This window comes from Streptomyces sp. NPDC002520 (assembly GCF_053595235.1).
In genome coordinates this window covers 1-108,357 of sequence record NZ_JBSFXG010000029.1, presented here as the reverse complement: position 1 = coordinate 108,357, position 108,357 = coordinate 1, and the positions used below count along the sequence as shown (strand labels likewise).

Here is a 108,357-nt window from a genome sequence, read left to right as displayed (position 1 = left end):
ATCCCCCCCGCCCCGCGCGGCCCCCCCCCCGCCCCCCCGACGCGACGCCTGCGGAGGAGCGCGGCCCGCTGCACGGGCTCCCGATCGGGGTCAAGGACCTCATCGCGACCGCCGGCCTCCCGACGCGCGCGGGCTCGCACAGCTGGGCGCGGTCGTACCCGATCGACGACGCGGCCGTCGTACGCCGGCTCCGCGCGGCGGGCGGCATCGTCGTCGGCAAGCAGCACACGCACGAGTTCGGCTACGGGCTCGACGAGCCGCCGACGCGGCACCCGCTCGATCCCACCAAGTACGCCGGGGGGTCCACGATCGGCGGTGCGGTCTCGGTGGCCGTCGGGTCGAGCCTGGCCGCGATCGGCACCGACGGCGGCGGCTCGATCCGCAAGCCGGCCGCGCTGCACGGCCTGGTCGGGCTCAAGCCGACACACGGCCTTGTCGACACCGCCGGGGTTGTGCCCGCAACGACGTCGAACGACCACGTCGGCTGGATCACCACGACCGTCGCGGACTCCGCGCTCCTCCTCGCCGCGCTCACCGATCTCGGCCCGGTGCGGACGGACGAGGGCGTCACCGGGCTGCGGGTCGGCTGCGCCGGCTACTTCTTCCGCGACCTCGAGCCGGCGGTCGACGCCGCGGTGCGCCGCAGTCTCGACCTGCTCGCGGCCGACGGCGCCGAGGTCGTGTGGCTGGAGATCCCCGAGCTGGAGCAGGCGGCCGAGGCTCACGGCACCATCGGTGCGTCGGGGGCCGCCGCGCACCACCGCGACGTGCCCGCCGATGTCCGCGCGGGCTACTCCCCGGGCGTGCAGGGGTTCCTCGCGCAGGCCGAGCGAATCACCGAGGCCGAGGTCGCCCGCGCCCACCGCGTGCGCGACGACGTACTACGTGCCGTCGACGCCGCGCTGGAGACGGAGCGGCTCGACGTGCTGGTCTCGCCGACGCTGGCGCTCGGTGCGGTGCCGCTGGCGACGATGCGGCCGGAGGCCGACCTGCCGCGCTACTGCCGGCTGACGATGCCCTTCAACCTGACCGGCCATCCTGCGGTCAGCGTGCCGTGCGAGCTGGGCGACGAGCCCGTGGGGCTGCAGATCGCCGCCCGGCACGGGGCGGATGCGACGACCCTCCGCGTGGCGGCCGCGGTGGAGGCGCACACTGTGGCGCGGGCGGCCGCCGTGGCCCGAGTTGAGAGGACGGGACGATGAACCAGACCGACCGCGTGACGGGCAGTGAGTCCACGCTGCGCGACCAGGTCCGCGACGAGATCCGGAGCCGGATCTCCGACGGCCGCTACCCGGCTGGCGCGCGGCTCGTGGAGCAGCGGCTCGCCGACGAGTACGGCACCTCGCGGATCCCCGTGCGCGAGGCGCTCCGCATGCTGGAGTCGGAGGGGCTCGTGGTCACCGTTCCGCGCCGGGGCGTCGTCGTCGCCAGCCTCAGCCGTACCGACCTGGAGCACCTGTACAACCTGCGGGAGTCGCTGGAGGCGATGGCCTTCCGGCTCGCCGCGGCACGGGCGACCCCCGGAGAGGTGCGCTCCCTCCACCGCCTGCTCGAGCGGATGCGAGCCGCGGTGGAGGGCGGCGACCATCGCGAGATCGTCGCGGTGAACACGCAGTTCCACAGCCAGGTCGTCGAGATGGCGGGCAACCCCTATCTCGGGACCGCGCTGCAGCCCGTCGACGGCCGGCTCCGGGTCATGATCGGCATCAACCACGACTACGGTCGCCAGCTCGCCGAGCACGAGGCGCTCATCGAGGCGATCTCGGACGGCGACGCCGACCGGGCGGCCGCCCTGGCCGCCGCCCACGTCGACGCGAGCCGGCACAGCACCCTCGACCAGTACGAGGAACACGGGCCCGCGCCCGCCCCCGGCCCGGTCAGGACGCCGGCCGACGCCGACCTGCGACTGCTGGTCGTCAACCCCAACATCAGCACGTCGGTGTCCGACCTGATCGCGGCCGAGGCCAGGCGCGCGGCGAGCCCCGGCACCGAGATCGTGATGCGGACCGCCGAGAGCGGCGTCGCCTACATCGAGACCCGGCTCGAATCGCTGCTCGCCGGGCCCGCCGTGGCCGAGCTGATCGCCCAGGCCGACACCACTGCCGACGCCGTCGTCGTGGCGGCCTTCGGGGACCCGGGCCTGCCCGCCCTCAAGGAACTGGTCGACGTACCTGTCGTCGGGATCACCGAGGCCGCGCTCGCCACCGCGTCCCTGCTCGGCGCGCGGATGTCCATCGTCGCGATCTCCGAGCGGATCACCCCGTGGTACCGCGACTGCGTGGAGCGCAACGGCCTGCTCGGGCGGCTCGCGTCGATCCGCTCGCTGCGGGACCCGCTCCGCGGCATCGGCACCGTCCAGGACGACTTCGGGCCCGAGCTGGTGCGCCTGGCCAACCAGGTCGTGACCGAGGACGGCGCCGACGTCGTCATCCTCGCCGGCGCGCCGCTGGCCGGCCTCGCCCGGGAAGTCGCCGATCAGATCCCGGTGCCGGTCGTCGACGGCGTCGCCGCCGGTATCGCCCAGGCCGAGGCGCTGGTGCGGCTCGCGCCGGGCCCCGCCCGAGCAGGCTCGTACGCCGGCCCGCCGGCCAAGGCCCACCGTGGGCTGTCGCCGGCGCTCGCCGCGGCGCTCGAGGCCGCCCAGAAGCGCGACTGAGCACCCGCCCCCCGACCTCACCCCGATCCTGGAGAACCGCATGGCCCTGGACCTGCTCATCACGAACGCGACGATCGTCAACGCCGACGGCCGCGTGCACGGCCACATCGGGGTCTGTGACGGCCGGATCACGACCCTGCTCGCGCAGGACGTGGCACAGCTCCCCGCGGCGACGCGGACGTTCGACGCGAGCGGGCGGCTGGTGATCCCGGGCGGCGTGGACGCGCACTGCCACGTCGAGCAGGTCACCGGTGAGTACAAGTCGCTGGACTCATTCCGGACCGCCACCACCGCCGCCCTGCACGGCGGGACGACGACGATCATCGACTTCGGCATCCCCGCCGACCGGGGGGAGAGCCCGATCGCGGCGCTGCGCAACAAGCTCGGCCTGATCGATGGCGCCCGCTGCGACGTCGCGCTGCACGGCTCGGTGCTGGCGTGGGACGACACGGTCCCGGCCCAGCTCGACGAGATGGCCGAGCTCGGGGTGCGGTCGGTGAAGCTCTACACCACCAACCGCGGCACGACGATGGCCGACGAGGACACCATCCTGCGGGTGATGAAGGAGATGGTGCGCCTGGACGGGCTCACCTACCTCCACTGCGAGCACGACGCGATCGTCGTGGACCAGACCGAGACCTGCGCGAGCGAGGGCCACCTCGCAATCGGTCACCTGCCCCGGTCCCGGCCGGCGCTCTCCGAGGACGCGTCGGTGCGGGAGATGATCGCCGTCGCGGAGCACACCGGTGCGCCGGTGTACCTCGTGCACCAGACCACGGCGGCCGCCGTACGGGCCGCCGCGGAGGCCCGCGCCCGCGGCGTGCAGGTCTTCTCGGAGACCTGCCCCCACTACCTGCTGCTGGACGATTCCGTGTACGCCTCCTCCGAGCCGGAACGGTTCGCGTGCTGCCCGCCCATGCGGCCGGCGGAGACGGTACGCCGGCTCAGCGACGAGCTCGCGCTCGGCAACGTCCACACCCTCGCCTCCGACCACTCCTGCTACGACCTCGCCCAGAAGCGCGAGTACAGCCACGACGTGCGCCGCATGCCGCACGGTCTCCCCGGCGTGGAGACCCGGATGCCGGCCGCGTTCACGGCGGTCGTCACCCGCGGCGGGCTGAGCGTGAATCGCTTCGTCGAGCTCTTCTCCACCGCACCGGCACGGATCAACGGCCTGCGGAGCAAGGGCGTGATCGCCGTCGGGTACGACGCCGACCTCGTCCTCTTCGACCCGACCGAGACCCGCCGCGTGGACGGCGCCGCGCTGCACCAGGGCTCGGACTTCTCCCCCTTCGACGGCCTGGAGCTCGCCGGCTGGCCCAGCACCGTGGTCAGCGGCGGCCGGATCGTGGTGGACGAGGGCCGCTTCGTCGACCCCGGTCCGGTCGGGCGGTTCCGGGCGCGGGCGGGCTTCAGCGAGAGCTGAACCCATAGCCGGCCGGCCACCGGTCGGCGATGTCCAACCGGCGGGCCCACCAGGTCCCCTCCCTCGCGGTGGCCTCGCGGAGGAACTCCCGGAGCGGGTGCGCGCTGCCGCCTCCGAAGCCGACGGCAGCACTCATCCTGCGTCCATGATCACGATCGATCCGCCGCACAGGACGAGCCAGACGGCATAAGGGCAACGTCTCCGCCGGGTGCCCCGACTCCCACGGGGCACCCGGCGGTTCTGTGCAACACGGGCCCTCAGGATCGCGGCGCAGCTTCGTCGTGATCGATGACCCTGCCGGAGACCACGCGCCCCGAGCCCGCTGCCGCCTCCGATGAGTCCTGCTCCTTGAGGGCCTTGGCCTCGCTCTTGAAGATCCGGGCCGCTTTGCCCGCGGACCGCGTCAGCTCGGGCAGCTTCTTGATCCCGAGGACCACGATGACGACCACGAGGATCACGGCCAGCTCGCTCAAGCCGAACATCAGGTCTGCCCTCCGCATGAGAATCTACAGTGCTGTAGAAGTGTCTCCTGAAGGTGATCACCCAACAAGCCCGCCTTCCAACCGGGTTAGCCGGGGGCCACGTCGTGCGACAAGGAGTCAGGGCAGCGAAATGCCGGAGCAGCAAGGCCAGATGAGTATTGCCGTGGGGCCCCGACAGGTCCGTGCGGAAGTGGCGCGCCGTTGCCGCGACCTCACGGAGACCCGCTGGTTCGCCCTGACGGTTTTCGTCGTCATCCTCCTCAACGCGGCGTTGCTGGGCCTGGAGACCTACTCCGGGCTGGTCGAGGAATGGCACCGCTGGTTGCGACTGGCGGAGCACGGCTGCCTGGCCGTGTTCACCGTGGAGATCGTCGTACGCCTGGCCGCGCACGCCGACCGGCCACGGGACTTCTTCAAGGACCCCTGGAACCTCTTCGATCTCGCTGTGGTCCTGTGCGCGTTCCTGCCCTTCGTGCGGGAGAACACCACGGTGCTGCGGCTGTTGCGGCTGGCAAGGGTGCTGCGCACGGCCCGTTTCCTCCCTCAGTTGCGGATCGTGCTGGTCGCGGTGGGCCGCAGCCTGCCCGGCACGCTGAGCTTCCTGCTCGTCGGCGCGCTGCTGCTGTACGTCTACGCGATGGTCGGCTGGGTCTTCTTCGGCCACCACGATCCCGAGCACTACGGCTCCATCGGTCGTGCCGTGCTGACCCTCTTCCTCTTGATGACCCTCGACGGCATCGGAGACGCGGTCCACGCCGGCCTGGAACTGTCCCGCTGGAGCCTGGTCTACTACGCCTCCTACGTTCTGCTCGCCTCCTTCGTCCTCGTCAACGTCCTCATCGGCGTGGTCATCACATCCCTCGACGAGGCCCGGGAGATGGAGAAGCAGGAAGAGTCGACGCAGGGGCCGCACCTGGTGCCGGTGCAGGAGGAGCAGAGCCTGCTCCTGGCCGAGCGCATCGCGGCGGCCCGCCAGGCCCTGGACGCGCTCGAACGCGACCTCGCCCGGGCCGCGGAGCCGCCTGCCAGGGAGGCAGCCGGGCAGGCCGCGTCTGCCGGTGGGCGCCCGTAACCCGGCCTGAGGGTCACCCCGCATTCACCGCTCGGCAGGCTGACGGTCCGGCCCTTTCACGAGCGCTGCCACCGGACCCGATCGCGGCCGGACCACCACGCGGCCACGGTAACCATGCGGCCATACGGACGGTGGCGAAGGGGGATCTCACAGTGCGGGCGCGGCTGCCGAAGACGGCGCTGGAGTTGTTCGCCGAGCGGGGTTTTGAGGCGACATGGCCCGGAGGCCGGGCAACGGCGATGGCGCGTGCCGGCAGCGCCCGGAAGAACGGAACGGTGGCGCCCGCGAGCCGTTCACGGGCTCGTGGGCGCCACCTCTGGAAGGACCTGTGCCTGCGTGCGTCAGGTGCGCAGAAGCCGCAGGTCGATCGCGTCGGCCATGGCCTTCATGCCCGCGTCGTTGGGGTGGATGTGGTCGCCCGAGTCGTAGGCCGGGTTGAGGGCGGCCGGGTTCGCGGGGTCACGCATGGTCCGGTCGAAGTCGATGACGCCGTCGAAGGCGCCGCTGGTGCGGATCCACTGGTTGACGCTCTGCCGGATCGCCTCGGCGGCGGGCGTGTAGTAGCCGTTGCCCTCGTCGGGCATCAGAGTCGCGCCGATGATGTCGACGTGGGCGGCGTGTGCCTCGTCGATCAGGGTGCGGTAGCCGTCGATGAGGTCCTGGGCCGTCAGCGGCCGGCCGTCGGGGCCGGCGTTGTTTCCGATGTCGTTGATGCCTTGGAGGAGGATCACGTCCTTGACGCCTGGCTGGCCGAGGGCGTCGTGCTTGAAGCGCTTGAGGGCGCTGACCCCCTGCCACAGGTTCGGGACGTCGGTCAGGACCCGGTTGCCGCCGATGCCGGCGTCGACGACACTCAGCTTCTGCGGGCCCGGCCCGGCGCCCAGCCGGCGTCCGAGGAAGTCGGGCCACCGGGTGTAGGTGCCGGTCGAGGAGTGGTAGCCGTCCGTGATGGAGTCACCGAAGGCGACGACGGTGCCCCTGGCGCTCGACGACAAGACGTCCAGCCCGGCCAGGTAGTACCACGAGGTCGTGGTGGTGCCGAACGCGGCGGCGCTGTCGTCACCGGTGTGGTTGCCGAAGGCTGTGTAGGTGGTGTCGAAGGCGTCGGAGTGCCAGGTCGACATGCCCGTCGTGCCGGGGACGTAGAGGCTGACGAGCAGGTTCTGCCCGGCGCTGACCGAGATCGGTATGACGTCGCTGACGGCCTCTTCGCCGGCGGGGATCGTGAGGCGGCGGGAGGCGCCGAACGTGACGTTCCGCGTGGTGCCACGCGTCGCCTCGCCACCGTTCGCCTGGACCGCCACGTCCACTTCGGCGACGTCGAGCGGGGTGCCGCTGTACCGGTTGGACAGGGTGATGCGTGCGCCCGAGCCCGCGACGCTGCTGTGGACCACCATCCGTATGGTCTGGTTGCTGAAGGACGGGCCGCCGGTCGTCATGCTGGGCGACCAGGCGCTGACCCGGGTGGCCTGGCCCTGCGACGAGGACGTCGTGGCGCTCGCCGTGCTCGCCGTGCTCAACGGAACGACCGTCAGGGCCATGCCGGTCAGCGCGCCGACCAGGGTCAGCAAGGTTCTGCGACGCGGTCGGCGACACGCCGCCGCGTTTGCCTTGTTGGGGGACATCGTCGATCTCCACTCTGCTCGTCGTCCGCGGCGGGTCCGGCTCACCGGCTCTGGCCGGGGGCTCCGGGGTGCACCGGGCGGCATCGTCCCCAAGTGCACCCGCGAAGACGTGCCGCACGCCGCGGACACCGTGAACTGCTTCTTGTGGGAACCGGTCTCAGCCGAGGTTGCCCAGCGTGACGGACTCACCGGGCTCGAGGCTGATCTTCCGCGAGGCGCCGCCCGCGAGGACGGTCGTGTCACGGCCGCCGACACTCTTCAGCGTCACCTGCGTGACCTTGCCGTTCTTCCACTTGAGGTCGGCGACGAAGCCGCCGCGGACACCGACGCCGGACACCGAGCCGGATGCCGCCCACGCCGCGGGCAGGGCGGGCAGCAACTCGACGTGGCCCGGCCGCGAGTAGACCAGCATCTCGATGATCGCGGAGGGGGTGCCGAAGTTCGCGTCGATCTGGAAGATGCCGCGGCCTCCCCCCATGTCCATGATGTCGAAGAGGTTCGGCGCCGAGCCGTTGCTGCCGTTCGCCGACGGCTTCAGGTTGTTGACGACGAGTCGGTAGGCCTTCTCCGCGTTCTTCAGCCGTGCCCAGCACAGGCTGCGCCATGCGTTGGACCAGCCGTAACTGTCCATGCCGCGGGCCGTCAGGAGGGCCGTCGCGCCGGCGAGGATGTCCTTCGGCGTGGAGTCGTCCGGGCGGATCCGGTCGCCGGGGAAGAGACCGATGAGCGGGGAGAGGTGCCGGTGGGTGGTCTCGCCGAGGTTGTCGGGCGACATCCACTCCTCCAGCCAGCCCGTTTTGGGGCTGACCACGGGCAGGTAGAGGCGCTGACGCAGACCGTCGACGGTCGCGCCGTAGGAGGCGTCCTTGCCGAGTACCTGGGTCGCGGTGCGGTAGTTGCCGAAGAGGTTCCACACCAGTTCCTGGGCGTAGGTGATGCCCTTGGCGTCCTGCGGACCCTGCTCGGGTGACCAGTCGCCGTCGTCGATGAGGACCTCGCGCGAGGCTCCGGAGGCGTCGGTGACGGTCGTGGTGATGAGGCGGGCCTCCCAGAACTGAACGGCGCCCTTGATGAGGGGATAGATCCTCTCGAGGTAGGCGCGGTCCTGGGTGAACTCGTAGTGCTCGAACAGGCTCTGGCAGATCCAGGCGTTGGCGCCCGGGTGCCACCACCAACCGCTGCCGCCGTAAGGGTTGGTGGAGAAAGCAACGGCCCAACCGGCGACCTGCCCACTGGAGTTGCGGTATCTGTTGGTCTCGGTGTTGAACAGCCGCTGGGTGACGTCGGTCCAGTCGGGCAGCTGCGCGAGGCAGTAGTCCGCGAACGTGTCGAAGCAGTCGGACAGGCCCGCCCTGTCGGCCATCCAGTAGTTCATCTGGATGTTGACGTCGGTGTGGTAGTCGCCCATCCAGTCCGGGTCGTTGCCGTCCAGCCACGGACCCTGCAGGCCCATCGGCAGCGTGCCCCGGGATCCGGAGATCATCAGGTAGCGGCCGAACTGCAGGTAGGCGGACTCCAGTTCCGGGTCCGGCACGTTGTCCCGGTAGCGGGCCTGCACCCGTTGCCAGGTGTCCAGCTTGCGCTGCGCGGTGGACGACGTGCCGAGATCGACGTCCAGTTGCTCGAACACCGGGCGGAAGTCGGCGACATGGGTGTTCAGCAGTGTGGTGGCGGAGTGGCCGGCCGCGTTCAGGACCTTGGTCCGCGCCAGCTGCTCGGGGTCCAGGGCCGGGTCGCGGAAGCCGGCAGCAGAGTCGGGCGCGTAGTTCGTGCCGCCGCTGACCACGACGGTGAGATCCTTGCAGCCGCTGAAGGAGATCGCCGTACCCGTGACGGCGACCTTGCCGGTGCCGCTGTACGCGGTAACGGCGGCGCCGTACTTCAGGCCGTTGGCGAACGAGGCGCCGAACGAGGCGCAGCGGCCCGTGCCGCCCGCGGTGGTGGACTCGCCGTGCGTGCCGGCGAGGGAGACGGTACCGGTGTAGGTGCCGCCGCCCTGCTGGGAGAAGTACAGGACGATGACGTCGTCGGGGCGGCTGGCGAAGATCTGCCGACGGTAGGTGACGCCGGACAGGTCGTACGACGCGCTGACGAGGCCCTGGGCCAGATCCAGGGTGCGACGGTAGTTGGCGACGGAGCCCAGGTCGTGCGCCGGGATGTCGACGGTGAGCTTGGCCAGCAGGGTCAGGGAGCCGAAGTCGTCCCGGCCGTAGGGGAACTGGCCGTCGCTCTGCAGGGTGTCGTTGCGACCGCCGGTCCACAGGGTGGCGTCGGTGATGGTCAGCAACTCGCTGGAGGGGTCGTTGCCCGCGAGCGCCCCGAGGCGCCCGTTCCCGACCGGCAGACCCTGCTGGATCATCGAGTTGGAGTCACCCGGAGCCTGCCACCACAGTTGGTTCTTCGCGGCGGCGGCCGCGGACAGCAGGGGCGAGGAGGTGGGGCGGAGCGGGGCCGCCGAGGCGGTGAAGGCGGGCAGACCGCCGAGGGCGGCGGCCGAGCCGGCCGCGGTGGCAAGGGCGAGGAATCCCCTGCGGGTCGGGTGGTTGTCGCGCGATTCGGTGTGCTTGGTGTCCACGTTGTGCACTCCATGTCCGGGGAACGGCGCATGCGGGAACGACGGACCGGGGCCGTCGGAAGCTACGTGACGTGAGCGCGCCGGGCGCGGGCACGTCCGGGCGCTGCGGGAGGTGAGCAGGGCGGGCGCGTTGCCACGCCGGGTCCTGCGGGACCGCGTGGGGGCCGGGACGGCCCCCGGGCGCGGGTCCCGGGTCGTGTCGGACCCGGGACCCCGCGACGGGTCAGGCGGAATTGGGTACGTCGATCCTGTCGATGTCAGGTGAGTAGTCCCAGCCGCTGTCGAACGTGATGGAGTTGGAGCCCGCCTTCAGGGCCAGTTGGACGCTGACCGTTTCGACCGTGCCCCAGTCGCCCGTGGAGGGGAACCTCAGGCTGGTGCCGTTGCCGCTGTTGGAGTAGACGGTCACCGAGCGGGGGTCGCCGCTGACGTAGGCGACCTTGATGGTGTAGATGCCGTCCTTCTTCACCGTGACGTCGTTGAACTGCAGCTTGCTGTCGAGGTAGAGGTTGCCGATCTTCTTGCCGCCGGAACAGGCGCCGCATGTGGCGACGGAGGAGTTCCCGGTCAGGGTGTTGTTCGCGGACTCGGCCTCGTAACCGGTGGTCGTGAGCGAAGCGCCGCCGGGCCTGACGTTGAACAGCCGGGAGCCGTGTGCGGGCAGCGTCGCGGTGATCCGGTTCTTGTACGTGCCGAGGTTCTGGTGGTTCCACAGGTCGCGTACGGAGGCGGTGGCGGTGAAGCCGAAGGATGCCCAGTTGGCGGTGACGGAGGCCGGTGAGTTGCCGAGGTTGAACAGGGCGACGGTGTAGCTGCCGTCGGGGTTCCGGGTCCCCCAGACCTGCTGGTCGCCCATCGGGGTGACGGGACGTGCGACGGGCGAGTCGTTCTGGTCGACGCCGACGACTTCCTGGTTGGTCAGCAGGGAGAGGCCGTAGCTGTCCAGCCGGGTGAGGTCGTCACCGGTGAACAGCGGCGACTTGTTGATGGCCCACAGGGTCATGTAGCTCTGCCGCTCGGCGTTGGTGAGGCCGTCCATCGCCCCGTTGCCGACGTCGATCGCGTCGAGGTCGTTCCAGCCGCCGGGGCCTGCCTTGCGGCTCCACGCCGGAGCGTCGTTCCACCGGTCGTTGACCGAGTTCTCCCAGGTGACCAGGGTGTTGCAGTAGCACTCGACGTCGGTGTCGATGCGCCAGCCGTTGGAGTACTTCTTCCAGTCGGCGGCGTGATTGATGTCGAGCGACCAGGAGAGCTCCAGGTGGATGGGGCGGCCGGTGTCGGCGATGGCCTTGTGCCAGGCGGCGACGTCCGCCACGTTGTTGTAGTTGTCACCGGACTTGAACGAGCCGGGTCCCACCCCGTCCACCTTGAGGAAGTCGTACCCCCAGTCCGCGAGCATCTGAGCCTGGGAGTCGATGTACTTCTGCGCACAGGCATTGTCGAAGTTCAGCTTGTAGGCGCTGTCCCAGCCGTTGGTGGTGCGCAGGTCCGGGTAGACGATGTCCGCGGTGGTGCAGCCGGGGGCGTTCCATATCGGCACCTTGCCGTCGCCGTACGCACCCTTCTCCAGGCCGACGGGGAGGTAGATGCCGGCCTTGAGGCCCTTGGAGTGGATGTGGTCGGCGACCGACTTCATGCCGTGGGGGAATCGGACCGGGTCGGGCGTCTGCCGGCCGTACTGGTCGAACTCGGTCGTCCAGTTGCGGTCCATCCACCAGCCGGCGTCGATGTTGACGTGGTCGTAGCCGTACGGCTTCAGCGTGGTGGCGAGGGCGTCGGCCTGCTTCAGGACGTTCGCCTCGGTGAGGTAGCTGTAGTTGCCGTCCGGGTTCAGGCCCGGGTACTGGGAGGACTGCATGCTCCAGCTGGACCAGCCCATGTACGGCTTGGCCGCCGGGCCGGAGGCGGTGTCCGCCGCAGTGGCCGAGGTGAGGGGCGCGGTCGTGGACTCGCCGGCGGCCGCCGTGGCCCCGGTGGCGGCGGCCGGGGCCGCGGTGGCGAGTCCGGCCGTGACGGCCAGGACCAGCGTGGCTCTGACGGTACGGCGCGGGAAGCCGGGGAGAGCTCCGCGCAGGGCTCTGTAGGGGGATGACCACATGGGTCGCCTCCTGGTGGCGGGGTCGGAGGAACGGTGCGGTGCTACCCGGTGGGGGACGGGCGTCGGTGAGCCCGCTGATGAACTGTCGCCGCTGCGTGAAGTGCACCAGGAGCGTGGGAATCGCGTTGCCGGGCAGGCGGGTGGACATGCGCTGGTGGATGGTGTCGTGATGTACGGCGTTCGTCCGGGCCGTGAGGCCGCCGTCCTTCTGGAGCGGCCCCCGCGAAGTGGGCGGCGAGAGCCGGCACGGCCGGGGTGGCGGCCGGCACCGAACAGCCCGCGGAGCGGTGTTCGGCGGCCGGCTCGTGCGGCGGTCTACGGGCTGCGGCTCCGCAGCGTCATCGCTACTCCTCGTACGTGTCCGACGCCATGAAGGACTGGATCGCGGTGGCCGCGGCGCCGCGCGCCCACTCCTCGAAGGGCAGGGGACGTGTGATCACGTCGCACTGCGAAGCGGTACCGAAGGCGGAGGCGGCGAACGCGTCCCGGATGCCGTCGGCGAAGAGGTCGTAGGCGGCCAGGCCCTCACCGGAGATGATCACCCGCTCGGGTCCGAAGATGTTCACCAGGGAGCCGATGGCCTTGCCGATGGCTTCGCCTGCCCGTGCGTAGACGGCGCGGACACCGGGGTCTCCGCCGTGCGCCAGGTCCAGCGCCTCGGCGGCGTCGGTCACCGGCCTGCCCGTCGCCGCGCGGACCGCGCGGAGTATCGCGGGGTCCGCCGCGATCGCCTCCACGCACCCCCGGTTGCCGCAGTGGCAGAGCGGGCCGAGCGGGTCGAGGGACAGGTGCCCGATCTCGCCGGCCACACCGTGCGCGCCCGACACCACGCGCTCGTGCACGACCAGGCCGCAGCCGATGCCGGCGCCCACGGTCACCAGGGCGAAATCCGAGAGTCCGACACCGGCCCCGAACCAGTGCTCGGCGACCGTGAGCGCCCGTACGTCGTTGTCGACCGTGACCGGCAGCCCGGTCGTGGTCCCGGCGAGCTCGGCGAGCGGTACGTCCCGCCACTCCAGGAAGGGCGAGTAGCGGACCACGCCGTCGACGCGGTCCACGTCGCCCGAGATCGCGATGCCCAGTCCCCGTACCCGGACACCGAATCCGTCGGCCTCGGTGAGCAACTCCTGTACCAGCGCGGTGATGGCGGGGAGCACCACCTCCGGCTCACGGCCCGTGAGGGGTACGTGCCGGGAGATCCGGATACGGCAACACAGGTCGGCCAGTACGGCGATGATCTCGTCGCCCGTCACCTTGATCCCGATGAACAGCGCCCTTCCCCCGTCCACCCACACCAGGTTGGCCGGACGTCCCACCGTCGGCCGCGCCTCTTCGTCCACACCCTCGACCAGGTAGCCGAGCTCCATCAGCGGACGGACCGCCTTGGTGACGGCCGCCGGCGAGAGCCTGGTCCGCCGCCCGACCTCGGCCCGGGTGAGCGGTCCGTGGGAGAGCAGGGTGGTGAAGACGAGGGACGCGGCCGGCGTCATTGCCGGGGCCGCCTCGCGGGAGGGGGGCGAGCGCATGGCCGGAAACTTAGGGAGGTTATTTTTTGCTGTCAATGAAGAAAGCAACATCCATTTCAAGGGTATGAGTTGACCAGGAAGAACCTGTAAATCAGAGATCCAGGGCAGGCGTTGACACGGGATCGAAGGAAGGGTTGGCTGCGCACTGCTCCTGTGCGGCACGCTGCGAACGTGAGGACCCATGTCTGCCATCTCCTTCGACTCCACCTGCGGCGTCTGGCTGCTCTCCACCGCGCATACGTCGTACGCGATGCGGATCGACGACACGGGAGCGCCCTGCCACCTCGCCTGGGGGCCTCGGCTGCCCCTCGCGGCGGCCGGTCAGCTCGTACCTCTCCCGACCGGAGAGATCAGCAGCTTCGAGGGCCGCTCCCCGGCCGGAGAGGAGTTGCCCGTCGACGGTGGGGCCCGGTACGGAGCGCCGTCCCTGCGGGTACGGTTCGCCGACGGCACCAGGGCCTTCGAGTGGGCGCACCTGGGCCACCGGATCAGCGAGCCGGCGCCCGGAACGACGGAACTCGCCCTGGAGTTCAGTGACCGCCACTACCCGCTGGCGGTCACGCTCCACTACCGCGTCCACGACGACACGGACGTCATCGAACGCTGGGCCGTGCTGCGCAACACCGGACAGCAGCCGATCGCCCTGCTCCGCGCGGACTCGGCCGCCTGGACGCTGCCGCCGCGCGACGACTACCGGATCAGTCATGTCACGGGCCAGTGGTCCGCGGAGAGCCTGCTGCACCGGGAGCCGGTGCCGCACGGCGAGACCGTGCTGACCAGCCGGCGCGGCATCACCAGCCACCACGCGAACCCCTGGCTGATGCTGGACGCCGGCGAGGCCACCGAGGACGGGGGCGAGGTGTGGAGCGCCGCCCTGGCCTGGAGCGGAAGCTGGCGCCTTCTCGTGCAGCGTACGCCGGACGGACGGACGTCCTTCACGGGCGGGGCGGGACACGACGCGGCGGAGCTGTCGCTCGGCCCCGGGGAGGAGTACGCGACCCCGCGCTTCGCGGCCCTGTACACCGACCGCGGTTTCGGCGCGGCGAGCCGCGCCTGGCACGCGTACGTCCTGGCCCATGTGCTCCCGCACCCGGACGAGACGCGCCCCGTGCTGTTCAACTCCTGGGAGGCCACCGGTTTCGATGTCGACGAGGCCGGTCAGAAGGCACTCGCCGCCCGGGCGGCGAAGCTGGGGGTGGAGCTCTACGTCGTCGACGACGGCTGGTACCGGGGCCGCCGCGACGACACCGCGGGACTCGGCGACTGGACACCGGACTCCGCGCGGTTCCCGCGGGGGCTGGGTCCGCTCGCCGAGGAGGTCCACCGGCTCGGCATGCGCTTCGGCCTGTGGGTGGAGCCCGAGATGGTCAACCCGGACAGCGACCTCTACCGCGCGCACCCCGACTGGGTGATGCACTTCCCGCACCGCACCCGGACCGAACTGCGCAACCAACTGGTGCTCAACTTCGCGCGCGACGACGTCGCCGAGTGGGCGTACGGATGGCTGACCCGGCTGGTCGCGGACAACGGGATCGACTTCCTCAAGTGGGACATGAACCGCGCCTTCAGCGAGGCCGGCTGGCCCGCCCGTCCGGACGGCCAGGACCAGCTGTGGACGCGGTACGTGCACCACCTCTACGACGTGATCGACCGGTTGCGCGCGGACCACCCCGGGCTGCGCATCGAGACGTGCAGCGGGGGCGGGGGCCGCGTCGACCTGGGCATCCTCTCCCGTACGGACCAGGCGTGGCCGTCCGACAACACCGACGCGGCGGACCGGGTCTTTGTCCAGCACGGCTTCGGCCAGATCTACCCGGCCCGGGTGATGGCGGCTTGGGTGACGGATGTGCCCAACCAGCTCACCGGCCGCTCGGTGCCCCTGCGCTACCGCTTCCACGTCGCGATGGCGGGGGTCCTGGCGGTGGGCGGTGACCTCGCGCGCTGGACACCGGAGGAACTCGCCCAGGGCGCGGAGCTGGTGGCGGAGTACAAGAAGGTCCGTCACATCGTGCAGCACGGCACCCTGCACCGGCTGCGCGGTCCCGTCGACGACGGACCGACCGCGGTGCAGTACACCACCACGGACCGGCGGGAGGTCTTCGTCCTGGTCTGGCAGCGGGCGCCCCGTCACGGCACACCGCGCCCCGCCCTCAGGCTCGCCGGCCTCGACCCCGCCGCGCGCTACCGGGACGCCGCCACCGGCGCCGTGCATCACGCGGCCGTACTGACCGGATACGGGATCACGCCCGAGCTGCCGGCCGGTGACTGGTCCAGCACGTCCGTGCACCTGATCAGGGTCGAGGACATCGCGGCGGACGACACTGACACCCTCTGACACCCTCTGACACTCTCTGAGACCTCGATTTCCTATACGATTTCTGCCCTGGATCCGAGTGTGCGGCGGTCGGTCGGTGGGTCGACCGGGCCTGTTCCAGTACTCCTCCGTCACGTCCAACTGCCCTTTGTTCGGCGCCTTGAGCTGCTGCACCAAGGAAATCGTCATCGATCGCTCGGTTCAGAGGGTTGACGGGCGGCGGTGGGCGGCTGAACATCGCCGTACCGATTTCCTATTTGATTCGGGAGTGGTGGAGATGCGTCCCCCGACCCGTTCCGTGCTGTCAGGAGTTGCCGCCGTCGCCGTGCTCATGTCGGCCTCGGCGGCCTGCACCATCAAGTCCTCCGACGGGCCTTCGGCCACCCAGGCGCCCACGTCCGGCAAGGCCGGTACGGGAACAGCCGAGTTGGCCGACGGGTCGGGCACCAAGGTGGCCCTCGTGCCCGGCGGCGCCCACCCGTACTTCCAGCCCTGGAAGGCGGCGGGTTCCGCCGCGAAGAAGGAGTACGGCCTCGGGGACGTGACCTTCGACGAGACCTCCGAGTGGGACCAGCAGAAACAGAACAACCTGCTCTCCACGCTCGCGGCCCGCGGCTACAACGCCTTCGGGATCTTCGGGGTCTCGCCCACCGACATCAACACCACCTTCGCGGACCTCAAGTCGCAGGGCTTCGCCGTGGCTTCGCTCGCCTCCTGCCCGGCCGGCGGCACCGACAAGGCCGACTTCTGCCTGTCCACGGACGTGGAGGTCGCCGCCTACAAGGCGGCCAAGGCCGCGATCCGGGCCATGGGCGGCAAGGGCACGCTCGTCCATCTCACCGGCAACAACGTGGACGCCAACACGCAACTGCGCATCAAGGGTGTCGACCAGGCGGTGAAGGAGTCCGGGGGCAAGGTGAAACTGCTGCAGACCATCACCGACGTCGACAAGGACCTGCAGACCGCGCAGAAGGCGGTCTCCGACCTGCTCGCGGCCAAGGGCAACCAGATCCAGGGCATCGTCACCACCGCCTACAACCCCGCCGTCGCCGCCGCCGACGCGGTCAGTAGTTCCGGATCCAGGGCCAAGGTCGTGGCCATCGACGACGACGCCAAGATCCTCAGCGCGATCAAGGACGGCTCGGTCGCCGCCACCGTGGTCCAGAACCCCGTGGGACAGGCCGAGGTCGGAACCTGGGCGCTGGCGCTGCTGCAGACGAAGCAGTGCACCATGCGCCACCCGGGCCAGATCATCGACTCCGGTTCGTTCGTGGTCACCAAGACGAACGTCGCCACCTACGGCGCGGCTCGCGAGGCGAAGACCGAACAGCTCAAGAAGCAGTTCGGGGACACGGTCCTGACCTGCAAGTGACCACCGCCGGCGCTACGGAGAGGGGACCTCGCACGATGACCATCATCACGACCGCCACGGCACTGCTGGCGGACATCGCGGTGGAGAAGGACCGCACGGACGCCGTGCAGTCCTTCGTCAAGCAGGAGACCATCCTCGTCGACGTCACCACCGCGGACGGCCTGCGGGGCACCGGCTACGCCTACACGATCGGCACCGGCGGCTCGTCCGTCCTGGCCCTGCTCCGGGAGCACCTGCTGCCCCTCCTCGTCGGAGCGGATGCCCGCAACGTCGAAGCACTGTGGCAGCGGCTCTTCGCCACGACGCGGGCCACCACCACCGGAGCCATCACCTCACTCGCCCTCGCCGCCGTGGACACCGCCCTGTGGGACCTGCGGTGCAAGCGCGCCGGTGAGCCGCTCTGGCGGCTGGCCGGCGGCCACCGCCAGGAGGTCCCGCTCTACGACACCGAAGGCGGCTGGCTCCACTTGAGCACCGACGACCTGGTCCACTCGGCGCGGGAGGCGCAGGAGGCCGGATGGGCGGGCGTCAAGATCAAGGTGGGGAAGCCGAACGTGGCCGAGGACGCCGAGCGTCTGCGGGCCGTCCGCGAGGCGGTCGGCCCGTCGCTGCACATCATGACGGACGCGAACCAGTCAGGGACCGTCTCCTCGGCACTCCGCCTCGCAGCCGCCCTCGAGCCCTACGGCCCGTACTGGCTCGAGGAGCCCCTTCCGGCCGACGACGTCAGCGGACACGCCCGCCTGGCGGCCGCGACGAGGATTCCCCTCGCCGTGGGCGAGTCGTTGTACTCCGCCATGCAGTTCCGTACGTACCTGGAGTCGGGCGCCGCCTCCGTCGTGCAGGTCGACGCCGCCCGCGTCGGCGGCATCACGCCGTGGCTGAAGGTCGCGCACACCGCGGAGAGCCACAACGCCATGGTCTGCCCGCACTTCTTGATGGAACTGCATGTCAGCCTGGCCGCCGCGGTGCCCAACGGCATGTTCGTCGAGTACATCCCGCAGCTGAGAGCGGTGACCCGCACCGAACTGACGGTCCGTGACGGACTGGCGGTGGCACCGGACGTGCCGGGCATCGGGATCGACTGGGACATGGACGCCGTCGACGACCGGAGGGTGGCATGAGGGCGCCCGTCATGACACCGGAGAACGAGAGCCGGGCCGACGGGGCGGACGCCGCGCGACAGCCCGCGCGGCGGCTGCCGTTCTGGGTGAACCAGCGTCTCGGACTCCTGGTGCTCACCCTTGCCCTCGCGGCGCTGTTCGGCGTCCTGCGGCCGGCGTTCCTCGACCAGCGGCTCGTGCTGTTCCCCCTGCTGCGGGACATCTCGACGCTGACCGTGGTGGCGCTCGCCCAGATGGTGGTCCTCTCCGTGGGGCACATGAACCTCGCCGTCGGCCGGATGGCCGCCTTCGGCGCCCTGTCCGCGGGCTTCGGGTACGACCGGCTTCATCTGCCGCTCCCACTCGGCCTGCTGCTCTGCCTGTTCGCCGGCGCCGTCATCGGCGCACTGACCGGCTGGATCATCGCCCGTACCGGCGTGAGCTCCTTCGTGGTCACCCTGGCCATGGACTTCGCCCTGCTGGGGCTGGTCTCCCTGCTCTACTCGGCGCTGACCGACAACGCGGCCTTCACCACGCAGCCCGGCGGGTTCGGCGACCTGCGCTCCAGCTCGCTCGCCGACATCTGCGTCGGTCCCGTCTGCGGATCCCCGGCCGTCCCGCAGCTGGCGCAGTTCACGGTCCTGGCGCTGGGCGGCCTCGGTCTCCTGTACACCCGCACCCGCGTGGGCCGCGAGCTGCTGCTGACCGGGGCCAACCCGGCGGCGGCGGAGCTGTCGGGCATCCCCACCGGCCGCCGCGTGATGCTCGCGCACAGCCTCTCCGGACTGCTCGCCGCGCTCGCCGGGTTCATGGCCGCCGCCGGCACCGGTACGTTCAGCGCCGCCATCGGCGACGACTTCATGCTGCCCTCGTTCCTCGGCGCGGTTCTCGGCGGCACGCTCCTCACCGGTGGCGTCGTCTCCGTACTCGGCGCACTGCTGGGCACCTCCCTGGTCGGTGTCATCCGCAAGGGCCTGGATCTGCTCGGTGTCGGCCTGGAGAGCCTGAACATCTACCTCGGCTGCGTCCTTCTGCTGGCCCTGTCGGCCGACCGGGTGCGCACCGTCGTGTCCTATCGCAAGGTGGTGCGCTCGACATGATCACGACCGACGGTCGCGGAGCCCGTACCGGCGAGGTCCTGCGCCGCCTGACCCGCTCCACGACCATGACGCTGCTGTGCGTGACGCTGACCGGATATCTCGCCCTGGGAGCGGCCTCGTCGGGGGCGTTCTTCCAGGGGCCGTCCGTACGGACCTTCCTGCAGTACCTGGCGACGCCCATCCTCATCGGGCTCGCCCAGATGGCCGCTCTGTGCGTCGGGCAGCTCAATCTCGCGGTCGGCGCTCTGGGCGGCTGCACGGCCTGTCTGATGGGTGTCCTCATGGCCGACGACGGATTCCCGGCACCGGTCGCCGTCGCGGCCGGCGTCCTCGCGGCGACACTGGTCGGCCTGGTGACCGGCGTGTTCATCGTGGCGACGCGGATCAACGGCTTCATCGTCACGCTCGCGACGATGACCATCCTGCTGGGAGCCCAGTACCGGCTCGTCGGCACCCGCACCGTCGACGGCTACTCACCGGCCCTCAAGGACCTCGGCCGGGCGGCCCCGCTGAACCTTCCGCTGGTGTTCCTCACCGCGCTCGCCGCCGCGGCCCTGCTGGCCGCGTTCATGTACCGCGCGACCGCCGGCCGGCGACTCCTCGCGGCGGGCGGCAACCCGCTGGCGGCGAGACTGTCGGGCATCTCCACCGACCGGCAGATCGTGCTCGCCCACACCCTGTCCGGTCTCCTGGTCGGCATCGCCGCGGTGACCGCGACGGCCTCGCTGCCCGGTGTCAACAGCAGTGTCGGCGGGGACTGGCTGCTGCCGAGCTTCGCCGCTCCGATCATCGGAGGCGTGGCGCTGAACGGCGGCTCCGTCGCGGTGTTCGGCACGGTGCTGGCGGCGTTCGTCATGCGGCTCATCGACGCCGCGCGCGCCCAGTTCTCGCTCGACCCGAGCTGGGTGAACTTCCTGATCGGCCTGGTCGTGCTCGGCACGGTGGTCGGCGGTCACGTCCACCAGACGCGTCTGGCGAAGAAGGGCACGGCACAAGGGCGTACCCCGTCGGCACCAGTCGGCCGGGGACCGACGGCCGACGCCGCCCTGCCGAACGCGGGAGGAGCGCGATGAGCGACGTCCTTCTCGAATGCCGGGAGATCGTCAAGGTCTTCCCCGGGGTACGGGCCCTGGACGGCGTCGGCCTGCGCCTGACGGGCGGATCCGCGCACGCGCTGCTGGGCGAGAACGGTGCGGGGAAGTCCACCCTCATCAAGGTCCTGACCGGCGTCCACACGCCCGACAGCGGCCGCCTCACCTGGCGTGGCGAGGAGGTCCACCTGCGCTCGCCGCTGGAGGCCACCCGGGCCGGCATCGGCGTCGTCCACCAGGAGCGCAACCTCATACCCGGTTTCTCGGTGGCGGAGAACATCACGCTGCAGAGCCCTCCCTCGCGCCGAGGGATCGTCGACCGGGAGGCCATGAACGCGCCCGCCCTGAGCTGCCTCGCGGAGCTCGGTCTGGACCTCGATCCGCGCCAGGAGGTCCGTGAACTGTCCGTGGCGCAGCAGCAGTTGGTGGAGATCGCCAAGGCGCTCCACACCAAGAGCGAGGTGCTGCTTCTCGACGAGCCGACCGCCTCGTTGTCCCCGCAGGAGGCCGAGCGCCTCTTCGACGTCGTCCGGCGGCTGACGGCCCGTGGCCGTTGCGTCGTCTTCGTGAGCCACAAGCTGGAGGAGGTCTTCGCGATCTGCGACACCGTCACCGTGCTGCGGGACGGCAGGTCGGTGCTGGAGTCCGCACCGCTCGCCGGCCACACGCACGACGACGTCGTCAACCTGATGGTGGGCCGTGCGCACACGGCGGCCGAGATGCGGCCGCGCACCCCGGACCGGACGGCCACCCCGGTTCTCGCGCTCGACGGGATCTCCACCGCCGACGGCCACCGGGACATCTCCCTTCAGGTACGGCCCGGTGAGATCGTCGGTCTCTACGGTCTTGTCGGCGCCGGACGCAGCGAGCTGGTCAAGGCCGTTCTGGGCCTCGGCCGGGTCATCGGTGGCGAGATCAGGGTGCACGGCAGGCCGGCCCGGATCGCTTCCCCCCGCCAGGCGCTGCACGAGCTCGGCATCGGCTACCTGCCCGAGAACCGCAAGGAAGAGGGCCTCTTCCTGGAACAGCCCATCCTCAGGAACATCACGGTCACCGTGTGGAAGGAGCTGGCCAATGCCCTCGGGTTCGTCCCCGCCGCCGAAGAGCGGACCGTGGCGCAGGATCTGGTCGACCGCCTCGGCATCCGTGTGTCGGGGCTCGACCAGAACGCCGGTGAACTGTCCGGAGGCAATCAGCAGAAGCTGAGTCTGGCGAAATGGCTCGCGGCGGACACCCGGCTGCTGATCGTCGACGAGCCGACCGTGGGTGTCGATGTGCGCACCAAGCACGGCTTCCACGAACTCCTCTGGGAGCTGGCCCGCGGCGGTCTGCCGATCCTGCTGATCAGCAGCGACCTCACCGAGATGATCACGCTGGCGGACCGCGTCCTCGTCATGGCCGACCACCGGATCCGCGGCGAGGTCGACAACGACCGTGACTACGAGCGGATGAGCGGCCGGATCATCCGCATCATCCACGACCGCGCGCTCTCGGCAGTGACCGGGGAGAAGGACGCGGAATGAAGCGCGTGGCACAGGTGATCAGGGTCCGTCCCGAGCAGCTGGAGAGGTACCGCGAGTTGCACCGTGAGGTTCCCCAGCCGGTGCTGGACACACTGCGGGACTGTCACATCAGGAACTACTCGATCCACCTGCTCGGCGACCTGCTGTTCGGCTACTTCGAGTACCACGGTGACGATCTGGCCGCGGACACGGCCCGCATGGCCGCCGACGAGGCGACGCAGGCCTGGTGGCGGCTCACCGCACCCTGCCAGCAGCCGGTGGAGGAGGCGGCACCGGGAGAGTGGTGGGCCTCGACGGAGCAGGTGTTCCTCATGCCGTGAGACCACAAGGACGCATGGTGAGACCGGAGAAGACCGGAGAAGAAAGGAGTGAACCGCATGAGCGACACGCCGCTCATCGATGCCCACCACCATGTGTGGGACCTGGCCGTGCGGGACCAGGAATGGATCACCGGTCCCGAACTCGCGCCGTTGCGCCGGACCTTCTCGCTGTCGGACCTGCGTCCGCCGGCCGAGCGCGCCGGAGTCGGCGCGACCGTGATGGTGCAGACCGTGACGGTCCCGGAGGAGACCCCCGAGATGCTGGCGCAGGCGGCCGCTGACCCGCTGGTCGCCGGGGTGGTCGGATGGACCGACCTGACAGCTCCCGATGTGGCGGACACGCTGGCCCGGCTGCGCGAACTGCCGGGTGGCGGACGGCTGGTGGGCATCCGGCACCAGGTGCAGTCGGAACCCGACCCGCAGTGGCTGGTGCGGGACGACGTCCTGCGGGGTCTTTCCGCCGTGGCTGACGCCGGCCTGGCCTACGACCTCGTCATCCTCCCGCACCAACTGCCCGCGGCCACCGCCGCGGCCCGTCGTCTGCCGGGCCTCAGGTTTGTCCTGGACCACATCGGCAAACCCGGTATCGCGGCGGGTGCGCTCGAACCATGGGCTTCAGAACTGCGGGACCTGGCGGCCGAACCCAACACCTTCTGCAAGCTGTCCGGCCTCGTCACGGAGGCCGACTGGCAGGGTTGGACAGTCGACGACCTGCGGCCGTTCGCCGAGACGGTGCTCGGTTCCTTCGGACCGGACCGGGTCATGTACGGCTCCGACTGGCCCGTGTGCACACTGGCCGCCGACTACGCGGAGGTGCTCGACGCGGCCCGTGCCCTGACGGCCGGGCTCAGCGTGGCGGAGCGGGGTGGTGTTTTCGGCGGCACGGCCGCGAACGCCTACCGGCTTCGCGTGCCCTGACGCCGCCGGCACCTGCCCCGAGCGCGACCGAGGAGGCGCCGGGCAACGCCCTCACCTCGGTAAACTGCTCTCGCCCCGACAACCCCGCAGCACCAGGAGCAGGAGAACGGATGCCGCCGCATGACAGTTCCTCTGCCAAAGTCCCGGAGTCCGAAGGAAGAAGCCACCCCGCCGGCCCTGGCCGCCAGGTCCTTTCGGACAGTGTCTACGAGCAGATCAAGGCCATGGTCATGGACCATGAGATCGCTCCTGGTGCACGCGTGGGGATCGAGGCACTGTCGCGCGCCCTCGGTGTCTCACCCACGCCGGTCCGTGAGGCGCTCGCGAGGCTCGAGTCGGACGGACTCGTGGTGAAGAGGTCGCTCTCCGGGTACCGGGCGACGGAGTTGCTGACCCGCGAGGGCCTCCAGGAGCTCTTCGAAATGCGGCTCCTCCTGGAGCCGAGAGCGGCGGCGCTCGCCGCCGTCAACGCCACCGACGGACAACTTGACGCCATCGAGCGGCTTGTGGAGGAGATGCAGACCCATCCCGGGCCGACGGGGCGGTACGCGGACTACCGCGACTTCGCCGCTCTCGACCAGCGCTTCCACGACGCGATCGCGGTGGCCTCGCAACGTCCGCTGCTGGCCGACGCGGTGGAGCGGCTCCACTCCCACCTGCATGTCTTTCGCCTCAGAAGTGTCAGGAACGCCGACGATCCGACACTGGCGGAACACGAACGTGTCGTACGCGCGATCCTGCGCCGCAAGCCCGACCGTGCCGCGGAAGCCATGGCGGAGCACCTCACACGCAGCCTTCAGCGCCAGCTCAGCCAGGAGCCGAAACCCTGATCAACGGAGAGCTGGCCGGCCTGCTCACCGGCGCCGCCGGGTCCGAACGGATCCTGCTGGGGCTGGAGGACGCGGGCGCCTTCGTCGTCTCCCTCGACCGCGGCCGCACCTGGTTCCGCCACCACCGCCTGTTCCGCGACCTGCTCCGGCTGGAGTTGCGCCGATCGGCACCCGAGGACGTCCCGGAGCTGCACCGGCTCGCCGCACGCTGGCTGGCCGACCGCGCCCAGACCGCCGACGCCATCCAGCACCTGCAGTCCGCCGGCGACTGGGCCGACGCCGTCGGCCTCCTGTCCGAACACGTCCTCAGCCTCACCCTCGACGGTCAGGCCGGGACCGTGGGCGCGCTGCTGCGCGCCGTCCCCGCCGGGGTCGGCGACCGGGAACTGGCGCCGGTGCACGCGATGGCCCGGGCCGCACCTGAAGGCCGCACCTGAAGGCCGCACCTGAAGGCCGCACCTGAAGGCCGCACCGTCACCGAGGCGGCCGACGGGACGCCGACCGCGCCACGCGCCGTGCGCCGCGGCGCCCGGGAATCAGCTCCCGGACGTGGCGCGGCGCCGCCCGTCGGCCGCCCGCGCACGTCGCTCCAGGGTGCGGAGCGCGAGCTCGCACCACCGGATGTTCTCCCGTTCGAAGGCCATGCCGCGCAGCAGTGTCAGATACGGGCCGATCCGTTCGGCCTCCGCGCAGTACTCGTCCTCCGTGCGCCCCTCCAGAAGGCGCTCCCGGAGCCGCTCGTACCGCGCGAGTTTGGCCGCGGCCCACTGTGAGCGCTCGGTGATCGCCGCTCGTACGGCCGCGATGTCGCCCACGTCCGCGCACTGCACCTTGACCATGAGCTCGTCCCGGATCGCCGTCGGCCGGCCCGGCGGTTCGGCGACGTAGGCACGTACGGCCTCCATCCCGGCTTCGGTGAGGGAGAAGAGCCGCTTGTTCGGCCGGCGCTCCTGCTCGACGACCCGGGCGGCGATGAGTCCTTCGCCCTCCATGCGTTCGAGCTCCCGGTACAGCTGTTGCGGGGTGGCCATCCAGAAGTTCGCGACGGAGGCGTCGAACCCCTTGGCGAGGTCGTAGCCGGAGGCCTCTCCTTCGAGGAGTGCGGCCATCACCGCGTTGCGCAATGCCATGCGGGCAAGTTAGCACGTCGTTGATTAGTCGCGGAGTTGAGTAGTAACCTCAGTCTCCGACGCACCTATTCAAATAATTTACTAGAGGTGATCCCGTGCACCCCTTCCGCAAGGCCGTCGAGACCGGGGACCACGCCGCGCTGGAGGCGCTGCTCGCCGAGGACGTCGTGTTCACCAGCCCGGTCGCCTTCAAGCCGTACCCGGGCAAGGCGATCACCGCCGCGATCCTGCGCGGGGTGTCCCGCGTCTTCGAGGACTTCACGTACGTCCGTGAGATCGCGAACCCGGACGGCCGTGACCACGCCTTCGTCTTCACCGCCACCGTCGACGGCAAGCAGCTCCAGGGCTGCGACTTCCTCCACTTCGACGAGGAGGGGAGGATCGACGACTTCCTGGTCATGGTCCGTCCGCTCTCCGCCGCGACGGCACTCGCCGAGGCCATGGGAGCTCAGTTCGACCGGATCGCCCGCGAGGCGGCCGGGGAGTGACCGACGTCGAACTCGACACCTGAGTACGACCGGGGCGCTGCCCGTACAGGTGGCCGGGCTGTCGTCGGCGCACGCTCGATCTCGGCACGAGCATCGCGGCGGTGACGGCCCTACCCGTCGCCCGCGGGCTTCAGTCGGAGGGCGTTCTCCCAGATCCTGTTCAGCGTCGTCACGAGCCGCTCGAAGGGGATGCGCTGGCCGAGCACGAACACGTTGTAGGCCATGCGGCTCACCATGCCGGACAGGGCGTGGGCCGTCACCAGTGGATCGAGGCCGGGGTCGGCCTCGCCGCCGTCCTGGAGGGCCCTGATCATCTTGGCGTTGCGGCGCGCGAAGGCGTTGCCGCGCTCGATCCGCAACGCGCGGAAGTCGTCGTCGACGTGGGCGACCTGTTCGAACAGGGCCATCAGGCACGCGTTCTTCTTGTACGAGCGCAGATAGTCGCGGTTGGCCGCGTCGATGAGCTGCCGGGTGTCGGTGATGCCGGTGCGCTCGCGCAGATGCGGGTGGAGAATCTCCTGCACGATCTCCACGAGCGCGCGGAAGACGTCCTCCTTGTCGTTGAAGTAGGTGCAGAAGGAGCCGGACGCGACATGGGCGGCCGCGGTGATGTCGGTGATCCGGGCGTCCAGGTAGCCGTCGCGCTCGAAGACCTCGCGCGCGGCGGCGATCAGGGCGTTGCGCGTACGCTCGCCCCGCGGGCTGCGCGGGGCGAGCGGCTGCCGTCCTGCGCTCCCGTGGGTGGCTGACCGACGGCCCGGACCTGGCCTTCACCGAGGCGGGCGAGGAACGCCGAGCGGCCGTCGAACGCGTCACGGACCGCCTCGCCGCGACGCCGTACCTGGCTCTGGGCACCGACGGGTGCGCCGAACTGCGTGAGCTGGTACGCCCATGGAGCAAGGCGCTCGCGGCGGAGCTGATGCCGTGGGCGGTGGGGCGCCTCGTCCGATGACGAGGTCCGCGAACCACCGGCGGATCCACCGTCGAACGACGCGCGGTCGGTGGAGCCCGATGTGCGGCTCGAAGGCGTCCGGACGGCCGCTGTCCCGCGGTGCCGAGCCGCTCGACTCTCCCGCTCATGGCTTACAGGTCGAGGACGACATCGGCGGTCGGCTCGCTGCAGCAGACGAGTACGGCGCCGGGCTCGGGAAGTTCGAGAGGCGCGGTGGTGTAGTCGACGTCGCCCGAGACCAGGTGGGTGACGCAGGTGTGACACACCCCGGTGCGGCAGGACCAGCGGGTGGGGATGTCGCAGGCTTCGGCCAGCTCGAGGAGAGACAGGTGTGTCGGCGACCATCGGGTGGTGATGCCGCTGCGGGCGAAGGTGATGAGGGGGCCGGTGCCCGGTGGGCCGGGTGGCTGGTGCGGCCGGACGGCGGCGGTCGGTGCCACGCCGGGATTGATGGCGGGCAGAGCGCTGAACTGTTCCGTGTGGATCCGCTCGGGGCGCAGCCCCTGGTCGCGCAGGTAACCGCTCAGGTCTTCCATGAAGGCGGGCGGTCCGCAGAGGTAGGCGTCGGCATCGCGGGGAACGCCCAGCGCCGCGAGCGACGAGGCGGTCGGGCGGCCCTGGCTGACGTGGCGCTCGTCGGGGCGTGGGGCGTCGGCCTCGGCGGTGTAGTAGATGTGCTCGTGGGCGTCGGGGAGTCGGGCCAGCAGCGCGTGGGCCTCGCCCGCGAAGGCGTGGTCTGCGCGGTCGTGGGCGACGTGGATCCACCAGACGGGGCGTGGGTCCTGCACGGCGGCCAGTCGGTGGAGCATCGCGAGCACGGGGGTGGCGCCGATCCCCGCGGAGAGGAGGACGACCGGGCGGGTGCCTTCGCCGAGTACGAACGTTCCGCGAGGGCTGGCGATGTCCACGAGGTCGCCGGGGTGGAGCGTGTCGTGGAGGTAGCCGCTGACCTTCCCATGGGCCTCGTGTTTGACGCTGATGCGGTAGGTGTCGGCCGTGGGCACGCGGGAGAGGGAATAGCTGCGCACCGCGGGGCCGGTGTCGTCGACGGTGAGACGGAGGGAGAGGTACTGGCCCGCACGGGCCTCGGGCAGGGGCGTGCCGTCGGTGGTGTCGAGGTAGACCGACGAGACGGTGGCTGTCTCGGGGACGATGCGGGCGACGCGCATGGTCCTGAAGCCCGGCCATCCCGGTGCTTCTCCCGGCTGCCGGGTGCCGGCGAGTTCGTCCGGCCACCCCGGCTCCTGTCCGGGGGTCCGGGCGGCGGCGAGTTTGCGGAAGGACTGCTGCCATCCCGGGCTGAGTGCGGGGATGGCGAGCGCTCTGAGCAGTTGCGCGGGGTCGCGGTCGGGGAGGTAGAGCAACGCGTCGGTGTCGGCGACGCTGAGCTCTTCGGGCCCCTTGCGGATCAGGGTGATCTCGTCGCCGGCCTGGACGCGTCCCTCGGCGAGGACGCGCAGGTAGAAGCCGGGGCGGTGGTGGGCGACCATGAGGGAGGCCATGCTCGGTTCGCCCAGACGCATGCCGACGCGGTAGCAGGTGACGCGCGGCTGGGTGACTTCGAATTCGGCCTCGCCGATGCGGTACCGGTCGCCGATGCACACGTCGTCGTCCGGCAGTCCGTCGACGGTGAGGTTCTCCCCGAAGATCCCGAAGGTCAGATCGTCGCGGCCCAGGTGCTTCTGCCAGTACTGGTAGGACTCCAGTTGGTAGACGAGGACCGCGCGGATGTCGCCGCCGTGCCCGGCCAGGTCTCCTTGCCCGTCGCCGTCGATGTTCAGCCGTCGCACCATCCGGGGGCCGTGCACAGGGGACTTCCAGGCTCCGGTGCGGACGGTCCTGCCCTGCCAGGAGACATCCCTGGGCATCCCCACGTTGACGGACAGCAGCGTCGCCATTGCGGACCTCCTGCGGATGGCCGACCTGGGGCGCTCATGGCGCCGTGCGTGGTGCGCCCCGAAAAAGCCTAGGTCGTGTGCCGGTGTCATGTCGTACGCGTTCACGCCCTGCGCTGCCGCCTGATCGGCTCTCCCACGCGGTGCATGTGCGTCAGTGCCTCGCGGTAGGACTGGATCAGGCCGGTCTCGTGATAAGGCACCCCGATCTCGGCGCAGTACCGCCGCACGATCACCTGGGCCCGACGCAGATGGACCGTTGGCATGCTCGGGAACAGGTGGTGCTCGATCTGGTAGTTGAGCCCGCCCAGCATCACGTCGGTGAACCAGCCGCCGCGCACGTTGCGGGACGTCAGCACCTGGCGTCGCAGGAAGTCGAGCTGCTGATCACCGGTGAGCGTCGGCATGCCCTTGTGGTTGGGAGCGAAGGTGCAGCCCAGGTAGACGCCGAACAGGCACTGGTTCACGGCGAGGAAGGCCACCGCCTTGCCCGGGGAGAGCACCAGGAACAGGGCGCAGAGAAATGCGGCGCTGTGCAGCAGGAGCAGAGCGCCCTCCAGCAGCCGGTTCTTCATGAACGGTGAGCGCAGCGCCCGCACACTCGAGACGTGCAGGTTGAAGCCTTCCAGCGTCAGCAGGGGGAAGAACAGCAGTGCCTGGTGGCCGCCGAGGAGGCGGGCGAGGCCCCGGCTGGCACGGGCTTGTTCGGTGGACCACACCAGGATGTCCGGGGCGACGTCGGGGTCGAGTTCCTCATGGTTGGGGTTGGCGTGGTGGCGGGTGTGCTTGTTCATCCACCAGCCGTAGCTCATGCCGATGGCGAGGTTGCCGAACAGCCGTCCGCCGATCTCGCTGTGCCGGCGCCGCCGGAAGACCTGCCGGTGGGCGAGGTCGTGCGCGACCAGGGCTATCTGCCCGAACACCACCGCCAGAAAGGCGGCGACCACCAGTTGCCACCAGGTGTCGCCGAGAGCGAAGAAGGCCCCCCAGCCGGCGGCGAACAAACCGATCACGAGACCGAGCCGCCCCGTGTAGTAGCCGGGGCGCCGCTTCAGCAGGCCGGCCTCGGTCATGCGCTGGGACAGCCTGGCGAAGTCGCTGCCGGCACCGGGGCGCGACGTGGCCGCATCGACGGCGGAGCGGCGGGGTGCGACGGAGGCGTCGGGAGAGATCGTCATGCCGAGAATTCTGGAGACGGCCGGACGTCCGAAGTAGCCTGCCAGCCACCGTATGCACACGGGGCCTCGCCCCCGTCGACCGCCGGGGGTTTTCCCCCGGGGCACGTCCGTGACCGGGCGACGGGGAACCGGAACGGGCCGACCGGGGAGCCCGGGGGTCCCGGGGGTCCCGGGGGTCCCGGGGACCGGATCGGCTCACCGTCCGAGCCGGGCGGGCGACGAGGGGTCGGCGACGCTTCGTCAGCGGAGCCCGATGTGCGGCTCGAAGGCGTCCAGGAGCAGGTCCCGCATGCGGGCGGTCGACATGTCGCCCGTGCCGGACAGCACCTGGATCGCCAGGCCGTCCACCATGCCGGTGAAGCGGCCGGTCAGCGCCTCGGCGTCGGCGCCCGCGGCCAGCCCCTCCCGCTGGCAGGCACGCACCAGGTCGAGCACGATCTGCCGCCACCGGGCGTAGACGGCGCTCTGACCGGGCCGAAGAGTCGGGTCGAGGATGGCCTCGTTCCACGACTGCACCCACACCGACCACTCCTCGACGTCCTCCGCGTCGGTCGGCAGCTGCACCTCGATCAGCCGGCGCAGCTTCTCGACCGTGCTGCCGGCCGTGCGGAACTCGGCCTCCAGGCGGGTGTGGAAGCGCTCGGCGTAGTACAGCAGCGCGGCGCGCAGCGCGTCGTCCTTCGTCGGGAAGTGGTAGTGCACGGTGCCGGTACTGGTGCCGCACGCGTGGGCGATGTCGGAGACACGCACCTTGTGGAAGCCGCGCCGGGCGATCAGCCGGGCGGTCGCCTCCAGGATCTGCGCGCGGCGGACCTCGGGGTCGAGCATGTCGGCGCGCCGGCGCGGGTGTTCCCCGGTGGCCGTGGTGCGCGGGGCGGGCGGCCGCCCCTCACCTGTCCGCAGGTAGCGCTGCGACACCTTGCCGACCTGCGCGATCGCGGCGACCTCGTGATCCTTCAGCCGTCGGCTGCCACGCAGTGCCTTGGACAGCGCGGTGGGATCCATGCCGATGCGGTCGGCGAACTCGCGCTGGCTGATCGGGGCCGACAGTACGACCAGCCGCGCGCGGTCCGCCAGGGTCGCGGCCTCGGTCCCGGCATCCCCCGCCGGGCCTGGGGTCGAGGTCATGCTGCGTGGTCCGTTCAGTCTTCCGCCTGGAGGGAGCCGATGACGTCGTCGGCGGCGCGGTAGCCCGACGATATCGCGCCGTCGATGTACCCGTTCCACGCCGTGGCCGTCTCCGAGCCGGCCCAGTGCAGGTTCCCGGTGGGTTCCCGCCAGCCGCGCCGGCCGTACCCGGTCCAGCCGCCGGGAGTCACGTACGCCTCGTACCCGCCTCGGGCGAAGTCGTCCCGGGACCAGATCTTCTCGGTGTAGTCGAGGGGGTGGGCCGCCCCGTCTCCCACCACCTGGCCGAAACTCGCCAGGACCGCGTCGCGGCGTTGTCCTGGGGCGAGTTCGGCCCACCGGGTGAGCCGGTCCCCGTACACGAATCCGACGAGGACGCCGGGTGTGCCGCGGCCGGGGGAGTTGTCGAACACGACGCCGACCGGTCCGTCGTCGTAGAGCGTGGCGATGCCGGACAGCCCGGACGCGCGCCAGAAGGGGGCGTCGTAGACGGCGTGGACCTTGGCGACGCGGCCCATCGGGCTGTGCGACAGCCAGCCGTCCCGGCTGTCCGGGAGGCCGGGGGTGAAGCGGACGGCGCGGACGGCGTGCGGCGGCAGGGCCACGATCGCCCTGCGGGCCTCGAACACGGTCGAGGCCGTGTGCACGCGGACGGTGCCGGCGCCGTGCTCGATAGCGGTCACCGGTTCGCCCAGGCGCAGGCGCTCGCCGAGGAGGTCCGCGACGGCCCGGGCGGGACCGCCGGCCCCGCCGGAGAACCGGCTGTCCTGCGCGCAGTCCTTGGTCTCCATCAGCTGTTCGTAGCCCCCGGCGGCGGCGATGTAGAACAGGACGTGGAACAGCGAGATCTCGTACGGCTCCGCGCACCACAGCCCCTGGACGGCGAGCGCGAGCCGGCGCCGTGCGTCGGGGTCGGCGGTCTGTGCCCGGAAGAAGGAGTCCGCCGTCTGGGCGTCGAACTCCGCGAAGCGCGGCGTCCGCCAGGGTTCGGCGGTGTCCACGGACTGGGCGAGGTCGTCCAGGACGCCGGTGACGCGGGTGTACTCGGCGATGCCGGGCCCGTCGTCGGGCGCCGCCCCGAGGTAGGGGACCTTGGTGCCGTCGTGCCACACCTCGACGTGCTTGCCCGTCTCCCACGTGGGAAACGTCGCGCAGCCGAAGCGCTCGGCGAGCGCGAGCAGCCGGGTCTGTGCCGGGCCCACCCACTGCCCGCCGTGATCCAGTGTCAGCCCGCCGGGCCGGGTCTCGGTGAGCACGCGTCCGCCCACCCGGTCGGCGGCCTCGACGACCGCGCAGTCGATGCCGGCGTCGTGGAGTCGCAGCGCCGCGGCGAGTCCCGCGTAGCCGGCTCCCACGACGACGACTTCGGATTCGATCAGGGCCATTCCGCTCTCTTCCCACATGGCGGCAGAGCATGGCGCAAGACTGACGCATTGGTCAATCCTTGCGATTCATATCGTCGGCGGCATTGACACGCCTGAGGTGTTCAGCATGATTGACCCGGGAATCAACGTTGCGATTCCGATGCGCCCCGGCGCGCTCCCGCATGCGGGTCCGCACGCCGATGACCGCCCTTCACGGGCCCCACTGTCGCGAAAGGCACGGCGTCGGCCGGCGGCCTTTCATCGCTTCGAGACCCTTGATAGGGGGTCGATGTTGGCAACCACCGCACCAACCACATCGGACCGGTCGGACACCAAGAGCCTGCGGACCGGCGCACTGGGCATGACCACCAGTCTGATCCTCTCCGTGGCGTCGGCCGCGCCCGCCTACAGCCTCGCCGCGACGCTGGCGTTCATCGTGGCCTATGTCGGCTTCCAGGCACCGGTGATCGTCCTGCTGGCCTTCGTCCCGATCCTCTTCGTCTCCTTCGGCTATGCCGCCCTCAACCGCCGGGAGCCCGACTGCGGAACCATCTTCACCTGGGCCGGCAGCGTCCTCGGACCGCGCGTCGGCTTCATGGGGGGCTGGGCCATCATCGCCTCGTTCGTGCTGGTGATGGCGAGCCTGGCCCAGGTCGCGGGGCAGTACGTGTTCCTCCTCTTCGGCGCGGACGGCATCGGCTCCGACCCCGCCAGCCCCTGGGTCCTGCTCGTGGGACTGGGCTGGATGGCGCTCATGACCGCCGTCTGCTATCGCGGCATCGAGGTGGCCGCGGCCGTCCAACGCGCTCTGCTCTTCCTGGAGTTCGGCATGCTCGCGGTGTTCTCGGTGGTCGCGCTGGTGCGCGTCTACACCGGACACGCCGGCGAGGGCGCGCGGCATCCGAGCCTGTCCTGGATGAACCCGTTCGAGATCTCCTCGCCCGGCGCGTTCGTCAACGGCCTGGTCCTGATGCTGTTCATCTACTGGGGCTGGGAGACGGCCATCACCGTCAACGAGGAGACCGCCGACCGCCACCGGACCCCCGGCCGGGCCGCCGTCGGCTCCACGATCGTGCTCCTGGCGCTCTACCTGGTCGCCACCGTGGCGACCCTGGCCTTCGCCGGCATCGGCACCACCGGCATCGGACTCGGCAACCCCGACAACTCCGGCGACGTCTTCTCCGCGCTCGGCAAGGCCGTCTTCGGCACCAGCGCCCTCGGAACCGGCCTGTGGCATCTGCTCGTGCTCATGGTGCTGTCCTCCGCCGCGGCGTCCACCGAGACCACCGTGCTCACCCTGGGGCGCACCATGCTCGCGATGGGCCGGCAGGGCGCCCTGCCGAAGGTCTTCGCCAGGATCCATCCGCGCTACTCGATCCCTCAGGTCGGGACCATCGCCACCGGGCTCGCCGGAGCGGTCGCCTACGTCGTCATGAACTTCCTCGGGCACGGGCAGATCATCGGCGACGCCGTGTCGTCGTGCGGCTTGATGATCGCCTTCTACTACGGCCTCACCGGCCTCACGTCGGCCTGGGCGTACCGCGGCCAGTGGCGGCGGAGCGCCGGTGACCTGTGGCTGCGCGTCGCGCTGCCCGCCGTGGGAGGCCTGGTGCTGATCGCCGCCGGCCTGTGGAGCCTCGTCAACGACTGGGATCCGGCCAGCAGCACCACCTCCTGGACGCTTCCGTTCGCGCCGCACTGGCACATCGGAGGGGTCTTCCTCATCGGGGCGGGCGCGCTCGGCGTGGGCGTTCTGCTGATGCTGGGCCTCGCGCGCGTGGCTCCGCGGTACTTCCGGGGCGGGCCCGGCCCCGTCGATCCGGGCGCCCGCCGCCCGGTCGGCGACTGATTCACCACAACTGAATCATCATTCAGTACCCACACCCATTGACACGAGCGATCCGGGGTCCAAATACTGACTGACAATTCAGTAGTAGGACGCAGGACGCCCCTTGTCGTATCTGGAGAGCCCATGTCAGAGCTGCCCACCGAGCTGGTCCCGCTGAGCCCGGAACAGCGGGACATCATCGATCTCACCCGTTCCTTCGCTCAGGAGGAGATCCGGCCCCGGGCCCGCGCCGTCGACGAGGCCGACACCGAGACCCCCTGGGACCTGTGGCGCAAGGCCGCCAAGGTCGGCATCACCGGCTTCATGCTGCCTGCCGAGTACGGCGGCGGCGGCTTCACCGACGTCTTCACACAGGTGCTGGTGCAGGAGGAGCTGTGCGTCGGTGACCTCGGCATCGGCAACCTGCTGTGCTCCAACGGCTTCTTCGCCGACCCGCTCATGGAACTCGGCACCGAGGAGCAGAAGCGCACCTGGCTCACCCCGCTCGCCGGCCCCGACACCCCCATGACGTCGCTGGCCACGACCGAGCCCGGCGCCGGTTCCGACGCCGCCTCCATCACCACCACGGCCACCCGCACCGCCGGCGGATACCGCCTCAGCGGCCAGAAGGCCTGGATCTCCAACGCCGGAGAGGCCGAGAGTTACGTCGTCTTCGCGAAGACCGATCCCACCGAGCGCTCCCGCGGCGTCACGGCCTTCCTGCTGCGCAAGGGCACGGAAGGGATGGAATTCGGCGCGCCCATGCGGAAGATGGGCCAGCGCGCCATCGTCTGCCGCGAGATCTTCCTCAACGACGTCTTCGTCCCCGAGGAGGACCGGCTGGGGGACGAGGGCCGCGGATTCCACGGCCTGATGCGCACCTTCGACATCTCCCGCGCGGTCCTGGGAGCGGCCGCCACGGGCGTCGCCCGCGCCGCGTACGAGTACGCCCGCGACTACGCCAAGAACCGTGTGCAGTTCGGCAAGCCGGTGATCGAGCACCAGGCCGTCGCCTTCCGGCTCGCGGACATGCGCACCCGCATCGAGCAGGCACGCCTGATGACCTGGCGCGCGGCCAAGCGACTCGACGCGGGCCTGGACGCCACCACCGAGGCGGCGATGGCCAAGCTCACCGCGTCGGAGACCGCCGCCTACTGCACCTGGGCGGCCGTCCAGACGCTCGGCGGCTGGGGCTACTCGCGCGAGTACCCCGTCGAACAGTGGATGCGCGACGCCAAGTTGGAGGAGATCGAGGAAGGCACCTCCGACATCATGCGCCTGGTCATCTCCCGGAGCATGTGATGACGTCCGCCATCTCGGTACCGCAGACCGGACCCACGGTGTCCGACAGTCCCCTTCCCACCGGCGGCGAGGCCCTGGTGCGCGCCCTCGCCGCGCACGGGGTGACCCGGGTGTTCGGCATTCCCGGCACCCACAACCTCGAGATCTACCGGCACCTGGGCGCCTACGGCATCGACCACCTCAACCCCCGCCACGAACAGGGCGCGGGCTACGCCGCCGACGCCTACGCCCGGGTCAGCGGGAACCCGGGGGTGGCGATCACCACCACCGGGCCGGCCCTGCTGAACATCGCGGCCGCCGTCGGCCAGGCGTACTCCGACAGCGTCCCCCTGCTCGTCGTCTCCCCGGGCATGCCACTGCGCCACCCCCGGCAGTCGACCGGCCTGCTGCACGAGATGCGCAGCCAGACCGAGGCGCTGCGCGGCGTCGCGGCCTTCAGCCACCGGGTCTCCTCCATCGAGGAGATCGGCGTCGCGGTCGCCCGCGCCTTCACCCTCTTTTGCACGGGGCGGCCCCGGCCGGTGCACATCGAGGTGCCGCTGGACCTGCTCACCGACTCAGGGCCGGCCGGAGCGGTCCGGACCGCACCGGCGGCCGGGCCCGCGCCGGCCGACGCGGGCGCCCTCGCGGCGGCCGCCGAGGCGCTGCGCTCGGCGACCCGCCCGGCGATCGTCCTCGGCGGCGGCGCACGCGGCGCCGCCGAGGAATGCCTGCGGCTGGCCGAGGAGTTGGGCGCCCCCGTGGTGACCACGGCCAACGGCAAGGGGATCGTCGCGGAGACGCACCCGCTCTCGCTCGGGGTCTCCCTCCACACCCAGGTCGTGCGGCGCTGGCTGGGGGAGCGGGACGCGGTGCTCGCGGTCGGTACGGAGCTCGCCGAGTCCGACCTGTGGGACGCCCCGCCCCTGCTCGGCGGCACCCTCGTCCGGGCGGACATCGACCCCGCGCAGATGTACGCGGGGCTGCCCGCGGACATCGCCCTGGTCGGAGACGCCCGCACCACCCTGGGCGCGCTGCTCGCCGCGGTCAGCGACGGTGACGCGCCCAGTCGCAGCACCAGCACGGGCACCAGCGCCGGCACCGCCCGCCCGGACTCCGGTGCCGACCGTGCCGTCCATCGGACCGTCGCCGCACTCCGAGCCGACCGGGACGAGGAGACGCGAAGCCTCGACGCCCACCTCCTCCCGTATCTCGCGGCGATCCGGTCGGCGCTCCCCGCCGACGCGGTGATCACCTCGGACAGCGCCCAGTGCTGCTACTACGGTGCGATACCGCACCTGCCCGTCGCCCCGGAAGGCCGCTATCTGCACCCGACGGGCTTCGGGACGCTCGGCTACGCCCTGCCCGCCGCCATCGGCGCCAAGACCGCCGATCCGGGCCGACCGGTCGTCGCACTCAGCGGCGACGGCGGCCTGCAGTTCTCCGTGCAGGAGCTGGCCACCGCCGTGCAACTGCAACTCCCGCTGCCCGTCGTCGTCTTCGACAACGGCGGATACGGCGAGATCCGCGACGAGATGCTCGCCCGCGGCGACCGCCCCACCGCGGTCGACCTGCCCTCGGTCGACCTGCCCGCCCTCGCCCGCGCCTACGGCGGCCACGGCGTGCTCGCCGACTCGCCCGGCGCGCTCGCCGAGGCTCTGCGGGGAGCCCTGGTCACCGCGGGCCCGACCCTCATCACCGTCCCCGAGGAGCCCTCCCGATGACCACGACCGCCACCACCTCGCCGACGTCCGCCGGGTCCGCGACGGGCGCACCGCAGGAGACCCGGGCGGCCGCCGCCCCCCTGATCTCGCTCACCTGGACCGACCAGGAGACCGGTTACCGGGGATTCCTGGTCATCGACCGCCTGGTGCGCGGCGTGTCCAGCGGCGGCCTGCGCATGCGTGCCGGCTGCACGCTGGACGAGGTCACCGGCCTGGCCCGGGGCATGACCATGAAGGAGGCGCTGCACTACAACCCGCAGGGCCGCTACATCCCGCTCGGCGGCGCCAAGGGCGGCATCGACTGCGACCCGCGCGACCCCGCCGCCTACGGCGTCCTCGTCCGCTACCTGCGCGCCGTACGCCCCTACATCGAGCAGTTCTGGACCACCGGCGAGGACCTGGGCCTCACCCAGGACCTGGTCGACCGGGCCGCCGCCGAGGCGGGCCTGGTCTCCTCCATCCAGGCCGTCTACCCGCTCCTCGACGACGAGGTCGCCGCCCGGCGACGCCTCGCCGACGCGTTCGCCATCGACGTCGACGGCATCGGCCTGGACGAACTGGCCGGCGGCTGCGGCGTCGCCGAGTCGGTGCTCACGGCACTGGACCGGGCCGGTGTCCCGCACGAGGGAACGCGCGTCGCGGTGCAGGGCCTCGGCACCATGGGCGGCGCCACTGCACGCTTCCTGGCCCGCGCCGGGCTGCGCGTCGTGGCGGTCGCCGACATCAAGGGCACCATCGCCAACCCGGACGGCCTGGACGTCGAGGCGCTCCTCGCCGCCCGTGACGGGCACGGCTGCGTGGACCGCGCCGCGCTGCGCGCCGAGGACCGGGAACTGCCGTCCGGCGCCTGGCTGACGGCCGACGCCGAGGTACTGGTGCCGGCCGCCGTCTCCTACGCCGTGGACACCGCCAACCAGGCCGGCGTCACCGCCCGTTGGATCGTCGAGGCCGCCAACATGCCCGTGCTGCCCGAGGCGGAGACCCTGCTGGCCGCGCGCGGCATCACCGTGCTGCCGGACGTCGCCGTCAACTCCGGCACCAACGCCTGGTGGTGGTGGACGCTGTTCGGCGACATCGACGCCGACGCCGACGAGGCGTTCGCCCACATCCGGCGCTCGATGCGCGCCCTGGTCGACCAGATCCTGGCCCGCGCCGAGGCCGAGGGCACGACGCCCCGCGCCGCCGCCCACGCCCTGGCCGCCGACCGGGTGCCGGTCATCGCGGAGCGCTTCGGATGGTTCCGTTGACGGCCCCGGACGTCGAGCGGGCCGCGGGTCGGGGCTCGCTCGACACCCTCTTCGACCCCCGCTCGGTCGCCGTCGTCGGCGCCTCCGACAACCCCGAGAAGTGGGGCTACTGGCTCGCCTCGGGCGCGCTGACCGGACGCCACCGCCGTGCCGTCCACCTGGTCAACCGGCGCGGCGGTGCCCTGGACGGGACGCCGTTCCTGCCCGACCTGTCCGCGCTGCCGAGCACGCCGGAACACGTGGTCGTGGCGGTGCCGGCCGCACAGGTGCGCACCGTCGTCGCCGACGGTCTCGCCGCCGGCGCGCGCTGCTTCACCGTCATCACCTCGGGAGGCGCCGGCGCCGACGAGGAGCGCGCGCTCGCCTCGCTGGTCACCGAGCACGGCGCGCGCCTGCTCGGGCCCAACTGCATGGGCGTCGTCGACACCACGGCCGAACTGCGCCTGAGCTGGGGCGACTTCCAGGCCGGGCAGGTCGGACTGGTCTCGCAGAGCGGCAACCTCGCCCTGGAGATCGGTCGCCTGCTGGCCCGCGCCGGGCAGGGCTTCTCCCGCTTCGTTTCCCTGGGCAACCAGCGGGACATCGACGCCGGTGACGCCCTGGAAGCCCTCATCCACCACGAACCGACGAAGGTCGTCGCCGCGTACGTGGAGGACTTCCGTGACGGCCGGCGCCTGGCACGGGCCCTCGCCGCGGCGCACGCCGCGGGCAAGCCGGTGCTGCTGCTGACCCTGGGCCGCAGCGAGGCCTCCGGGCGGGCCGCGGCCTCCCACACGGGCGCCCTGGTCAGCGCCCGTGCCACGGTGGAAGCGGTCTGCCGGGACGCCGGCGCCCTGCTCCTGGAGTCGGCCGGCGATGTCGTGGACACCGCCCTGTGCCTGCTGGCGGTTGCCGGCACGCGGCGGCGCGGGGGCGGCGCCGGCCGCTCCCGGGTGGCCGTCGTCGGCGACAGCGGAGGTCAAGGCGCCCTGGCCGCCGACGCGTTCGCCGCCCGCGGGCTGGACGTACCGGCGCTGTCCGAGCCCACCCGCGCCGCCGTCGCCGCACATCTGCCGCCCGGCGCAGGCTGCGGCAACCCCGTGGATCTGGCCGGCGCGGGCGAGGCCGACCTGGACACCTACGCGCGCATCGCCCGGACCCTGCTGTGCTCCGGTGAGGCCGAGGCCGTCGTCCTGACCGGCTACTTCGGCGACTACGCCAGCGCCAACCCCGCGCAGGAACAGCACGAGTGCGCCGTCGCCGCGCAACTCGCCGACGCCGCCGAGGAGTCCGGCCGTACCCTCCTGGTGCACACCATGGCCCGGGACACGGCCGCCCTCACCGTTCTGCGTGATCGCGGCATCCCCGTCTACGAACGCATCGAGAACGCCGCGACAGCCCTCGCGGGCACCGTACGGGTTCGTGCGGCGACCCCCGTGCCCCCGGCGGACGCGCAGTCGCAGACGAGCGAGCACCCTGTCACCGACGGCGGATACCGCATCGTCCGCGAGATGCTGCGCGGGTACGGACTGACCTTCCCCGACGCGGAGTTCGTCGGCAACGCCGACGACGCCGTCCGGGCCGCCCGGCGTATCGGCCATCCGGTCGTCCTCAAGGCGATGGGCCTGGCTCACAAGACGGAGGCGGGCGGTGTGGCACTCGGGCTCCGTGACGAGCCCGCCCTCCGTGCCGCCTTCGCCGCGATGCGGGCGGCGACCGGCGCCGCCGAGTACGCCGTCGAGGCGATGGCGACCCCGCCCGACGCGGTCGAACTCATCGCCGGCGTACGGCGGGACCCGGCCTTCGGTCCCGTCCTCATGGCCGGCATCGGCGGCGTACGAGCCGAACTCCTCGGTGACGTCGTACTCGCCCTCGCTCCCGTCACCCCGGAGCACGCGCGCGACCTGCTCCGGTCGCTGCGCCACGCGCCCCTGCTCGAGGGCTGGCGCGGGGCGCCCGCCGTCGACCTGGACGCGGCGGCGCACGCGCTGTGCGCGCTCGCCCGCGCCGCGGTCGAACACCCCGAACTCGCCGAACTCGAAGTCAACCCGCTGCTCGTCCACCCGGGCGGCGCCCTCGCCCTGGACGCGCACGCGGTCCTCGCACCGGACGCGCACGCGGTCCTCGCACCGGACGCGCACGCGGTCCTCGCACCGGACGCGCACGCGGTCCTCGCACCGGACGCGCACACGCTCCTCGCACCGACCGAAAGGCCCCGCACATGAGCCCCGACACCGCCCCGCACGGCACCGCACCGGCCCTGGCCGGCGCGGAGTTCGCCGACCGCACGTACCTCGTCACCGGCGGCGGCAGCGGCATCGGCCGCGCGATCGCCCTGGCCCTCGCGGAGGCCGGCGCCCGGCCCGTCGTCGCCGGACGCACCCCTGAGCGCCTCGACGAGACCGTCGCGCTGATCGAGAAGGCCGGCGGCAGCGCGCTCGCCGTCCCCACCGACGTCCGCGACCCGCAGGCGGTCGACGCGCTGGTCGCCGCCGCCGTCGACCGGTACGGACGCGTCGACGGCCTGGTCAACAACGCCGCGGGCAACTTCGTCTCGCCCGGCATCGACCTCAGCCCGAACGGCTGGCGCGCCGTCGTCGACATCGTCCTCAACGGCTCGTACTACTGCACCCGCGCCGTCGCCCGCCACCTGCGCGAGGAAGGCCGGGGCGGCTCGATCCTCTCCGTCATCGCGTCGTACGCCTGGCACGGCCACCCGGGCACCGTGCACTCCGCCGCCGCCAAGGCCGGGGTGCTGGCCATGACCCGCACCCTCGCGGTCGAACTGGCGCCGCTGGGCATCCGGTTGAACTGCGTCGCGCCGGGCCCGACCGAGACGGACGGCGCAGGCGCGGCGCTCTGGGCGACCCCTCAGGCCCGCGCCGAAGTCCTCTCCTCCGTCCCGGCAGGCCGCTTCGCGGCCCCGTCCGAGGTCGCGGACACCGCCCTCTTCCTCCTGGGCGACCGCGCCTCCTACCTGACCGGCGAGTGCCTGACGCTCGACGGCGGCCAGTGGCTGGGCAAGCAGATCTACGGGCGGAGCACGACGAACGCGTAGTCGAGACTGTCCGGACCCCGCGCCCGAGCGCGGCCCGCAGCGGAGCCCGGCCCCCCCGGTGACCGGCCGGGGCCGGGCTTCGTCGACGTCGGTCACTTCGGCGGGCGCCGGGCCTCTCCGCTTCGGTGAGGTCTCCCGGCGCCGGGCCTCTCCGCGCCGGTCAGGTCCAGTCGGTCAGGTCTGCCGGCTGCCGACGGCCGGCCTCTCCGTATCGGTGAGGTCCACCGGCGTCCGGCCTGGCCCCGTCGCTCACCGCCTCGTCGCTCACTGCCCCGGTGTGTCAGGCCACTGCTGGAGGCGTCGCAGGAGGCCGGCGAAGGCGCGTTCCGCGGGGGAGAGGAGGCGGTCGCGGCGGCGGACCAGGTTGACCGGGCGTGGCTTGGGCTCCGGGGCGACCGGCAGCGCCACCAGCGTCCCGGCACGTACGTCCCCGACGATCGCGTGCTCGGATATCAGGGTCACGCCCAGCCCGGCCGCCACACACTGCTTGGCCGCCTCCGGACCCCACACGTCCGCGGTCGGCACATCCGCCAAACCCCAGTCGGACAGGGCCCGTTCCTGGTGCACACGGGTCTGCGAGCCCGGTTCGCGCAGCAGGAAACGTGACCGGGTCAGGGCGTCCGGCGCGATCTCGCCCGACTCCGCGAGCGGGTGCCCGGCGCCGGCGACCAGCACCAGCCGCTCGTCGAGCACCCTCTCACCGACCAGCTGCGCGGCCCCCGGAGTGCCGGCGACCACCGCGATCCCGATCTCCCCGCCCAGCAGCCGCTCCTGCACCGCCTCGTTGTTGCCGACGAAGATGTCGCAGTCGATGCCGGGATGGCGGTGCTGGAAGCGGGCCAGCAGCGACGGCAGCAGATAGGTGCCGACCGTCGTCGAGCCGCCGACCAGCAACCGCCCCGAGGACAGCCCGCTCACCTGCTGCACCGCCGTCACGGCCTCCTCGGCGAGCAGGAACACGCGCTTGCCGTACTCGGCCAGCACCTGACCCTCCGCGGTCGGCCGGATGCGCGCCCCGGACCGGTCGATCAGGGTGACCCGCATCGACTGTTCCAGTCGGCGGACCTGGTTGGAGACGGAGGGCTGACTCATGTAGAGCTTCTGCGCCGCCGCGGAGAATCCCTGGTGCTCGACGACCTGCATGAAGATCCACAACCTGTGAAGGTTGAGTTCCACGTGTTCCCTCCGTGCTCGGCGCACGGCGAGCCTAACCCCGCGCGGACCTGCTGGGGAGGGGGCCGGACCACCCGCGGTGGGCTATGGCGGCTATAGCGACGCCGGTGGTTCTGCGCCCTCTCGTCCCGGTGCTACTCATGGACTGCGGAAGGGCGACGCCTTCACCGACACGGACTCCAGGGGTGGATTCGCACATGACAGAGGAGAACCGCCGGCAGCCGGCCGCGGGCCAGATCGAGGTCAACGGACGCCGCTACGCGTGGCCGCAGCGCCCAGTGGTGGTGGTCTGCATCGACGGCAGCGAGCCCGCCTACCACGAGCGGGCGATCGCCGACGGCCGGATGCCGTTCCTGGAACAGATGCTCCAGCGCGGCAGCGACCTGCGTGCCGACTGCACGATGCCGTCGTTCACCAACCCCAACAACCTCTCCATCGCCACCGGAGTGCCGCCCGCCGTCCACGGCATCTGCGGCAACTACTTCTACGACGCCGACGCGGGCGGCGAGGTGATGATGAACGACCCCGCGCTGCTGCGGGTCCCGACGCTGTTCGCGGAGTTCTCCCGGGCCGGCGCCGACGTCGCGGTCATCACCGCGAAGGACAAGCTCCGCCGGCTGCTGGGCCACGGACTGGACGGCGGTGTCTGCTTCTCCGCGGAGAAGTCTGCACAGGCCGCCGAGGAGGACCAGCGGATCGCGAAGGTGCTGCAGCGGGTCGGCATGGACCAGCCGTCCGTCTACAGCGCCGAACTCAGCGAGCTGGTCATGGCCGCCGGGACGGAGCTGCTCGCGGGCGACCGCCCGGAGCTGATGTACCTCTCGCTGACCGACTACATCCAGCACAAGCACGCCCCCGGCTCACCGGTCGCCAACGACTTCTACGCCATGCTCGACCGCTGGTTCGCGAAGATCGACGCGCTCGGCGCCGTGCTCGTGGTCACGGCCGACCACGGCATGAACGCGAAGAGTGATCAGGACGGAATAGCAAATGTGATATATCTGCAGGACATCTTGGACAAACGGCTGGGCGCCGACGCCGCGCGCGTGGTGCTGCCGATCACCGACCCGTACGCCGTGCATCACGGCGCCCTCGGGTCCTACGCCACCCTGCACCTGCCGGACGGTACCGACCTGCCCGCCCTGAGCGGGGCGCTGGCCGGCCTCGCAGGTGTGGCGGAGGTGCTCACCCGGCAGGAGGCCTGTGAGCGTTTCGAACTGCCCGCCGACCGGATCGGCGACCTGGTGCTGGTGGCCGAGCGCAACACCGTGCTCGGGACCACTCCGGAGCGGCACGACATCTCGGGCTTCACCGAACCGCTGCGCTCACACGGCGGACTGACCGAGCAGCGGGTGCCGTTCCTGGTCAACACGGAGGTCGAACCGCTCCCGGCCGGGCACCGACTGCGGAACTTCGACAGCTACTGGGTGGGCACGGCTCTGGCGGCCGACCGCTCGCCGCTCACCTGACGGCACCGCTCACTCGACGGTACCGCTCACCTGGCGGCACCGTTCGTCGGAGGGCACCGCTGATCCGACGGCCTTCACCTATGGATTTTTTTAACCCCCCTCGCCTTCATCTCCTCCCCACGACCCGGCCCCGGCACGCCCGCCGAGGTGCGTGCCGGGGCCGAGCCATGCCCGTACCAGCCCCATTCCCCCGAGGGACAGGACTCCGCCATGGCCGAACGCACACCGCAACAGGCGCCGGACGACTCCGAGAGAGCCGGCACCGCCACCCGGGAGGCGCCACCCGGCTCCACCACGCACCCCGGCGCCGCCCGCTCCCAGCGCTGGCGCTGGCAGATCTTCGCCGTCACCTGGATCGCCTATGCGGGCTTCTACTTCGTCCGCACGACGTTCTCCGTCGCGAAGCTCGGCATCCTCGAAGACCCCGGCGTGAACACCGTCCTCACCGAGCACGCCCTCGGGGTCATCGACGCCGTCTACCTCGCCGCCTACGCGGTGGGCCAGTTCGTCTGGGGCATGTGGGCCGACCGGTTCGGTCCACGGGTCGTCGTGGTGGGCGGCATGATCGGGGCGATCGCCGCCTCGGCCGTCATGGGACTGAGCAACGCCCTCGCGGTGTTCGGCGTCGCGATGGTGGTGCAGGGCCTCGCCCAGTCCGCGGGCTGGGCGCCGCTGTGCAAGAACATGGGCAATTTCTTCGCCGTCCAGGAACGCGGGCGCATCCTCGGTCTGTGGAGCACCAACTACGCCTTCGGTGGCCTGGCGGCACCACCCTTCCTCGGCTGGCTGGCCTACTCCGTCTTCGACAGCTGGCACGCGGCCTTCTTCGCCGGTTCGGCGACACTCGCCGTGGTCCTGCTGCTGTTCCTGCTCTTCCAGCGCAACGCGCCCGCCGATGTGGGCCTGCCCGGCCCTGACGCGGACACGGCCGGGCCGGGCAACGCGACCTCGGACGCGGACGCGGCCGGACCGGCGGAGGGACACCACCGGGGGCGCAACGCGCTCGCTCTGTACCGCGAGACCCTGCGCGACCGCATGGTGCTCACCCTCGGAGCCGCGTACTTCCTGCTCAAGCCGGCCCGCTACGCGATCCTGCTGTGGGGCCCGGTCCTCGTCAGCCGGCGCCTGCCGCACGTGGGCAAGGTCGGCGACACCCTCATCCCGATCGCCTTCGGCGCCGCCGGAGTGCTCGCACCCATGGTCATCGGCTGGGTCTCCGACAGGCTCTTCGACTCCCGCAGGGTCCCGCCGTGCGTCCTCGCGCTGGCCGTGCTGACCGTGGTGCTCGGTCTGTTCACCCCCCTCACCGCGTCCGGCAGCATCGGTGTCATGGTCGCGGTTCTCGCGGTGATCGGACTGGCGGTGTACGCCGCCGACTCGATGATCTCCTGCGTCGCCGCCGTCGACTTCGGCAGCTCCTCAGGCGCCGGCACCGCCGCCGGCCTGGTCAACGGCTGCGGATCGGTCGGCGCCATCCTCGGCGGCCTGCTGCCCGGCTTCCTCTCCGGAGACGCCCTCTTCTACGGCTTCGCCGGCGCCGCCCTGCTCGCCGGGCTGATCATGCTCCCGCACTGGAACCGGGTCCCGCGCACCGTCTGACCGGCCTCATCACCAACGGGCGCGGTGTCCGACCGGCCTCGCCACCGGCACGCGCACCGTCTGAGCGGTCTCATCACCGGCACGCGCACCGTCTGAGCGGGCTCATCTCCCGCACGCGTGCCGCCCGACCGGCCCCCTCACCGACAGGCGCAGTGTTCGACCGGCCCCCTCACCGACAGGCGCAGTGTTCGACCGGCCCCCTCACCGGCAGGCGCAGTGTCCGACCGACCCCACCACCGACATGCGCCCTGTCCGACCGGCTCCACTCCCGAGCACGCGCACCGCCATCACCGCAACCCGCAGAAAGGGGTACCCGTGCCCGACAACCGTGCGGACACCGCCGTCATCGGAGGCGGCATCCTCGGCCTCGCCCACGCCCTGGCCGCCGCCCGCCGGGGCGACCGAGTGGTCCTCTTCGAACGCGGCGAGTTCGCCGCCGGCGCGTCCATCCGCAACTTCGGCATGATCTGGGCCATCGGCCAGCAGCGCGGCCCGATCTACCAGCGTGCGCTGCGCAGCCGGGAGATCTGGCTGGAGATCGCCGCCAAGAGCGGCATGTGGGCCGAACCCACCGGCTCGCTGCACCTGGCCCGTCATCCGGACGAGGTCGCGGTGCTGGAGGAGTTCGTGGCCACCACCCCGGCCGCGCGCGACAACGGCACCACCATGATCACCGCGGCGGAGACCGCCGCCCGCAGCTCCGTGGCCCGCTCCGACGGCCTGCTGGCCGCCATGTGGAGCCCCACCGAGCTGAACGTGGACCCGCGCCGGGCGATCCCCGCCGTCGCCGCCCACCTCGCCGCCGAGTACGACGTCGAGCTGCGCTTCGGCACCACGGTCCGGGGGATCGACCTGCCCACCGTCTCCACCACGGACGGCGACTGGAAGGTGCACCGCGCCTTCGTCTGCAGCGGCAACGACTTCGAGACTCTCTACCCGGAGGTGTTCGCCGACAGCGGCATGGTGCGCTGCAAGCTGCAGATGATGCGCACCGGGCCGCAGGGCCCGGACTGGCAGCTCGGGCCCATGCTGTGCGGCGGTCTGACGCTGCTGCACTACGCCGCGTTCGACGACTGCGTCGCGCGCGCCGCCCTGCGCGACCGGATGGACGAACAACTGCCCTTCCACCGCGAGAACGGCATCCACGTGCTGCTCTCGCAGACCGCCGACGGGCGCCTGACCATCGGCGACAGCCACGCATACGGCATGACGCACGACCCCTTCGAGAGCGAGGAGGTCAACCAGGCGGTGCTCGACTACCTCGGCACCTTCGCCGAACTACCCGATCCCCGGATCACCGAGCGCTGGGTGGGCTACTATCCCTCGCTGCGCGACGGCCGCACCGACCTGGTCCTCAGCCCCACGCCCGGAGTGACCGTCGTCAACGGCGTCGGCGGCGCCGGCATGACGCTGTCCTTCGGGCTGGCCGAGGAGAACATCGGCGGCTGATCCCGCCGCACGACGGGAGGGCCCCGGCAGTCCGATCCACTCGGACTGCCGGGGCCCTCCCGTCGTACCGGGGCTCGCGCGTCGGCGTCAGTAGCTCATGCAGGCCGAGTGCCACTCGGTGTAGAAGTCCCACACCTGCGGGGAGCACTCCGGCGGCCCGTACTGCGAGGCCTTCGAGCCCACGTGCGGCAGGTGCGCGTACGCGCCCACCCCCGGGCGGTTGACGTGCAGCATGCCCGCCTCGAGGCGCTCCACCGCGGTGAAGGCCCGCGACTGGTCGGCGGTGAAGACCGTGCCCGACATGCCATAGCGCACCGAGTTGGCGATCCGCATGGCGTCGTCGAACCCGTCCGCGTCGACCACCGCGAGAACCGGCCCGAAGACCTCCTCCTGCGCCAGCTCGCTGTCCCAGGGCACGTCCCGCAGCACCGTCGGCTGCAGATAGCAGCCCTCCGGCAGCCCGGGATCCTCCGCCCGTCCGCCGCCGCACAGCACCTTGGCGCCCGCCTGCTGCGCTCCGGCCACCGCGTCCAGTGCCGCCTGCACCCGGGCCTCGTTGACGACCGGGCAGACCTGGGAGCCGGGATCGTCGCCGGGGCCGACGCGCAGTGCCGACACGCGTGTGACCAGGCGGTCGAGGAACTCCTCGCGGACCCGTACGTCCACGACGGCCCGGCTGGTGGCGCTGCACCGCTGCCCGGCTTGGCCGAAGGCGCCGGCGAGGACGGCGCTCACGGCACCGTCGAGGTCGGCGTCGTCGCAGACCACCACCGCGTTCTTGCCGCCGAGTTCGAGCTGGGTGCGCAGCAGCCGGTGCGCCCCGCCGACGTGGATCGCGGTGCCCACGGCGAGCGAGCCGGTGAAGCTGATCCCGGCGACGCAGAGGTTGGCCACCAGCGCCTCGCCCGCCGCCACGTCTCCCTGCACCAGGTTGAGCACGCCGTCGGGCAGCCCGGCCTCCTGGAACACCTCCACCAGCAGCGCCGCGGTCAGCGGGGTCAGCGGCGACGGCTTGAGCACCGCGGTGCAGCCGGACAGCAGGGCCGGGGCGACCTTCCACATGGGGATCGCCAGCGGGAAGTTCCACGGAGAGACGAGTCCGACGACGCCGATGGGCCGCCGGAACGTGTAAGCGAAGGTCCGCTCCTCCTCCGCGGGCGCCGTCACTCCGCCGAGCAGCCGGGCCTGCTCCACCGTGAAGTCCAGTACGGCACGGGCCCGGGCGACCTCGCCGCGGGCCTCGGCCAGCAGCTTGCCCTGTTCCCGGGTGATAACGGATGCGAATTCCTCGGCCCGTTCGGCCAGGATCCGGCCCGCGGCCGCAAGGTGGTCCGCCCGTCTGATCGGGCCGGCGTCGCGCCAGCGGGGCAGCGCCGCCGCGGCGGCGTCCACCGCCCGGTCCACATCGACCCCGCCGGACTCGGCGAACTCGCCTATCACGTCGCTCAAGTCCGCGGGGTTGACGTTCTCCCGGGTCTGACCCGCCTCGGCCGGTACCCACTGGCCGTCGACGAGGTTGAGCAGCTGATGCGGCCTTGCCGTGTACCGATTCGGAACGCGTCTCATGCCCGGCCCTTCCGCTGGTCTGATCGGCGCCGCCCACCCTTGGCCCGGCGCCGGTGTCGGTTCTGGCCAGGCTCGCTCAGTGCGCGGGCGTGATCAACGGCCGATCTGCGAATGCGGGTGATAGCCCGGCCCTATCACCTCACCCCCACCGTGCACTGCGCTCCGGTCGGAAAAAAACCCGCTGACGCTCTCTTGACGCCCGGTGCGACGCACGCCACAGTCATGCCTTACTGACTGTTCGTTCAGTCAGTTCGCTTCGGTGTTCCACCCGCACCGCCACGTCCGTAGGAGCCATCCCCGTGACCCACGCGACCCCATCATCCGGCCCGAGCACCCCCGACCTGTCCGAGGGGTGGAGCGAGCAGCGCTCCCACCTCCGCAAGGACCTGCGCCGCCTCGACGTGCTCTTCTTCCTGATATGCACGCTCGTCGGCCTCGACACGATCGGCTCGGTCGCCGCTCAGGGCCCGCAGGGACTGACCTGGATGGCCGTCCTCGCCGTCGTCTTCTTCCTGCCCTACGGCCTGCTGGTCGCAGAACTCGGCTCCGCCTTCCCTGTCCAGGGCGGCCCCTACGTCTGGACCCGGCTCGCCTTCGGACGGCTGGTCGCAGGTCTCAACCAGGTGCTCTACTGGCTCTCCAACCCGGTCTGGCTGGGCGGCAGCCTGTGCATCATCGCCCTGACCACCTGGGAGGAGTTCTTCACCCCGTTGCCGGGGCTGTGGAAGTACGCGGCCGGACTCGCCTTCATCTGGATCGGCGCCCTCGCCGTCATCCAGTCCGTCCGGGTGGGCAAGTGGGTGCCCACCGCCGGAGCCATCGCCCGGATCGTGCTGCTCGGCTTCTTCCTCGTCTCGGTGGTCGTCTACGCCGTCCAGCACGGCGTGCACGCGCTGCCCGCCGCCGAGTTCAACCCCACCTACGCCGGCTTCGTCGCCCTGGTGCCCGTCCTCATCTTCAACTACGTCGGCTTCGAACTCCCCAGCTCCGCCGCCGAGGAGATGACCAACCCCAAGCGTGACATCCCGCTGTCCATCCTCCGCTCCGGCTTCGCCTCGCTGGTCCTCTACGGAGGCCCGATCCTGGGCATCCTCTTCGTCCTGCCGGCCAAGGAGATCGGCAGCCTCGCGGGATTCATCGACGCCTGCAAGGCGGTCTTCACTGTCTACGGGGGGCACATCGAGGCCGACGGCACCGTCGTCCTGACCGGCGCCGGCTCGGTGCTCGGCGGCATCGCGGCGGCCGGTCTCATCATCGGCCTGCTCACCAGTGGCGTCACCTGGGCCATGGGCGCCCACCGGGCACAGGCGGTGGCCTGTGCGGACGGCGCGGGACCCGCCTGGCTGGGCAAGATCTCCGAACGCCACGGCACCCCCGTCCGCGTCAACCTGCTCTCCTCCGTCCTCGCCTCCATTCTGCTGATCGTCGCCCTCAACCTCACCGACGGCAACGGCGAGAAGTACTTCGCGGCCGGACTCGGCCTGGCGATCAGCACCACCTTCATCTCCTACGTCATCACCTTCCCGAGCCTCGTGGTGCTGCGCCGCAAGTACCCGGACACGCCGCGGCCGTACAGCGTGCCCGGCGGCCGGGCCGGCGCGTGGGTGGTCACCGTGCTCTCCACCGGTCTGGTCGCCTTCACCGTCGTGGTCCTCATCTGGCCGGGCTTCGGCGTCGGCTGGTTCGGCAGCGCCGGATCCGCGGCCGACTCGCTGCCCCCGAGCTTCGCGGGCGAGCGGATGCAGTACACCCTCAGCCAGGTCGTGCCCCTGCTGTTCTTCCTCGGGGTCGGCGGGCTCTTCTACGCCTGGGGAGCCCCGGCGCGCCGCCGGGCACGGGCCGCGGAGGCCGCGGCCGTCCGCGACGGCCGCGACCTGGCGCACCACCTGACGACGACCGCCTCCGCCGCCGAGCAGTGATCCGGTAGCGCGCCCTGTCCGCCCGGCCGCCCGAGAGGCGGCCCGGCGCGGCACCGACGCCCACCCGGCAGCGCGACACCCCGGCCCGCGTCCGCCTGTGCCGTCTTCGGTGACATCACCGAAGGCCTCACAGGCGGACGCGGGCCGGTCGCGTTCGGCGTCCGGATGTCCTGCATCGAAAAATCAGATGACCTCCAGCTGAAACATCTGTTGGACAGAAATTCGGGCGCGCCCCAGGATTTCTCGTGCGGTAGCGAGGTGGACGTGACACCGAGATGAACTACCGCCCGAGTGGAGGCTGAAATGCCGAGTGAACAGACCGACGTGGTCGTCGTCGGGGCGGGCCAGGCAGGTGTGGCGATGAGCGAGCACCTGGGAGCCCAGGGGGTACCGCACATCGTCCTGGAGCGGCACCGCATCGCCGAGCGGTGGCGCTCGGAGCGGTGGGACTCCCTGGTCGCGAACGGGCCCGCGTGGCACGACCGGTTCCCGGGGCTGGAGTTCCCCGACGTCGCCCCCGACGCCTTCGCCCCGAAGGAGAAGGTCGCCGACTACTTCGTCGCGTACGCGGAGAAGATAGGCGCCCCGATCCGGTGCGGCGTCGAGGTGACCTCGGTGCGCAGGCACGACGGCCGGCCCGGCTTCCGGGTCGAGACGTCCGAGGGCACCATCGACGCGCGCTTCGTCGTGGCCGCGACCGGACCGTTCCAGCGGCCCGTGATCCCGCCCATCGTTCCGGACGGCGCCGTCCCCGTGCAGATCCACTCCAGCGGGTACCGCAACCCGGAGCAGCTCCCCGAAGGCGCGGTCCTCGTGGTCGGGGCCGGCTCCTCGGGTGTCCAGATCGCCGACGAGCTGCGCCGCTCGGGTCGCCGGGTCTTCCTCTCCGTCGGCTCCCACGACCGTCCTCCCCGCGAGTACCGCGGCCGTGACTTCTGCTGGTGGCTCGGCGTGCTCGGGCTCTGGGACCTGGAGACGCCGCCCCAGGGTGCCGAACACGTCACCATCGCGGTCAGCGGCGCCCGCGGCGGCCACACCGTGGACTTCCGCGCCCTCGCCGCGTCCGGCATCCAGCTCGTCGGTCTGACCGCGTCGTACGACGACGGCGTGCTGTCCTTCGCGCCGGACCTCGCCGAGAACATCGCGCTCGGTGACACCAAGTACCTCGAACTCCTGCGGGCGGCCGACGCGTACGTCGAGCGCAACGGGCTCGACCTGCCCGAGGAGCCGGAGGCCCATGTCCTCGGACCGGACCCGGACTGCGTGACCGACCCGCTCCTGGAGCTCGACCTGGCCGAGGCCGGCGTCACCTCGATCGTCTGGGCGACGGGCTTCGCCGCCGACTACGGCTGGCTCGAGGTCGACGCGTTCGACGAGAACGGCCGGCCGGAGCAGCGCCGCGGAGTGTCCGCCGAGGCCGGCGTCTACTTCCTGGGCCTGCCCTGGCTCTCCCGCCGCGGATCGAGCTTCATCTGGGGCGTCTGGCACGACGCCCGGTACGTCGCCGACCACATCACCACCCAGCGCGGATACCTCGCGCACGGCACCACCGACCGGTCCGGCACCGCACCGGCCACCGACGAGAACTTCAGGAGCGGACGATGACTTCCACGAGCGAGGGCCGTCGGGCGAAGGACCCGATCGTCGCCGGCGGGCACACCCGGATCCGCCCGTTCAACACGCGCGACACCTACCCCGAGCAGAACCTCGACAACGACCTCTGCCAGGCCGTCGTCGCCGGGAACACGGTCTACGTCCGGGGCCAGATCGGCCAGAACCTCGACACCAGCGAGAACGTGGGCATCGGCGACGCCGAGGCCCAGGCCGAGCAGGCGATGGCCAACATCAAGATGCTGCTCGAAGAATCGGGCAGCCGCATGGAGCACCTGGTCAAGCTGACCATCTATCTGATCGACCCCCGCTACCGCGAGGCGGTCTACCGCACCGTGGGCCGCTGGACCAAGGGCGTGCACCCGATCTCCACCGGCCTCGTGGTCTCCGCGCTGGCCCGCCCGGAGTGGCTGTGCGAGATCGACGCGATCGCGGTGATCCCCGAGGAGGAGGGGCGATGACCTTCTCCCTGGTGGTACGCGACGGCGAGCGGTTCGGCATCGCGGTCAGCTCGTCGAGTCCGGCCGTCGCGGCCCGGGTCGCCCACCTGCGCCCCGGGATCGGCGCGGCGGCCTCGCAGAACGTCACGGATCCCACGCTCGGCACCCGTCTGCTGGAGCGGCTGGCGGAGCACGGCGACGCGCAGCGCGCCCTGGCCGAGGTCACCGGCGCGGCCCACAACGCGGCGAACATCGACTACCGGCAGCTGACCGTCCTCGGCAACTCCGGTCCCGGGTACGCCTACAGCGGTGCGCGGACCCTGGGCAAGCACGCCTCGGCCACGGCGGACGGAGCGGTCGCGGCCGGCAACATGCTGTCCGGCGAGCACATTCCCGACGTCCTCCTGGACGCCTATTTCAGCGCGACCGGCGAGGTCGAGGAACGTCTCGTCGCCGCGCTGCGCGCCGCTGTCGCCGCCGGGGGCGAGGAGGGGCCGGTGCACTCCGCGGGCCTCGCGGTCGTCGCGGACGTGGACTGGCGCGTGACCGACCTGCGCGTGGACTGGGCCGAGGACCCCATCGAGCGGCTCGCCGAGCTGCTCGAGATCTGGCTGCCGCAGCGGGACGACTACGTGCGCCGCGGTCTCGACCCTGTCGATGCCCCCTCGTACGGCGTTCCGGGCGATCTGTGACGGGGACTGTGACGTTGACACTGAAAGAGGCCGCACGGCGCGAGGTCGACCGTCACGCGGACGCGCTGATCGCCCTCTCCGAACGGCTGCACGCCGACCCGGAGACCGCCTGGGAGGAACACCGGGCGGCCGCCGCCGTACCGGAGTTGCTGGACCGCGCCGGATTCGACGTCACCTCGTCCTACCTGGGCCTGGAGACGGCGTTCCACGCCCGGTTCGGCAGCGGGCCCACGCGGATCGCGCTGTGCGCCGAGTACGACGCGCTGCCGGGCCTCGGCCACGCCTGCGGCCACAACCTCATCGCGGCGAGCTCGATCGGCGCCGCGCTCGGACTGGCGGCCGTCGCCGACGACGCCGGCATCACCGTGGAGGTGTACGGCACACCCGCCGAGGAAGGCGGCGGCGGCAAGATCGAGATGCTGGACCGCGGCGCCTTCGCCGGGGTGGACCTCGCCATGATGGTGCACCCGGCCCCGGTCGACGTCGCCGAGGCCCGCCCGTTCGCGGTCAGCCACTCCAAGATCTCCTACACGGGGAAGTCCGCCCATGCCGCGGCCTATCCCGAGGCCGGGATCAACGCGGCCGACGCCTTCACCGTGGCCCAGGTCGCGATCGGGCTGCTCCGCCAGCAACTGCCGGCCTCGGCCCGCGTGCACGGCGTGGTGACCCATGCCGGGGACGCGCCGAACGCCATCCCGGAGCGCTCGACCGGACGCTGGTACGTGCGGGCGGAGACCCTCGCCGAACTCGCCGAACTGGAGCCACGCGTGATGCGTGTCTTCGAGGCGGGCGCCCTCGCGACCGGGTGCGACCTGACGGTCGAGCCGGAGAGCAAGCCGTACGCGGAGTTCCGCACCGACGAGACCGCCCTCGGGCACTACCGCGCGAACGCCCTCGCCGTGGGGCGCGAGTTCGCACCGCCCGGCCAGGCCGCGCGGATGAACCGCGCCTCCACCGACATGGGCAACGTCTCGCAGGTGGTGCCCGCCATCCACCCCTACATCGGGATCGGCTCCCTGCCCGCCACCAACCACCAGCACGAGTTCGCCGCGTTCTGCGTGGGAGGACAGGCCGAGCGGGCCCTGCTCGACGGGGCCGTGGCGCTGGCCTGGACCGGAGTGGACCGGGGCGCGGCGACCGGGGGAGCGGCGGCGTGACAAGGGCCGCCGCTCCGGGCCCGGCGACGGGCTGCCTGCGGGAGACCGGCCGTCCGACGCGGGCGGACCTGGGCGGCCTTCCGCCCGGGTCCGGCCCGGCGGTCCTCCCCACCGCTCCCGGAACCCGACTTCCCCTGTCGCCCGGCGACTTCCCCGACCCTCGACGAACTGGAGGACACCGATGACCCTGGCTTCCGGCTCTCCGCGACAGACCGCACCGGGCGGCGCGTTCCGGACGGACCACGACATGCTGGGGGACGTCGACGTGCCCGCGGACGCCTACTACGGGGCGCACACCGCACGGGCGGTCGTCAACTTCCCCCTCACCGGCGAGACCATCGCCTCCCGGCCGCATCTGATCGGTGCCCTGGCCGCGGTGAAGGAGGCCGCGGCACGGGCGAACGCCGAGGTCGGCGCGCTGGACGGCGAACTCGCGTCGGCGATCGCGGCCGCCTGCGCCGAGATCCGTGACGGCGCGCTGCACGAGCAGTTCGTGGTCGACCTCATCCAGGGCGGCGCGGGAACGTCGACCAACATGAACGCCAACGAGGTGATCGCCAACCGCGCCCTGGAACTGCTCGGACGGCCGCGTGGCGACTACTCCGCACTGCACCCCCTCGACCACGTCAACCTGGGCCAGAGCACCAACGACGTGTACCCGACCGCGGTGAAACTGGCGCTGGACGGGCACATCGCCGAACTCCTCGTCGCGCTGGCCGGGTTGCGCGAGGCGTTCGCCGACAAGGCGGCCGAGTTCGCCGACGTGCTGAAGATGGGCCGTACCCAGTTGCAGGACGCCGTGCCCATGACGCTCGGCCAGGAGTTCGGTGCGTTCGCCGCCACCCTCGCCGAGGACGAGCAACGGCTCGCCGAGGCACGGCTGTTGCTGCACGAGCTGAACCTCGGCGGCACCGCGATCGGCACTGGACTCAACGCCCGCCCCGGCTACCGCGAGCGCGCGGTGGAACACCTGCGCCGGCTCACCGGCATCCCCACGCTGGTGTCCGCACCCGACCTCGTCGAGGCCACCCAGGACGTCGGCGTGTTCGTGCAGCTGTCCGGCGTCCTCAAGCGGGTCGCGGTGAAACTCTCGAAGATCTGCAACGACCTGCGCCTGCTGTCCTCGGGGCCGCAGGCCGGATTCGGCGAGATCACGCTCCCGGCACGACAGGCCGGTTCGTCCATCATGCCCGGCAAGGTCAATCCGGTGATTCCCGAGGCGGTCAACCAGGTCGCGTTCGAGGTCATCGGCAACGACGTCACCGTCACCCTCGCCGCCGAGGGCGGCCAACTGCAGCTCAACGCCTTCGAACCGATCATCTACCGCAGTCTCGGCGCCGGCCTCGACCACCTCACCGCGGCCATCGCGGTCCTCTCCGAACACTGCGTGCGCGGCATCACCGCGAACCGGCGCAGACTCGCGGAGACCGTCGCCGCCTCCACCGGTCTGGTCACCGCGCTCAGCCCCGCCCTCGGCTACGAGACCGCCTGCGCCCTCGCCCTGGAGGCGCACCACACCGGCCGGCCCGCACTCGACCTGGTACGCGAACGCGAGCTGCTGAGCGAGGCGGAACTGCGCGTGCTCATCAGCCCCGCGTCCCTGACCGGGCAGGCCGTGACCTGAGGCCACGGCCTCCGCTCTCCCCACAGCCCCGAAATTCTCCCCAATGCCCCGCATTCTTCCGCTCACCCGTCCAAGGAGGCACGTATGGCCACCGGGAACACCGATGTCATGACAACCAGAGGCGAGGGGGGCACCGACCCCGTCGCCCTGCGCAGAAGCGTCGCCGCCGGAGCGATCGGCGTGTTCGTGCACTGGTTCGATTGGGCGGCCTACGCCTATCTCGCCGGCACCGTCGCGACGGTGTTCTTCCCGGCCCAGGACCGGACCACCGGACTGCTCGCCGTCTTCGGCGTGTTCGCCGTGTCGTTCGGCATCCGGCCTGTCGGCGCACTCGTGTTCGGGCCGCTCGGCGACCGCATCGGCCGCAAGCGCACCCTGTCGCTCGTCATCTTCATGATGTCCGGCGCGACGCTGGCGATCGGACTGCTCCCCGGCTACGGGACGATCGGGGTCGCCGCCCCGTCGCTCCTGGTGTTCCTGCGCCTGCTGCAGGGATTCGCCGCGGGCGGCGAGTTCGGCAGCGCGGCGAGCTTCCTCGCCGAGAGCGCCCCCCGACGCCGTCGCGGATTCGGCGTCAGCTGGCTGGAGGTCGGCTCGCTGCTGGGCTTCCTCGCCGGGTCGTTCGTCTTCCTGCTGCTGTCGACGGGGCTCACCGACGACCAGTTGACGTCCTGGGGCTGGCGCATCCCCTTCCTCGTCTCCGCGCCGCTGGGCGTGATCGGCTTCGTCATCCGGAACAAGATCGAGGACACTCCCGAGTACCGGGCACTCGAAGCCAACGACAGCGTCCCGCGCACTCCCGTGCGGGAACTGCTCCGCTCCCACAAGAAGCAGATGCTCCAGGCGGCGGGCCTGATGACGGCCATGCACGTGCCGTTCTACACGGTGCTGACCTACCTGGTCACCTACGAGACCGACCACCTGGGGCACTCGGCCGGCGCCGCCGCCCTGCTGTCCACGGTGATCTCGCTGCTGGGCCTGGTGCTCGTGCCCGTGTTCGGCATCCTGTCCGATCGCGTGGGACGCAAGCCGGTCTTCGTCGGAGCCACGGCCACCCTCCTGGTCGTCGCCACCCCCGCGTTCCTCCTCATGCGGACCGGTACGACGGGAACCTGGATCGCCGCTCTGCTGCTCGGCGTCATCCTGGCGGCGATCCTCGGCACCTACGCGGTGTGGTCGGCGGAGATCTTCCCCACCCGTACGCGCCAGAGCGGGCTGTCCATCTCCTACAACATCACCGCGGCGCTGTTCGCCGGCACGGTGCCCTACCTGATGACGGTGCTCATCGACGCCACCGGCAGCACGCTGATCCCGGGCCCGTACCTGATGGTGGTCGCCGTCGGCGGCCTCGTCGCCGCGCTGTCCCTCCCGGAGACGGTCGGCTCGCCCCTCCTGCGTCCCGAGGACGTGCCCGACGCGGCTCCCGCGACCCGGGAGGACGCTGCCGCATAGGGCCCCGGACACCGCGGCCGCATAAGGTCGGGCTCGGACACCCGCACCATCAGCCGCAAGGGTCACACATGACGTCACCGGTGGGCTTCACCTTCGTCCAGCTGCGCTACTTCCTCGTCGCCGCCGAGTTCGGGTCGATGACGGCGGCGTCAGAGGAACTGCACATCGCGCAGTCCGCGGTGTCCGCGGCGATCCACAAGCTGGAGCGTGACCTGCGGGTCGACCTGTTCATCCGCCGCAGGGGTCAGGGCCTGGTCCTGACCCCCGCGGGGGAGCGGCTGCGCAGTCAGGCCCGCGAACTCCTCGCCCGCGCACGCGAGGTCGAGGGGGAAGCCCGTGGCAGCGGCGGGACGCTGTCCGGACCGGTGGCCGTCGGCTGCTTCATGACGTTGGCGCCGTACTATCTGCCGGCCCTGTTCAGCGCCGGCACCCGGCGCCACCCCGGGATCGACATCGACGTGGTGGAGGGCGAGGCGCAGCAACTGTTCCAGGCGCTGCGCGCGGGACGGATCGACTTCGCCCTCACCTACCACCTCGGCCTGTCCGCCGAGGCCGACCTGTGTGGCGAGACGATCGCCCACGTCCCGGCCCATGTCATCGTCCCGGCCGGTCATCCCCTGGCCGGCCAGGGCACCGTGGAGCTGAGCGAGCTGGCCGCCGAGCCCCTCGTCCTGCTCGACCTGCCCTACAGCCGCGACTACTTCCACGCCCTCGTGGCCGCCACCGGTACAGCGCCCGACGTGCGCTACCGCACCCAGAACTACGAAGCCGTCCGCTCCCTGGTGGCCCGGGGGCTCGGCTACTCCGTGCTGAACCAGCGCCCCGCGACCAGCCAGACCTACGGCGGCGGCGAGGTCGTGGAGCTGGAGCTGCGCGACGGGCACCCTCCGCTGGAACTCAAACTGGCCACCGTCCAGGGAGTGACCCCGAGCGCCCGCGCCCAGGCCGTCATGGAGCTGCTGCGGGAGATCGCGGCCGACCGCGCCGCCGCCTGACGCGAACCGGGGCGGGGCGTTCGCCGCTACAGCTCGGCGCACCCGGTCACCGCGCGCGCGTGAGCCATGATCAGCTCACGGGCCTTGTCCCAGCGCATGGCCGCGTTGTGGCTCACGATGTGCAGGCCGAAGCCGTCCTCCAGCGCGACGAGCCCGTGCGCCAGGTCCTGCGCGCCCGCGGCGAGGGTGAAGACTGCGGTCGCCGCCCCGACCTCCAGCGCCATCGTGTAGAGAGCGACCTCCCTGGCGAACAGCGAGGTCATCAGCTCGGCGTGGCCGGGACTGCGGCCGGCGCGCCGGTGCAGTTCGTACAGCAGCCCGTGCACGGGGTCGTCCGCCGCACGGGGCAGACCGCTGTGCAGCAGCGCCCGCAGCCGGCCGGCGGGATCGCCGGCCGGCGCCTCGTCGTACGCCTGCTGCCGGGACGCCAGATAGCTCTCGACCGCTCCCCGGTGCACCTCCAGCACGAGGTCGTCGAGCTCGGGGTAGTAGTACAGCACCGAGCCCTGCGAGACGCCCGCGGCGTCCGCGATGTCCTTGATACGCAGCCCTTCGAGCCCGCGCTCGGCGATGGCACGCCCCGCGGCGGAGACGAGCGCCTCCCTGCGAGCCGTCTGGTTGCGTGGTCTACCGACTTTCCCCATGGTCAGTGATTCTCTGCTACTCGGACCAACTTCTGCAAGAAGTTCGTGACCAGAGCATTGACGTCGGCCTGATGCATTGTTTGAATCTCAGTTCAAAGAAACCGTGCGGGTACGCGCTGCCGGGCCACCTGGCCCCTGCCGCGCCCGCTGCCTCGACCGCAGTGCCCCCGAGACGGCCCACGCCGCACGAGATCCGAACGGGCATCGGTTCGCCCACGTCCCACGACGCAATCGAAGGCCACAGCATGCAGACGTACTCCCACTGGCGGCAGCGCGCCGCAGACCTCGTGCCCCGCACGCGCCTCTTCATCGACGGAGCGTGGGCCGACCCCGCCGAGGACCAGTGGCTCCCGACCGTGAACCCGGCGACCGGCAAGACCACCGCCCAGGTGGCGGTGGGCTCGGCCGCCGACGTCGACCGGGCCGTGGCGGCGGCCCGCACCTCCTTCGAGGACGGCCGCTGGTCGCGCACCGCACCGGCGGAGCGCAAGCGGGTCCTGCTCGCCCTCGCCCGCCTCATCGAGGAGAACAGCGAGGAGCTCGCCCTGTGCGACACCCTCGACATGGGCAAGCCCATCGCGGAGTCCCACGGCACCGACGTGCCCGGCGCGGCCGGCGTGTTCGCCTGGTACGCCGAGGCCCTGGACAAGCTCTACGACGAGGTCGCCCCGGCCCCGCCCGGCAACCTCGCCCTCGTGCGCCGCGCACCGCTCGGTGTCGTGGGCGCGGTGGTCCCGTGGAACTTCCCGCTCGACCTGGCGAGCTGGAAGCTGGCGCCCGCGCTCGCCGCGGGCAACAGCGTCGTGCTGAAGCCGGCCGAGCAGTCACCGCTGTCGGCGCTGCTGCTGGCCGAGCTCGCCGCGCAGGCCGGTCTGCCCGACGGCGTGCTGAACGTCGTACCCGGACCGGGGGAGACCACCGGGCGTGCGCTCGGCCTCCACGCGGACGTGGACACCCTCGTCTTCACCGGCTCCACCGCCGTGGCCCGGAAGTTCCTCGCCTACTCGGCCGAGTCGAACATGAAGCAGGTCTGGCCCGAGGCCGGCGGCAAGAGCCCCAACGTGGTCTTCGCCGACGCCGACCTGGAGGCAGCCGCGGAACGCGCCGCCTGGGGCTTCGCCTACAACGCCGGGCAGGTGTGCTCGGCCAACACCCGGCTGCTCGTCGAGGCCTCCGTCGCCGAGGAGTTCACGGCCAGGGTCGCCGAACACGCCCGCACCTGGCAGCCCGGCGACCCGCTGGATCCCGCGACCCGCCTCGGACCCCTCGTCGACGAGGCCCAGGTGGACCGCATCCTCGGCGCGCTGGCGGCCTCGGGCGGCACCCTCGCGTGCGGCGGCACGCGCCCCGACCGGGACGGCGCCTACCTCGACCCCACCGTCGTCACCGGCCTGGGACCGGACGCCCCGCTCGTACGGGAGGAACTCTTCGGCCCGGTGCTGACGGTGCTGCCCTTCCACGACGAGGCCGAGGCGGTCCGCCTGGCCAACGACTCCGCCTACGGCCTGGCCGCGTCCGTGTGGACGCGGGACCTGGGCCGCGCCCACCGCGTCGCCGACGCCGTGCGCGCGGGCACCGTGTCGGTCAACACCGTCGACGCCCTCAGCCCGTTCACGCCCTTCGGCGGATTCAAGCAGTCCGGCCACGGCCGTGACCTCTCCCTGCACTCCTTCGACAAGTACACGGGCCTGAAGACGACCTGGATCGCCTACGGCTGAGCCCGCAGGCCCCCTCGCCCTCCCGTCACCGGAACCGACCAAAGGACACACCGCTCATGACCCTCGACACCGCCGCCCTCACCAGCCTGGACCGAGCGCACATCATCCACCCCTACCTGCCGGGAAGCGCCGCCGAGCGCGTCATCATGACCGAGGGCGCCGGCTGCCGCCTCACCGACTCCGAGGGCCGCAGCTACCTCGACGCCACCGGTGGTCTGTGGCTGGCCCAGGTCGGCCACGGCCGCACGGAACTGGCCGACGTCGCCCACGAGCAGATGAAGAAGCTGGAGTACTTCACCAGCTTCTGGGAGTTCTCCAACGAGCCCGCCATCGCCCTGGCCTCCCGGCTGGCCTCCCTCGCCCCCGACCCGCTCAACCACGTCTACTTCACCTCGGGCGGCTCCGAGGGCAACGAGGCGGCCATCAAGATGGCCCGCTACTACCACCACCGGCGCGGCGAGAGCAGCCGGACGTGGATCCTGGCCCGCAGCAAGGCCTACCACGGCATCGGCTACGGCGGCGGCTCGGCCACCGGCTTCCCCGTCTACCACGAGGGCTTCGCCCCGATGATGCCGCACGTCTCCCACCTCACGCCCCCGTGGCCGTACCGCTCCGAGCTCTACGGCGACCAGCCGCTGAGCCCCGAGCAGGTCACCGACTTCCTCGTCCGCGAACTCGAGGAGCGCATCGCGGAGATCGGCCCGGAGAACATCGCCGCGATGATCGGCGAGCCCATCATGGGCGTCGGCGGCATGCTCGTCCCGCCGGCCGACTACTGGCCGCGGGTGCGCGAGGTCCTCGACCAGCACGGCATCCTGCTGATCTTCGACGAGGTGGTCACCGCCTACGGCCGCGTCGGCGAGTGGTTCGCCGCGCAGTACTTCGGCGTCACCCCGGACATCATCGTCACCGCCAAGGGCATCACCTCCGGGTACATCCCGCTCGGTGCCCTCATGGTCGCCGACCACGTCGCCGAGGTCCTCCTGCGTGACCACGGTTTCCCCATGGGCTACACGTACAACGGCCACCCGGTCGCCACGGCGGTCGCCGCGGCCAACCTCGACATCATCGAGAAGGAGGGCCTGCTCGCCCGCGCGACCAGCCTGGGCGCCCACCTCCACGGCGAACTGCAGGCCCAGCTGGGCGACCTGCCGATCGTCGGCGAGATCCGCTCCGTCGGCATGATGCTCGCCGTCGAGCTCGTCCAGGACCGCACCACCCGCACGCCGCTGCCGCTGAACCCCGACCGGATGCCCCACGACGTCATCCGCCGCGAGACCGGCGTCATCGTGCGCGACTCCGCGCACAGCCTGGTGCTGTCCCCGCCGCTGATCATGACCGAGGGAGAGGCCAAGGAAGTGGCCTCGGCGCTGCGCGGCGTCCTGGAGCGCACCGAGCCGAACGGCGAGATCCGCGGCGCCTGACGCCTGCCGGGAGGCCCGGTCCGGCACCGGGCCTCCCGCCCCGCACCGGGCCTCCCGCCCGGCGATCGGCCTCCCGTCCAGCACCACCCGGCACGGAACCCACACCGTCACGGCGCACGCAGGCGCCACCTCGCAGTGCTCCCTCCCCTCCTAGGAACCGCCCGTGTCCTCCAGCCTCTCGTCGACCGACTCGCGCGCACCCGAAACGGCGACCGGCCTGCAGCGCAGTCTGAAGCGCTTCGACATCACCGCCATGGCCATCGCCGCGGTCATCTCCTTCGACACCGTCGGACAGATCGCCACCGGCGGCGGCGAGGCCGCCACCTGGACGGCGGCCCTCGCCCTCCTCTTCCTGGTCCCCTACGCCCTGCTCTTCGCCGAGACGGGCGCCGCCTTCCCGCAGGAAGGCGGCCCGTACGTCTGGGTCCGACTCGCCTTCGGCCGCCCCGCGGCCGCACTCACGACCCTGTTCTACTGGGTCACCAACCCCATCTGGCTGGGCGGCTCACTGGTCTTCCTCGCCGCGCAGACCTGGGACGGCTTCGTCTTCCACCTGGGCTCCGGCACCGTCGCCGACTACGTCTTCAAGCTGCTGTTCGTCTGGATCGCCATCCTCACGGCCATCGTCTCCCTGCGCCGCGGCAAGTGGATCACCACGGTCGGCGCGGCGATGAAGGTCCTCTCCCTCGCACTGTTCACGCTCACCGCCGTGCTCTACGGCGTGCGGCACGGCTTCCAGGGCCTCTCCGACACCCACTTCACGCCGACGACGGCCGGCTTCCTCTCCCTCGTGCCGATCCTGCTGTTCGCCTACGTCGGCTTCGAGGCCCCCAACGCCGCCGGCGAGGAGATGCACGACCCCCAGCGCGACGTCCCCGTCGCCCTCGGACGCTCGGCGGCCATCGCGGCCTGCTGCTACCTGCTGCCCGTCCTCGCCCTCCTGGCCGTCGTACCCGTCCACCAGGTCACCGGCATCGGCGGCTTCATGGAAGGCGCCCGCCTCGTCTTCGGCGTCTACGGCGGCGCGGCCGGCCCCCTGCTGAAGATCACCGCCGTGATGTTCGTCTTCGCTCTCCTCACCCAGGGCAGCGCCTGGATGATCGTCAGTGACCGTATGCAGGCGATGGCCGCCGCCGACGGCGGCTTCTTCAGCCGCTCCCTCGGTGCCTTCCACCCCCGGCTCGGCACGCCCGTGCGGACGAACCTGCTCTCCGGGGCCGTGGCCACCCTGTTCATGCTCGCCGCCATGCGGCTCGCGAACGGGGACGCGGCCGCTGTGTTCGCCGTGGTCCTCACCGTGGCGGTCACCACCCTGCTGCTGTCCTACCTGGTGGTCGTTCCGGCCCTGCTCGCCCTCCGGCTGCGCCGGCCGGACGTCCCGCGTCCCTACCGCGTCCCCTTCGGACAGCGCGGCTTCCTGGTGTGCGCGGTCCTGGTCTACGCCTGGATCCTGGTCGGCTCCTGGTCGGCGCTCTTCCCCGGAGTGCTGGAGCACCTCTTCGGCATCGACTACGTCTTCCACGACGTCTGGGGTGTCTCCCGTGCCGCGTTCGAGGCGTTCACGCTGGGCACCGTCGCCGCGCTGCTGCTGATCGGCGCCGTCGGCGTCATGGTGGCCCGCCGCCAAGACGGCGTGCCGGCCACGGCCGCCGAGGCCGAACTCAAGGGGTGACGCTCACCCCGAGGTCGTCACGAGGCATCACCGCGGGGCCCGGCCCCGCGGTGATGCCTCGTCTCATCTGCGGGTGAAGGCCGGTTGCGCGAGCTCGGCGACCCGGGTCGGGCGGCCGAGCAGGGCCACCTCGCGGAACTGCCACAGCAGTGCTCCTGTCGGCGCGTGGATCACCATCCCGCGCCGCAGCGGCATTTGCAGCAGACGCCGGCCGTCGGAGTCGGTGTGCCAGTGCGGCAGATCCGGGTCCGTGAGCCGGCGCAGCGGGATCGGGTGCAACGAGTGCACCTCCCGCGCGTCACGTACAGGGCGTACGGGCGCCGGGGGAACGACGACCACCGGAGTGATGACGAAACCGGAGTCGGTGACGAAGTCGTCGAGCACGCCCGCGACATCGGCCGGCTCCGCCGAGATCCCCGTCTCCTCGCCCAGTTCGCGCAGCGCCGCCTGCACGGGAGTCTCCGCCCCGTCCAGCCGGCCGCCGGGCAGGGCCCACTGCCCGGCGTTACGACCCCGGGCGACCCGCTTGATCAGCATGACGTGAGGCTCACCGCGGCGCCGGAACAGGGTGAGGCACACCCCGGCGCGCCGGACGCCCGGGGGAACCGTGGCCTCGCGCCGCTCGAACGCCGCGAGGTTGGCCCGCACCCGGGCCTCGACGTCGCCGATCCCGGCGCGGGCCCCGACCTCGCCGGGATCGGCGGCGGAGCCCTCCGTGTCAGTCGTCGCTGCCGTCATGCGATCCGCCTTTCCGCGCGAGGAGTTCGCGCTCGATGAAGTCCAGCAGGACGCCGCGCATCCGCTCCGCCGTCACTTCCGGCGAGCCCGTCAGCACCTGGATGGCCAAGCCGTCGGTGAGCGCCGTGAGGCCCAGGGCGAGTCGCTCCGCGTCCGCGTCCGCCCGGAACTGCCCCTGCCGCTGCCCCCGGCGCACGATCCGGACCACGGTCTCCCGCCAGCGGGCGTAGAAGCCGTTGTGGATCGCGCGCAGTTCGGGGCGCAGCGCGGTCTCCGCCCAGAACTGCAGCCAGACCAGCCACTCGTCTCGCACCATGTCGGCCGGCAACTGCATGTCGATGAGCCTCACCAGCCGCTCGTACGCGCTGTCCACGGCCCTCAGCTCGACGCTCTGCCGCTCGAAGGCACTGGTCACGCAGTGCAGCAGCGCCGCGTTCAACACGTCCTGCTTGGTGGGGAAGTAGTAGTGCACCGCGCCGCTGCTGGTGCCGCAGGCGCGGGCGATGTCGGCGATGCGCACCGAGTGGTAGCCCTGCTCGGAGATGAGCTTCCAGGCCGCCTGGAGGAACTCGGTGCGGCGCCGGTCGTCGCCGTTGCCCTCCGCGTCGACGGGATCGGCCGACCGCCGCTCGGGCGCCGGGGCCGGTCCGGTGCCGCGGCCGTGCATCAGCCAGTCCACGCTCACTCCGCCCGCCGCGGCCACGGCCGACAGCTCGTCCGCCGTGAAGCGGCGGTTGCCCTGGAGCGACTTGGAGAGCTTGGTCGGCTCGAGGCCGATGCGTGCGGCGAATGCCCGTTGGGTGACCGCGACCGTGTCGATGACGCGGCGCACGCGCTGCGCTGTCTCGTCCATGCTGCCGCACCGTAGTGCCTGAGTTGCCTAAATCGCAATACCCCAGGTGTGGGTACTTGTTCCCCGGTGAATCGGGTCTTCATAGAAAACGGCAGGTTGCGAGCCTATTGACAGCACCTTCGAGCCCGTCCCAGAGTGAGGGCAATTCCCAACCGACGCATCAGTCAGTCGATGTGCCGATCCAGGTCGACAACCGTGCCATGCCTGGGAGTTCCCGTCCTCTCGCGGGCCGGGAACGTCCGAACACCGCGTGGCCGGCCCGGATCACCGGCACAGAACCGGGACACGGCACAGAAAGAGAGCACCGTGGGCACCTCACCACTGCGCCCTGACGTGCACGACGGAAAGGTCGTGCTGATCACGGGTGGAGGCACCGGCATAGGCCGGGCCGTCGCCAGGGACTTCGCCGCCTGCGGGGCGCGCGTCGTCGTCTGCGGGCGGCGCCCCGGCCCCCTGGACGATGTACGCGCCGAGATCGAGGCCGCCGGCGGCACCTGTCTGGCCGTGCCGGCGAACATCCGCGAGGAGGGCGCGGTCACGCACGTCGTGGACGCCGCCCTCGCGGAGTTCGGCCGGATCGACGTGCTCGTCAACAACGCCGGCGGCCAGTTCACCGCCCCCGCCGAGGACATCACCTCCAAGGGCTGGCGCGCGGTGCACGACCTGGCCGTCGACGCCGCCTGGGCCATGACCCGCGAGGTCGCCGTCCGCTCGATGATCCCCAACCGCTCCGGGGCCGTGTTCTTCGTCGCGTTCTCCCCGCGGCGCGGCATCCCGGGCATGGTGCACGCCACCTCCGCCCGCGCCGCCCTGGAGAACCTCGCCGCCGGACTGTCCCTGGAGTGGAGCCGCTACGGCATCCGCACCGTGTGCGTCGCCCCCGGCACCATCGCGACCGAGGGGATGGAGGACGCGTATTCCGAGGACGACCGCCGGCGCTGGGAACAGGCCGTACCCATGGGCCGGCTCGGCCGCGCTGACGAGGTCTCCGGGGTGCTCTCCTTCCTCGCCTCGCCCGGCGGCTCGTACATCACCGGCACCACGATCGTCATCGACGGCGGCGTCGACGCCTGGGGCACCGGACACCCGGTCCCGGCCCTGGAGCACACCGACGACCCGGCCGATCCGTCCGTCCTGTCCCATCCGTCCGACCTCGACAGCCCCCACACCGTGGACGCTCTGAAGGTGGCCCCGTGACCCTCACCCTCCCCGCCGACGCGGCCTTGCCCAGCGCCGCCGCCCGCGATCTCTCCGCCCTCTTCGACCCCGCCTCCGTGGCCATCGTCGGCGCCAGCAACGACGAGACCAAGTACGGCAACTGGATCGCCGTACAGGCCCTGCGCAGCGACCACCAGCGCCCCGTCCACCTCGTCAACCGGCGCGGCGAGCCCGTGCTCGGCCGCCCCGTCCACCGCCGCGCCGCTGACGCGCCGGGCGGCGTCGACCTCGCCGTCATCGCCGTGCCCGCCGCCGCGTTCGCGGACGCCGTCGACGACGCGCTCACCGCCGGCGCCCGCGCCATCGTCGGCATCACCGCCGGCTTCGCCGAACTCGGAGAGGAGGGCAGGCTGCGCGAGGCAGCGGTCGCCGAGCGGATCCGAGAGGCCGGCGCCGTCCTGCTCGGCCCCAACTGCCTCGGCGTGCTCGACACCACCAGCGGACTGCGCCTCGCGTCCAACGACATGCCCGCGGGCTCCGTGGGGTTCATCTCCCAGAGCGGCAACATGGCGCTCGAACTCAGCCGCCGACTGGAGCGGGACGGCCTCGGCTTCTCCCGGTTCGCCTCCCTCGGCAACCAGGCCGACCTCACCGCCGCCGACCTCGTGCGCAGCTACACCGCGCACGACGGCACCGAGCTGATCGCGCTGTACTGCGAGGACTTCGGCGACGGACGGGACTTCGCCGACGCCGCCGCCGACGCCGTACGGGCCGGCAAGCCCGTCGTCCTGCTCACCGTCGGCGCCGGACAGGCGTCCCAGCGCGGCGCCCGCTCCCACACCGGGGCGCTGACCAGCGACTCCGCGGTCATCGACGCCGCCTGCCGGGCCGCCGGCGCGGACCGGGTCTCGACCGTCGCGGAACTCGCCCATCTGCTGGGCGCGTTGTACCGCAACCGCCGGGGCGGCGGGCGGCGCGTCGCCGTCGTCGCGGACGGCGGCGGCCACGCAGCCGTCGCCAGCGACGTCGCCGAGGCGCACGGCCTGCTGGTCCCCGAGTTCGGCGCCGGGCTGAGCACGTCCCTGGCCGCCGAACTCCCGGCCTCCGCGGGCACCGCCAACCCGGTCGACCTCGCCGGGGCGGGCGAGCAGGACATCACCTCCTTCGGCCGCGTCCTCGACCTGGCGCTCGGCGCCGACGAGGTCGACGCCGTCCTCGTCACGGGCTACTTCGGCGGCTACGGCGGCTACGGCGCGGCACTCGCGGACGCCGAGACCGCCACCGCCCGGGTGATGGCCGAGCACATCCGCGCCCACGGCAAGCCGGTCGCCGTCCACACCATGTACGCGGACCGGCCCGCCGCACGGGAACTGCACGACCAGGGCGTCAGCGTCTTCGGCTCCGTCGAGCACGCCGCCCGCGTCCTCGGCCGGATCGCCGACCGCGCCGAACGGGGAGCCCCGCACGTTCCGGCGCTGCCCCGGCCCGCCGCGCCGGTCGTGGCCGACGACTACTGGACCGCCCGCGAGCTGCTGCGCGACGGCGGCCTTGTCTTCCCCGCCGCCCACCTGGTCCGTAGCGAGGACGAGGCGGCCGCGGCGGCCCGGGAGATCGGCGGGCCCGTCGTCCTCAAGGCCATGGGGCTGCTGCACAAGTCCGACGCCGGCGGCGTCGCCCTCGGCCTCGCCGACGAGGCCGCGGTACGTGCCGCACACGCGGACATGGCGCGGCGGCTCGACCCGCCCGGCTACTGCGTCGAGGCCATGGCCGACACGGCGGGCGGCGTCGAACTCATCGTCGGCGTACGGCGCGACCCCCGCTTCGGGCCGGTGGCGCTGGTCGGTCTCGGCGGCATCTTCACCGAGGTGCTGCGCGACGTCCGGCTCGCCCTCGCCCCCGTGCGCGCGGACGAGGCGGAGGAACTGCTGACCCGGCTGAGCGCCGCACCCCTGCTGCGCGGTGTCCGTGGCCGGCCCGCCGTCGACCTGGCCGCGGCGGCGCGGGCCGTCGAGGCGGTCACCGCCGTCGCCGCCGCGCACCCCGAGATCGCCGAGCTGGAGGTCAACCCCCTGCTCGCCACCCCGAAGGGCTGTCTGGGCCTGGACGCCCGCATCGTCCTCGACGCCTGACCCTCAACACCCCCTGTAAATACCGCTGTACAAGGAGACACCCGCATGGACTTCGCCTACACCCCGCGCCTGACCGACCTCAAGGAACGCGCCGCCGGACTCGCGGCCAAGATCATGATCCACGAGGACGCCTGCGAGGCCGACAACGGTCTGTCGCCCGAGGTGCTCGGCACCATCCGCGACGAGGTCCTCGCGAGCGGACTGCAGGCCGTCAACATGCCGGCCGAGTGGGGCGGCGCCGGGCTGACCATCCTGGAGCAGGTCGTCGTCCAGGAGGAGCTCGGCAAGCTCACCAACGCCCTGTGGGACACCGTGTGGCGGCCCGCCAACGCCCTGTCCGCCTGCACCCCCGAGCAGCGCGAGCGCTACCTCGTCCCCGACATCCTCGGACAGCGGCGTGACGCCGTCGCCATCACCGAGGCCGACGCCGGATCCGACCCGCAGGGCATCACCACCACCGCCACCCCGACCGCGAACGGTTACCGCATCGACGGCGAGAAGTGGTTCGTCACCGTCGGCGACGCCGCCGACTTCTTCCTCGTCCTCGCCCTGGTCGGGGAGGAGAAGGCACCCACCCTCTTCCTCGTCGACAAGGACCTGCCGGGCATCCGCCTCAAGCGCGTCCCCCGCTACATGCACACCTTCGTCTACGAACACCCCGAGTACGTCTTCGAGGGCGTCGAGGTCGGCGCGGACGCGGTCCTCGGCGAGATCGGGGGCGGCTACGACCTGACCCGCAGCTGGTTCACCGAGGAGCGCCTGATGATCGGCGCCCGCACGGTCGGCGCCGCCGAACGCGCCCTCGCCCTGGCCAGCGAGTGGGCCCGCGAACGGGTCCAGGGCGGAAAGGCCCTGATCGAGCGTCAGATGATCCAGGCCATGCTTGCCGACTCCGCCGTCGACATCGCCGTCAACCGCGCCTTCGTCCACCAGGTGGCCTGGGAGTTCGACCAGGGCGGCGACCGCAAGACCCTGCACGCCAAGGCGGCGATGGCCAAGCTGTCCGCCTCCGAGGCCGCGGGCCGCGTCGTCGACCGGGCCGTCCAGATCTTCGGCGGCCGCGGCTACATGCGCGACTACCCGGTCGAGCGCCTCTACCGCGAACTGCGCGTCGACCGCATCTGGGAGGGCACCTCCGAGATCCAGCGCCTCGTCATCGCCAACGAGATCGGCAAGCGGGGCCTGGGCATGCTGGACTTCCCGACGACCGGAAACACCGCCGCGTGAGCGCCGGCACCGTGGAGATCCGGCGCAGCGGCGGCACCGCCGTGCTGACGCTGCGCCGGGAGGCCAAGCTCAACGCCCTCTCCACGCACCTGGAGCGCGAACTGCTGCGCGCCCTGGACGACAAGGCCGTCACCACCAGCCGCGCCGTCGTCGTCACCGGCGGCAGCCGGGTCTTCTCGGCCGGCGCCGACACCGGTGAACTGCGCGAGATGACCCCCGAGGCCATCGCCGCCTACTACCGCGACTCCGGCGCCGTCTACGAGAAGCTGGCGGCCCTGCCCCAGCCCACCGTCGCCGCCATCGCCGGCTACTGTCTCGGCGGCGGCCTGGAGCTCGCCCTCGCCGCCGACTTCCGGGTGGCGGACCCGACCGCGCGACTCGGCCTGCCGGAGGTGGGCATCGGGATCCTGCCCAGCTCCGGCGGGACCTACCGCACGGCACGAGCGGTCGGCCCGGCCCGCGCCCGCGAACTCGTGCTGCGCGGCCGCCGCCTGACGGCCGACGAAGCCCTCGCCTGGGGCCTGCTCACCGAGATCAGCGAGCCGGGCGGGCACGTGGAGCACGCCCTGCGACTCGCCGACGAACTGGCCGCGCTGCCGCCGCTCGCGGTCGCCGTGACCAAGAGGGTCATCGACGCCGCCGCGGAATCCTCGCGCGAGTCCGCCCTGCTGCTGGAGCAGTTGGCGTACGCCGCCCTCAACCAGGCAACCCACCCACCGAACGAGGACACGACATGACCGTCACCTCGAACTCGACATCCGCCCCGGCGCATCCAGCCGGCACCGGCCGCCCGGTCATCGAGACCCACTCCATCGACTACGTCCCCCTGGCCGAACGCCACGGCAGGGTATGGCACCTGTTCCCGGTGTGGTTCGCCGGAGACGCCCACCTCGCCACCGTCGCCACCGGTGCCATCGGGGTCACCCTCGGCGGAAACCTGATCTGGACGGCGATCGCCGTCGTCCTCGGATCCGCCTTCGGCACCTTCTTCATGGCCTTCCACTCCACCCAGGGCCCCCAGCTGGGGCTGCCCCAAATGGTGCAGTCCCGGCCGCAGTTCGGCTTCGTCGGCGCCCTGCTCGTGTGGGTCACGGCACTGGTGACGTACATCGGCTACACCGCGTTCAACCAGATCCTGGTCGGCCGCACCCTGGAGCATCTGGCCGGGGTGCCCGACCCGGCGAGCTACATCGGCTACGCGGTGGTGGGCATCGTGCTCGCGGTGGTCGGCTACGACTTCATCCACCGGGCGTCGCGCTGGCTGACCTACCTGATGTTCGCGGCCCTGGTCGTGTTCACCGTGGGCATCGCGGTCGCGGCCCCCTTCAGCCCCGACCAGCTCGACCTGGGCGCGTTCACCCTCGCCCCCTTCCTCGTCCAGTTCTTCACGGCGGCCGTCTACCAGCTCTCCTGGTCGATCTACGTCTCCGACTACTCCCGCTACCTGCCGCCGACGGTGGGCGTGCGCTCCTCGTTCTGGTGGACGTACCTCGGCGCGACCATCGGCGGTGCGTGGATGATGCTGGTGGGCACCGTGGCGGCCGGGCTGTTCCCGAAACTGGCCCTCGTCGAGTCGGTCATCGCCGCCGGCGACAAGGTCTTCCACGGCTTCGGCACCACCCTGCTGCTGGTGTCGGTCGTCCCGCTGATCACCATCGGTACGCTCAACTTCTACGGCGGCAGCCTGACCCTGCTGTCCAGCATGGACTCCATCCGGCAGATCCGGCCCACCGTGGCCAAGCGGGTGGTCACGCTGATCGTCGTCGGCCTGCTGTCGACCGCGATCGCCTTCGGCTCGGACGAGTCGTTCCTGCGGCAGTTCGAGCACTTCCTGGTCATCCTCGGTTACCTGTTCACTCCGTGGACGGCGATCAACCTGGTCGACTTCTACGTGGTGCGCCGCGGCCACTACTCGATCCGGGAGATCTTCAACCCCCGCGGTATCTACGGTCGGTGGAGCTGGCGCGGACTGGTCAGCTACGTCGTGGGCTTCGCGTCGATGATGCCGTTCGCCGTCGTGGGCGACCACATGGGCCCCGTGGCACGGTGGCTCGACGGCCTGGACGTCACCATGATCGTCGGACTGGCCGTCTCGGCCGGTCTGTACCTGGTGGTCTGCCGGTCGCTGGACCTGACGAGCGAGCGGGCGCGCGTCGCCGACGCCGACGCGGGCCTGGACCCGGACCACCCGGCACCCGTGGCGCACGCCGGGTGAGCTCGGCCGTCCCCGTGCCGTTCGGTACGCCGGTCCCGCAGGCGGACTCCTTCCGGGTCCCCTTGCGGGACGGCGTCCGCCTGGCTCCTCCCGCCTCACGGGCAGCACGCAAAGGCTGCTCACCGGCGGCGCGGACGGCGCGTACCTGGAGTTCACCGTCGCGCCGGCCCAGTACACCCATCAGCGAAGGGACATATGACCCCATGGACACCATCCACCGCATCGGCGTCGTGGGCGCCGGCCTCATGGGGTCGGGCATCGCGGAGGTCTGCGCCAGGGCCGGGCTGGACGTACGCGTCGCCGAGACCGGACCCGACGCGCTGTCCGCCGGACGACGGCGCATCGAGCAGTCCCTGGCACGCGGCGTACGCAGCGGAAAACTGTCGGACGCTGACCGGGAGGCCGCTCTGGCCCGCGTGCATCCGACCACCGACCTCGGGGACTTCGCGGACCGGGACCTGGTGGTCGAGGCCGTCGCGGAGAGCGAGCAGCTCAAGGTCGACGTCTTCGCCACGCTCGACAAGGTCGTGGAACGGGAGGACGCCATCCTCGCCTCCAACACCTCGTCGATCCCGGTCATGAAGCTCGGCACCGCGACCACCCGGCCGGAACGGGTCGTCGGCATCCACTTCTTCAACCCGGTCCCGATCCTCCCCCTGGTGGAACTGGTCCCCTCCCTGCTGACCGGCGCGGAGACCCGTCGGCGCGCGGAGCGGTTCGTCACCCGCACACTGGGCAAGCACGTCATCCGTGCCACCGACCGCGCCGGGTTCGTGGTGAACGCCCTTCTGGTCCCGTACCTGCTGTCCGCCGTCCGGATGCTGGAATCGGGCCTGGCCTCGGCCACGGACATCGACCAGGGCATGGTCCTCGGCTGCGCCCACCCGATGGGCCCGCTGGCCCTCGCTGACCTGATCGGTCTCGACACCACGCAGGCGATCGCCGAGTCGATGTACGCGGAGTTCAAGGAGCCGCTGTACGCGCCGCCCTCGCTGCTGCTGCGCATGGTCGAGGCCGGTCACCTGGGCAAGAAGACCGGTCGCGGATTCCACGACTACACGGCCACCTGAGGCGGCGTGCCGGGCGGGCGCGGCCGGGGGTGCCCACAGACGTGTCGGGGATGCCGTCCGTGAGTGCAGTGCGTCGAGACCGCCGCCGTTCGCGCGCGGCGGGGGCCGATGTCCGGAGCCGGGCTACGACCCGTCGGCCGGCCGCGGCGCGCTGATCCGGCGGGCGGCCTCGACGACCGCCGCGCGGTGCCGGTCCAGCCGCTCCGCCGCCCAGGACTGCCCGGGTGCCTCCGCCTCGGCGCCCTCGGCGGCCCAGAACCAGGCCTGGGCAACGGCGAGCACCATGGTCAGCAGATCGGCAGGCTCCATCTGCCCGGACAGGTCGCCGCGCTGCTGCGCGCCGGCCACTTCGGCGGTCTTCTGCAGGAAGGCATCCGGCTCGGGTCCGGTGGCGGCGGGGCGCTCCAGCAGCTTCCACAGGCGCAGGCGCATCAGATCCGGCCTGGCGACGAGGTGGTCGAAGATCGCGCCCGCGTATCCGGGCAGATCGTCCACGTCGAACGGCACCGACTCGGCGCCGGCCGTCAGCGCTCGGCGCAGCACCTCGTCGAACAGTTGCTCCTTGTTGCCGAAGTAGACGTAGATCAGCCGCTTGTTCACGCCCGCGGTCTCGGCGATCCGGTCCACCCGGGCCCCGGCGATGCCGTAGGCGGCGAACTCGGTGAAGGCGGCGTCGAGCAGCCGGGCCTTGGTGGCGGTGGAGTCCCGTGACATGTCCGCCACCCTACCAAGTAACTATCTAGTTATTGACATGGATGCCGGGGAGGTCTACGGTCTTGTAACTATCCAGTTAGTTATGGGATGCCCCCATCCCGACGTCAGGAGATTCGTCCCATGTCCGTTCCTCAGACCCCCCACACGTTCGGAGTGAGCACCACGGCCGCCGAGGTGATCGAGGGTGTGGACCTTCACGGCCGCAGGGCCGTCGTCACCGGAGCCAGTTCCGGGATCGGTGTCGAGACGGTCCGGGCGCTGGCCGCGGCCGGCGCCGACGTCACCCTCGCCGTGCGGGACACCGCCGCGGGCGCACGCGTCGCGGCCCGACTCGAAGCCGAACTCACGGACTCGGCAGGAAAGCTGACCGTCGCACGGCTGGACCTCGCCGACCGGTCCACCGTCGCCGGGTTCGTCGCGGACTGGAGCGGTCCGCTGCACATCCTGGTCGGCAACGCCGGCGTCATGGCGTTCCCGGAGCTCACGCGCACGCCGGACGGCCGGGAGGCGCAGTTCTCCGTCAACCACCTGGGCCACTTCGCGCTCGCCGTCGGCCTGCACCGGGCTCTCGCGGCGGCGGACGGCGCGCGCGTGGTCTCGGTGAGCTCCATCGGCCATCTCTTCTCGCCGGTCGTCTTCGACGACCTGGACTACCGGTTCCGGCCCTACGACCCCTGGACGTCCTACGGGCAGTCCAAGACCGCCAACGCCCTGTTCGCCGTCGGTGCCGCCGAGCGCTGGGCCGACGACGGGATCACCGCCAACGCCCTGATGCCGGGCAACATCGGCGACACGTCGCTGGCCCGGTACGTGAGCGCGGATCAACTGGCCTCGTTCATCGACATGACCGGGCTGGCGCTGCCGCCCGGCAAGACCGTGGAGCAGGGCGCCGCGACCTCGGTGCTGCTGGCCGCCTCGCCGACCGTGGAAGGCGTCACCGGCCGTTACTTCGAGGACTGCGCGCAGGCTGAACCGGTCACCGGACGAGCCGGCGCCCTCGCCGGTGTCGCGCCGTACGCCGTGGACCGGGAGAACGCGGACCGGCTGTGGAGTGTGTCCGAGAAGCTTGTCGGCTAGGAAGGGCCGGGTGCGGGTGCGGGGTAGGGGCGCACCTGGCGGCCCTACTGCTCCTCGCGGTCCTGGCGGTCCCGGATCACGCGGGCCAGCGCCGGGAGTGCGACCGTCACCGCGTGCTGCTCCTGCTCCGACAGTTCGTCGATGAGCTGCCGCAGAGCCTCGGAGCGCTCGGCCCGCCGGTGCCGGAACACCTCCAGGCCGGTTTCGGTGGCCTCGACCAGCACGCCCCGGCCGTCGGTACGGTCGGCGGTGCGGCGTACCAGGCCCGCGCGCTCCAGGCGCGTGACGAGCTGGGTCATGTTCGGCTGCGAGACGTTCTCCGCGCGGGCCAGTTCGGTCAGCCGCTGCGGGCCCTCGCGGCCCAGTCGGCCGAGCGTCGAGGAGGCCGCCGTGCTCAGGCCGCCGGCCGTGGCGCTCCGGCGTACGTACCGGACCAGCTCCTCCACGGCGATCATCAGGTCCTCGGCCGGCACATTCCGGGGAACGTGCTCCATAACGTGCTTATGCATAACTAAATGATGCAGGCCCGCGCACCCGGAATCAAAGCGCGCGCCCCGTGTCCGGGCGGGAGGGGCGGTGCGAAGGGGCCGTACGAAGGGCCGGCCGTACCAAGGGGCGGGCCGTACGAAGGGGCGGTGTGCGGGGCTTTCGGCGTCCCGCGTACCGCCCCTCCCCGGTTCACATGTATTTCTTGAGCTCCCGGCGGGCCAGCGAGCGCTGGTGCACCTCGTCCGGGCCGTCGGCGAGCATCAGCGTGCGGGCCCCGGCGTACAGCTCGGCCAGCGGGAAGTCCTGGCTGACGCCGCCGGCGCCGTGCAGCTGGATGGCGCGGTCGAGGATGCCGACGACCGCACGCGGGGTGGCGATCTTGATGGACTGGATCTCCGTGTGGGCGCCCTTGTTGCCGACGGTGTCCATCAGCCAGGCCGTCTTCAGCACCAGCAGCCGCAGCTGCTCGACCGTCACCCGGGCGTCGGCGATCCAGTTCTGGATCACGCCCTGCTGGGCCAGGGCCTTGCCGAAGGCGGTGCGGGAGACCGCGCGCCGGCACATCAGCTCGATCGCGCGCTCGGCCATGCCGATGGCCCGCATGCAGTGGTGGATGCGACCGGGGCCGAGGCGGGCCTGGGCGATGGCGAAGCCGCCGCCCTCCTCGCCGATCAGGTTGGACACCGGGACGCGCACGTTGTCGAAGATCACCTCGGCGTGGCCGCCGTGCCAGTGGTCCTCGTAGCCGAACACCTGCATGGCGCGCTTGACCGTGAGACCCGGAGTGTCGCGGGGGACCAGGACCATGGACTGCTGGCGGCGGATGTCCGCACCGTCCGGGTCCGTCTTGCCCATCACGATGAAGATCTTGCAGTCCGGGTTCATCGCCCCGGAGATGTACCACTTGCGGCCGTTGATGACGTAGTCGTCACCGTCCCGCTCGATGAGGGTGGTGATGTTGGTGGCGTCGGAGGAGGCCACCTCCGGCTCGGTCATCGCGAACGCCGAGCGGATCTCCCCGGCCAGCAGGGGCTCCAGCCACTGCTTCTTCTGCTGCTCGCTGCCGAACTGGGTGAGCACCTCCATGTTCCCGGTGTCGGGCGCGGCGCAGTTCAGCGCGGTGGGCGCGAGCTGCGGGGAGCGGCCGGTGATCTCGGCGAGCGGCGCGTACTGGAGGTTGGTCAGCCCGGCGCCGTACTCGGAGTCCGGCAGGAAGAGGTTCCACAGGCCCTGCCTGCGGGCCTCGGCCTTGAGCTCCTCGACCACCGCCGGGGTCTCCCACGGCGAGGCCGGCTCGGCCCGCTGCTCCTCGGCGACGGCCTCGGCCGGGTGGACGTGCTCGTCCATGAAGGCGAGGAGCTTGGCGCGCAGTTCCTCGGTGCGCGCGTCGAACGCGAAGTCCATGTCCGGTCAGCCTTCCTGGAGGGTGGTGAGTCCGTGGTCGATGAAGACGGGCACGAGGTCGCCGATCCGGTCGAAGCCCTGCCCGACCGTCTGGCCGAGGGTGTAGCGGTAGTGGATGCCCTCGAGGATCACGGCGAGCTTGAACCAGGCGAACGCCGTGTACCAGGAGATGGCCGAGACGTCGCGCCCCGAGCGCGCCGCGTACCGTTCGATCAGCTCCTGCGGTGAGGGGTGCCCCGCCGCCTCGGCGGTGGTGGAGACCGGAGAGTCGGGCATGCCCAGCGGCGTGCAGTACATCACCAGCAGGCCCAGGTCGGTCAGTGGGTCGCCGAGCGTGGACATCTCCCAGTCGAGGATCGCCTTGATCGTGTCGTCGGCGCCGATCAGGACGTTGTCCAGGCGGTAGTCGCCGTGCACGACCGTGGGAGCGGGGGAGGTGGGCAGGGAGCGCCCGAGAGCCGCGTGCAGTTCGTCGATGCCGGCCAGCTCGCGGTTGCGGGAGGCGTCCAGCTGCTTGCCCCAGCGGCGCAGCTGGCGGTCCAGGAAGCCCTCCGGGCGCCCGAAGTCCGCGAGGCCCACTGCGGCCGGGTCCACCGAGTGCAGCCCGACCAGCGTGTCCACCAGGGACAGCAGGGCGTTGCGGGTGCGTTCCTCGCCCAGCGGGGAGAGTTGGTCGGCGGTGCGGTACGGGGTGCCCTCGACGAACTCCATCACGTAGAACGGCGCCCCGAGCACCTCCTCGTCCTCGCACAGCAGCACCGGGCGGGGGACCGGTACCTCGGTCGGGTGCAGGGCGCTGATCACCCGGTGCTCGCGCTTCATGTCGTGCGCGGTGGCCAGCACGTGGCCGAGCGGAGGGCGCCGGACGACCCACTTGGAGGAGCCGTCGGACAGCATGTACGTGAGGTTCGACCGTCCGCCCTCGATCAGCCGGCCGGTCAGCGGGCCGCTGACCAGGCCGGGCCGCTCGCGGTCTAGCAGTCCGCGCAGCCGGTCGAGATCGAGTCCGGGCGGGTGGTCGGCGCTCATGCGGCACTCCTGGAAGGCGGGACGGCAACGGGTCGGACTCAATCATCCTGACTAGTCGGTATGTCGTCCAGCCGCAGGGCGGAACGTGATCAGGGTCTCTCACGGTAGCCGCGCCGCACCTCACCGGCACGGCGCCGATCCGGCGAGCCTGACGGGGCCCGTGCCCCGCCCCTCGCCCGTGCCGGACGGTGCTGCCGCACGAGGTCGCCGACAACGAGAACCCAGGCATCGGATCTTCGAAGAAGACGTGCGCATGACTGGCCGCTCTCCCTCGATGCCCGGCAGCCGAGGGCTGCGGGTCACGGTGCCGCCGGTCGGGGCTCCTCGCCGTCGTAGGCCGCCAGCGCGGCCTGGCGGCATTCCAGCAGGTCGCCGAGGTCCTCGGGGGTCACGTGCTCCCGGGCCAGTGCCACCGTGGCCCTGGCCTCGACCGAGGCCCATGCGTGCCGGGCGCGCTTGTTGGCGCGGCGTCTGGAGTCGCTGCGCAGGAATCCGGCTCCCGCCGCGAACCCGGCGGCGGCCAGAGCGGCGAGGGCGGCGGGAACGCGCACGTCCGCCGAGGCCAGGCCTGCCGCTCCCGCCGTGCCCGCGAGCAGGGCCGCGGGGAAACCGAGGGCGATGTCCGTCTTGGCCCAGAACTCGGCCCGGCGGTGGGCGAGTGTCCTCTGGCGCGTCGCCTCGTCTCTCAGTCGCTCGATCTCGGCACGCAGGTGCTGCGCGGGCTCGTGCGGACTCCGGCGGGTGGTTCCGTCAGCGGGAGTGGCCATGAAGTAATTCCAACACGCCTGTGTCATAAGGTAATTGGTAAGTCCGGACAGCCTTTGGGTGCGGCGGAGGTGAGCTTTCCACGATGGAACCCGCGACGTGGTGCAGTCGATCCTGCCGATGATCTCCACCGTCGCTCGGCTGCGTACTGCCCGGAATCCTGCGCGGGAAACCGGGGCGGCAACCGTCGAGGGCCCGGCGGCGCCGGCGCTCGCGGACGGCAAGCGGTCAGCGGCGGTAGCAGTACGAATCCGAGGACGCGTCGCCGCCCTGGAGGCGCGTCTGGTGCACGCGCAAGCCGAGGAAGTCCGAGCCGTGCGGGAAGAATCGGCTGTCGACGGCGAGCCCTCCGTGTGTGGTGTCGGCGTCGAGTTTGACCATCCACGGGTCGATTCCCGCGGGATAGATCTGTGCGTCCCAGGCGCAGCAGGGCGGCGATGACGGCGCACAGCACCGGACAGACGGCCGCGAGGCCCCACAGGACGGTGTGGAAGGCGGAGCCGTAGGCGTGGGCGAGGAAGTCCACGAAGCCGCCCCGGTCCGCGGCCCCCGACAGCTCGGCCCCCCCAACTCGAAGCCCGGGCGGGCCGGGAGGTCATCACCGCCGACCGGGTTTCCGCGATCTCCACGACCGGCCGCCTCTCGCCATCGTCCGGGCGCGGGCCCTCCCCGGAATCCTCACGCATGCCCGGGGCGCCTCGGGGTACGCGGGGCGGGAGCACGTCCGGGCATCCGCCGCGGACGTGGCCGTATCACCGCCGCTACCAGGGGATCTGCCATGGACACACCCGCATACGACGACCTTCCGACGCCGGCCCAGCAGGCGCTCGACGCGCTGGCCGTGAACGCCGAGGACCAGGCCGCCCTGGACACCCTCGCCCACAGCGAGGTGCTCGTCCCGGTGCCGGACGACGCGGCCGAGGCCGAGACCACCGACCCCTCGACGGTCGCCCTGCCCGTCCTCGAACAGCCCGGAGGCGACCCGGTCGTCCCCGTGTTCACCACGGAGGGGATGATGGCCGAGCTGCTGCCGCAGGTCTCCCGCTACCGGCTGATACCGCTCGGCGCGCTCGCCTCCCAGTGGCCCGAGGAGGACCTGTCGCTCGCGATCGACGGCAGCTCGCCCCACGGGCTCACGCTCACCTCGCACGGGGTGCGCACCCTGCTCGCGCGGTGAGCCCAGGGTGAGCCGGGGCCCCGCCCCGCCAGACGACACAATGTCCGTATGGAATGGATATCCGGCGTGGCCGGCGGACTGGTTCTCGTCCTGGTCCTCGGCAGTATCCTGCGCACCCTCGTCGTGCCCCGAGGTCTCTACTCCTCGCTGGTGTTCCGGCTGTGGTGGCTGCTGCGCAGGCTGCTCCGGCTCACCGCCCTGCGCGGCGGCTACGACGCCATCGACCGCGCCCAGACCTGGCTCGCCCCGCTGATGCTGGTCGGCACCCTCGCCACCTGGCTCGCCGGGGCCCTGCTCGGCTACGGGCTGCTGCTGTACGCGGTGTCGCCGCTGTCGTGGACCACCGCGTTCCGCGAGGCCGGCTCCAGCCTGTTCACGCTGGGCTTCGCGAGCGGCACCCGGCTGAACCTGTCCGTGATCGACTTCATGGCGGCGGCCACCGGCCCGGTCCTGATCGCCCTGCAGATCGCCTACCTGCCCACCCTGTACGGCGCCTACAACCGTCGGGAACTGGAGGTCACGTTGCTGCAGGCGCGGGCCGGGGAGCCCGCCTGGGGGCCGGAGATCCTCGCCCGGCAGTGGCTGGTCGACACCGAGACGGCGCTGCCCGAGCTGTACCGGGCGTGGGAGCGCTTCGCCGCGGACATCGGCGAGAGCCACTCCACGTACCCGGTCCTGCTGACCTTCCGGTCCCCGCGCCCCTACCGCAACTGGCTGGTCGGACTCATCGCCGTCATGGACGCGGCCGCGCTGCAGCTCGCCCTGGACCCGCGGACCGCCCCGCCGGAGGCCCGCCTGGTGCTGCGCGCCGGATTCACCGCCCTGCGCGACATCGCCCGCGCACTGCGCATGTCCTTCGACGCCGATCCGCTGCCCGACACCCCCATCCTGCTCACCTTCGAGGAGTTCGACGAGGCCGTCGCGATGATTCAGACGGCCGGCTTCCGGGCGGAACGGTCACCGAAGGAGGCATGGCCCCACTTCCGTGGCTGGCGGGTCAACTACGAGGCGGTCGCCTACGAGCTGTGCCGCCGCTGCGACGCCGTACCCGCGCTGTGGACCGGCATGCGTGACTTTTCCGGTGAACCCGTCTCGCCGCTGCGCCCGACGGACCGCCGGCCGCCCGACACAGGACGACCCCAAGTTCCCCCCGCCTCCGGGTAGTTTTCCCGCCCTTCGGAGGGAAGACCCCAGCGGAAAGGTCCGGACGTGTTCGAAGGAGCCGATGATCGTGAGGGTCGTTCTGCTGGGCACCGCCGCCGGGGGCGGCTTCCCGCAGTGGAACTGCGCCTGCGCGCTGTGCGCGGCCGCCCGGGACGGCAGACTGCCCTCCCGAACCCAGGAGTGCGCCGCCGTCACCGGCAACGGCCGTGACTGGTGGCTGCTCAACGCCTCGCCCGACCTGCGCACCCAGCTCACCGCCACGCCGGTATCACCCGCACGCGCGCGTGTGACGCGGCAGGGGGTGGAGGTCCTGGACGACGGGACGGAGCTGGTGATCTAGTGCCGGCCTAACCGGCCGGTTCGGCCAGCATCCGCTCCAACACCGCTCGCTGCAGCGGCAGTACCTCGGCGTACAGGTCGCGGCCCTTGCGGGTGAGCCCGACCCACACCCCGCGCCGGTCCTCCGCGCACACCGAGCGTTCGACCAGGCCCTCCTTCTCCAGCCGGCCGATCAGCCGGGACAGCGCGGACTGGCTGAGATGCACCCGCCCGACCAGGTTCTGCACCCGGCACTGGTCGCCCTCCTGGGGCGACGCGGTGGCCAGGAGGTCCAGCACCTCGAAGTCGCTGGCGCCCAGCCCGTGCGGGTGCAGGACGCGGTCGATCTCGCACATCGTGTGCGCGTGCAGCGTGAGAATGTCCCGCCAACGCTGCTCGAGCCGGGTGTCGGCCGTCTTCACTGCCATACCGGCACCGTAGCACCGATTCGGCCAGTCATTGAGCGTGCAACTACTGCGAGTGCAAGGGGCTCATGAGGCTCAGGAGACCGGGTCCTGGAGCAGCCCCACCATGTTCCCGTCCGCGTCCTTCACCGCGGCGACGAGCCGGCCGCCGCCCACGTCCTGCGCGTCCTGCACCAGTTCCGCGCCCGCCGCCAGCAGAGCCGCGAGCCGCTCCCGCAGATCGGTCACGTGCCAGTACGGCACCGGCCCCGTGAGCCCCTTCGCGTGCCCGTTCGGGTCGAGGCCTACGTCCTGCCCCTCGGCCTTGAAACCGACGTAGTAGGGCTCGTCCGCGTACGGCTCGACCCCCAGCAGGGCGGTGAGCAGGGTCTTCGCCCGCTCAAGGTCCTTGACCGGGTAGATGATCGTCTGCAGGCCGGCGCTCATGGCACTCACTCCTTGTCGATGCGTGGACCGACGGTTCTTTGTCGGTGCTCTCACGCTAGGCAGGGGGAGCCCGCGGCCGCTTCTCCGATCCTGCCCGGTCGCGGCGGCGGCCCTCTCCGGCTGCGACGACGGGCTCCCTCGCCGTGCCCTCACTGGCTGTGCAGCACCTCGGCGACGGTGAGCCGGGCCGCCCGCCGGCCGCTGCCACCGCGATCCCGCCGAGACCGGCGTCACCGCGCGGGCCGTCGCCGCCAAGCTCGGCGTCCCCGCTGGACCGCCGCGGCCCATCTCGACTTCCTCACCCGCCTCGGAATGCCGCGCACCCGGCGGATCTGCTGCCGCACCCACTACCGGCGCGACGAGACCCGCATCGCCGAGGTGCTCCGCGTCTTCGAGAACGGCTGGTGAGCGGCGCCCCTGCGCGGCTCACGCCCGCGGGACGCCGGACGGCCCGGCAGTACCCTGGTGCCCGGCCGTGATCACCCGCCGGGCAGGGCCGGACAGGAGACCCACCGATATGACAGCCCCGGAAGCGGAGAGCGTCCGCGTCCGCCCCGGACCGACGGGGCGGTCCGAGTGGCGTACCCAGGCCCCCGTCGTCGCCGTGGTCGCCGCGGGCGGTGCCCTCGGCGCGACCGCCCGCTACGCACTGACCCTGGCCTGGCCCACCACTCTCGGCCACTTCCCCTGGGCGACGTTCTGGACCAACGTCGTCGGCTGCGCCGTGATCGGCGTCTTCATGGTGCTGATCACCGAGGTGTACCCGGCCCACCGCCTGGTGCGGCCCTTCTTCGGCACGGGTGTGCTCGGTGGTTTCACCACCTTCTCCACCTATGCCGTCGACATCCGGCGACTCGTCGACGCCGGCCAGGCCCGTACCGGCCTGGTCTACCTCGCAGCGACCCTGCTCTGTGCCCTCGCGGCGGTGTGGCTGGCCTCGGCCGCCGCACGCCTGGTCTTCCTGCGGAGGCGGGGATGACCTCACTCACCGGCCGGGCCCCGCGGGGCCCGGGCGCCTCTTCCCGCGTCCCCACCTCAGGGCCGATCTCCCGCAGGGAGGACCTGCGCGTGGCGATCCGGCCCGGACACGGCGGACCGTACCGACCCGAAGGGTAAGAACTCGTTGTGAACTGGGTGCTGGTCGTCCTGGGGGCCGTGGTCGGCGCGCCCCTGCGCTATCTCACCGACCGCGCGGTCCAGGCCCGCCACGACTCGCTCCTCCCCTGGGGCACTTTCGTGGTGAACATCACCGGTTGTCTGATCCTGGGCCTCCTCACCGGCGCCGCCTCCGCCGGAGCGGCGGGCCCGCATCTGCAACTCTTGCTGGGGACCGGCCTGTGCGGCGCCCTGACGACGTACTCGACCTTCTCCTACGAGACTCTGCGGCTGACCGAGGCCGGCGCCTGGCTCTACGCTGCCGTCAATACCGTCATGAGCGTGGTGGCGGGTCTCGGCGCCGCCTTCGCCGGGGTCTGGCTCGCCGGAGTCCTTTGGACGTAGCGCTTGCCATCCGCCCCCCGGGACCGTGCATAGTAGGACCGTCTACAGCACTGTCGACCAACTATCCCCAGAACTGGATCCCATGAGCGCCATCTCCGTCGGTCAAGCCGTCGTCCTCGGAGTCGTCGAGGGGGTGACCGAGTTCCTCCCCGTGTCCTCCACCGGCCACCTCAAGATCACCGAGGGGCTCATGAACATCCCCGTCGACGACAAGTCCGTCGTCGGGTTCTCCGCCGTCATCCAGGTCGGCGCCATCGCCGCCGTGCTCGTGTACTTCTTCAAGGACATCAAGCGGATCGTCTCCGCGTGGTTCCGCGGTCTGACCAACCGCGAGGAGCGCTACCACCACGACTACAAGTTCGCCTGGTGGGTGATCTACGCGACCATCCCGATCGTCGTGGTCGGCCTGGCGGCCAAGCCCCTGATCGACGGCCCGCTCGCCTCGCTCTGGGTGGTCGCCGGCTCCTTGATCGTCGGTTCCGGTGTGATGTGGGCGGCGGACCAGATGGGCCGCCACAAGCGGGGTGAGGACGACACCTCGTTCAAGGACGCGATGCTCGTCGGCTGCTCGCAGATCCTCGCCCTGCTCTTCCCCGGCTTCTCCCGCTCCGGCGCCACCATGTCCACCGCGCTCATCCTGGACCTGGACCGCGTCGCCGCCACCCGGCTGTCCTTCTTCCTCGGCATCCCGGCCCTGACCGGCGCCGGTATCTACGAGCTGAAGGACGCGCTGGGCGCGGGCGTCGGCGCCGCCCCGCTGGCCGTCGGCACCGTCGTGTCCTTCGTGGTCGCCTACGCCTCCATCGCCTGGCTGCTCAAGTTCGTCGCCAAGCACTCCTTCAACGCCTTCGTGATCTACCGCATCGTGATCGGCGTGGGCCTGCTCGGCCTGCTCGCCACGGGCACGCTCAGCGGCTGAGCGAACCTCTCACCACCCACGGGGTGCGGATGCCTGCAGCAAGGGTCCGCACCCCGTACCCGTTCCCGGCCGGCGCGCCTTGACAGTCGCCTTCCGCAACCTGCAGGATCGTTCCTGTGAACCTGTCAGACAGCCAGACAGGTGGCCCGGCACCCCGGCGCGTCAGCGCCATGGAAGCGGTCCTCGGCCACCTCCGCGGCGCCATCGAGCGCGGTGAGTACGCCATCGGCGACAAGCTCCCCTCCGAGGCCGAGCTGTGCCGCACCCTCGAGGTGTCCCGGCCCGTGCTCCGCGAGGCACTGCGCGCGCTGCAGACGATGGGCCTCACGGTCTCCCGTACCGGCAAGGGCACCTTCGTCGTCGCGAGCGCGGTCGAGGACCCCACCTTCGGCGACTACGGGGCCGGCGACCTGCTCGAGGTGCGCCGGCACATCGAGATCCCGGTGGCCGGCTACGCGGCCCTGCGCCGCACCCCGGAGAACCTGGACCATCTGACCCACCTGCTCGACCGCATGGAGCGGGAGACGGACACCACCGCCTGGGTCGCGATGGACACCCTCTTCCACCTCGCCGTCGCCGAGGCCGCCCAGAACCCGGTCTTCCGCCGGGTCATCGAGGAGATCCGCGACGCCCTCGCGCGTCAGTCGGCCTTCCTCAACGAGCTGGGCGGGCGCCGCGAACAGTCCAACCGCGAGCACCGGGCGATCGTCGAGGCGCTGGTCGACGGGTCCGAGCACGACGCCGTCGAGGCCATGAGCCACCACCTGGACCGCGTCTCCACCACCCTCTCCGCCATCGTGCGCCCCGCACGCGCGGACCTCGCCACGCAAGGCGGATCCGAGGCGTGAGCGCACAGCACCTCGAAGCCGTGCTGTGCGCGCGGCTCGTCGCCGCAGCACCGGTCGCGCGCCGGTACGGCGTCCGCGGCCGCAGAGCGAACACGTCCACCAGGGCCGACGCGTGACCCGCGGCGCCCCCGACCTCATGATTCAGGCAGTGATGCACAGCAGTTTCCCGGCGGACGCGCCCGTCGTCCGTGAACCCCTGCACGCCCCCGTCGCCCACCTCGTCCGCGGCGGGGTCGTCGAGGGCATCCACTACGGCTCGGTCGTCGTCCTCGGCGCCGACGGCCAGGTCCAGTTCCAGCTCGGCGACATCGAGGCCGCGTTCTACCCGCGCTCGGCCGTCAAGCCCCTTCAGGCCGTCGCCATGCTGCGGGCCGGGCTGCCCCTCGACGGCGAGCTGCTCTCGCTGGCCGCCGCCAGCCACTCCGGCGAGGAACGCCACCTCGCCGGCACCCGGCGCATCCTCGCACTCGCCGGTCTCGGCGAGGACCGGCTGCGCAACGTGCCCGACATGCCGTACGGCGCCGCGGTGCGCGACGCCTGGATCCGCGAGGGCCGCACCGCCTCCCGGCTCGCGCAGAACTGCTCCGGCAAGCACGCGGCGATGCTGTGGACCGCCGAGCTCAACGGCTGGTCCCTTGCGGACTATCTCGACCCCGCGCACCCGCTCCAGCAGGCGATCCAGGAGACCGTCGAGGATCTCACCGGCCAGCGGGTCGCCCGGGTCACCGTGGACGGCTGCGGCGCACCACTGTTCTCCATCTCCCTGCACGGACTCGCCCGCGCCCTCGCCCGCATCGCCTCGGCCGCGCCCGGCACGCCCGAGGCTCGGGTCGCCGACGCGATGCGCGAGCACGCCGAGATGGCCTCCGGCGCGGGCCGCGACGTGGCCGCGCTGATGGCCGCCGTGCCGGGGCTGCTCGCCAAGGACGGCTTCGAGGGCGTCCAGGTGGCGGCGCTGCCCGACGGGCGGGCCGTCGCCGTGAAGATAGCCGACGGGGCGAACCGTGCCCGGATCCCGGTCGCAGCGGCGGCACTCGCCCGCGCGGGCGTGGATCCCGATCTGCTCACCGAGTTCGCGGGGGAGCCGCTGCTCGGGGGCGGGCAGCCGGTGGGGTGCGTGCGCGCCGTCCGCGCGCTGGACCCGGTTCCGCTCGCCGCCTGCGTCTGATCTGTCTGCGGACCGGAGCGTTCTTCGGGGTGCTCCGGTCGCGTTCACGCTGCGGGCCGCCTGTGGCCGGTCGCGCCCACGCGGCGGCAGCCGCACATCAATGACGTCCCGCGCCCCTCAAGGGGCGCTGTCACCGCCGTATGTCCGAAAGAGGACCCGCACCCCCATGACCGCCACCCGCACCGAGCACGACCTGCTCGGCGACCGTGACGTACCCGCCGACGCCTACTGGGGTGTCCACACCCTGCGCGCGACGGAGAACTTCCCGATCACCGGCACGCCGATCTCCGCCTACCCGCACCTGATCGACGCCCTGGCCGCCGTCAAGGAGGCCGCCGCGCTCGCCAACGAGGAACTCGGTCTGCTGGCGCCCCAGAAGGCGCGGGCGATCGTCGCCGCCTGCCGGGAGATACGTTCCGGCAAGCTGCACGACCAGTTCGTCGTCGACGTCATCCAGGGCGGTGCGGGCACCTCCACCAACATGAACGCCAACGAGGTCGTGGCGAACCGCGCACTGGAGCTGATGGGCCACGCCAAGGGGCAGTACGCGTTCCTGCACCCCAACGAGGACGTGAACCTCGGCCAGTCCACCAACGATGTGTATCCCACCGCCGTCAAGATCGCGACGGTGTTCGCGGTGCGTGGACTCCTCAAGGCCATGGCCGTTCTGCAGGACGCGTTCGGCCGCAAGGCCGTCGAGTTCCGTGAGGTGCTCAAGATGGGCCGCACGCAGCTGCAGGACGCGGTGCCGATGACCCTCGGTCAGGAGTTCTCCGCCTACGGCGTCATGATCGAGGAGGACCGCAGCCGGCTCGCCGAGGCCGTCGAGCTGATCCACGAGATCAACCTGGGCGCCACCGCGATCGGCACCGGCCTGAACGCCCCCGCCGGTTACGCCGAGGCCGCGCGTCGCCACCTGGCCGACATCACCGGACTGCCCCTGGTCACGGCCGCCAACCTGGTCGAGGCCACCCAGGACTGCGGAGCCTTCGTCCAGATGTCGGGCGTCCTCAAGCGGATCGCGGTCAAGCTCTCCAAGAGCTGCAACGACCTGCGCCTGCTGTCCTCCGGCCCGCGCGCGGGCCTCGGCGAGATCAACCTGCCGCCGGTGCAGGCCGGTTCGTCGATCATGCCGGGCAAGGTGAACCCGGTGATCCCCGAGGTCGTCAACCAGGTCGCCTTCGAGGTGATCGGCAACGACGTCGCCATCACCATGGCCGCCGAGGCCGGCCAGCTCCAGCTCAACGCCTTCGAGCCGATCATCCTGCACTCCCTCTCGGAGAGCATCACCCACCTGCGGGCCGCCTGCCTCACGCTCGCCGAGCGCTGCGTGGACGGCATCACCGCGAACACCGAGGCACTGCGCGCCACCGTCGAGAACTCCATCGGCCTGGTCACGGCGCTCAACCCGCACATCGGGTACACGGCCGCCACCGACATCGCCAAGGAGGCCCTCGCCACCGGCCGGGGCGTGGCCGAACTCGTCCTGGAGAAGGGCCTGCTCCCGGCCGAACGGCTCACGGAACTGCTCCGCCCGGAGGTGCTCGCGGGCACCCCGACCGCACCCGCCGTCTGACGGCAGGCAACCCCGCGCGTGACGGCGGGGAAAGCCGCGTGCCGCCCGGCCCCGGTCACCGGACCGGGCGGCACCCGGGCTCCGTCACCCCACCCCCCGGGAGGCGTCGTCGCGACCGCCGCAGCACCGTCGCGGCGGGACCGTGCGACGCCCCCGGGGCGCCCGCGGGACCGGGGGTACGGCATCATGACGATCATGACCTCGCAGTTCCAGCCGGTCCTCGACCGCATCATGGACGAGATCGACCGCACCCCGGGACGCGGCCGGTCCGCCGACTACATCCCCGCCCTCGCCGCCTGCGACCCCCGCAGCTTCGGCATGGCCCTCGCCGAACTGGACGGCACGGTGTACGGGGTGGGCGACTGGCAGCAGCCGTTCTCCACGCAGTCCATCACCAAGGTCTTCACGCTCGCTCTCGACCTGGCCCGCGAGGGCGACGAACTGTGGGAGCACGTGGGGCGCGAGCCCTCCGGCAATCCGTTCAACTCGCTGGTGCAACTGGAGTACGAGAACGGCATCCCGCGCAACCCCTTCATCAACGCGGGCGCGCTCGTCGTCACCGACCGCCTCCAGACCCGTACCGGGGACGCGGCCGGGGAACTGCTCGCGTTCCTGCGTGCCGAGAGCGGCAATCCGACCCTGGACTTCGACCAGGAGGTCGCCGCCTCCGAGACCGCGCACGGCGACCGCAACGCCGCCCTCGCCCATTTCATGGCGTCCTACGGCAATGTCGACAACCCGGTGCCCGCCCTGCTCGACCAGTACTTCCGGCAGTGCTCCGTCGCCGCCTCCTGCGCCGACCTCGCCCTCGCCACCGGCTTCCTCGCCCGGCACGGCATCCGCGCCGACGGCAGCCGGCTGCTCACCCGCAGCCAGGCCAAGCAGGTCAACGCGGTGATGCTGACGTGCGGCACGTACGACGCCGCCGGCGACTTCGCCTACCGCGTCGGACTGCCCGGCAAGAGCGGCGTCGGCGGCGGGATCATCGCGGTCGTGCCCGGCCGGTGCACGCTGTGCGTGTGGAGCCCGGGACTCGACGAGCACGGCAACTCGGTCGCCGGCGTCGCCGCCCTGGACCGGTTCACCACGCTCACCGGACTGTCGGTGTTCTGACGAAGAGGCTCCGGCCCGTCAGCCCAGGAACTCGGCGAGCAGCGGAAGCAGCGGCGGCGTACGCCGCATGAGCGTCATGTGCGTGGTGGCGGGCAGCACCGCGAGCGCGGCGTCCGGGACGAGATCCCGCATCCGGGCGGCGTGCTCGACGCGCACGAAGTCCGTGTCGCCGATGACCAGCAGCGTGGGGGCGCGCAGCCCGCGCAGGTCGTCGGCGCTCCACGGCAGCGGCGCGTGGGCCGCGGCCGAGCACTTGGCGAGCAGTGTCTGGAACTGCTCGGGGTGCGGAGCGACCGCCGCGTACGCCTCCGCCATCTCCTGGAAGTCCGCCTCGCCCGGCATCCGCGGCGAACTGAGGTCCGGCTCCCGGCTCTCCGCGTGGTAGCCCTCCTGGTGGTAGGGCGCGGCGGCGAGGACGAGCCGGCCCACCCGGTCCGGGTGCCGTACGGCCGGCTCCAGCGCGGTCAGCCCGCCGAGGCTGTAGCCGAGGAAGTCGCCTGCCCGATGCCGAGTTCGTCGAGCAGCCCCACCACGTCCGCGGTCGGCGCGGCCAGCGTGATCGGCCGGTCGGTGTCGGCGGTGTGCCCGTGCCCCTGCAGTTCGGGCGCCACGACCAGCCGCCCGGCGGCCGGCGCCGGCAGCACGGCACCGAAGCTCAGGCCGATCGTGGTGACGCCGCCGTGCAGCAGCGCCAAGGGCCGCCGCGCGGAGGGGGCGCCGTGAAGCTCGTAGTACATCTCCAGGCCGCCGAGCTTCGCGTAGGACGAGGAACCGCCGGTCACGCCGATCACATCCGTTCCGACGCCAGTGGTGCGGGGTCGACCCGGGGCGTCCCGAGAAGTCATCGCTCCTCACACGGCGGACATGTACGGGCCGCCCGCAGGAGGATGCGGCGTCGCCTCCCGGCCACCCAGTGTTGACACGCTGAGCCAGTGTTGGCCATCACCTTCCCCGTCGATCTACGCCGCTGCCGGCTGCTCGGCCTGACCGGCACCGCCTGCCTCGCGCTGGGCGGTGAGACGGCCGGTGCCCTGCCCGTGCGCGATCTCATCGAGCCCGCCTCCGCGCAAGCCGCGATCGGACTGGTCGGGGTCTACTTCGGTGTCGTACTGCTCATAGCGGCCTGGGTGCTGCTCGGCCGCGTGGTGCGCGGCCCGGAGCCGCCCACCCCGCGCGCCCTGCTGCTGGTGCTGGCCCTCTGGGCCGCCCCGCTGCTGCTGGCGCCCCCGCTGTTCAGCCGGGACGTCTACAGCTACCTCGCGCAGGGCGCCATGGTCGACGCCCACATGGACGTGTACGCGCACGGGCCCGACATGCTCGGCGGGCCGCTGGCCGACGAGGTCGCCCCGGTGTGGCAGCACACCGCCGCCCCCTACGGCCCCGCCTTCCTGGGCCTGGCCTCCGCACTGGACGCGCTCACCAGGGGCGAACTGCCCGCGGGCCTCCTCGGCATGAGACTGCTCGCCCTGCTCGGCGTGGCCCTCATGGCGATGGCCCTGCCCCGCCTGGCCCGGCACAGCGGCGCCGACCCGGCCGCCGCGCTCTGGCTCGGCGCCCTCAACCCGCTGGTCCTGCTGCACCTGGTGGCCGGCGCGCACAACGACGCGATCATGCTGGGCCTGCTCGGACTGGGCCTGGTCGCCGCGCGCGGCAGGTGGCCCTGGCTCGGAGCCGTCCTGGTCACCCTCGCCGCACTGGTCAAGGCGCCCGCCGTGCTCGGTCTCCTCGCGGTGGTGGCCCTGCAGGCCCGCGCCGGGCGCCCGCCGCTGCGCGCCGCCCTGACCACCGCACTCGCCGCGATCGTCACCACGGTCGCCGCCACCGCCCTGGCCGGCACCGGCTACGGCTGGATCGGTGCCCTGGACACCCCGGTCTCCCCGCACAACTGGGCGCTCACCAGCCTGCTCGGCCGGGCCACCGGGGCCCTGCTCGACCACCTCGGCAGCAGCCTCGCCCCGCTCGCCGTCCCGGCCTGGCACCTGCTCGGCCTCGCCGCGACCGCCGTCCTCGTCCTGCTGATATGGCTCCGGCTGCGCCTGCGACCCGTGTACGCCCTCGGTCTCAGCCTCCTGACGGTCGCCGTGTTCGGCCCGGCGATCCGCCCCTGGTACGTGCTGTGGGGCCTGTTCCTCATCGCGGCCGCCGCGCCGAACACCTCCGTCCGGCACCGGGTGGCCGCCCTGACCGGCGTACTCGCCCTGGCCGTCCTGCCCAGCGGCGGACCGGCGGACGCCGGCCAACTGGTGCTGGCAGTCTCCGGCGGCGTGCTCGGCGTGGTCGTGCTGTGGCAGGCCCATCTGACGGCCACGGCTCCGGCACTGGGGCGTACGGCATGAGCGGAACGCCGGGTCCCCTGCGGACGCCCCTGACGCCGCCGAGCCCCCGCACCGACCGGGGCCGCCTGGTCCTCGTCCTCGCCCTCGCCACCGTGGTGATCGTGTTCACCGCGACCGTGCCGCTGCTGCGCGACTTCTTCGACCTGCGCGTCTACTACGGCACCGTCCACACCTGGATCCACCACGGCGGCCGGATCTACGACTACCGGGTGCCGGGGACCGCGTACGGCTTCACCTACCCGCCGTTCGCCGCGCTCGCCATGCTGCCGCTGGCGGGCCTCGGCCGGCACACCGCAATCGTGGCCTCCTTGCTGGTCAACCTGGCCGCGCTCGCCGTGATCCTGCGGGTCCTGGCCGGGCCCGGGTGGCGGCGGCACGGCTGGTACCGCTGGTCGCTGGCCCTGTGCGGGCTCGCGCTGTTCGAGCCGCTGCGGGACACCTTCAGCTTCGGCCAGGTGAACCTGGTGCTGCTCGCCCTGGTCCTCGTCGACTGCCTGCTGCTCGCGACCGGCCGGGGCCGCTGGGCGGGCGTCGGGATCGGGCTCGCCGCCGCGGTGAAGCTGACTCCCGCCCTGTTCATCGGCCTGCTGCTGCTCGCCCGGCGGTGGCGCGCGGCCGGCACCGCGACCGTTGTCACCCTCGCGGCGACCGGGCTGGCCGCCCTCGCGGACCCGGACGCGTCCCGTTTCTACTGGACCGAGGCGCTGTGGGACACCGGCCGGGTCGGCCGCCTGGACTACGTCTCCAACCAGTCGCTGCAGGGCATCCTGGCCCGGCTCGGTGAACCGGACCGCGCCCTGTGGGCCTCGGCGGTCCTGCTGGTGCTGTCCGTGTGGGCGGTGCGGACGCGCCGCGCGGTCGCGGCCGGCGACTGGACCGCGGCCTTCGCCCTCACCGGAGCGGCCGCCTGCCTGGTCAGCCCGATCACCTGGGTGCACCACCTGGTGTGGCTGCTGCCGTCCTTCGTGGTGCTGGCCCGCGCCGGACGTCCGCGGATCGCGGGCGCGCTGTACGCGGTGCTGTGCACCAGCGTGGTGTGGCTCTGGTTCGCGGACGCCTCGGGCATCGACGGATTCCTCGGCAGCAACACCTACACCTGGGTCACGCTCGGCCTGCTGCTGTTCCTGCCGACCGGTCAGTCGCGCGACGACCGGGCGCTCTTGACCCGCAGCGCGAGCGCCACGGCTCCCGCGCCGAGCACGGCGAGACCCGCGACGGCGGCGGTCTGTGCCCAGTCGGAGTCGTCGTCCGGGGACGTGGCCGCCGCGACCGGTACGGCGGTCTGCCCGCCCTTGGGCGCGGGGCGCAACCCGTCCAGCGAGCCCACCGGATCCACCCGGCCGGCGGCCGAGAAGCCCCAGTCGAGCAGTTCGCGGGCCTCCTCGTACACGGTCAACCCACCGCCGGCCTGAGGGTTCATCACCGTCACCACCAGCGTGCGCCCGCCCCGGCGGGCCGCCGCGACCAGGGTGTTGCCGGCGTTGGTGGTGTAGCCGTTCTTGATGCCGATGAGCCCGGGGTACCGTGCCACGCCGTCCTCACCGGTCAGCAGGCGGTTGGTGTTCTCGATCTCGTACGGCCATCCGTTGCCCGGGAACTCGGCCTGCGCGGTGGAGCAGTACCGGGCGAAGTCGGGGTTGCGCAGCCCCGCCCGGCCGAAGACCGCCAGGTCGTACGCCGAGGACACCTGGCCGGGGGTGTCGTAGCCGTCGGGGGAGACGACATGGGTGTCCAGGGCGCCGATCGAGCGGGCCTTGGTCTGCATCCGGGTGGCCGTGGCGTGCCAGCCGCCGCCCAGCGAGGCGAGCACGTGCACGGCGTCGTTGCCGGAGCTGAGGAAGACCCCGCGCCACAGGTCGGCCACCTGGTAGGTGTGGCCCTCCTCGACGCCCACGAGGCTGCTGCCCTCGCCGACGTCCGCCAGTTCCTGGTACCGGACGGTGTGCTGCAGACCGGCCGGCAGCGTCGGCAGCACGGTGAGGGCGAACAGGGTCTTCAGGGTGCTCGCCGGCGGCAGTTTGCGGTGCGCCTCGTTCGCCGCCAGCACCTCGCCGCTGCCGGCGTCGGAGACCAGCCAGGACAGCGCCGAGACGTCCGGCACCGGCGGCGCCCCGGGCAGCGGCCGGACCTGGACGCCGGGGCCGTAGAGCAGGGACGGCTGCGGGACGGCCGCGTGGGGCCGGGGCGGAGAGGGCTCCGCCGTGCGGTGACCGGTGGCCGCAGCGGCCGGCCCGAGGGCCAGCGCGCCCGCCACGCACAGGGAACAGGCTGATGCGGCCGCCCGACGAGAGAATCCGGTGCTCATATGATCAACGTAGGAAAGGGAGGGTGGTGCGGCGCGCTGTGCACGCCATACGGCCCATCGGAGCAACCCGGATGCCGCACAAGGGCGCCTGAGCACTACTCAGGCCGGGGAGAGGGATCCGGCGCCGGTCAGCTCGCCGGCAGTGTCGGCTGGACGCGGCGCAGGAAGGTGGCGTTGTCGGGGGTCTCCCGCAGCCGTTCCAGCAGGGTCTCCAGGGCGGCCGGGCCGGTCTCCCGGGAGCGCAGGGCGCGGCGCAGCCCTCGAGTGGCCGTCAACTCGGCCGGGGTGAGTAGGAGTTCCTCGCGGCGGGTGCCGGTGGTGTCGATGTCCACGGCCGGGAAGACCCGACGGGCGGCCAGGTCGCGGTCGAGCCGGAGCTCCATGTTGCCGGTGCTCTTCAGCTCCTCGAAGAAATAGCCGTCGGCACGGGAGCCGGTGTCCACCAGGACGGTGGCGAGGATCGTGAGCGAGCCGCCCTCCTCGGCCTGGCGGGCCGCGCCGAAGAACCGCTTGGGGCCCAGCAGCGCGCCCGCGTCGACTCCGCCGCTGAGGGTGCGTCCGCCGGCGGCGGAGGCGTTGTTGTGGGCCCGGCACAGCCGGGTCAGGGAGTCCAGCAGGACGACGACGTCCTCGCCGGCCTCGACCAGCCGCTTGGCCCGCTCGACGACGAGGTCCGCGAGGGCGATGTGCTCCTTGGCCGGCCGGTCGAAGGTGGAGGCGTACACCTCGCCGCGTACCGAACGGCGCATTTCGGTGACCTCCTCCGGGCGCTCGTCCAGCAGGACGACCATCAGCCGGCACTCGGGGTGGTTGCCGGCGACGGCGGCGGCCAGCTGTTGGAGCAGCACGGTCTTGCCGCTCTTCGGCGGGGCCACGATCAGCCCGCGCTGGCCCTTGCCGACCGGTGCGAACAGGTCGGTGAGGCGTCCGGCGGGCCCCGACGCGGGGTGTTCGAGGCGGAGCCGCTCGTGCGGATGCAGCGGGGTCAGATCACGGAAGTTCCGGCGGCCGCGCAGCTTCTCGGGGGCGAGCCCGTTGACGTGCGCGACCTCGGTCAGGGCGCGCTGCGCCCCGCGGACGCCCTCGACGAGGTCGCCCTTGCGCAGGCCGTACCGGCGGATCAGCGCCGGGGAGACCTGCGGGTCGGTGGGGGAGGGCAGGAGGTGCAGGGCCCGCAGCTGCCCCTTCCCGTGCCCGTCGATGTCGAGGACACCGGTGACGAGCCGTTCGGCCGGGGCCTGCGGCGCCGCCGGAGTGTGTTCGAGAGTGGTGGTCATGAGGTGACGTCCTTTCGTGGACGGTCTCGGAAATGAAACGGAGAACGGAAGGGATGGGGGATGCCGCGAGCGGGAGGCGGACAGGCCTGCCTCCGGGCGGCGCGAACAGCACCTCGGGTACGGCGATGAAGCCCTGGTCACGAGGTGGTGCCGAGAAGAAGCCCGGGCCGGACGGAAACCATCGGCACGAGGGCTGGGTGAAGAGAGAGCGGCAACGGCGCCCGAACGACGGGACGCGCACCTGCGCTGATCGCACTATACCGGTGCTCTCGGAACTGTCAACAGGCCTCCGGGCGCGGATATTCCCGGGCTGCTCCCGATACGCCACGCTCGCCGTCCGCGACGGCTGGATGACATACACGATGAGCTGCAGCGCCTTCCTCGGCTCGTACCAGCAGGACAAGAACCCGCCCGCGCTCGACGACGTCACCGACAGGATGAAGACGGACACCAAGGCCACCCTGGACCAGCTGAAGGGCTGACGGACCGGGCGCACCGAGGAGGAGAACCTGCGTCGGCGCGAGCGCGTTCTCGGGCTCCCGGAGCGGCGCTTACCCCTAGGCTGACGGGATGTTCAGCCCCGAAGGCCCCACGCTGCGCGAACTCGCCGTCCAGGCGCTGTCGTCCGTCGAGCACGGCTACGACCTGCTCGCCCCGAAGTTCGACCACACTCCCTTCCGTACGCCCGACGCCGTACTGGAGACCGTGGCGAAGGCGCTGGACCCGCTCGGCCCGTTCGAGGACGGCCTCGACCTGTGCTGTGGCACGGGTGCCGGGCTGGACGTGCTGACCGGGTTGTGCCGCCGTAGCGTCACCGGGGTCGACTTCAGTGCGGGCATGCTCGAGGTCGCCCGGCGCCGGAGTGCGGGCGCGGGCGCGGGCGAGGGGCGGCGGGCTCGGGCCGGTGGCCCGGACGTCGCCTGGGTGCGCGCGGACGCCCGTGCCCTGCCGTTCGCGGCGGCCTTCGACCTGGTGGTCAGCTTCGGTGCGTTCGGGCACTTCCTGCCCGGGGAACTACCCGGGCTGTTCGCCCAGGTGCACACGGCGCTGCGGCCCGGGGGCCGGTTCGCCTTCCCCGTCCTCGCCCCGCCCCGCCCGTCGAGCGCCGCGTTCTGGATGCTGCTCGGCTTCGACGCGGTGATGCGGGTGCGCAACGCCGTGTGGCGGCCGCCGTTCGTCATGTACTACCGGACCTTCCGACTCCGCGACATCATGGGCGAGTTGAGGCGCGCCGGCTTCGGCGTCGAGCTGCAGACCCTGCCCGAGTTCGGGCGGCGCGGTGACGGAAGCCCCCGCGTCCGGCTCGTCGTGGCCCGCCGGGAAACAGGGCTCACCCTGCTGAGGCAACCGTGAACTCGTCCCGGTGACGCACGGGCAGGCCTGGCCCTGCGCATCCGGTAGCAGAACCAGGCACGGCTGTGCGCGGGTGGCGCCGTCGGCCTGTTCGCGGCAGCGGACAGGCTTCGCGACCTCGGCAGGCACCACCGCCGAGAGCGACGTCACCGCCGTACGCGGCGACCGGTTCGGCCGGAAGCCCGCCTGCGTGATCCGGGGGTCACAGAGCCCGGTAAAGGGTGTCCACGAGGGCCTTCTTACGGGGGTCGTCCGCGATGTGCGGGCCCATCGGGTTCATCGTGCAGCCGAGCGAGACGCCCGCGTCGGGATCGGTGAACGGGGAGCCCGGGCCGCGACGCGGGGGCCCGGGTGACCTGAACATATTGACTGGTCCGACTGGGGGGAAGTCCACGGGCAGGGCGGGGCCCGACAGGGGCCGCGTTCGTCGGGCCCGGCCTCCCCGGGCGCGACCGTCAGGCGTACGACCGCAGCCAGCGCAGCTTGCGCTCCTCCTGGAACGGGCCGCCGCCCTCGTGGTCGTTGAAGTCGTACACCTCGATCGCCTTGTCCTCGTGCGCCCAGGCGTTGAACGCCGCGAACACGGTCGACGGCGGGCAGGTCTGGTCCTCCAGGCCCGCCGAGAACAGAGCCGGGGCCCGGCCGCGCCCGGCGAAGTGCACACCGTCGAAGTAGGAGAGCGTGCGCAGCGCGTCGGCCGCGTGCCCGCGGTGCGTCTTGAGGAACAGGGCGATCTCCCGGTACGGGTGACGGTCCGTCAGTGTCGTCGCGCGCGGGAAGTCGCACAGGAACGGAACGTCCGGGGCGACCGCGGTCAGGTCGGGGACGAGACCGCCGACGGCGATCGTGATGCCGCCGCCCTGGCTGGCGCCGATCACGGCGGTCCGCGAGGCGTCGGTGAGCGGGTGCGACCGGGCCGCCTCCACCGCCCGTACGGCGTCCGTGAACACGCGGCGGTAGTAGTAGTTCTCCGGCGCGTCGATGCCCCGGGTCATGAACCCGGGATAGGCGGGCGCGGCGCCCACCGGGTCCGCCGTGCCGCCCCCGCCACCCCACGCGCTGCCCTGCCCACGGGTGTCCATCACGAAGTGCGCCCGGCCCGTCGAGGCCCACAGCAGGTTCTCGTGCGGCAGCCCCCGCCCGCCGCCGTAGCCGATGAACTCCACCACCAGCGGCAGCGGTTCCTCGGCACCGGCCGGCAGCCGCAGCCAGCCCTTCACCGGGTGACCGCCGAACCCGGCGAACGTCACGTCGTACACCCGCACCGTGGTCAGCCCGGTGTCCACCGGTTCGAACCGGGCGTCCAGTTCGTGCTCACGGGCTTCCTTGAGCGTCTTGCTCCAGAAAGCGTCGAAGTCCTCCGGGGCGCTGGACTCCGTGCGGTACGCGCGCAACTCGTCGAGTGGGAGGTCGAACAGGGCCATGGACAACCGCCTTGGTGGAGGGGGAGTACGTGAGATCACCGTATGCGGGCGGGCCGGTGATGAGAATGGGGACCGGGTTCGGTCAGGCCCGGGGCTGCGTCCACCTCGGTCCCGTGCTCGCCCACTCCCGCTCCCACTCGTCCAGCCGGTGGCGCAGCGCGATCCGGCGCTCCAGGGCGTGACCGAGGAGCACCACCCCCGCCGCGCAGCCCGTCGCGCACACGCCGATGGTGACCGTGTGCTGCCACACCGCCACCCTGTTGGGCGGCGGCGCCACGCTGCGTCCCCGGCTGTCGAACCAGACGGTCACCACGTCGTCGGTCCGGGTCCCGGCCGGCACCCGGGCCACGGCGGTGCGGGTACCCTTGCCCGGCTCGGTCCAGCGGACCTGCGCGCGGTACGGGTGGTCACGGTCGCCCCGCACCGTGGGCAGCTGCTCGGCCGCGGTGCCGACCACCGTCGCGCGCACCTGGTGCCGCTCGGCCCGCTGCGTCCGCGCGAGGGTCTCGGCCTGGTCATGTGCGTACAAAGCCGCCGCCACCCCGGCGAGGGGCGCGACCACGAACAGCAGGACGGCGACCACCAGCACCGTCCACGCCTCCACGACGTCCGAGCGGCGCCGCAGCGGATTGCGCCGCCAGCGCCAGCCGGGCACCTGGGTCCGCATGGCCACCTCCTCGCCGTGGGCCGGAGCCGGAGGAGCGGACGGACCGGGTCACCGGCCCGCCGTCACCCGCGCACGAGCGTCCACACCCGTTTCGTACCCCGTACGGCGCACCTCGCCCACCCGGCGTACCGCGAGTTCAGGCATACCCGGAGCGCGGCCCCCTGCATGCGCCCCAGGGCCGCGCCGTCGGCGCGTCGGGCGGCCCCGTGCGCTCGCCGAGGGGTTCGGCTCCGTGTGTTCAGCCGAACCGCTCGATGCGGATCCGGTCCACCGGCTGCCCGGCCGCGACCAGCAGACGGGAGGCGTGCTCGGCGAACCCGTTGGAGCCGCACACATAGGCCTCCCACCCATTGGCAGGCCGCTCGGCCAGGAGTGGCGCCACATGTGCGGCCGCCATACGACCCACCGGCGTCCCTGCCGGGGCGCTGCGCGTGAACACGGCTGTCGTCTCCGCGCCCAGCTCCCGGGCGTAGATCAACTCCTCGGGGCTGCGCGCCGACACCAGCATCCGCAACGGCACGGACAGACCCCGCGCCCGGTGGTGCCGCACCATCGACATCAGCGGTACGACCCCGGAACCGGCCCCGAGCAGCAGCGCGGGCCGGTCGCCGGGCCAGGCGAAGAAGCCGCTCAGCGGGCCGCGCACCTCCACCGTGTCACCGGGCCGGGCCACCGTGTGGAACCAGCCCGAGACCTCGCCGTCCGGCACCCGGTCCAGGGTCAGCTCGATGTGTCCGGAAACGTCCGGCGCGGACGCGATCGAGTAGTGGCGCTGCGCCACATAGCCGTCCTCGGCGGTCAGCCGCAGCATCAGATGCTGTCCGGGCAGATGCCCCGCCCAGTCCGGGACCGCGAACCGGAAGGTGGCCGCATGTGGGGTCTCGTGCCGGATCTCGGTCAGCGTGGCCGTCTGCCAGGCCGTCGCCACCTGCTGGCTCACGGCGATGCGTCCGGGCACCGCGAAGCGCCTCGGGGATGCCGTGGATGCGGCCGCCGTCGCGGCGGAGCCTCTGGTCATCGTCTCGGAAACCGACTCAGTCACCGGAGTACCGCTGCTCCTCCCAGGGATTGCCCCGTTCGTGGTAGCCGTTGCCCTCCCAGAAACCCGGCTCGTCGTGGTCGAGCAGTGTGATGCCCGCGATCCACTTGGCGCTCTTCCAGAAGTACAGATGCGGCACCAGCAGCCGCGCCGGGCCGCCGTGCTCGGGTGCGAGCGGCTCGCCGTCGTGGTCCCAGGCGATCCAGGCCCGGCCGCCGGTGAGGTCCGCGAGCGGCAGGTTCGTGGTGTAGCCGGTGTGCGAGCGGGCGACGGCATGGGTGGCGGACCCATGGGGCCGCACCACGTCGAAGAAGGCGTCCAGCGAGACGCCGCCGAAACGGACCCCGAACTTCGACCAGCCGGTCACACAGTGGATGTCGCCCTCGTACGCGGACGCGGTCAGCGCCCGCGCCTCGTCCCAGCTCCATGTGTACGGCCGCTCCACCAGCCCGTCGATGCGCAGCGACCAGTCGGCGGGCGCGAGGTCGGGCGTGACCTCGGCGGACAGGACGGGCCAGTCGTCGCCGGCGTCGTACTGCCCCGGGGGAAGTCCGGGGTTGTGGGCCTGCCGACGGCCCGTGAAGCCTCGGGTGACGTTCATGGTTCAACCGTACGTTGTCGCCGTGGATGCTCCGCCCCTGGTCAGCCCGCCGGTCCTGGGGCCGCACGAATTCCGGACGGGCCGCACGAATTCCGGACGGGCCGCGGGAATAGTCGGCCGCCGCTCTTCCTTGGCACCTGAGTGCCGGCCCCGGTGCGCCGGCGACAGTACGACGGAAACGAGGAAGTGGATGCCGAAGGCATACACGCGGCAGGACGGGCCGGAGCCCGAGGCGGCGAGCTACGTGGACGAGCGGGCCGACGAGCTCGGCGGCGACGCGCCCGCGGCCGGTCGTCCGGCGGACCTCCCGCGGCAGGCGGGCCGCGCGCAGATCGCCCCGGGGCACGTGGACACCCGTGTCGGCGCCGACGCCCCGCACGTCCTCGACAACCCCGCGCGCGCCTCCCTGACCGGCCTGCACGCGGTCTTCGCCGAGCGGCGGGGTCGTGTGCTGCGCTACCCGGTCGACGTGTCCCCGTGGTCGGCCCTGCCCGACGAACCGGACGCGGACGACTGGGCGGATCTCGCCGCGCTGGCCGGTCCCGGGGCGGAGGTTCCGCTGGCCGGGTACCACGGACAGGTGCCCGAGGGCTGGGGGATCACCTTCCGGGCGGAGGGCGTGCAGCTCGTGGACGACGGCCTGGCGGCCGCTCCGGAGCCCCAGGCGGTCCGCCTCGGCCCCACGGACGTACCGGAGATGCTGGACCTCGTGGCACGCACCCAGCCGGGCCCCTTCCTGCCGCGCACCATCGAACTCGGCACCTACCTCGGGATCCGCCGCGACGGCGCCCTGATCGCGATGGCGGGGGAGCGGCTGCACCCGCCGGGCTGGACGGAGATCAGCGCGGTCTGCACCGCCCCGGCCTTCCGCGGCGAGGGGCTGGCCACCCGGCTGATCCTCGCGGTCGCGCACGGCATCCGGGAACGTGGCGAGACCCCGTTCCTGCACGCCAGCGCGCGGAACACCAATGCCATCCGGCTGTACGAGTCCCTCGGCTTCCGGCTGCGCCGCCGCACGACCTTCCTCGGGGCCCGGGTGCCCGAGCGCCTCACGGACGGCCGGGCCGCCGTACCGGTGCCGTAGGGCCTGGGTGGCCGAAGCCGGAGGGGTCCGCCGGGCAGGCCCGTTCCCTCAGCCGGACCCCGCTTCCGGCTGACCGGCGTTGTACCGCTCCAGGTAGGCCGCGAAGCGGACCAGGTCCTCCTCGGGCCAGTCCGCGAGCCGCTCGCGGAAGGCGTCCCGGCGGCTTCGGGTGACCTGCGCCAGGATCTCCTCGCCCGCCTCGGTCAGGTGCAGCACCTGGACGCGGTGGTCCTCTGGGTCCAGCCGCCGCTCGATCAGCCCGCTCCGCTCCAGCGCGGCGACCTGCCGGCTGACCGTCGACTTGTCCAGGGCGTAGTGCGCGGCCAGGTCGGTCGCCCGGCAGCCGCCGCGCTCCTCCAGGTGCCCGAGGAGGGTGTACGACACCAGCGACAACTCGGGGTGCATCCGCCCCGCCGTGGCACGCGCCCGGCGGGCGAAGATCGTCATCTCGCGCTGGATCGTCTCCACGGCCGTCTGTGCCGCCGTCATCGGAACACCTCCACGGAATTTCGCCACCGCCGCTCTGGTTGTATAGTACAACTTGAATTGAGAGTTGTATAAGACAACCATCGGAGGTTGCGAAGCGATGAGGTCACCGGCACTGCGCCATGTACTGACGCACCTGATCACCCCGCTCCTGATGTGTCTGGGCATGGGGCTCGCGTACATGGGGGCCTTCGTGACCCCGGAGCCGCACCACCTGCCCGTCGCCGTCGTCGGCGCGGGACCCGAGGCCAAGGTGTTCGCCCAGACCGTCAAGGACGCCGCCGGGGACAAGCTCGACGTGCGCACGGTCGCCACCCGCGCCGACGCCGTCGACCTGCTCAAGTCCCGGGACGTCACCGGCGCCTACGTGCCGAGCGCCAAGGCGCCCGAACTGATCGTGGCGAGCGCCGCGTCCGACATGGGCGCGACCGCCGTCGAGAAGGTCTTCACGCCGGTCGCCGCCGAGCAGGGCGTCCCGCTGAAGGTCACCGACGTCGCCGAGCCGGTCTCCGACGACCCCACCGGACAGGGGCTGTTCTTCCTGCTGATCGCGGTCAGCATCGGCTCGTACGCCTCCGTCGCCGCGCTCGGCGCCGCGGGTGCCGCGCTCCCGATGCGGATCCGGGCGCTGCTCGCCGTCGGCGTCTCCGCCGTGGTCGGCGCCATCGGCACGCTGCTCGCCGGGCCCGTGTTCCACCTCGCGCACCACGACCTCGCGGGTGTGTGGGGCATGGCCTGGCTCTACTCCGCAGGCATCCTCTTCATCGGCGTCGGTCTGCACACCTTCCTCAAGCGCTGGACCACGCTGACCATGATGGTGCTGTTCGTGATGCTCAACTTCACCACCTCCGGCGGCCTGTTCCGCCCCGAGCTGCAGAACGGCTTCTTCGGTGCCCTGCACGCCTTCTGGAACGGCGCCGGCTTCGTCGAGGGCGTCCGCAGCCTGCTGTACTTCGGCAGCGACGGCCTCTCGCGCAACGTCTGGACGCTCGCGATCTGGCTGGTCCTCGGCCTCGCCGTCACGGCGCTCGCCGGCGCTTTTGAGCGGGCCGGGAAGCACACGCCCAAGCACGCCGCCGCCGCACCCCGGCCGGCCGAGGCCGCCGCTGCCCAGTCGGCGTCCGACGCGGAGCGGGCCGCGGAGCGGGAGGAGCTGAGGAGCCGGGAGCAGGCGGAGCGCGAGGTCGAGGAAGAGGTCGAGGAGACGGTGGGGGTCTGACGGACCGTCGTACGGGGGCCTACCCGATGACCACCACCCGGGCCCAGGCCGGCGGCGGCACAGGCCCCCGCCCAGTCCCCGGCACGGCGCCGGACGGTCGCGGTCTCGATCATGGACGGCGGCACGGCGAACTCTCGCACGCGCAGCCACAAGGAAAGCCGGGAGTCCCCGTACGCGGTCTGAGTGAGCATCAGCACTCACCTTGCGCGGACGGGACCCCCAATCTGCGAACACAGTGGGTGGTCATCGCGGCGACGGTAGCGGGCCCCTGCCGCGGTGCGCCAGGGAGTTTCGAACTCGGCTCCGGCGACGGCGGATCCGGGGTACTGGGGTATGGTGGCGATCTGGCTGCGGACGGTTCGCGGCCGCGAACCGTCGAGGAGGTGAGACCCATTACCGCTGTGTCAGCTCGGGTGCTCTCTCCTCGTCGCCGTCACGTGTGACGGCTCGGCCCACCGCCACCGGTGACCGCGAGAGCGCCCTTCGGCTCCAGGTCTCCGAAAGGCTCTCGGCTCCCATGGCCTCCTTGCCCGCTCTTTCCCCCACCGCCGTCGTCTCCGCACTGCGCGCCGCCGGGTGCGTCTTCGCCGAGGACGAGGCGGAGTTGATCCTCGCCACCGCCCGCACCCCTCGCGAACTGGCCGCGATGGTCGACCGGCGTACCGCCGGACTTCCGCTCGAACACGTCCTCGGCTGGGCCGAGTTCCACGGTCTGCGCGTCACCGTGGAACCGGGTGTCTTCGTGCCCCGCCGCCGTACCGAGTTCCTGGTCGGCCGGGCGCTGGCCCAGGCGCCGGACGCGCGGGTCGTCGTCGACCTGTGCTGCGGTTCCGGCGCGCTCGGCGCGGCCCTCGCGGCGCGGCTCGGCACCGTCGAGGTGCACGCCGCCGACATCGACCCGGCCGCCGTACGCTGCGCCCGCCGCAACCTCGCCCCGTTCGGCGGTCTGGCCCACACCGGCGACCTCTACGACGCCCTGCCCCTCGGCCTGCGGGGCCGCGTCGGCATCCTGACGGCCAACGTGCCCTACGTGCCGACCGCCGAGGTGGCCCTGCTCCCGGCGGAGGCCCGCGACCACGAACCGTTCGTCGCCCTCGACGGCGGCGCGGACGGCCTCGACGTGCTGCGCCGGGTGGCCGCCGGGGCCCCCGAGTGGCTCGCACCCGGCGGCTGCCTCCTGTCCGAGACGGGCGAGCACCAGGTCCCGGCCGCCGTGGCGGCTTTCGAGCGCGCCGGCCTGACGACGCGGGTCGCCGTGTCGCCGCAGTGGCAGGCCCACGTGGTGATCGGCGTACACGGGTAGCAGGCGAGCGGCTACGGCAGCTCCTGCGCCCGCGCGATGAGCAGCGCCACGTCGTCGTGGTTGTCGGGGTGGTGCAGCGTGCGCAGGAGCAGGTCGCAGACCTCCTCCAGGGGGCGTGCCGGGTCGTCGAGCAGGGCCAGCAGGGCGTCCAGGCGCTCGTCCAGCGAGTGATGGCGCGTCTCGACCAGGCCGTCCGTGTAGAAGACGAGCTCGTCGCCGGGCTCGAAGTCGACGGTGACGGTGGTGAACTCGACCCCGCCCACCCCCAGGGGCACCCCGGTCGGCAGGTCCAGCAGCTCCGGCGGCCGGCCGGGCCGCACCCGGGCCGGGGGCAGGTGCCCGGCGTTGGCGATCCGGCACTGGCGCAGATGCGGGTCATGGACGGCGTACACGCAGGTGGCGATGGAGTGGTCCAGGGCCGACGTGGTCTTGTCCAGGTGCTCCAGCAGCAGCGCCGGATCGAGGTTCAGCGCGGCCAGCGTGGTGGTGGCGGTGCGCAGCCGGCCCATCGTGGCGGCCGCGCTGATGCCGCTGCCCATCACGTCGCCGACCACCAGCGCCGTCCTGCTGCCCTCCAGCGGGATGACGTCGAACCAGTCGCCTCCGACCTCACTGGTGGCACCGGCGGGCTGGTACCGGTAGGCCACCTCGAGGCCCGTCGTCACCGGCGGCTGACCGGGCAGCAGGCTGCGCTGGAGGGTGAGCGCGGTGTTGCGGGCGTTCTGGTACCAGCGGGCGTTGTCGATCTGCACGGACGCACGGGCCGCCAGTTCCTTGGCCAGCAGGACGTCGTCCTCGTCGAAGGGCGCCGGATTGCGTGTGCGCTTGAGGTCCAGGGCGCCGAGCACCTCGCCGCGGGCGATCAGCGGAACGGCCAGATAGGAGTGCAGGCCGGCCCGGCCCAGCAGCGTGGCCGCGTCGGGGCAGCGGGCGATCCGCGGCAGATCCTCGTCCTTCACCCGGGGAACCAGCACCGCCTCGCCCGTGCGGATGCACTCGGTGACCAGGCGGTCGGGTGCGTACCGGGCGATCTGGCCGGGCGGATCGGCGGCCCGCAGGGCGTCCGAGTCGCTCTCGCCGCGCAGCCCCAGGGCCCGCATCACCGCGGGCTCCGTGGGGCCGAGGGTGCTCGGCCGGCCCTCCACGACCGCGTCCAGCAGATCCACGGCGACCACGTCGGCGAGCTCCGGTACGGCGACCTCGGCCAGCTCGGACGCGGTGCGCTCCAGCTCCAGCGTCGTACCGATGCGGGCGGAGGCGTCGGCGATGACCGCGAGCCGCCGCCGCGCGGCCTCCGCCTCCAGGGAGGCCCGGTGCTGCTCGGTGATGTCGACCAGGGACAGCGCCACGCCGAGGATGTTCTCCATCGCGTCGTCGAGGCGGTACAGCGACAGCGACCAGGTGTGGTCCTCGTCCGGATCGGCGGGCGTACGGCCCACCACGGCCTCGTCGATCAGCGGGGCGCCGGTGTCCAGGACCCGGCGGGCCGCGCATTCCAGGGTGTCGGGGTCCAGCAGCGGCAGCACCTCGCGCAGCGTCCGCCCCACGTGCTGCTCGGCCGTGACTCCGTTGATCTCCTCCAGGGCGGGGTTCACGGACACGAAACGCAGCCTGGGATCGAGGACGGAGAGCCCGATCGGCGACTGCTTGACCATCCGCTCGGACAGCGCCACGTCCTGCTCGAGGCGGCGGACCGTCGACTGGTCGGCGGCCAGGCCCAGCGCGTACACGTCGCCCCGGTCGTCCAGCAGCCGCATGTTGCGGAACTCCACCAGCCGGGTGCTGCCGTCCTTGTGGCGCACGGGGAAGCCGCCGGCCCAGCTCTGGCCGGTGCGCATGACGTCGGCGAACAGTTGTCCGACCAGGTCGAGGTGGCGCTCGTGCACCATCAGCCGGGCCGCGTACTCGCCGAGCGCCTCCTGCGCGGTGTAGCCGAACAGCTCCTCCGCCTGGGGGCTCCACAGGACGATCCGGCCGTCGGCGTCCAGGACCACCGACGCCACGCCCAGGACGTCGAGCAGCCCGCCGGGCCGTACGGGCCCGCGCGTGGGCTCGCTGCTCTCCGTCGCCGGAGCCTCGGCTGCACTCATGCCACAAACCGCCTTCGCCCGGCGGCACGGCACGCCGCCTCCTGTGCCGACTCCCCTCGTTCCGCCGCGCTCACACCCGTCTCTCCGTCGCCGTAGCCGTCCACCTCCACCCTCTCTCAACACGACGGCGAGTGTCTGCCGAAGTCATGACGTGAACGGCACCGGTGGCGCACCGTCGTCCCGGGGTCGCGCGGTGCCGTCAGGCCGGGCGGCCCGGGCCGGGGCCGGTGCGGGGCGCCCGTGAGAGTTCACTCCCATGTTGCACGCTTGGTCTGTACATGACCAATCGACACGGCCAGACTGTCCGCCGACCGAGTGTCTCCACCCCCCATTTCGAGGAGTCGGCATGCCCGCGCCCGCCCGCCAACGTTGTCACGCAGTCCTCGCCGGACTCGTCACCCTGGCCACCGCCGCCGTCGTGTCCCTCGGTGCGTCCGCCCCGGCCTTTGCCGCGGACACCTGGACCGAGACCGGCTCCGACCGCGCCGACCCGCTGGCCGAGAGCCAGGGCCTGGCCTCGGTGGAGGTTCCGGCGAACAGCCCCAACCACTACACCGGCATCGGCACCATCCCGATGGGCGTCTCCGTCCGGGGCTGGAACCACGTCGGCGACCCGGACGCCTCGTACGACGGCTACTACATCGAGCCCTACCAGCGGGACTCCGGAGACTCGAAGATGTTCCGCGTCCAGGCGCCGGGCGGTACCTGGTCGGAGTACGTGCACACGCTGAGCGCCGGCGAGGCCCTCAACAACTCCTGGGACGCGATCTCGCCCGACGGCCAGTGGATGCTCGCCGGCGAGTGGGGCACCATGAACCGCCTGCTCGTCTTCCCGACCCCGGGCCTCAACCCCGCCACCTCGCCCTCGGCGAACCTCCCGCAGGCCTCCACGGTCAACCTCGACCACCCCGTGCGCGACATCCAGGGCTGCGACTTCTCCGGCCCCACCACGCTCCTGTGCTCCTCCGACGACCCGGACGGCTCCCTGTTCGGGATGACCAAGCCGCTGCTTCAGATCGACCTGTCGGCGGCCCCGAACGGCACGGCGGACGTCACCGGCCATGTGACGGCCCTGCGCCGGCTGCCGCTGCGCAGTTCGTGCTCGGGCGGCTTCGAGGCGGAGGGCATCGACTACGACCGCCGGACCGGCATCCTGCGCGTGATCGTCATGTCGCCGGGGTTCTGCGTGCTCACGGACAGCAAGACGTACAAGTTCACCCGGGGGTGACGGCAGCGCTCCTGCGCGGTTGAGGTGTGTCCGCCCGTCCGTGGTGGTTTGCTGGGGTTGGACGCGGTTCGGCGGAGTGCCCCGTTCCACCGCGGCGCGGCCACGGAAGGAGCGATCATGAAGAAGTCCGAGCGGTCGCACCCGGAGAACGTCTCGGTGGAGATCAGCGGATGCTCCAAGGAGGACGCCCGTGTCGTCTTCGACGTGCTGAGCGCGTGCTTCGCGTCGGACCGCGGCAAGGACGAGGTCCCGCAGCAGCTCCACGAGACCCGTCCGATGGTGTGGCTGGGTACGTACGACGTCGCGGAGGCCCGCAGGGAGCACTGCCCGCCGGTCCACCTCGACTCGGCCGTCCTCGCCGACATCCAGGGCGGCTACTGGGCCGTCGACCGGTTCCGGCACACCCTGGACGCGATGTTCACCGTCCACGAGACCTGCACGGCCTCCGGCGACCAGGAGCGCGACCTGCATCTGCTCCTGGAGAGCCGCTGACCTGCGGAACCCGCACACGGCAGCGCCCCGGCCGGTCCGCCCCGGCCGGGGCGCTGCCGGGTGC

General features: G+C 71.9%; 95 protein-coding genes and 4 pseudogenes. 62 read left to right on the top strand and 37 right to left on the bottom strand.

All coding sequences use genetic code 11. The features are described 5' to 3' along the window. The 3 genes from ACWD5D_RS32140 to ACWD5D_RS32130 all read left to right on the top strand — a co-directional run. Nucleotides 1-1,202: amidase (locus tag ACWD5D_RS32140; RefSeq protein ID WP_451376293.1), on the top strand; the 1,202-nt coding region annotated here is incomplete at its 5' end. Further along, nucleotides 1,199-2,656, top strand: coding sequence for an aspartate/glutamate racemase family protein (locus ACWD5D_RS32135; RefSeq protein ID WP_451376292.1), 1,458 nt, complete (start codon nucleotides 1,199-1,201; stop codon nucleotides 2,654-2,656). The genes ACWD5D_RS32140 and ACWD5D_RS32135, both read left to right, overlap by 4 nt. A 40-nt stretch (nucleotides 2,657-2,696) precedes the next feature. After that, nucleotides 2,697-4,082, top strand: coding sequence for an amidohydrolase family protein (locus ACWD5D_RS32130; protein ID WP_451376291.1), 1,386 nt, complete (start codon nucleotides 2,697-2,699; stop codon nucleotides 4,080-4,082). Here the strand turns inward: ACWD5D_RS32130 and ACWD5D_RS32125 are convergent. Together ACWD5D_RS32125 and ACWD5D_RS32120 are read right to left on the bottom strand one after the other, a co-directional pair. Beyond that, complete coding sequence (locus tag ACWD5D_RS32125; protein WP_451376290.1) at nucleotides 4,069-4,218, bottom strand: hypothetical protein; 150 nt, start codon at nucleotides 4,216-4,218, stop codon at nucleotides 4,069-4,071. The genes ACWD5D_RS32130 and ACWD5D_RS32125 overlap by 14 nt on opposite strands. A 121-nt stretch (nucleotides 4,219-4,339) precedes the next feature. After that, nucleotides 4,340-4,564 carry a twin-arginine translocase TatA/TatE family subunit gene (locus tag ACWD5D_RS32120; protein WP_451376300.1) on the bottom strand — a complete coding sequence of 75 codons (225 nt, stop codon included), beginning with the start codon at nucleotides 4,562-4,564 and terminating at the stop codon, nucleotides 4,340-4,342. A 151-nt stretch (nucleotides 4,565-4,715) separates the two neighbouring features. Here ACWD5D_RS32120 and ACWD5D_RS32115 point away from each other — a divergent pair, with 151 nt between their 5' ends. Further along, nucleotides 4,716-5,636, top strand: coding sequence for an ion transporter (locus ACWD5D_RS32115; RefSeq protein WP_451376299.1), 921 nt, complete (start codon nucleotides 4,716-4,718; stop codon nucleotides 5,634-5,636). A 341-nt stretch (nucleotides 5,637-5,977) separates the two neighbouring features. Here ACWD5D_RS32115 and ACWD5D_RS32110 read toward each other — a convergent pair whose 3' ends face one another. The 4 genes from ACWD5D_RS32110 to ACWD5D_RS32095 form a co-directional block, all read right to left on the bottom strand. Next, nucleotides 5,978-7,261: an SGNH/GDSL hydrolase family protein gene (locus ACWD5D_RS32110; RefSeq protein WP_451376289.1), complete on the bottom strand. Its 1,284-nt coding sequence runs from the start codon at nucleotides 7,259-7,261 to the stop codon at nucleotides 5,978-5,980. 157 nt (nucleotides 7,262-7,418) lie between these two features. Then, nucleotides 7,419-9,836, bottom strand: coding sequence for a glycosyl hydrolase family 95 catalytic domain-containing protein (locus tag ACWD5D_RS32105; protein WP_451376288.1), 2,418 nt, complete (start codon nucleotides 9,834-9,836; stop codon nucleotides 7,419-7,421). A gap of 223 nt (nucleotides 9,837-10,059) precedes the next feature. Next, nucleotides 10,060-11,934, bottom strand: coding sequence for an alpha-galactosidase D (locus ACWD5D_RS32100; protein ID WP_451376287.1), 1,875 nt, complete (start codon nucleotides 11,932-11,934; stop codon nucleotides 10,060-10,062). Nucleotides 11,935-12,278: 344 nt separating this feature from the next. Next, nucleotides 12,279-13,460, bottom strand: coding sequence for an ROK family protein (locus tag ACWD5D_RS32095; RefSeq protein WP_451376286.1), 1,182 nt, complete (start codon nucleotides 13,458-13,460; stop codon nucleotides 12,279-12,281). A 181-nt stretch (nucleotides 13,461-13,641) separates the two neighbouring features. On the opposite strand from ACWD5D_RS32095, the gene ACWD5D_RS32090 reads away from it, so the two are divergent. The 10 genes from ACWD5D_RS32090 (at nucleotide 13,642) to ACWD5D_RS32045 (ending at nucleotide 24,468) form a co-directional block, all read left to right on the top strand. Further along, entirely contained in the window at nucleotides 13,642-15,795 is a 2,154-nt protein-coding gene (locus ACWD5D_RS32090) for an alpha-galactosidase (protein WP_451376285.1), read from the top strand. 256 nt (nucleotides 15,796-16,051) lie between these two features. Continuing rightward, entirely contained in the window at nucleotides 16,052-17,146 is a 1,095-nt protein-coding gene (locus tag ACWD5D_RS32085; protein WP_451376284.1) for a substrate-binding domain-containing protein, read from the top strand. A gap of 35 nt (nucleotides 17,147-17,181) precedes the next feature. Further along, nucleotides 17,182-18,270, top strand: coding sequence for a mandelate racemase/muconate lactonizing enzyme family protein (locus tag ACWD5D_RS32080; RefSeq protein ID WP_451376283.1), 1,089 nt, complete (start codon nucleotides 17,182-17,184; stop codon nucleotides 18,268-18,270). Between the two features lie 11 nt (nucleotides 18,271-18,281). Further along, nucleotides 18,282-19,349, top strand: coding sequence for an ABC transporter permease (locus ACWD5D_RS32075; protein ID WP_451376298.1), 1,068 nt, complete (start codon nucleotides 18,282-18,284; stop codon nucleotides 19,347-19,349). Continuing rightward, a complete protein-coding gene (locus tag ACWD5D_RS32070; protein ID WP_451376282.1) occupies nucleotides 19,346-20,422 on the top strand; it encodes an ABC transporter permease in 1,077 nt (358 codons plus the stop codon). Before ACWD5D_RS32075 ends, ACWD5D_RS32070 begins: the two co-directional genes overlap by 4 nt. After that, nucleotides 20,419-21,963, top strand: coding sequence for a sugar ABC transporter ATP-binding protein (locus ACWD5D_RS32065; RefSeq protein ID WP_451376281.1), 1,545 nt, complete (start codon nucleotides 20,419-20,421; stop codon nucleotides 21,961-21,963). Before ACWD5D_RS32070 ends, ACWD5D_RS32065 begins: the two co-directional genes overlap by 4 nt. Then, entirely contained in the window at nucleotides 21,960-22,283 is a 324-nt protein-coding gene (locus tag ACWD5D_RS32060; protein WP_451376280.1) for an L-rhamnose mutarotase, read from the top strand. The genes ACWD5D_RS32065 and ACWD5D_RS32060 overlap by 4 nt, the downstream gene beginning before the upstream one ends. Nucleotides 22,284-22,340: 57 nt before the next feature. Then, nucleotides 22,341-23,201 (top strand): amidohydrolase family protein, encoded by an 861-nt coding sequence (locus ACWD5D_RS32055; protein ID WP_451376279.1) that lies wholly within the window; start codon nucleotides 22,341-22,343, stop codon nucleotides 23,199-23,201. 110 nt (nucleotides 23,202-23,311) lie between these two features. After that, nucleotides 23,312-24,031 carry a GntR family transcriptional regulator gene (locus tag ACWD5D_RS32050; RefSeq protein WP_451376278.1) on the top strand — a complete coding sequence of 240 codons (720 nt, stop codon included), beginning with the start codon at nucleotides 23,312-23,314 and terminating at the stop codon, nucleotides 24,029-24,031. 155 nt (nucleotides 24,032-24,186) lie between these two features. After that, a complete protein-coding gene (locus tag ACWD5D_RS32045) occupies nucleotides 24,187-24,468 on the top strand; it encodes a hypothetical protein (RefSeq protein ID WP_451376277.1) in 282 nt (93 codons plus the stop codon). Between the two features lie 99 nt (nucleotides 24,469-24,567). On the opposite strand, the gene ACWD5D_RS32040 is transcribed toward ACWD5D_RS32045, so the two are convergent. After that, entirely contained in the window at nucleotides 24,568-25,161 is a 594-nt protein-coding gene (locus ACWD5D_RS32040; RefSeq protein WP_451376276.1) for a PadR family transcriptional regulator, read from the bottom strand. A 95-nt stretch (nucleotides 25,162-25,256) separates the two neighbouring features. Between ACWD5D_RS32040 and ACWD5D_RS32035 the strand changes: the two genes are divergently transcribed. Beyond that, nucleotides 25,257-25,649 carry a nuclear transport factor 2 family protein gene (locus tag ACWD5D_RS32035; protein ID WP_451376275.1) on the top strand — a complete coding sequence of 131 codons (393 nt, stop codon included), beginning with the start codon at nucleotides 25,257-25,259 and terminating at the stop codon, nucleotides 25,647-25,649. A gap of 110 nt (nucleotides 25,650-25,759) precedes the next feature. On the opposite strand, the gene ACWD5D_RS32030 is transcribed toward ACWD5D_RS32035, so the two are convergent. Together ACWD5D_RS32030 and ACWD5D_RS32025 are read right to left on the bottom strand one after the other, a co-directional pair. Continuing rightward, nucleotides 25,760-26,173: a hypothetical protein gene (locus ACWD5D_RS32030; RefSeq protein WP_451376274.1), complete on the bottom strand. Its 414-nt coding sequence runs from the start codon at nucleotides 26,171-26,173 to the stop codon at nucleotides 25,760-25,762. Nucleotides 26,174-26,194: 21 nt separating this feature from the next. Further along, nucleotides 26,195-26,320, bottom strand: a pseudogene (locus tag ACWD5D_RS32025) (TetR family transcriptional regulator); the annotation flags it as partial. A gap of 53 nt (nucleotides 26,321-26,373) precedes the next feature. On the opposite strand from ACWD5D_RS32025, the pseudogene ACWD5D_RS32020 reads away from it, so the two are divergent. Beyond that, a pseudogene (locus tag ACWD5D_RS32020) lies at nucleotides 26,374-26,601 on the top strand (helix-turn-helix domain-containing protein); the annotation flags it as partial. A 131-nt stretch (nucleotides 26,602-26,732) separates the two neighbouring features. Here the strand turns inward: ACWD5D_RS32020 and ACWD5D_RS32015 are convergent. The 4 genes from ACWD5D_RS32015 to ACWD5D_RS32000 form a co-directional block, all read right to left on the bottom strand. After that, the gene (locus ACWD5D_RS32015) at nucleotides 26,733-28,499 is read right to left on the bottom strand and encodes an MOSC domain-containing protein (RefSeq protein WP_451376273.1); all 1,767 of its coding nucleotides are present in this window, start codon (nucleotides 28,497-28,499) and stop codon (nucleotides 26,733-26,735) included. A gap of 101 nt (nucleotides 28,500-28,600) precedes the next feature. Next, entirely contained in the window at nucleotides 28,601-29,674 is a 1,074-nt protein-coding gene (locus tag ACWD5D_RS32010; protein WP_451376272.1) for a fatty acid desaturase family protein, read from the bottom strand. 240 nt (nucleotides 29,675-29,914) lie between these two features. Further along, the gene (locus ACWD5D_RS32005; RefSeq protein ID WP_451376271.1) at nucleotides 29,915-30,802 is read right to left on the bottom strand and encodes a TetR family transcriptional regulator C-terminal domain-containing protein; all 888 of its coding nucleotides are present in this window, start codon (nucleotides 30,800-30,802) and stop codon (nucleotides 29,915-29,917) included. Between the two features lie 14 nt (nucleotides 30,803-30,816). After that, nucleotides 30,817-32,187, bottom strand: coding sequence for a flavin monoamine oxidase family protein (locus ACWD5D_RS32000; protein ID WP_451376270.1), 1,371 nt, complete (start codon nucleotides 32,185-32,187; stop codon nucleotides 30,817-30,819). A 340-nt stretch (nucleotides 32,188-32,527) separates the two neighbouring features. Between ACWD5D_RS32000 and ACWD5D_RS31995 the strand changes: the two genes are divergently transcribed. The 6 genes from ACWD5D_RS31995 (at nucleotide 32,528) to ACWD5D_RS31970 (ending at nucleotide 41,283) form a co-directional block, all read left to right on the top strand. After that, nucleotides 32,528-34,015 (top strand): APC family permease, encoded by a 1,488-nt coding sequence (locus ACWD5D_RS31995; protein ID WP_451376269.1) that lies wholly within the window; start codon nucleotides 32,528-32,530, stop codon nucleotides 34,013-34,015. 123 nt (nucleotides 34,016-34,138) lie between these two features. Continuing rightward, complete coding sequence (locus ACWD5D_RS31990) at nucleotides 34,139-35,296, top strand: acyl-CoA dehydrogenase family protein (protein WP_451376268.1); 1,158 nt, start codon at nucleotides 34,139-34,141, stop codon at nucleotides 35,294-35,296. Beyond that, nucleotides 35,296-36,999, top strand: a complete 1,704-nt coding sequence (locus ACWD5D_RS31985) for a 5-guanidino-2-oxopentanoate decarboxylase (RefSeq protein ID WP_451376267.1) — start codon at nucleotides 35,296-35,298, stop codon at nucleotides 36,997-36,999. The genes ACWD5D_RS31990 and ACWD5D_RS31985 overlap by 1 nt, the downstream gene beginning before the upstream one ends. After that, nucleotides 36,996-38,246 carry a Glu/Leu/Phe/Val dehydrogenase dimerization domain-containing protein gene (locus tag ACWD5D_RS31980; protein WP_451376266.1) on the top strand — a complete coding sequence of 417 codons (1,251 nt, stop codon included), beginning with the start codon at nucleotides 36,996-36,998 and terminating at the stop codon, nucleotides 38,244-38,246. The genes ACWD5D_RS31985 and ACWD5D_RS31980 overlap by 4 nt, the downstream gene beginning before the upstream one ends. Continuing rightward, a complete protein-coding gene (locus tag ACWD5D_RS31975; protein ID WP_451376265.1) occupies nucleotides 38,234-40,450 on the top strand; it encodes an acetate--CoA ligase family protein in 2,217 nt (738 codons plus the stop codon). Before ACWD5D_RS31980 ends, ACWD5D_RS31975 begins: the two co-directional genes overlap by 13 nt. Further along, on the top strand, nucleotides 40,447-41,283 hold the full coding sequence (locus ACWD5D_RS31970) for an SDR family oxidoreductase (protein WP_451376264.1): 837 nt from the start codon (nucleotides 40,447-40,449) through the stop codon (nucleotides 41,281-41,283). Before ACWD5D_RS31975 ends, ACWD5D_RS31970 begins: the two co-directional genes overlap by 4 nt. Before the next feature lie 264 nt (nucleotides 41,284-41,547). Here the strand turns inward: ACWD5D_RS31970 and ACWD5D_RS31965 are convergent, their stop codons facing one another. After that, nucleotides 41,548-42,459: a LysR family transcriptional regulator gene (locus ACWD5D_RS31965; RefSeq protein WP_451376263.1), complete on the bottom strand. Its 912-nt coding sequence runs from the start codon at nucleotides 42,457-42,459 to the stop codon at nucleotides 41,548-41,550. Between the two features lie 194 nt (nucleotides 42,460-42,653). Between ACWD5D_RS31965 and phnA the strand changes: the two genes are divergently transcribed. From phnA to ACWD5D_RS31950, 3 genes are all read left to right on the top strand, one after another. Next, a complete protein-coding gene (gene phnA, locus ACWD5D_RS31960; RefSeq protein ID WP_451376262.1) occupies nucleotides 42,654-43,925 on the top strand; it encodes a phosphonoacetate hydrolase in 1,272 nt (423 codons plus the stop codon). Between the two features lie 210 nt (nucleotides 43,926-44,135). After that, complete coding sequence (locus ACWD5D_RS31955) at nucleotides 44,136-45,524, top strand: MFS transporter (RefSeq protein ID WP_451376261.1); 1,389 nt, start codon at nucleotides 44,136-44,138, stop codon at nucleotides 45,522-45,524. Nucleotides 45,525-45,839: 315 nt separating this feature from the next. Next, nucleotides 45,840-46,973: a TIGR03364 family FAD-dependent oxidoreductase gene (locus tag ACWD5D_RS31950; RefSeq protein ID WP_451376260.1), complete on the top strand. Its 1,134-nt coding sequence runs from the start codon at nucleotides 45,840-45,842 to the stop codon at nucleotides 46,971-46,973. Between the two features lie 87 nt (nucleotides 46,974-47,060). Here the strand turns inward: ACWD5D_RS31950 and ACWD5D_RS31945 are convergent, their stop codons facing one another. Then, nucleotides 47,061-48,539, bottom strand: coding sequence for an aldehyde dehydrogenase family protein (locus ACWD5D_RS31945; protein ID WP_451376259.1), 1,479 nt, complete (start codon nucleotides 48,537-48,539; stop codon nucleotides 47,061-47,063). Between the two features lie 299 nt (nucleotides 48,540-48,838). Between ACWD5D_RS31945 and ACWD5D_RS31940 the strand changes: the two genes are divergently transcribed. From ACWD5D_RS31940 to ACWD5D_RS31905, 8 genes are all read left to right on the top strand, one after another. After that, the gene (locus ACWD5D_RS31940) at nucleotides 48,839-50,458 is read left to right on the top strand and encodes an APC family permease (protein WP_451376258.1); all 1,620 of its coding nucleotides are present in this window, start codon (nucleotides 48,839-48,841) and stop codon (nucleotides 50,456-50,458) included. Between the two features lie 303 nt (nucleotides 50,459-50,761). Then, entirely contained in the window at nucleotides 50,762-52,063 is a 1,302-nt protein-coding gene (locus ACWD5D_RS31935; protein WP_451376257.1) for a flavin-containing monooxygenase, read from the top strand. After that, entirely contained in the window at nucleotides 52,060-52,530 is a 471-nt protein-coding gene (locus ACWD5D_RS31930; RefSeq protein WP_451376256.1) for a RidA family protein, read from the top strand. Before ACWD5D_RS31935 ends, ACWD5D_RS31930 begins: the two co-directional genes overlap by 4 nt. Beyond that, nucleotides 52,527-53,201, top strand: a complete 675-nt coding sequence (locus tag ACWD5D_RS31925) for a DUF1028 domain-containing protein (RefSeq protein ID WP_451376255.1) — start codon at nucleotides 52,527-52,529, stop codon at nucleotides 53,199-53,201. The genes ACWD5D_RS31930 and ACWD5D_RS31925 overlap by 4 nt, the downstream gene beginning before the upstream one ends. A gap of 8 nt (nucleotides 53,202-53,209) precedes the next feature. After that, nucleotides 53,210-54,358, top strand: coding sequence for a M20 family metallopeptidase (locus ACWD5D_RS31920; RefSeq protein ID WP_451376254.1), 1,149 nt, complete (start codon nucleotides 53,210-53,212; stop codon nucleotides 54,356-54,358). A 181-nt stretch (nucleotides 54,359-54,539) separates the two neighbouring features. Continuing rightward, nucleotides 54,540-55,982 carry an aspartate ammonia-lyase gene (locus tag ACWD5D_RS31915; RefSeq protein ID WP_451376253.1) on the top strand — a complete coding sequence of 481 codons (1,443 nt, stop codon included), beginning with the start codon at nucleotides 54,540-54,542 and terminating at the stop codon, nucleotides 55,980-55,982. 84 nt (nucleotides 55,983-56,066) lie between these two features. Further along, nucleotides 56,067-57,434: an MFS transporter gene (locus tag ACWD5D_RS31910; RefSeq protein WP_451376252.1), complete on the top strand. Its 1,368-nt coding sequence runs from the start codon at nucleotides 56,067-56,069 to the stop codon at nucleotides 57,432-57,434. A 68-nt stretch (nucleotides 57,435-57,502) separates the two neighbouring features. Next, nucleotides 57,503-58,429, top strand: coding sequence for a LysR family transcriptional regulator (locus ACWD5D_RS31905; RefSeq protein WP_451376251.1), 927 nt, complete (start codon nucleotides 57,503-57,505; stop codon nucleotides 58,427-58,429). Between the two features lie 26 nt (nucleotides 58,430-58,455). Here ACWD5D_RS31905 and ACWD5D_RS31900 read toward each other — a convergent pair whose 3' ends face one another. Further along, nucleotides 58,456-59,073, bottom strand: a complete 618-nt coding sequence (locus tag ACWD5D_RS31900; protein ID WP_451376250.1) for a TetR/AcrR family transcriptional regulator — start codon at nucleotides 59,071-59,073, stop codon at nucleotides 58,456-58,458. Nucleotides 59,074-59,318: 245 nt separating this feature from the next. Between ACWD5D_RS31900 and ACWD5D_RS31895 the strand changes: the two genes are divergently transcribed. The 3 genes from ACWD5D_RS31895 to ACWD5D_RS31885 all read left to right on the top strand — a co-directional run bounded on the left by ACWD5D_RS31895 (nucleotide 59,319) and on the right by ACWD5D_RS31885 (nucleotide 63,887). Continuing rightward, entirely contained in the window at nucleotides 59,319-60,791 is a 1,473-nt protein-coding gene (locus ACWD5D_RS31895) for an aldehyde dehydrogenase family protein (RefSeq protein WP_451376249.1), read from the top strand. Nucleotides 60,792-60,847: 56 nt separating this feature from the next. Further along, a complete protein-coding gene (locus ACWD5D_RS31890; RefSeq protein ID WP_451376248.1) occupies nucleotides 60,848-62,215 on the top strand; it encodes an aminotransferase family protein in 1,368 nt (455 codons plus the stop codon). Between the two features lie 163 nt (nucleotides 62,216-62,378). Then, a complete protein-coding gene (locus ACWD5D_RS31885) occupies nucleotides 62,379-63,887 on the top strand; it encodes an APC family permease (RefSeq protein WP_451376247.1) in 1,509 nt (502 codons plus the stop codon). Nucleotides 63,888-63,950: 63 nt separating this feature from the next. On the opposite strand, the gene ACWD5D_RS31880 is transcribed toward ACWD5D_RS31885, so the two are convergent. Together ACWD5D_RS31880 and ACWD5D_RS31875 are read right to left on the bottom strand one after the other, a co-directional pair. Further along, nucleotides 63,951-64,625: an NUDIX hydrolase gene (locus ACWD5D_RS31880; RefSeq protein ID WP_451376246.1), complete on the bottom strand. Its 675-nt coding sequence runs from the start codon at nucleotides 64,623-64,625 to the stop codon at nucleotides 63,951-63,953. Next, nucleotides 64,606-65,478, bottom strand: a complete 873-nt coding sequence (locus tag ACWD5D_RS31875) for a TetR family transcriptional regulator C-terminal domain-containing protein (protein ID WP_451376245.1) — start codon at nucleotides 65,476-65,478, stop codon at nucleotides 64,606-64,608. Before ACWD5D_RS31875 ends, ACWD5D_RS31880 begins: the two co-directional genes overlap by 20 nt. Nucleotides 65,479-65,784: 306 nt before the next feature. On the opposite strand from ACWD5D_RS31875, the gene ACWD5D_RS31870 reads away from it, so the two are divergent. From ACWD5D_RS31870 to ACWD5D_RS31845, 6 genes are all read left to right on the top strand, one after another. Beyond that, nucleotides 65,785-66,675: an SDR family NAD(P)-dependent oxidoreductase gene (locus tag ACWD5D_RS31870; protein ID WP_451376244.1), complete on the top strand. Its 891-nt coding sequence runs from the start codon at nucleotides 65,785-65,787 to the stop codon at nucleotides 66,673-66,675. Continuing rightward, nucleotides 66,672-68,765, top strand: a complete 2,094-nt coding sequence (locus ACWD5D_RS31865) for an acetate--CoA ligase family protein (protein WP_451376243.1) — start codon at nucleotides 66,672-66,674, stop codon at nucleotides 68,763-68,765. The genes ACWD5D_RS31870 and ACWD5D_RS31865 overlap by 4 nt, the downstream gene beginning before the upstream one ends. 45 nt (nucleotides 68,766-68,810) lie before the next feature. After that, a complete protein-coding gene (locus tag ACWD5D_RS31860) occupies nucleotides 68,811-69,992 on the top strand; it encodes an acyl-CoA dehydrogenase family protein (RefSeq protein ID WP_451376242.1) in 1,182 nt (393 codons plus the stop codon). Beyond that, nucleotides 69,989-70,729, top strand: coding sequence for an enoyl-CoA hydratase/isomerase family protein (locus ACWD5D_RS31855; RefSeq protein ID WP_451376241.1), 741 nt, complete (start codon nucleotides 69,989-69,991; stop codon nucleotides 70,727-70,729). Before ACWD5D_RS31860 ends, ACWD5D_RS31855 begins: the two co-directional genes overlap by 4 nt. Then, nucleotides 70,726-72,207 (top strand): purine-cytosine permease family protein, encoded by a 1,482-nt coding sequence (locus ACWD5D_RS31850; protein ID WP_451376240.1) that lies wholly within the window; start codon nucleotides 70,726-70,728, stop codon nucleotides 72,205-72,207. Before ACWD5D_RS31855 ends, ACWD5D_RS31850 begins: the two co-directional genes overlap by 4 nt. 203 nt (nucleotides 72,208-72,410) lie before the next feature. Next, complete coding sequence (locus tag ACWD5D_RS31845) at nucleotides 72,411-73,277, top strand: 3-hydroxybutyryl-CoA dehydrogenase (protein WP_451376239.1); 867 nt, start codon at nucleotides 72,411-72,413, stop codon at nucleotides 73,275-73,277. 123 nt (nucleotides 73,278-73,400) lie between these two features. On the opposite strand, the gene ACWD5D_RS31840 is transcribed toward ACWD5D_RS31845, so the two are convergent. Beyond that, entirely contained in the window at nucleotides 73,401-73,991 is a 591-nt protein-coding gene (locus ACWD5D_RS31840) for a TetR family transcriptional regulator (RefSeq protein WP_451376238.1), read from the bottom strand. A gap of 120 nt (nucleotides 73,992-74,111) precedes the next feature. Between ACWD5D_RS31840 and ACWD5D_RS31835 the strand changes: the two genes are divergently transcribed. Then, the gene (locus ACWD5D_RS31835; RefSeq protein WP_451376237.1) at nucleotides 74,112-75,068 is read left to right on the top strand and encodes an SDR family NAD(P)-dependent oxidoreductase; all 957 of its coding nucleotides are present in this window, start codon (nucleotides 74,112-74,114) and stop codon (nucleotides 75,066-75,068) included. Between the two features lie 44 nt (nucleotides 75,069-75,112). Here ACWD5D_RS31835 and ACWD5D_RS31830 read toward each other — a convergent pair whose 3' ends face one another. The 5 genes from ACWD5D_RS31830 to ACWD5D_RS31810 all read right to left on the bottom strand — a co-directional run bounded on the left by ACWD5D_RS31830 (nucleotide 75,113) and on the right by ACWD5D_RS31810 (nucleotide 79,325). After that, nucleotides 75,113-75,577 (bottom strand): MarR family winged helix-turn-helix transcriptional regulator, encoded by a 465-nt coding sequence (locus ACWD5D_RS31830; RefSeq protein ID WP_451376236.1) that lies wholly within the window; start codon nucleotides 75,575-75,577, stop codon nucleotides 75,113-75,115. Between the two features lie 169 nt (nucleotides 75,578-75,746). Continuing rightward, nucleotides 75,747-76,961 (bottom strand): acyl-CoA dehydrogenase, encoded by a 1,215-nt coding sequence (locus tag ACWD5D_RS31825; RefSeq protein WP_451376235.1) that lies wholly within the window; start codon nucleotides 76,959-76,961, stop codon nucleotides 75,747-75,749. 6 nt (nucleotides 76,962-76,967) lie between these two features. Next, nucleotides 76,968-77,990: a phosphotransferase family protein gene (locus ACWD5D_RS31820; RefSeq protein WP_451376234.1), complete on the bottom strand. Its 1,023-nt coding sequence runs from the start codon at nucleotides 77,988-77,990 to the stop codon at nucleotides 76,968-76,970. A 299-nt stretch (nucleotides 77,991-78,289) separates the two neighbouring features. Then, on the bottom strand, nucleotides 78,290-78,757 hold the full coding sequence (locus ACWD5D_RS31815) for a hypothetical protein (RefSeq protein WP_451376233.1): 468 nt from the start codon (nucleotides 78,755-78,757) through the stop codon (nucleotides 78,290-78,292). Between the two features lie 226 nt (nucleotides 78,758-78,983). Then, nucleotides 78,984-79,325 carry a selenium-binding protein SBP56-related protein gene (locus ACWD5D_RS31810; RefSeq protein ID WP_451376232.1) on the bottom strand — a complete coding sequence of 114 codons (342 nt, stop codon included), beginning with the start codon at nucleotides 79,323-79,325 and terminating at the stop codon, nucleotides 78,984-78,986. Nucleotides 79,326-79,533: 208 nt separating this feature from the next. Between ACWD5D_RS31810 and ACWD5D_RS31805 the strand changes: the two genes are divergently transcribed. The 3 genes from ACWD5D_RS31805 (at nucleotide 79,534) to ACWD5D_RS31795 (ending at nucleotide 81,436) form a co-directional block, all read left to right on the top strand. Continuing rightward, nucleotides 79,534-79,932 (top strand): SseB family protein, encoded by a 399-nt coding sequence (locus ACWD5D_RS31805; RefSeq protein WP_451376231.1) that lies wholly within the window; start codon nucleotides 79,534-79,536, stop codon nucleotides 79,930-79,932. 48 nt (nucleotides 79,933-79,980) lie between these two features. After that, nucleotides 79,981-81,096, top strand: coding sequence for a hypothetical protein (locus ACWD5D_RS31800; protein ID WP_451376230.1), 1,116 nt, complete (start codon nucleotides 79,981-79,983; stop codon nucleotides 81,094-81,096). Between the two features lie 67 nt (nucleotides 81,097-81,163). Beyond that, nucleotides 81,164-81,436: a hypothetical protein gene (locus tag ACWD5D_RS31795; RefSeq protein ID WP_451376229.1), complete on the top strand. Its 273-nt coding sequence runs from the start codon at nucleotides 81,164-81,166 to the stop codon at nucleotides 81,434-81,436. Nucleotides 81,437-81,443: 7 nt separating this feature from the next. Here ACWD5D_RS31795 and ACWD5D_RS31790 read toward each other — a convergent pair whose 3' ends face one another. Both ACWD5D_RS31790 and ACWD5D_RS31785 read right to left on the bottom strand, forming a co-directional pair. Further along, nucleotides 81,444-81,842, bottom strand: coding sequence for a MarR family winged helix-turn-helix transcriptional regulator (locus tag ACWD5D_RS31790; protein ID WP_451376228.1), 399 nt, complete (start codon nucleotides 81,840-81,842; stop codon nucleotides 81,444-81,446). A 72-nt stretch (nucleotides 81,843-81,914) separates the two neighbouring features. Further along, nucleotides 81,915-82,265, bottom strand: coding sequence for a VOC family protein (locus ACWD5D_RS31785; RefSeq protein ID WP_451376227.1), 351 nt, complete (start codon nucleotides 82,263-82,265; stop codon nucleotides 81,915-81,917). 208 nt (nucleotides 82,266-82,473) lie between these two features. On the opposite strand from ACWD5D_RS31785, the pseudogene ACWD5D_RS31780 reads away from it, so the two are divergent. The 8 genes and pseudogenes from ACWD5D_RS31780 to ACWD5D_RS31745 all read left to right on the top strand — a co-directional run. Next, a pseudogene (locus tag ACWD5D_RS31780) lies at nucleotides 82,474-82,673 on the top strand (ArsR family transcriptional regulator); the annotation flags it as partial. Nucleotides 82,674-82,782: 109 nt separating this feature from the next. Next, the gene (gene crcB / locus ACWD5D_RS31775) at nucleotides 82,783-83,244 is read left to right on the top strand and encodes a fluoride efflux transporter CrcB (RefSeq protein WP_451376226.1); all 462 of its coding nucleotides are present in this window, start codon (nucleotides 82,783-82,785) and stop codon (nucleotides 83,242-83,244) included. Nucleotides 83,245-83,390: 146 nt separating this feature from the next. Continuing rightward, nucleotides 83,391-83,765, top strand: coding sequence for a fluoride efflux transporter CrcB (gene crcB, locus ACWD5D_RS31770; protein ID WP_451376225.1), 375 nt, complete (start codon nucleotides 83,391-83,393; stop codon nucleotides 83,763-83,765). Between the two features lie 82 nt (nucleotides 83,766-83,847). Further along, nucleotides 83,848-84,684, top strand: coding sequence for an undecaprenyl-diphosphate phosphatase (locus ACWD5D_RS31765; RefSeq protein ID WP_451376224.1), 837 nt, complete (start codon nucleotides 83,848-83,850; stop codon nucleotides 84,682-84,684). A gap of 170 nt (nucleotides 84,685-84,854) precedes the next feature. Then, the gene (locus ACWD5D_RS31760) at nucleotides 84,855-85,532 is read left to right on the top strand and encodes a FadR/GntR family transcriptional regulator (RefSeq protein ID WP_451376297.1); all 678 of its coding nucleotides are present in this window, start codon (nucleotides 84,855-84,857) and stop codon (nucleotides 85,530-85,532) included. A 151-nt stretch (nucleotides 85,533-85,683) separates the two neighbouring features. Then, on the top strand, nucleotides 85,684-86,700 hold the full coding sequence (locus ACWD5D_RS31755) for an asparaginase (protein WP_451376296.1): 1,017 nt from the start codon (nucleotides 85,684-85,686) through the stop codon (nucleotides 86,698-86,700). Nucleotides 86,701-86,866: 166 nt separating this feature from the next. Next, complete coding sequence (gene aspA / locus ACWD5D_RS31750; protein ID WP_451376223.1) at nucleotides 86,867-88,276, top strand: aspartate ammonia-lyase; 1,410 nt, start codon at nucleotides 86,867-86,869, stop codon at nucleotides 88,274-88,276. 186 nt (nucleotides 88,277-88,462) lie between these two features. Then, complete coding sequence (locus ACWD5D_RS31745; protein ID WP_451376222.1) at nucleotides 88,463-89,389, top strand: glutaminase; 927 nt, start codon at nucleotides 88,463-88,465, stop codon at nucleotides 89,387-89,389. An 18-nt stretch (nucleotides 89,390-89,407) separates the two neighbouring features. Here ACWD5D_RS31745 and ACWD5D_RS31740 read toward each other — a convergent pair whose 3' ends face one another. Next, the gene (locus tag ACWD5D_RS31740) at nucleotides 89,408-89,818 is read right to left on the bottom strand and encodes an alpha/beta fold hydrolase (RefSeq protein WP_451376221.1); all 411 of its coding nucleotides are present in this window, start codon (nucleotides 89,816-89,818) and stop codon (nucleotides 89,408-89,410) included. A gap of 35 nt (nucleotides 89,819-89,853) precedes the next feature. Next, nucleotides 89,854-90,171 (bottom strand): alpha/beta fold hydrolase, encoded by a 318-nt coding sequence (locus ACWD5D_RS31735; RefSeq protein ID WP_451376220.1) that lies wholly within the window; start codon nucleotides 90,169-90,171, stop codon nucleotides 89,854-89,856. 159 nt (nucleotides 90,172-90,330) lie between these two features. On the opposite strand from ACWD5D_RS31735, the gene mptB reads away from it, so the two are divergent. After that, nucleotides 90,331-91,725 carry a polyprenol phosphomannose-dependent alpha 1,6 mannosyltransferase MptB gene (gene mptB, locus ACWD5D_RS31730; RefSeq protein ID WP_451376295.1) on the top strand — a complete coding sequence of 465 codons (1,395 nt, stop codon included), beginning with the start codon at nucleotides 90,331-90,333 and terminating at the stop codon, nucleotides 91,723-91,725. Further along, nucleotides 91,722-93,137: a glycosyltransferase 87 family protein gene (locus ACWD5D_RS31725; RefSeq protein WP_451376219.1), complete on the top strand. Its 1,416-nt coding sequence runs from the start codon at nucleotides 91,722-91,724 to the stop codon at nucleotides 93,135-93,137. The genes mptB and ACWD5D_RS31725 overlap by 4 nt, the downstream gene beginning before the upstream one ends. Nucleotides 93,138-93,196: 59 nt before the next feature. Here the strand turns inward: ACWD5D_RS31725 and ACWD5D_RS31720 are convergent. Next, nucleotides 93,197-94,030, bottom strand: a pseudogene (locus ACWD5D_RS31720) (D-alanyl-D-alanine carboxypeptidase family protein); the annotation flags it as partial. Between the two features lie 128 nt (nucleotides 94,031-94,158). Beyond that, on the bottom strand, nucleotides 94,159-95,307 hold the full coding sequence (gene rho / locus ACWD5D_RS31715; RefSeq protein ID WP_451376218.1) for a transcription termination factor Rho: 1,149 nt from the start codon (nucleotides 95,305-95,307) through the stop codon (nucleotides 94,159-94,161). 570 nt (nucleotides 95,308-95,877) lie between these two features. Here rho and ACWD5D_RS31710 point away from each other — a divergent pair. Further along, nucleotides 95,878-96,660 carry a class I SAM-dependent methyltransferase gene (locus tag ACWD5D_RS31710; RefSeq protein WP_451376217.1) on the top strand — a complete coding sequence of 261 codons (783 nt, stop codon included), beginning with the start codon at nucleotides 95,878-95,880 and terminating at the stop codon, nucleotides 96,658-96,660. Between the two features lie 202 nt (nucleotides 96,661-96,862). Here ACWD5D_RS31710 and ACWD5D_RS31705 read toward each other — a convergent pair whose 3' ends face one another. From ACWD5D_RS31705 to ACWD5D_RS31685, 5 genes are all read right to left on the bottom strand, one after another. Next, entirely contained in the window at nucleotides 96,863-97,024 is a 162-nt protein-coding gene (locus ACWD5D_RS31705) for a hypothetical protein (RefSeq protein ID WP_451376301.1), read from the bottom strand. A 91-nt stretch (nucleotides 97,025-97,115) separates the two neighbouring features. After that, nucleotides 97,116-98,084, bottom strand: a complete 969-nt coding sequence (locus tag ACWD5D_RS31700; protein WP_451376216.1) for an acetylxylan esterase — start codon at nucleotides 98,082-98,084, stop codon at nucleotides 97,116-97,118. Nucleotides 98,085-98,166: 82 nt separating this feature from the next. Beyond that, nucleotides 98,167-98,751 carry an Rv1733c family protein gene (locus ACWD5D_RS31695; RefSeq protein WP_451376215.1) on the bottom strand — a complete coding sequence of 195 codons (585 nt, stop codon included), beginning with the start codon at nucleotides 98,749-98,751 and terminating at the stop codon, nucleotides 98,167-98,169. Between the two features lie 238 nt (nucleotides 98,752-98,989). Then, nucleotides 98,990-99,769 carry a ferredoxin reductase gene (locus ACWD5D_RS31690; RefSeq protein ID WP_451376294.1) on the bottom strand — a complete coding sequence of 260 codons (780 nt, stop codon included), beginning with the start codon at nucleotides 99,767-99,769 and terminating at the stop codon, nucleotides 98,990-98,992. 16 nt (nucleotides 99,770-99,785) lie between these two features. Next, nucleotides 99,786-100,391: a sulfite oxidase-like oxidoreductase gene (locus ACWD5D_RS31685; protein ID WP_451376214.1), complete on the bottom strand. Its 606-nt coding sequence runs from the start codon at nucleotides 100,389-100,391 to the stop codon at nucleotides 99,786-99,788. Nucleotides 100,392-100,581: 190 nt separating this feature from the next. Between ACWD5D_RS31685 and ACWD5D_RS31680 the strand changes: the two genes are divergently transcribed. Continuing rightward, nucleotides 100,582-101,475 (top strand): GNAT family N-acetyltransferase, encoded by an 894-nt coding sequence (locus ACWD5D_RS31680; protein ID WP_451376213.1) that lies wholly within the window; start codon nucleotides 100,582-100,584, stop codon nucleotides 101,473-101,475. Nucleotides 101,476-101,523: 48 nt separating this feature from the next. Here ACWD5D_RS31680 and ACWD5D_RS31675 read toward each other — a convergent pair whose 3' ends face one another. Next, entirely contained in the window at nucleotides 101,524-101,964 is a 441-nt protein-coding gene (locus tag ACWD5D_RS31675; RefSeq protein ID WP_451376212.1) for a MarR family winged helix-turn-helix transcriptional regulator, read from the bottom strand. Between the two features lie 97 nt (nucleotides 101,965-102,061). Here ACWD5D_RS31675 and ACWD5D_RS31670 point away from each other — a divergent pair, with 97 nt between their 5' ends. Both ACWD5D_RS31670 and ACWD5D_RS31665 read left to right on the top strand, forming a co-directional pair. Next, nucleotides 102,062-103,180, top strand: coding sequence for a hypothetical protein (locus tag ACWD5D_RS31670; protein WP_451376211.1), 1,119 nt, complete (start codon nucleotides 102,062-102,064; stop codon nucleotides 103,178-103,180). A 517-nt stretch (nucleotides 103,181-103,697) separates the two neighbouring features. Next, nucleotides 103,698-104,483 (top strand): putative protein N(5)-glutamine methyltransferase, encoded by a 786-nt coding sequence (locus tag ACWD5D_RS31665; RefSeq protein ID WP_451376210.1) that lies wholly within the window; start codon nucleotides 103,698-103,700, stop codon nucleotides 104,481-104,483. Nucleotides 104,484-104,494: 11 nt separating this feature from the next. Here ACWD5D_RS31665 and ACWD5D_RS31660 read toward each other — a convergent pair whose 3' ends face one another. Beyond that, nucleotides 104,495-106,573 (bottom strand): SpoIIE family protein phosphatase, encoded by a 2,079-nt coding sequence (locus ACWD5D_RS31660; protein WP_451376209.1) that lies wholly within the window; start codon nucleotides 106,571-106,573, stop codon nucleotides 104,495-104,497. A 346-nt stretch (nucleotides 106,574-106,919) separates the two neighbouring features. Here ACWD5D_RS31660 and ACWD5D_RS31655 point away from each other — a divergent pair, with 346 nt between their 5' ends. Continuing rightward, nucleotides 106,920-107,801 carry a hypothetical protein gene (locus ACWD5D_RS31655; RefSeq protein ID WP_451376208.1) on the top strand — a complete coding sequence of 294 codons (882 nt, stop codon included), beginning with the start codon at nucleotides 106,920-106,922 and terminating at the stop codon, nucleotides 107,799-107,801. Between the two features lie 117 nt (nucleotides 107,802-107,918). Then, a complete protein-coding gene (locus ACWD5D_RS31650; RefSeq protein ID WP_451376207.1) occupies nucleotides 107,919-108,293 on the top strand; it encodes a hypothetical protein in 375 nt (124 codons plus the stop codon). The last annotated feature ends 64 nt before the right edge of the window (nucleotides 108,294-108,357 follow it).

What these genes read in the sequence shown, in the direction of transcription:
- ACWD5D_RS31905 (WP_451376251.1), top strand. Translation starts at nt 57,503, where the DNA reads ATGACGTCACCGGTGGGCTTCACCTTCGTCCAGCTGCGCTACTTCCTC.
- ACWD5D_RS31975 (WP_451376265.1), top strand. Translation starts at nt 38,234, where the DNA reads ATGGTTCCGTTGACGGCCCCGGACGTCGAGCGGGCCGCGGGTCGGGGC.
- ACWD5D_RS31680 (WP_451376213.1), top strand. Translation starts at nt 100,582, where the DNA reads ATGCCGAAGGCATACACGCGGCAGGACGGGCCGGAGCCCGAGGCGGCG.
- ACWD5D_RS31995 (WP_451376269.1), top strand. Translation starts at nt 32,528, where the DNA reads ATGACCACCAGTCTGATCCTCTCCGTGGCGTCGGCCGCGCCCGCCTAC.
- ACWD5D_RS32015 (WP_451376273.1), bottom strand. Translation starts at nt 28,499, where the DNA reads ATGGCGACGCTGCTGTCCGTCAACGTGGGGATGCCCAGGGATGTCTCC.
- ACWD5D_RS31880 (WP_451376246.1), bottom strand. Translation starts at nt 64,625, where the DNA reads ATGACGGCAGCGACGACTGACACGGAGGGCTCCGCCGCCGATCCCGGC.
- ACWD5D_RS32040 (WP_451376276.1), bottom strand. Translation starts at nt 25,161, where the DNA reads ATGGCATTGCGCAACGCGGTGATGGCCGCACTCCTCGAAGGAGAGGCC.
- ACWD5D_RS31760 (WP_451376297.1), top strand. Translation starts at nt 84,855, where the DNA reads ATGGAAGCGGTCCTCGGCCACCTCCGCGGCGCCATCGAGCGCGGTGAG.
- ACWD5D_RS31700 (WP_451376216.1), bottom strand. Translation starts at nt 98,084, where the DNA reads ATGGCCCTGTTCGACCTCCCACTCGACGAGTTGCGCGCGTACCGCACG.
- ACWD5D_RS31830 (WP_451376236.1), bottom strand. Translation starts at nt 75,577, where the DNA reads ATGCATAAGCACGTTATGGAGCACGTTCCCCGGAATGTGCCGGCCGAG.
- ACWD5D_RS31765 (WP_451376224.1), top strand. Translation starts at nt 83,848, where the DNA reads ATGAGCGCCATCTCCGTCGGTCAAGCCGTCGTCCTCGGAGTCGTCGAG.
- ACWD5D_RS31650 (WP_451376207.1), top strand. Translation starts at nt 107,919, where the DNA reads ATGAAGAAGTCCGAGCGGTCGCACCCGGAGAACGTCTCGGTGGAGATC.
- ACWD5D_RS31815 (WP_451376233.1), bottom strand. Translation starts at nt 78,757, where the DNA reads ATGGCCACTCCCGCTGACGGAACCACCCGCCGGAGTCCGCACGAGCCC.
- ACWD5D_RS31665 (WP_451376210.1), top strand. Translation starts at nt 103,698, where the DNA reads ATGGCCTCCTTGCCCGCTCTTTCCCCCACCGCCGTCGTCTCCGCACTG.
- ACWD5D_RS31785 (WP_451376227.1), bottom strand. Translation starts at nt 82,265, where the DNA reads ATGAGCGCCGGCCTGCAGACGATCATCTACCCGGTCAAGGACCTTGAG.
- ACWD5D_RS31840 (WP_451376238.1), bottom strand. Translation starts at nt 73,991, where the DNA reads ATGTCACGGGACTCCACCGCCACCAAGGCCCGGCTGCTCGACGCCGCC.
- ACWD5D_RS31945 (WP_451376259.1), bottom strand. Translation starts at nt 48,539, where the DNA reads ATGAGACGCGTTCCGAATCGGTACACGGCAAGGCCGCATCAGCTGCTC.
- ACWD5D_RS31935 (WP_451376257.1), top strand. Translation starts at nt 50,762, where the DNA reads ATGCCGAGTGAACAGACCGACGTGGTCGTCGTCGGGGCGGGCCAGGCA.
- ACWD5D_RS32010 (WP_451376272.1), bottom strand. Translation starts at nt 29,674, where the DNA reads ATGACGATCTCTCCCGACGCCTCCGTCGCACCCCGCCGCTCCGCCGTC.
- ACWD5D_RS32060 (WP_451376280.1), top strand. Translation starts at nt 21,960, where the DNA reads ATGAAGCGCGTGGCACAGGTGATCAGGGTCCGTCCCGAGCAGCTGGAG.
- ACWD5D_RS31800 (WP_451376230.1), top strand. Translation starts at nt 79,981, where the DNA reads ATGGAATGGATATCCGGCGTGGCCGGCGGACTGGTTCTCGTCCTGGTC.
- ACWD5D_RS31845 (WP_451376239.1), top strand. Translation starts at nt 72,411, where the DNA reads ATGGACACCATCCACCGCATCGGCGTCGTGGGCGCCGGCCTCATGGGG.
- ACWD5D_RS31990 (WP_451376268.1), top strand. Translation starts at nt 34,139, where the DNA reads ATGTCAGAGCTGCCCACCGAGCTGGTCCCGCTGAGCCCGGAACAGCGG.
- crcB (WP_451376226.1), top strand. Translation starts at nt 82,783, where the DNA reads ATGACAGCCCCGGAAGCGGAGAGCGTCCGCGTCCGCCCCGGACCGACG.
- ACWD5D_RS31895 (WP_451376249.1), top strand. Translation starts at nt 59,319, where the DNA reads ATGCAGACGTACTCCCACTGGCGGCAGCGCGCCGCAGACCTCGTGCCC.
- ACWD5D_RS32130 (WP_451376291.1), top strand. Translation starts at nt 2,697, where the DNA reads ATGGCCCTGGACCTGCTCATCACGAACGCGACGATCGTCAACGCCGAC.
- ACWD5D_RS31745 (WP_451376222.1), top strand. Translation starts at nt 88,463, where the DNA reads ATGACGATCATGACCTCGCAGTTCCAGCCGGTCCTCGACCGCATCATG.
- ACWD5D_RS31725 (WP_451376219.1), top strand. Translation starts at nt 91,722, where the DNA reads ATGAGCGGAACGCCGGGTCCCCTGCGGACGCCCCTGACGCCGCCGAGC.
- ACWD5D_RS32125 (WP_451376290.1), bottom strand. Translation starts at nt 4,218, where the DNA reads ATGAGTGCTGCCGTCGGCTTCGGAGGCGGCAGCGCGCACCCGCTCCGG.
- ACWD5D_RS32075 (WP_451376298.1), top strand. Translation starts at nt 18,282, where the DNA reads ATGACACCGGAGAACGAGAGCCGGGCCGACGGGGCGGACGCCGCGCGA.
- ACWD5D_RS31955 (WP_451376261.1), top strand. Translation starts at nt 44,136, where the DNA reads ATGGCCGAACGCACACCGCAACAGGCGCCGGACGACTCCGAGAGAGCC.
- ACWD5D_RS31980 (WP_451376266.1), top strand. Translation starts at nt 36,996, where the DNA reads ATGACCACGACCGCCACCACCTCGCCGACGTCCGCCGGGTCCGCGACG.
- ACWD5D_RS31675 (WP_451376212.1), bottom strand. Translation starts at nt 101,964, where the DNA reads ATGACGGCGGCACAGACGGCCGTGGAGACGATCCAGCGCGAGATGACG.
- ACWD5D_RS31900 (WP_451376250.1), bottom strand. Translation starts at nt 59,073, where the DNA reads ATGGGGAAAGTCGGTAGACCACGCAACCAGACGGCTCGCAGGGAGGCG.
- ACWD5D_RS32085 (WP_451376284.1), top strand. Translation starts at nt 16,052, where the DNA reads ATGCGTCCCCCGACCCGTTCCGTGCTGTCAGGAGTTGCCGCCGTCGCC.
- ACWD5D_RS31970 (WP_451376264.1), top strand. Translation starts at nt 40,447, where the DNA reads ATGAGCCCCGACACCGCCCCGCACGGCACCGCACCGGCCCTGGCCGGC.
- ACWD5D_RS31910 (WP_451376252.1), top strand. Translation starts at nt 56,067, where the DNA reads ATGGCCACCGGGAACACCGATGTCATGACAACCAGAGGCGAGGGGGGC.
- ACWD5D_RS31685 (WP_451376214.1), bottom strand. Translation starts at nt 100,391, where the DNA reads ATGAACGTCACCCGAGGCTTCACGGGCCGTCGGCAGGCCCACAACCCC.
- ACWD5D_RS31690 (WP_451376294.1), bottom strand. Translation starts at nt 99,769, where the DNA reads ATGACCAGAGGCTCCGCCGCGACGGCGGCCGCATCCACGGCATCCCCG.
- ACWD5D_RS31930 (WP_451376256.1), top strand. Translation starts at nt 52,060, where the DNA reads ATGACTTCCACGAGCGAGGGCCGTCGGGCGAAGGACCCGATCGTCGCC.
- ACWD5D_RS31705 (WP_451376301.1), bottom strand. Translation starts at nt 97,024, where the DNA reads ATGTTCAGGTCACCCGGGCCCCCGCGTCGCGGCCCGGGCTCCCCGTTC.
- ACWD5D_RS32070 (WP_451376282.1), top strand. Translation starts at nt 19,346, where the DNA reads ATGATCACGACCGACGGTCGCGGAGCCCGTACCGGCGAGGTCCTGCGC.
- ACWD5D_RS31695 (WP_451376215.1), bottom strand. Translation starts at nt 98,751, where the DNA reads ATGCGGACCCAGGTGCCCGGCTGGCGCTGGCGGCGCAATCCGCTGCGG.
- ACWD5D_RS31925 (WP_451376255.1), top strand. Translation starts at nt 52,527, where the DNA reads ATGACCTTCTCCCTGGTGGTACGCGACGGCGAGCGGTTCGGCATCGCG.
- ACWD5D_RS32090 (WP_451376285.1), top strand. Translation starts at nt 13,642, where the DNA reads ATGTCTGCCATCTCCTTCGACTCCACCTGCGGCGTCTGGCTGCTCTCC.
- ACWD5D_RS32110 (WP_451376289.1), bottom strand. Translation starts at nt 7,261, where the DNA reads ATGTCCCCCAACAAGGCAAACGCGGCGGCGTGTCGCCGACCGCGTCGC.
- ACWD5D_RS31915 (WP_451376253.1), top strand. Translation starts at nt 54,540, where the DNA reads ATGACCCTGGCTTCCGGCTCTCCGCGACAGACCGCACCGGGCGGCGCG.
- ACWD5D_RS31755 (WP_451376296.1), top strand. Translation starts at nt 85,684, where the DNA reads ATGCACAGCAGTTTCCCGGCGGACGCGCCCGTCGTCCGTGAACCCCTG.
- rho (WP_451376218.1), bottom strand. Translation starts at nt 95,307, where the DNA reads ATGACCACCACTCTCGAACACACTCCGGCGGCGCCGCAGGCCCCGGCC.
- ACWD5D_RS31710 (WP_451376217.1), top strand. Translation starts at nt 95,878, where the DNA reads ATGTTCAGCCCCGAAGGCCCCACGCTGCGCGAACTCGCCGTCCAGGCG.
- ACWD5D_RS32100 (WP_451376287.1), bottom strand. Translation starts at nt 11,934, where the DNA reads ATGTGGTCATCCCCCTACAGAGCCCTGCGCGGAGCTCTCCCCGGCTTC.
- ACWD5D_RS32115 (WP_451376299.1), top strand. Translation starts at nt 4,716, where the DNA reads ATGAGTATTGCCGTGGGGCCCCGACAGGTCCGTGCGGAAGTGGCGCGC.
- ACWD5D_RS32120 (WP_451376300.1), bottom strand. Translation starts at nt 4,564, where the DNA reads ATGTTCGGCTTGAGCGAGCTGGCCGTGATCCTCGTGGTCGTCATCGTG.
- ACWD5D_RS31805 (WP_451376231.1), top strand. Translation starts at nt 79,534, where the DNA reads ATGGACACACCCGCATACGACGACCTTCCGACGCCGGCCCAGCAGGCG.
- ACWD5D_RS31660 (WP_451376209.1), bottom strand. Translation starts at nt 106,573, where the DNA reads ATGAGTGCAGCCGAGGCTCCGGCGACGGAGAGCAGCGAGCCCACGCGC.
- aspA (WP_451376223.1), top strand. Translation starts at nt 86,867, where the DNA reads ATGACCGCCACCCGCACCGAGCACGACCTGCTCGGCGACCGTGACGTA.
- ACWD5D_RS31825 (WP_451376235.1), bottom strand. Translation starts at nt 76,961, where the DNA reads ATGGACTTCGCGTTCGACGCGCGCACCGAGGAACTGCGCGCCAAGCTC.
- ACWD5D_RS32135 (WP_451376292.1), top strand. Translation starts at nt 1,199, where the DNA reads ATGAACCAGACCGACCGCGTGACGGGCAGTGAGTCCACGCTGCGCGAC.
- ACWD5D_RS32055 (WP_451376279.1), top strand. Translation starts at nt 22,341, where the DNA reads ATGAGCGACACGCCGCTCATCGATGCCCACCACCATGTGTGGGACCTG.
- ACWD5D_RS32065 (WP_451376281.1), top strand. Translation starts at nt 20,419, where the DNA reads ATGAGCGACGTCCTTCTCGAATGCCGGGAGATCGTCAAGGTCTTCCCC.
- ACWD5D_RS32050 (WP_451376278.1), top strand. Translation starts at nt 23,312, where the DNA reads ATGCCGCCGCATGACAGTTCCTCTGCCAAAGTCCCGGAGTCCGAAGGA.
- phnA (WP_451376262.1), top strand. Translation starts at nt 42,654, where the DNA reads ATGACAGAGGAGAACCGCCGGCAGCCGGCCGCGGGCCAGATCGAGGTC.
- ACWD5D_RS31875 (WP_451376245.1), bottom strand. Translation starts at nt 65,478, where the DNA reads ATGGACGAGACAGCGCAGCGCGTGCGCCGCGTCATCGACACGGTCGCG.
- ACWD5D_RS31850 (WP_451376240.1), top strand. Translation starts at nt 70,726, where the DNA reads ATGACCGTCACCTCGAACTCGACATCCGCCCCGGCGCATCCAGCCGGC.
- ACWD5D_RS31790 (WP_451376228.1), bottom strand. Translation starts at nt 81,842, where the DNA reads ATGGCAGTGAAGACGGCCGACACCCGGCTCGAGCAGCGTTGGCGGGAC.
- ACWD5D_RS32080 (WP_451376283.1), top strand. Translation starts at nt 17,182, where the DNA reads ATGACCATCATCACGACCGCCACGGCACTGCTGGCGGACATCGCGGTG.
- ACWD5D_RS31890 (WP_451376248.1), top strand. Translation starts at nt 60,848, where the DNA reads ATGACCCTCGACACCGCCGCCCTCACCAGCCTGGACCGAGCGCACATC.
- ACWD5D_RS32095 (WP_451376286.1), bottom strand. Translation starts at nt 13,460, where the DNA reads ATGCGCTCGCCCCCCTCCCGCGAGGCGGCCCCGGCAATGACGCCGGCC.
- ACWD5D_RS32000 (WP_451376270.1), bottom strand. Translation starts at nt 32,187, where the DNA reads ATGGCCCTGATCGAATCCGAAGTCGTCGTCGTGGGAGCCGGCTACGCG.
- ACWD5D_RS32005 (WP_451376271.1), bottom strand. Translation starts at nt 30,802, where the DNA reads ATGACCTCGACCCCAGGCCCGGCGGGGGATGCCGGGACCGAGGCCGCG.
- ACWD5D_RS31655 (WP_451376208.1), top strand. Translation starts at nt 106,920, where the DNA reads ATGCCCGCGCCCGCCCGCCAACGTTGTCACGCAGTCCTCGCCGGACTC.
- ACWD5D_RS31820 (WP_451376234.1), bottom strand. Translation starts at nt 77,990, where the DNA reads ATGAGCGCCGACCACCCGCCCGGACTCGATCTCGACCGGCTGCGCGGA.
- ACWD5D_RS31835 (WP_451376237.1), top strand. Translation starts at nt 74,112, where the DNA reads ATGTCCGTTCCTCAGACCCCCCACACGTTCGGAGTGAGCACCACGGCC.
- ACWD5D_RS31985 (WP_451376267.1), top strand. Translation starts at nt 35,296, where the DNA reads ATGACGTCCGCCATCTCGGTACCGCAGACCGGACCCACGGTGTCCGAC.
- ACWD5D_RS31860 (WP_451376242.1), top strand. Translation starts at nt 68,811, where the DNA reads ATGGACTTCGCCTACACCCCGCGCCTGACCGACCTCAAGGAACGCGCC.
- ACWD5D_RS31670 (WP_451376211.1), top strand. Translation starts at nt 102,062, where the DNA reads ATGAGGTCACCGGCACTGCGCCATGTACTGACGCACCTGATCACCCCG.